Origin of the sequence: Rhizobium sp. H4 (genome assembly GCF_003013335.1) — a bacterium.
GTDB classification, from domain to species: domain Bacteria; phylum Pseudomonadota; class Alphaproteobacteria; order Rhizobiales; family Rhizobiaceae; genus Rhizobium; species Rhizobium sophoriradicis.
Genome location: NZ_PSOW01000006.1, coordinates 115344 through 224660, shown reverse-complemented (window position 1 = coordinate 224660; position 109317 = coordinate 115344). Strand labels below are relative to the sequence as shown.

Below are 109317 nucleotides of genomic sequence, written 5' to 3'. Positions count from 1 at the left end.
GCCGAACGTCAGAATCTGACGCGGGAAAAGGCGATCGCGCTGATGCTCGACCAGCCTTCGATGATCAAGCGGCCGGTGCTGGAGACAAAGGGCAAGCTGCTCGTCGGCTTCAAGCCGGAGATTTACGCCGGCGCATTCGGGCGCTGAGCCATGTCCAAGACCACCCGCGCCACACAAGTTCTTTCCCAGGCGGGCGTCGCCTTCACCGTGCATGCCTATGACTACGACCCCGGCGCCGAGCGCGTCGGACTGCAGGCGGCGGAGGCTTTGGGCGAGGCCCCGCATCGGGTGTTGAAAACGCTAATGGCGGAGGTGGACGGCAAACCGGTCTGTGTCGTCGTGCCGTCGGATCGCGAGGTCAGCATGAAGAAGCTTGCGGGCGCATTCCGCGGCAAGTCGGCCAATATGATGAAGCCTGCCGATGCCGAGCGGCTGACGGGCTACCATGTCGGCGGCATCAGCCCCTTCGGCCAGAAGAAGACCGTGCCGATCGCGATCGAGCAGGCTGCCTTGGCCGAACCGCTCGTCTACATCAATGGCGGTCAGCGCGGACTGCAGTTGCGGCTCGATCCGAAGGAGGCGTTGAAGGCGCTGAAGGCCGTTGCCGCGCCGCTGATCGCCTGATCAGGGCATGGCGCCGAACCGCCGCATACTTCCTGATGAGATACATCACAGAAAGCGGTCGAGCAGGCTGGCGATCGACCTCGCCTCGCTTTCGGCTAGCTTGCCGCCCACATGGGTCTCGATCGATCTGGCATAGACAACCCACATGCGCTCGCGGAGCTGACGCCCGGCTTCGGTAATGACGATCCAGCGACCTCGCCCGTCTTCGGCGAAGACCTCGCGTCGGATCAGGTCCTCCCTTTCCAGCCGGTCGAGCAGACGGGAAAGATTATACTGCGTCAGCAGCGTCCGCTCTTCTATCTCGTAGGGACGCAGCCTGCCGGATTGCGAGCGCGCCAGTTCCCATAACACGTCGTACCAGGCAAGCGGCGGCATGCCGGCCGCTTTCAGATCGGCCTCGATTGCGCCGAGCAGGCGCTCGCGAGCGCGCATGATGCGCGTCCAGGCTAAGATGACGGCTTCGCTCGGCTTGAACATCTTTTCGGACATAAATGCAATTACATCTATCTTGAATTTCGCTGCAAGCGATATTAGATGCATTTGCATGCAATTTGCGACAACGGTCCCTTCCATAAAGCGCCAGGAGATTTTCATGAGCAGGCTTACCCTCATCAGCCATCACCTCTGCCCCTATGTGCAGCGCGCGGCCATCACGCTGGTCGAAAAGAGCGTGGAGTTTGAACGCATCAACATCGATCTTGCCGATAAACCGGATTGGTTCCTGAAGATCTCGCCGCTCGGCAAGGTGCCGTTGCTGAGGATCGAGGAGGAAGACGGCAGTGAGGCCATCCTGTTCGAGAGCAGCGTCATCTGCGAATATCTGGAGGAAACGCAGGCGGGCGCCGCCCTGCATCCGGCCGATCCGCTGACCCGCGCCCGCCATCGCGGCTGGATGGAGTTCGGTTCGTCGGTGCTTTCCGATCTCTGGGGCTATGAGACGGCGCAGGATGCGGCGCAGCTGGAGATCAAGCGCAAGGCGCTTGCCGCCAAATTCGCAACGATCGAGGACGCATTGGCGGACGGACCCTATTTCGCCGGCAGCAGCTTCAGCCTGGTCGACGCCGTCTTCGCACCGGTCTTCCGCTATTTCGATCTCTTCGATGCGCTCGGCGACGGCGGCATCTTCGACGGACTCGACCGGGTCAAGCGCTGGCGCAAGGCGCTGTCGGCGCGGGCAAGCGTTCGGGACGCAGTCGGCGAGGACTATCCGCAACGGCTGACGGAGTTCCTCGAGAAACATAACTCGATCCTGCTCAGGCTGCCCGCTGCCGCTTGAAGCGCGCCAGGCGGCCGGATAAGCACCCGGCCGCCATCAATTCGGATGTGGCACGCTTCAATTTCGCCGCAAACGGGTCTAAGTCTTCCAGCCTCCCACCGTCGACGACAAGAGGCAGGTTGCACCATGAATTTCATGCCCCAGACCCAGAACACCGTTGATCCCGCCAAGCTGGAGAAGCTTGCGGAAGTTGCCGTCAAGGTCGGCCTTCAGCTGCAGAAGGGCCAGGATCTGGTGATCACCGCGCCGGTCGTGGCGCTGCCGCTCGTGCGCCTCATCACCAAGCACGCCTATCAGGCCGGCGTCGGGCTGGTGAGCACCTTTTATTCCGACGAGGAAACGACGCTTTCGCGCTATCAGTACGGCAGCGACGAGAGTTTCGACCGCGCCTCCGACTGGCTTTATGAGGGCATGGCCAAGGCCTATGCCAATGGTGCGGCCCGTCTTGCGGTTGCCGGCGACAATCCTTTGCTGCTGTCTGAGCAGGACGCCGGCAAGGTCGGCCGGGCCAATCGCGCCAACTCCACCGCCTACAAGCCGGCGCTGGAGAAGATCGCCAATTTCGACATCAATTGGAACATCGTTTCCTATCCCAATCCGTCATGGGCCAAGGTGGTCTTCCCTGACGATCCTGAAACAATCGCGATCGCCAAGCTCGCCAAGGCGATCTTTGCCGCCTCGCGCGTCGATTTGGACGATCCCATCGCTGCCTGGGCCGAACACAATGCCAATCTCGCCAAGCGCTCCGCCTGGCTGAACGGCGAGCGCTTCGCCTCGCTGCATTTCAAGGGACCGGGCACCGACCTGACCGTCTGTCTCGCCGACGGGCACGAATGGCATGGCGGCGCTTCCACCGCCAAGAACGGCATTACCTGCAATCCGAATATCCCGACCGAGGAGGTCTTCACCACGCCGCATGCGCTGCGCGTCGAAGGCCATGTTTCGAGCACCAAGCCGCTTTCGCACCAGGGCACGCTGATCGACAATATCCAGGTGCGCTTCGAGGGCGGGCGCATCGTCGAGGCCAAGGCGTCACGCGGCGAAGAAGTGCTGAACAAGGTGCTCGATACCGACGAAGGCGCGCGCCGCCTCGGCGAAGTGGCGCTCGTGCCGCATTCCTCGCCGATCTCGGCGAGCGGCATCCTGTTCTACAACACGCTGTTCGACGAAAACGCCTCCTGCCACATCGCACTCGGCCAGTGCTATTCCAAGTGCTTCCTCGATGGCGCGACATTGAGCCAGGAGCAGATCAAGGCGCAGGGCGGCAATTCCAGCCTCATCCATATCGACTGGATGATCGGCTCTGACAAGGTCGATATCGACGGCGTCAAGCCTGACGGATCGCGGGTTGCGGTGATGCGGCAGGGCGAGTGGGCGTAACGACACCCGCCTTCGGCATCAGGCTCCGCTGACTGAGCCAAACGCTGATCAATACCATGGCAAACCCGGCAAGCTGGGTTGGCGTCAGGCTTTGGCCGAGCGCCAGCCAGCCGAGCAGGGTCGCGACAACGGGACTGAGGAAGCCGAGCGATGCCGCGGCCGACGGCTCGATGCGCGATAAGCCGCGAAACCAAAGCAGATAGGTGAAGGCGGCGCCGATCAGGCCGAGATAGGCGATCCCAAGAATATTGGCTGGCGTCGGCACGGGAAGCGCCGGCTCCAACAGGAAGGCAACGGGCACGAGCAGGATGCCGCCAGCGGTCAATTGCCATGAAGTGAAGGTCAGGTTTGAAACGGGCGGCTGCCAGTGGCGGCTCAAGACCGTGCCGAAGGCCATGGACACCGCGCCGGCGAGGCCGGCGGCAATGCCGACCGGATCGAGCGCCGCATTCGGCGTCAGCACCAACAGCGCCACGCCTGACATGCCGATCAGGCCGGCGATGACGGCGAGGAAGCGGATCGGCTTGCCGAGGAAAAGGCGCGACAAGGCAATGACGATCAGCGGCTGCACGGCGCCGACCGTGGCCGCCACTCCTCCCGGCAAACGGTAGGCCGAGACGAAGAGCATCGCCCAGAAGAACGAGAAGTTGAGGGCGCCGAGAATGAAGGCGCGGCCCCACCAGACACCGGTCGGCAGCTTACGGACGACGAGCAGCAGAAGCAGGCCTGCGGGCAGGGCGCGCAGCATCGCAACAGTCAGCGGATAGCCATGCGGCAGGAAGGATGTGGTGACGAAATAGGTGCTGCCCCAGATGGCCGGAGCGATGGCGGTGATCAGCACATCGGCGAGATATCGCGAATTTGTCTTCATATCAAGAATCTCTACGTCAAGATAAATTTAAGATAGGGAAATTTATCTTGACGTCAAGATACTTGCTGATATCGATGTGGCATGAGTGAAGAGAAGCAAGATCATGTCGACAGGATCCTGGCGCAATGGCGACGCGAGCGGCCGGACCTCGATGTCGAACCGATGGGCATTCTCGGGCGCCTGAAGCGTCTCGGCACCCATCTCGGCCGTGAAGTGGAAACCGTGCTCATGCAGCACGGGCTTTCGACCTCAGCTTTCGATGTGCTGGCCACGCTTCGCCGCTCCGGCGCCCCTCACCGGCTCTCGCCGGGCGAGCTTCTGGAGATGACGATGGTCAGCTCCGGCACCATGACCAATCGGATCGACCAGCTGGAGAAAGCCGGCTTCGTCGAGCGCATCCTCAATCCGGAGGACAGGCGCAGCGTGCTGATCGCGTTGACCGAAAAGGGGCTTGCGACCGTCGAAGAGGCGGTCGGTACCCATGTCGCCAACCAGCAGCGCTTGACCCGCAATCTGACAGCCGAGGAAAAGGCCGAGTTCGACCGGCTGCTCAAGAAATTCCTGTCGGATTTCGAATAATCAAACGGCGGAAAGTGCCTTGCGGACGCGCTCCAGATGCGCCTTGCGCCTGGCCTCGGTGACGCGATCCATGTCGTGCAGACTCAGCATGCGAAAGACGACTTTCCTGGAGCAGAAATTGGCGATACCGCGCTTCAGCAGGCGGCGGACGGGGTTGCCCATATAGAGATGCACCAGCCACCAGGGCGAGCCCGTCGTCGTCAGCGCATAAAGCAGCCTGATATTGGTGAGCTGAGGCACGATGCGGCCGCCGCCGGCATCATGCGTGAAGGCCACACCCGGCGCGAAGATGCGATCGAAGAACCCCTTCAGAATGGCCGGGAAATTGAACCACCACTGCGGAAAGACGAGGATGAGACCGTCGGCCGACTGCAGCCGGGCAACGATATCGGCGACGGCCGACGTATCGTAGGGCGTGGCGAAATATCCGCGGCGCTCGGCCTCGGACAGGCGCGGATCGAAATCCTCGGCGTAGAGGTCAAGCAGATCGACGACATGGCCGGAGCCTTCCAAGGCTTCGCGAGCCGTCCGCGCCACCGAGGCGGCAAAACTCTCCGGCAGCGGATGGGCAAGCATCAGCAGGATTCGCATCGTCAGAACAGACTTCCCTGCTTTGGCGGCTCTGCGAGTTTGGCGCTGCGCTTCTTGGCGCCGGCAGGTGGGGCGCCGCCTTCCGTGGTCATCGCGCCGACGCGGCCATCGGCGAATTCGATGGCGATTCCCATGCCGGCGGAGAGAGCCGCGGCCTGCGAGACCGGCCTGTCATCCTCATCGCGGATGACGGCATAGCCGCGCTTCAGCACATTCTTATAGGAGAGCGACTGCAGCACCCGATCCTGCGCGGAAAGCTCGGCGCGGGCGCGCGTCAGCTGATGGCGGATTGCCGTATCGGCATGGCGGGTCAAATTGCCCAGGCGCTCGCGGCCGCGATCCGTCTGTGTCTTCAACCGCGCCGGCAGTGAGGCGAGGATGGCTTCGGCGCGATCGATGCGCGATTTGGAGCGGTCGAGCAGCCGCTCCACGGTGCGTTCGGCCCGCGCCATGCGCTCGTTCAGCGTCTGGCGGCGTTCGGCGATGCGGTTGGAAAGCACGTCGGGGCGCAGATGCGAGGCGACACGCTCGAAACCGCGCCGCTTGTTGATGGTGTTGAGCGCCAGTCCGCGGCCAAGCCCGGCGGCTGCCTCGTCGAAGCGACGGCGCGGCAAAGCGAGAAGCTGATCGAGCGACGGCAATGCCCGCATCAGGGCACGGACGGACTGGCGGCGCTGATCCATCTGCCGGTTCATGCAGCCCTGCAGGCGGGCGGCAACAGCCGCAAGCTGCGCCTCGAGCTCCGCCCTGACGGGCACCGCCATTTCCGCAGCACCGGTCGGCGTCGGGGCGCGGATATCGGCGGCATAGTCGATCAGCGTCCAGTCGGTCTCGTGACCGACCGCCGAGATCAGCGGAATCCGGCTTTCGGCCGCGGCGCGCACGACGATCTCATCGTTGAAGCTCCAGAGGTCTTCCAGGCTGCCACCGCCACGCGCCACGATCAGCACGTCGGGACGGGCAATCGCATCTCCCGGCTCCAGTGCATTGAATCCCCGGATGGCGTTCGCCACCTCTTCGCCGGCCCCGTCCCCCTGGACCTTGACCGGCCAGACGAGGACATGCACTGGAAAACGATCGGAGATGCGGTGCAGAATATCGCGGATCACGGCGCCGGTCGGCGAGGTGACGACACCGATCACCTTGGGCATGAAGGGCAGCCGCTTCTTGCGGGCGGCATCGAACAGGCCCTCGGCGCCGAGCTTGCGTTTGCGCTCTTCGATCAGCGCCATCAGCGCGCCGGCGCCGGCCGGCTCCAGCGTCTCGATGACGATCTGATATTTGGAGGAGCCCGGAAAGGTGGTGACCTTGCCGGTGGCGATCACTTCCATGCCCTCTTCCGGACGGAATTTCAACCGCGAAAAGGTGGTCTTCCAGATGACGGCATCGATGCGGGCGCGATCGTCCTTCAGCGCGAAATAGGCATGGCCCGAGGAGTGCGGCCCACGATAGCCTGAGATTTCGCCACGCACGCGAACCTGGTCGAAGGCCGTCTCGACGGTGCGCTTGATCGAGCCGGAAAGCTCCGAAACCGAATATTCGGCAAGGTTGGTCGGCGAATCGCTGTCGAAGAGGTTGCTCATCCCTTCTTTCTATGTCGATCGGCGGCAAACAGGAAGGTCGCGATCGTGGCTGGGGCCGGTTTCCCCGGCAGGCGAGCGGACGGTCAAGAGGCTCCGTAGGGCGGGCGCTTATCTCCGTCTCTCCTACAGGCGTGCGTTGAGCGCGAAAAAAACGCAACAAAATCGAGTAAATCTGTTTCGCACGGGAACGTATAGTTAGACTATGCGTTTCAGTCGAAAGGGATTGCTAACCACCGCAAAGCAAAGGCTTTTCGGCCGGTATGACCGGTAAATCTTTGTTAGCTGGCGCTTCCTATGCTTCCCCTCGTTCTCTTCGGGAAGGTGCTGAAATGATAATTCTCACAGCAGCAGCATTGGGCATCAGCGCCGCGCAAATGCGCTCGGCCGCAGCGATCGCATTGATCGCCGCGCTGATCGGCATCACATTTGCGCTGGCGGCGATAACCTCGCCCGGGCCGGTGTCGCTTTTGGCGCTACTCTATGCCATTCTCGGCTACAATGGCGGCCTGATCCTTTACGTGCTCGGGCTCTACGCCCATGCACGCTTTCGCGCGCCGCGTGTTTCCCATTAGAGCCTTTCCTGGTTAGATTGAAGCATTCTGTTGGCTCAAACGGAGTCGGATGGTCGACCGGCCGGCGCGCGTCGTAGCCCAGCTCTACGGCCAAGCCGGCCGGTCGATCAGCCGGCCCGTTTCAGCCAACCCGAAGGGCCGGGCATCTTTCCGCCAGGATCAGAGGCGATCGGCTCGGACATACCTTGGGGTATGCCCGTCGCCAATCGCCTCTGCCCCGACGAAAACCTGCTCCGGCAGAATGCTTCAATCTAACCAGGAAAGGCTCTAACGATTTGCCGTCATGATGATCGCCGGCGTCAATTCGTCGCCGCCCGATAACGAAAGAACTGCACGGCCGCGTCCGCCGCTTTTGGGAGCGGCTCCAGATAGGGCGGAATATTTCCCTTGCCGAGCTGCGCATAGAGGCCGTCCGGCTTCAGTTTGGCGAGCTGACGCGTCTGCGGATCACCAGGGCAGAAGGCAAGCGTCGTGACGCCCGCCCCCTTCAGAAAAGCTTCCGCCTCCCGCGGCTCAGCCATGCCGATATGCAACTCCGTCAGCATGCCGCCCTGATTGCGGTGATAGGGGGCCGAGAGAACCCGGTTTTGCGTAAAGCGGAGGATTGCGACACCCATTTCCGATGGCGCGGAGACGAGGCCGACAGGAAGCCCGGCAAGCGGAGCCAGCGCCTCTCTCGATGCACAGGTCTTTTCCTTTGCCGGTTCCGACGCCTCCTCCTGCGCCTCATTCTTCATCTGCAGCGAGATCAGCCCACCGCCGACGGCCCAGGTGGCGGGGACGCCTGCCAGCACCGTCATCACATAGACGAAGGCGACGGCGACATTTTCGCTGTCACTGTTGGAGATGCGCCTGATATCGATAATCAGCAGGGCAATCGGCAGGATGGAGATGAGGTTCGAGAAGGTCGAGCCGCGCACCTGGACGAGCGCGATCGCCCAGCTGATTGCAAGCAGAAACAGCAGAACAAGGTGAATCTGCACGCGGTCGCGCTGAACGATGCGGAAGGTGCAGACGGCGATGCCGAAAAGACCGGCCGCATAGAAAGCGCCGATATCGAAAGGTTCGTTGCGCGCCAAAGCGAAGATCGACTTCGCCTCGGAGACATTGCGCAGCCAGAGTTCGACCAGCATGGGATCGAGACCGGCCAGCGGATCGCTCAGGCACTGCGGCGCAATCACGACAGCCGAACCGAGGACGCCGGCGCCGACGACGACCAGCGCCGCAAAGCGCAGCGGCCTGGTCAGTCCGCTCGCAAACACCGCGCAAAACAGCAGAAGCCCGCCGCCGATCGCCGCAAGGCTGTAGAAACCGAGCGAGAGATTGTCGCAGGTAACCATCGAATAGAGCCGCGGCGGGACCGTTGCGAAAAAGAGAATGCTGATTGCAATCGCCAGCGCAAGCCCGAAGGACTGGGCGGCGACGGCGAAATCCTTGCCCTCCCATGCCCATAGAACGGCGACCGTCAGGCAGACGGCGGCAACGAAGGGCGTCGTCTCGGCGCCGATGGCGATGGCGATGGCGGCCGCAATGCCGGCAACCGCATAGCTCCAGCCGCCGCGCTTCGGATCCAGCAGCATCGCCGTCATCGTCGCGACCAGCGCCAGCTGCGCGTTGTGATGATCGATGGCGCCCGGCGCGAACCGGTTGCCCGTGTAGATCGCAAGCGCGGTCAGTCCGAGGCTGATATGCATGCCGGCAACGCCGCCGATGCGCCGGCCCGCAACCCCCATGGCGAGCATGGCGGGCAGGATGAGCGATACGGGCCAGACGCCGAGCGCCAGCGCCTCGGCCGTCTCACGCGGCACAAACAGGCCGAAGAACCAGATCAGCGAGGCGATCGGCAGGTCGATCAACCGCGACCAGTGCATCAGCGTGCCGCCATTGAGGCCGAGACGATATTGCATCAGGTCGAACCAGCCCTGGCCGGCGAGAAAATCGCGCACCTCGACGAGGCGCATGCCATCGTCATTGTCGGGGCCGACGTAATCGGTAGCGCCATAGAGCTTGGTGACGACGATGACGGCGGCGAGAATGACGCTATAGGCGATGACGGTCGGCCACAGACGCATCAGCAGGCCGCGGATGCCGCCGCTCGGGATATCGGTCTCGGATGATGCGTTGGTGATCGGCTGTACGGCGTTCATCGTGGTTAGCGGTTCGTTTCCGGATGGCCGACCCTAGCCGTCGCCGATCAAGAAAGTGTAAAGCCGGCTGCCGGCGCGACCGATTTTGCCTGCGTCATAGGGTCTTATTAACGCCGGGCGATTAGGCTCGGCACGGCTTTTGTGTAACGAGTAGAGTCATGGCCCCATTACGCCGCGGTAATCCTGAGATAGCCGTCCTGCTTCCCTGCTACAACGAGGCGGCGACGATCGGTTCTGTCGTGCGAGGGTTCCGGGCGACGCTGCCGGAAGCCGCGATCCACGTCTACGATAACAATTCCACCGATGGGACCGCGCTGCAGGCGATGCTGGCCGGCGCGCATGTCGTTCGCGAGCGGCGACAGGGCAAGGGCCACGTCGTGCGCCGGATGTTCGCCGACATCGAAGCCGACATCTACATCATCGCGGACGGCGACGGCACCTATGCCCCAAGTGACGCCGAGGAACTGGTGCGCACGCTGCTGACCGAGCGCGCCGACATGGTTGTGGGAACCCGGCGCGACGTGCATGCCGATGCCGGCCGCCAGGGCCATGCGCTCGGCAACCGGCTTTTCAACCTGCTCTACCGGACGATCTTCGGCCCTGATTTCACCGATATCTTTTCCGGCTACCGCGCCTTCTCGCGCCGCTTCGTCAAGAGCTTCCCGGCGGTCTCGGGCGGCTTCGAGATCGAAACCGAAATGTCCGTCCACGCCTCCCGGCTGAAACTGCCGGTCAGCGAGCTGGAACTGGATTATGGCCGCCGGCCGGAAGGCTCGCATTCCAAGCTTTCGACGTTCCGCGATGGCGGCAAGATCCTCTGGATGTTCGCGATGCTAATGAAGGAGACGCGGCCTTTCGCCTTCTTCAGTGCAATCAGCGCCGCCTTCATGCTGGCGAGCCTCGGCTTCATGACGCCGGTGCTGGCGGAATATTTCGAGACGGGCCTCGTCAGCCGCATGCCGACCTGGGTGCTGTCGATGGCGCTGATGATGATTTCCTTCATGCTCTTTACCGCCGGCGTCATCCTGGATTCGGTTGCGCGGGCCCGCGCCGAACAGCTGCGTATCCACTATATGAGCCTGGTAACGGCAAGCGCAGCCAAGCTGCCTGATCGCCAGCCAGCGCCGGCGCCGCGCGCCGGCCGCGGCAAGGCGGATGCAGCGTGAAGAAGCTCATCCGTTTCGCGATTGCAGGCGGCATCGGCTTTCTCGTCGATGCAGGTGTGCTGTCGGCGCTGCTCGATCTGACGCCGCTCGGCCCCTTCGGGGCGCGGCTCATCGCGATCGCCCTGGCAATGGCGGCGACCTGGGCCTTCAACCGGAACTTCACCTTCGATCGCTCCGGCCGTTCGCTCGCCGACGAAGGCTTCCGCTACGGCTCGGTCGGCGTCACGGCGGCGCTCGTCAATTACGGGCTTTATTCCGCGCTGCTGCTTTCGCTGCCCGGGCTTCAGCCGCTTGCGGCGATGGTGGTTGCCAGTGTCGCCGCGATGGTCTTCAGCTTCTTCGGCTATTCGCGCTTCGTCTTCCGCGCGTGATCATCAGACCGCCTCCCAGCCGTCCTTCTCGCTGGCGCGATAGATCGCATCGATCACTTTCTGGTTCAGCTTCGAATTTTCGAGCGTGACGATCTCTTCCTTGCCGCTTTTTACCGCCCGAGAGAAAGCCTCGACCTCGCGCCTGTACTGTCGATTGTCCTGGAAGCGGAAGATGCGCGATTCATTGTGGCTGCGATCGGCCAGTTCGATCTCCTCCGGCCCCCAGCGATTGGCGTTGAAGGGCGACTTGACCTCGATGTAACCGTCGGTGCCGTGAAAGACCATGATCTGGCGGTTGGCCATCTGCGTCGAGACATAGAAGCTCAACTCGAAATCGTCGAAGTCGGCCTTGACGCTCGAATAGATATCGGTGCCGAAATCCGGATCGCGCTCGGTGATCGCCTGGATCCGGAGCGGTTCCTTGCCGGTCGAAAATCGCGTGCTCATGACGGGATAGACGCCGATATCGGGAAGCCCGCCGCCGCCGAGCTCGGGAACGTTGCGCATGTTGGCGGGATCGCGGTTGAAATAGGTGAAGGCGCCCTGCACATGCCGGAGCGAACCGATCGCGCCCTCATCGATCAGTGAACGCACCTTCTGCCAGACCGGCGAATAGGTGACCATATAGGCTTCCGTGACCACCACCTTATTGCGGTCGCGAGCGGCGATCACCGCGTCGATATCGTCGGCCTTCAGCGCCAAGGGCTTTTCGCAGAGCACATGCTTGCCGGCATCGGCTGCCTTGATCGACCATTCGATATGCTGCGAGGTCGGCAGCGGGATATAGACGGCGTCGATGACGTCAGAAGCCAGCATCTCCTCATAGGAGCCGAAGGCGTGCGGCACGGAAAAGCGGTCAGCCATCTCCCTTGCACGCCCGAGATCGCGGCTCGCAATCGCCGTGACGACACAATTTTCCGCGTCCTGAATGGCAGGCACGACGTTGTCGCGCCCGATCTTCGCCGTCGAAATGATACCGAAACGCAGCATGTCCAAGCCTCCCAGACTGATGTCCGCGAACCATATTCAGGGCTCAGCTGCGGCGCAATGGTGCGACATGAAATCACGGAAGTTTGGTTTCCCGGATGCCGGCATCGCGCTAGTTTAGCTCAGATCGTTAGAGCATGATGTCGTCCGAAAACCGCATACACTTTTCGGCATCATGCTCCGGGGCGGCGTTCTGCCGCATCCGCGATTTCACTCACTTAACGATTTTGGAGAGCGTCATGGAAATGCGCCGGCTTGGAAAAACAGGGCTTTCGGTCGCGCCGATCGTCATCGGCGGCAATGTCTTCGGCTGGACGGCCGATGAAAAAACATCCTTTGCCATTCTCGACGCCTTTTTCGATGCGGGCCTGAACGCGATCGATACGGCGGATGTCTATTCCTCCTGGGTTCCGGGCAACAAGGGCGGCGATTCCGAGGAGATCATCGGGCGCTGGCTGAAGCAATCAGGGGTTTCGCGCGACAAAGCCGTCATCATCACCAAGGTCGGTTCGGACATGGGTCACGGAAAGACGCTGAAGGAGAGCTATATTCTGAAAGCGGTCGAAGCGTCGCTCAGCCGGCTGCAGACAGACTACATCGATCTCTATCTCTCGCACTGGCCGGATGCCGATACGCCGCACGAGGAAACGCTCGGCGCTTTTGCCAAGCTGAAACAGCAAGGAAAAATTCGCGCCATCGGCTGCTCGAACTATGATGCGGGCCTTTTGAAGGCCTCCCTCGATGCGGCCGAAAAGGCTGGGTTGCCACGCTACGACGTGCTGCAGCCAGAATATAATCTCTATGAGCGCGCAAGCTTCGAGGGATCGCTCGCTGAACTTTGCGTCAACAAGGATATCGGCGTCATCACCTACTTCAGCTTGGCCGCCGGCTTTCTCACCGGTAAATATCGCAGCAAGACCGATACGCAGGGCCGGGCACGCGAGGGCCGCGTCTCCAAATATTTAGACGAAAGGGGTCTGCGCATCCTTGCGGCACTCGACAAGGTGTCTGCCGAGACGGGCGCCAAGCCTGCGGAAATCTCGCTTGCCTGGCTCTTGCGCAAGAAAGGCGTGACGGCGCCGATCGCCAGCGCCACCAGCCTGTCGCAACTCGAAAGCCTGGCGAGAGCGGCGACACTGTCCCTCTCCGATGAGGCGATGGCGCTGCTCGACGAAGCCGGCACTGAAGGAACCGAGCCATGACGGTGACGATACGCGATGCCCGCCCTGAGGACGAAACCCGCTGGCGCGAACTCTGGGCGGCCTATCTCGACTTTTATGACGTGACTGTCGAGGCCGATATCACCGACCAGACATGGCGGCGGGTCTTCGATCCCGCCTCGGCGATCGCGATGCGGGTCGCCGACATCGACGGCAGGATCATCGGTTTTGCGCTCTATCTCACCCATGAGGGCACTTGGATCCGCGGCAGGGACTGCTATCTCGAAGACCTGTTCGTCGATCCCGATGCGCGCGGCAAGGGCGTCGGCCGGGCGCTGATGAACGATCTCGTGGCGCTCGGGAAGGCGAATGGCTGGTCGCGGCTTTATTGGCATACGAACGAAAACAACAAGACGGCCCGGGCCCTCTATGACAGCTATGTCGAGAGCGACGGCCACATCCGCTATCGCATCAGCTTCTGAGCGCGGGAAATCCCTCGTAGAAAGCGCCGTGATCGCCCTCCCAGTTCGCCATGCCTGGCTTGGTGAGGATGCCGCGCGGGCTGACATAACTCTGGATGATCCGCTTCGGCTGTTCGTGCCACTGGATATTGAAGGCCCAGAGCTTGGGGAAGAAACAGAGCGATGCATAAGGCAGGTGGTCGTGGATCCACCAGGCGAGCCGCTGCCAATCGCTTTCATCGCGATAGCGGTCGATCATCCACGGCACGGCGATGCAGACGGCGGCGCCCATGCAGCCGTCGAAATCCCTGATATCCCAGATGTGATGGGCTGCAGTGGCGGCATTGGTCGAGCAGTTCAGCTTGTTCTCGTTGCCGAACCTGTTGACATCAGGCGAGCGATAGCCGGAGCGGATGTGCAGGCGCCCGAACGTTGCCTCCAGCGGCTCCAGCAGATCCTCGCAAAGCCGCCTCCCCGCCTCGATTGCCAGATCGGGATCCTCGGGAATGTTGGGGATGCGATAGAAATCGGCGATTTCGGAATGCAGGAAATCGCGGAAGAAGAAATTCCGCGATAGCCGCACCCGGCCAAGATCCTCCAGACCTTTCATCGAACCCGGCTTCCGCATCATTTTTCTCCCGGCGTCAAAGGCGGGATGATTGCCCGGAGCCGATTTCCAGTCCACCCGAATTCGCTCGGGAACAATTTCCGCGATCCTTGCTTCTTAATGTGTCGCCGCGTTCGCGGCCTTTCCCAAAACAAGGATCGAGAAAATGGCCAAGGAAAAGACGTTGGAAGATCTCTTCTATGACACGCTCAAGGACATTTATTTCGCCGAGCGGCAGATATTGCGCGCCCTGCCGAAGATGGCGCGCGCCGCTCAGTCCTCCGAACTGAAGGCAGGCTTCCAGAAGCACCTCGAGGAAACCGAAGCCCAGGTCGAGCGCCTGCAGCAGGTCTTCGAGAAGATTGGCAAGCGCGCCCAGGGCAAGACCTGCGAGGCGATCCAGGGCATTATCGCCGAAGGCGAGGAAATCATGGAGGAGTTCAAGGGCACACCGGCGCTGGATGCCGGCCTGATCTCGGCAGCCCAGGCCGTCGAGCACTATGAAATCGCCCGTTACGGAACGCTGAAAACCTGGGCTGCGACGCTCGGCCTCAAGGATGTCGTCAGCCTTCTCGACCAGACGCTGCAGGAGGAGACGGCCACCGACAAGACGCTCTCCCGGCTCGCCACGACCGCGGCAAACCAGAAGGCGAAGGCTGCCTGACGGATCCAGGAACGGGCGGCTCCTAGCGGCCGCCCCTATCCTTCTCGACATATCTGAAAAAATCGATGAAGGCGCGCAGCGCCGGACGCATCTGCCGCCGGCTCGGATAATAGAGAAACGGCCCGGGATAGGGCGCGCACCAATCCTCCAGCACGCGCACAAGCCTGCCGCTCGCCAGTTCCGCATGCACCCGCATATCGAAGAGATAGGCAAGGCCGGCGCCGTTCAGTGCCGCGAGCAGGGCCAGCCGGTCCTCGCTGACAACCAGCGGCCCGTCGACGGCAACGACGAGTTCCTGACCGTCCTTTTCGAATTCCCAACGATAGATGGAGCCGTTGGTGAAGCGTCGTTTGATGCATCGATGATTGACGAGATCACGCGGATGCTCCGGCTTCGGATGGCGCTCGAAATAGTCCCGCGAGGCGGCGATGACAGTCGTCAGATTGGGCGAGAACCTGACCGCGATCATATCGGCCTCCAAACTCTCTTCCAGCCTCAGGCCGGCATCGAAACCTTCCTTGACGATATCGGTGAAGCCGTCCTCATTGGCGATCTCCAAGGTGATATCGGGATAGAGATTGAGAAAATCGCCGAGGCGCGGAGCAAGCAGGATATCCGAGGCGAAGCGCGGGGCGGTAATGCGCAGGTTTCCCGCGGGCTTGGCGCGCGTGTCGCGGACGGCCTCCAACGCAATATCGATCTCCTCCAGCGCCGGTCGCAGCCTCTCGAGAAGCAGGCGCCCTTCTTCGGTCAGCGCGACGCTGCGGGTGGTGCGCGCCAGAAGCCTGACGCCCAGGCTTTCCTCGAGACTTGAGATCGCATGGCTGATCGCTGACGGCGCGACGAGGAGTTCCCTGGCCGCGGCCCGGAAGCTGCGATGCTCCGAAACGGCGGCAAGAACGGCGAGTTGGGAGAGCTGTGTCCTGTTCATTGATCGAAACAATAGAACAGCTTGTTTGAAACTGCATGTATTTTCCGATCGATCGGTGGCCGTTATGGTCTGTCCGTACCGCCAATCAACGATTTCTCCGGAAGCGTGATCCGAAATCGCTCACACGTGTCGGCATCATGCTTCCAGCGGTCCAAAATCAGCTCAGCAAAGGAACCCCATCATGAAGACCCGTAAACTCGGAAATGATTTGACCGTCTCCGCCGTCGGCCTCGGCTGCATGGGCATGAGCTTTGCCTATGGCGCCAGTGACGAAGCGGAATCGATCCGGACGCTCCATCGCGCCGTCGATCTCGGCGTCACCTTCTTCGACACTGCCGAGGTCTACGGCCCGTTTACCAACGAGGTTCTTCTCGGAAAGGCGCTGAAGCCTTTCCGCGATCGCGTGGTGATCGCCACCAAATTCGGCTTCAAGATCGATACCAGTAAGGCGGGCGCTGCCGCCATCACCGGCGTCGACAGCCGCCCCGAACATATCAGAGAGGTTGCCGAGGCTTCGCTGAAACGTCTCGGTATCGAGACCATCGACCTGCTCTATCAGCACCGGGTCGACCCCAACGTGCCGATCGAGGAGACGGTCGGCGTCATGGCCGAGCTGGTGAGGGAAGGCAAAGTCCGCGCGCTCGGCCTTTCGGAAGCCGGCAGCGCCACCATCCGCCGGGCGCAAGCGGTCCATCCGATCGCAGCGCTGCAGAGCGAATATTCGCTTTGGACTCGCGATCCCGAAGAGGACGTGCTTGCCACCTGCCGTGAACTCGGCATCGGCTTCGTGCCCTACAGCCCGCTCGGCCGCGGCTTCCTGACGGGAGCGATCCGCAAGGCCGACGATCTCGCCGCCGACGATTTCCGCCGGCAGGTGCCGCGTTTCCAGGCGGAAAATTTCGATGCCAACGCCGCCCTCGTCGCAACGCTCGAAGAGCTTGCCGCCGAGAAGGGCGTCACGGCCGCGCAGCTGTCGCTGGCCTGGGTGCTGAGCCAGGGCGACGACATCGTGCCGATCCCCGGCGCCCGCAAGCTTCACCATCTCGAACAGAACGCCGCCGCTGCCGATATCACGCTCAGCGCAGCAGAGCTCCAGCAGCTCGGCGAAGCGATCCCCGCCGCACAGGTGGCGGGAAAACGCTATTCGGACGCCTCGCTTGCGATGACGAATCTGTAATCGAAGAAGCCCGGCCTGATGCAGCCGGCCGGGCTTGCCTTCGCGGCCGGCGAAACTATCTAACGCCATCTCGGAGAACGGGATGACAACATGTCGGACAAGCAGGCAGTCGAACAGACGGTTCATCTCTATGTCGAAGGCATGGCCTTCGGCAATGCGGCAGCCTTGAAGAAGGCCTTTCACCCGCAAAGCTCGATCATCGGCTATTACCAGAATGCCGTCGAATGGCTGACGCGGGACGAATTCATCACCGCGATCCTGGCGGAGGAGCCGGCGCCGCCCGGCACGCAGCCCTTCATGGATATACAAAGCGTCGATGTCGAGGGTGAGGCGGCGAGCGTCAAGGTCACCGACGATTTCGCCGGAATGCGCTTTACCGACTATCTCTCATTGCTGAAGATCGACGGCCGATGGGTCATCGTCAGCAAACTCTACCATCTTCACACGTGAAAGAACCGGCCGCCGCAACGACCGGTTCTTTGTTTTCGGGAGACCGCGGGATCAGCTTCTGAGGACGCCGCCGGTGAACTTCGCGACGCTCGCGACGATCTTCTGCGTCAGCGCTTCGAAATCCTCATCCGTCAGCGTGCGTTCGACCGGCTGGATCTGAACCTCGATCGCCACCGATTTCTTGCCGTCGCCGACCGATGCACCTTCGAAGATGTCGAAGACGTTGACGCCGGTGACGAGCTTGCGGTCTGCCCCGGTCGCAGCCTTGATGATGGCGCCCGATTCCACCGTCTTGTCGACGACGAAGGCGAAGTCGCGCTTGACCGCCTGGAAGGGTGACAGTTCCAGCGCCGGCTTGGTGCGGGTCGCCTTCTTCTTCGGCTCGGCCATCGCGTCGAGATAGACCTCGAAGCCACAGAGGGCGCCGGAGACATCGAGCGCTTCCAGGGTCAGCGGGTGGAATTCGCCGAAGTAACCGAGCACCACCTTCGGTCCCATCTTGATCGTGCCGGAGCGGCCGGGGTGATACCATTCCGGGCCGCCCTGCTCGATTTGGATATTGCCCATCGGCAAGCCGCAGGCTTCGATGACGGCGAGCGCATCGGCCTTGGCGTCGAAGACGTCGACCGGTTTGCCGCCGCCCTTCACTGCATTCGACCACATGCGGCCTCCGCCGGCGAGCGAGGCGGTGCCGCGGCGGATGCCGCCGGCAACGCGGCGCTGACCGTCCGGCCTGTCATTCTCATAGGTGCCCGAGACCTCGAAAATCGCCACGTCACCATAGCCTTTGTCGGCATTGCGCTGGGCAGCCGTCAGCAGGCCCGGCAGCAGCGAAGGGCGCATGTCCGACATTTCCGCGGCGATCGGATTGGCAAGCTTGAGGGCCGGCGAACCGCCGCCGAATAGCTTCGCCTGGTCTTCCGGAATGAAGGACCAGGTGACGGCCTCCAGCATGCCGCGTGAGGCAAGCGCACGCTTGGCCGCGCGGGTGCGGATCTGCAGCGTCGTCAGGATCCTGCCGTTGACGGCGGCATGGCTTTCGAGCGGCGCCGGCTTGATATTGTCGACGCCGTGGATGCGCATGACCTCCTCGACGAGATCGGCCTTGCCGTCGACATCGGGCCGCCATGAGGGAACGGACACGGAAACGCGTTCGCCGGAACCGGAAACCTGGAAGCCGAGGCGCGCCAGGATCGCGTTGCTCTCCTCCGTCGAGACCTCCAGGCCCGTCAGGCGCTTGACCTCGGAATAGGGGAAATCGACGACCTTCGGCTCGTGACCCTTGTAGCCGACGACCTCGGCGCGCGCGGCCGTGCCGCCGCAGAGTTCGAGCACCAGTTCAGTCGTGCGTTCAAGACCCGGAACCATATATTCCGGATCGACGCCGCGTTCGAAGCGGTAGCGCGCATCGGTGATGATACCGAGGCTGCGGCCGGTTTTAGCGATGTTCATCGGGTCCCAGAGAGCCGATTCGATCAGCACGTCGACCGTGTTCTCGTCGCAGCCGGAGTGTTCGCCGCCCATGATGCCGCCGATCGATTCGATGCCGTCTTCATCTGATATGACGACGTTGTTCGGACCGAGCCTGTATTCGCGCTGGTCGAGCGCCAGCACGGTCTCGCCTTCCCTGGCGCGGCGGACGGTGAGATTGCCCGTGACCTTGGCGGCGTCGAAGACGTGCATCGGCCGGCCCTGGTCGAAAGTCATGTAATTGGTGATATCGACCAGCGCGTTGATGGGGCGCAGGCCGATGGCGGTCAGCCGCTGCTGCATCCAGCGCGGACTCGGGCCGTTTCTGACGCCGCGCACCAGACGCAGCGAAAAGCCGGGGCAGAGTTTCGGATCGTCGAGATCGAGCGTCAGTTTGACCGGCGTCTCACCCTCGACGGCGAAGGACGGCGCGGCCCGGGTCTTAAGCGTGCCGAGACCGGAGGCGGCGAGATCGCGGGCGATGCCGTGAATCGACGTGCAATCGGGCCGATTGGGCGTCAGATTGATCTCGATCACCGGATCGTCGAGATGCGCATAGGCGGCATAACTTTTTCCGACCGGCGCGTCGTCGGGCAGATCGATGATGCCGTCGTGATTGTCGGAGATCTGCAGTTCTTTTTCGGAGCACATCATGCCGCGGCTTTCGACGCCGCGGATATTGCCGACGGCAAGCGTCACGTCGATACCGGGAACATAAGTCCCGGGCGCGGCGAAGGCGCCGATAAGGCCGGCGCGCGCATTCGGGGCGCCGCAGACGACCTGGACCGGTGAACCGGAGCCGGTGTCGACCATCAGCACCTTCAGGCGATCGGCTTGCGGATGTTTTTCCGCCGAAACAACTCTGGCGATGACGAAGGGCTTGAACGCCGCCTTGTCGTCGACATCCTCCACCTCCAGCCCGATCTCGGTCAGGCGGGTGCAGATTTCATCGAGCGTGGCATCCGTTTCCAGATGCTCTTTCAGCCAGGAGAGCGTGAATTTCATCGTTCCAAATCTCCGTTCAAGCGCTGAGGCCGCCGAACAGCGTCGGCATGTCGAGCGGGCGGAAGCCGTAATGCGTCATCCAGCGGACGTCGGCGTTGAAAAAGTCGCGCAGATCGGGCATGCCGTATTTCAGCATGGCGATGCGGTCGAGGCCCATGCCCCAGGCAAAACCCTGATATTCGTCCGGATCGAGTCCGCCGTAGCGCAGGACGTTCGGATGGACCATGCCGCAGCCGAGAATCTCCATCCAGTCGGTGCCTTCGCCGAACTTGACGATCGGGCCGGAGCGGTCGCACTGGATATCGACCTCGAAGGAGGGCTCGGTGAAGGGGAAGAAAGACGGGCGGAAACGCATCGTCACACTGTCGACCTCGAAGAAGGTCTTGCAGAATTCTTCCAGCACCCAGCGGATGTTGGCGACATTGGCCTTCTTGTCGATCACCAGGCCCTCGACCTGATGGAACATCGGCGAGTGCGTGGCGTCCGAGTCCTGGCGATAAGTCTTGCCGGGAATGATGATGCGGATCGGCGGCTTTTGCGCTTCCATGGTGCGCACCTGCACCGGCGAGGTGTGCGTGCGCAGCACCTTGCGCTCACCATTCTCATCGGGATTGAAGAAGAAGGTGTCGTGCATCTCGCGGGCCGGGTGGCCTTCGGGGAAGTTGAGAGCCGTGAAATTGTAGTAATCGGTCTCGATATCGGGACCTTCGGCGATCGAGAAACCCATGTCGGCGAAGATTGCGGTGATCTCGTCGACGATCTGGCTGATCGGGTGGATGCGGCCGCGCTCAGCCGGCGAGGAGCGCACCGGCAGGCTGACATCGACCGTCTCGGCCTTCAGCCGCGCATTGACCGCCGCCATTTTTAGCACCGACTTGCGTTCGGCGATGGCGTCCGTCACGGCATTCTTCAGGGCGTTGATCGCAGCGCCCCTGGTCTGGCGCTCCTCCGGCGTCATCGCGCCGAGCGTCTTCAGGAGTTCCGAGACCGAGCCCTTCTTGCCCAGCGCAGATACGCGCACGGCTTCCAGGGCGGCCTCGTCATTGGCGCCGGCGATTTCCGCGAGCAGCGATGAGTTGAGCTGGTCGATATCTGACATTGTCACTTCTTTCCGTCCAGTATCAGGCGGGGATCGGGAGGCAGGCGGCGCCGACCGGCGCAAGGGATATAAAGAAAGAAAAACCCGCGCTAGCCCAAACCAGCGCGGGTTTCCCAAAATTCGATAAGCATAGAGCCTGGGAAGCGCTGGTTAACGAACCGCGCCTTCAAACTCGTTGGCCGTACCGGTTTCCTTGAGGTACTCAAGGGCCTTCTTGGCCGCATTGACGAGCGCGCCGAATGCTTCCGGCTCGTGGATCGCCATGTCGGAGAGAACCTTGCGGTCGACTTCGATGCCGGCCTTGTTCAGACCGTCGATGAAGCGGCCGTAGGTCAGGCCGAATTCGCGGACGGCAGCGTTGATGCGCTGGATCCAGAGCGCACGGAAGTTGCGCTTGTTGACCTTGCGGTCGCGGTAGGCGTACTGCTTCGACCGGTCGACAGCGGCCTTGGCGGCGCGGATGGTGTTCTTACGGCGGCCATAAAAGCCCTTGGCGGCCTTCAGAACCTTCTTGTGCTTGGCGTGGGCGGTGACGCCTCTTTTTACGCGTGCCATATCATGATCTCCTTAAATCTAGCGTTCGCGGACGAGTCTCAGAGACCGTTCGGCAGGTAATTCTTGATAACCTTGCGGCCATCCGGTTCTGCGAGAACCATGGTGCCGCGTGCATCGCGAATGAACTTGTTGGTACGCTTGATCATGCCATGGCGCTTGCCGGCAGCGGCAGCCTTGACCTTGCCCGTGGCGGTGATCTTGAACCGCTTCTTGGCAGAGGACTTCGTCTTCATCTTGGGCATTTTGCTACTCCTTCTGTCCTCCCTGCGCGCTTCATCAAAAAAGCCCTCTCGCGAAGTCCGGTTCTCCGGCCGTCGCAACAAGGTGCGGGAGCGTTTGTTGTTGATCTGCGGCTTCGGCGACGAACCGTTCCGCAAGCATTCGAAACTGCCACGGCATGCCCTGCCGGTCAGTTCGGACGCGCGCTTATAACCGCAGCGTCGTGAAAGTGCAACGGGGCCGCGGAGGAATCTTCGCCAACCCGGAGGCGGGATGGCCGAAAGCACAAAAGCCGCCCTTGCGGACGGCCTTGGGCGAAAAAGTAACTGGCGCTTACTTCGGCGCCAGCACCATCATCATCTGGCGGCCTTCGAGCTTGGGCTCGGCTTCGACCTTGGCGATCTCGGTCGTATCGGCCTTGACCTGCTGCAGAAGCTTCATGCCGAGTTCCTGGTGGGCCATTTCACGGCCGCGGAACTTCAGCGTCACCTTGACCTTGTCGCCCTCGTCGAAGAAGCGGCCCATCGCCTTCATCTTCACCTCATAATCATGGGTGTCGATATTCGGGCGCATCTTGATTTCTTTGACTTCGACGATCTTCTGCTTCTTGCGCGCCTCGGCAGCCTTCTTCTGGTTGGCATATTTCAGCTTGCCCAGATCGAGGATCTTGCACACCGGCGGTTCGGCATTGGGAGAAATTTCGACGAGATCGAGGCCGGCTTCTTCTGCCATTCTCAAGGCCTGGTCGGTGGGCACGATGCCCATATTCTGTCCGTCAGCCGCGATCAGCTGAACTTTGGGAATGCGGATTTCACGGTTCGAGCGCGGGCCGTCCTTCACGGGCGCATCGGTCTTAAAAGGTCTGCGAATGGTCGTATTCTCCTCGCGTTGTTTCGGAACGTTGCAGCCGCGCGCTCCCGATCAGGGTGCACAAACGTATCTCGTTATCGCTGCAACGGAGTCAATATCATCCTTTAGCGGAAAAATCACGTGCTGTCAGCCTGCCAAGAATCTGTTTTATAGGCCAAAACAATAGGAGTTTCGCCGATGTCCGATCAGATGCCCAATCTCCAGCCGCAGTTCCTGACGGTCGGCGAAGGCGAAGCGGCGCGTGAGATCGCCATGCTGGTGCGCCCGGCGCATGCCGGCAATAATGCTCCGACGCTCGTTTGGTTGTCCGGCTACCGTTCCGATATGAGCGGTACCAAAGCGTTGGAGCTCGACGGACTGGCAGGCGAACTCGGCACCGCCTGTATCCGCCTCGACTATTCCGGCCACGGGCTTTCCGGCGGCAGCTTCCGCGACGGCACGATCTCACGCTGGCTGGAGGAGGCGCTGACCGTCATCCGCCACGTCGCGCCCGAGCGGGTCATTCTCGTCGGCTCCTCGATGGGAGGCTGGATTGCGCTCAGGCTGGCGCAGGAGCTGGCGCGACATAAGGGTCCGAAGCTCGCCGGCATGGTGCTGATCGCGCCGGCGCCCGATTTTACCACCGAACTGATCGAGCCGAACCTGAAGGCGAAGGAGCGCAAGTCGCTAGCCGAGCGCGGCTATTTCGAGGAGCGCTCGCAATACAGTCCGGAACCGAACATCTATACGCTGGCACTGATCGAGGACGGCCGTAAGAACCGCGTGCTCGACGGCATGATCGAGACGGGCTGCCCGGTGCATATCCTCCAGGGCATGAAGGATCCCGACGTGCCGCATGCGCATGCAATGAGGCTTGTCGAGCACCTTCCTGCCGACGACGTGGTGCTGACCTTCATTCGTGATGGCGACCATCGCCTGTCCCGCCCAGGCGATATCGCCCTTATTCTGAGCGCCGTCAAAGGCATCATCCGCACCGCCATGGCCGGTCAATAAGCTGCTGCAACAAGCCCGTGTCATGTTGCATTTTAACCATGTCGACGGGTCGCAACGTCCTCCCGAGAAGTAACGATTGACTCTTCTCGGCCCTCTCCATTAACAGTTTGTTAATAATTAAGGGGCGATTAGGAAAGAGCGGGCGTGCGGATCAAAGGTATCTTTGTGGCCATGATGGCCGTGTTTGCGATGGCGACTGCCGCCATCCCAGCTCCAAGCAGAAATGCTTCCATGGTAACAGGCAACGCCACTTCGCAGCCGATCGGCCATTACGATTTCTGTCAGACCCACAGCAGTGAATGCGGCGCAAACCGCAATGCGGGCCCTGTCGAGATGACCCCGGCCAAGTGGTCGCTCGTCCGTTCGGTCAACGCCACGGTCAACCGCACGATCACACCGATGACCGACAAGGAAATCTACGGCAAGGATGAAGTCTGGGCCTACCCAACGACTGCCGGCGACTGCGAGGATTTCGCGCTCCTGAAGCGCCGCATCCTGATCCAGCGCGGCATTCCGGCCGCCGATCTGCTGATGACCGTCGTGCGCAAGCCCGACGGTGAGGGCCATGCCGTCCTGACGCTGCGCAGCGCCGAGGGCGACTTCGTGCTCGACAACCTCGCCGTCGACGTCAAACCGTGGTTCGGAACGCCTTATTCCTTCGTCAAGCGGCAGTCGAGCTACAATGCCGGCCGCTGGGTCACCATCGAGAACGGCCGCGACGTTCTGGTCGGCGCACTGCGCTGACATCCTTAGGGGGATGCGGGGAAAAGGCCGGCGAAAGCCGGCCTTTTGCTTTTGGGGCTAGCTTCGCTTCTCCTCCCAAGTCAGTTTATGCGCAGAAAGAGCCCCCCGCTGCCCTGCCGGGCATCTCCCCCACAGGTGGGGAGATCGGCTGGACGCACCGGTTTCCCCAAACAATTGGGGTCGCAGCACAGCGAAATGGTCGAGAGTCACGAAGGTCAAGCCGGCCCTCCGCATGGCTCCGGGCGTTCGCTGCTGCAATCGATTCACTGGATCGATTGCTCGGGCTCTGCCCGACCGCAGCTCACCCATTCCCGATCAAAATCCCCGCACCGAGCACCAAGCTGCCGCCGAGCACCACCTGGAAGGCCGCGCGCAGGAACGGCGTTTCCATATAGCGGTTCTGGATGAAGGCGATCGCCCAGAGTTCGAAGAAAACGATGACGCCGGCGGTGATCGTCGCCGTCCAGAAATGGGGGATCAGATAGGGCAGCGCGTGGCCGAGGCCGCCGAGCGTCGTCATGATGCCGCAGGCAAGCCCGCGCTTGACCGGCGAGCCCCTGCCGGAGATCTTGCCGTCGTCATGGGCGGCCTCGGTGAAGCCCATCGAGATGCCGGCGCCGACGGATGCGGAAAGGCCGACGAGGAAGGTTTGCCAGGTGTCCTGGGTGGCGAAGGCGGCGGCAAAGATCGGCGCCAGCGTCGAGACCGAGCCGTCCATCAGCCCGGCAAGGCCCGGCTGCACATAGGTCAGCACGAATTGCCGGTGCGCCGCCTCGTCCTCATCGCGCTTGACGTCTTCGGGCGTATGTTTGTCGCCCAGCATGCGGGCAATATCTTCATGTCCCTGCTCGGCCAGCGCCAGATCACCGAGAAGCTCGCGCGTCGAGGCGTCCGAGGTCCGCTTTGCCGCCTCGACATAGAAGCGGTAGGCCTGCTCCTCCATTGCCTCGGTCTCCTGCCGTATCGCATCGAGTGAAAGGCTTGCCCTGAGCCAGTCGGGCTTGCGTTCGTAGAAGCCCTGCACATGTTCGCGCCGGATCAGCGGGATGCGCTCGCCGAAACGCTGGCGATGGATCTCGATCAGGGATTTGCGATGGGTATCCTCGACCTCGGCCATATCTTCGAAAACCTTTGCCGAGGCCGGGAATTCGTTCCGCAGCCTGTCGGCATAGGCAAGATAGATGCGGGCATCGTCTTCCTCGGAGGCGATTGCGAGGGCGAGAATCTCCTGCTCGGACAGCGACTCGAAAGACCGTTTCGGTGATCTGAAAAATCGCGCCAACATAACTAATCTCCATGATTTAGAATTATTCTAAATCTAAAGAAGGAGCCAATGGCGGTCAAGGGTGCAGACAGGCCGGCTGACAGATTGCCGCAAGCCGCAAGCATGCCTTTGGCGCGCCGGCGCAAACAGCTATATAAGAGGGCGCCGCATCATGCGGCGCCGGGGTTTATGATGGATAATGACATTCAGGGCCGTCCTGCCCATGTCGCGGCGATCCGCGAAAGGGCGGAGGTCGAGATGCGGGCGATGGGCGTTGATGAGGCCTTCATCGGCAGGCTGGTCGAGACTTTTTACGGGCGCGTGCTGACGCATCCCGATCTTGGTCCGGTGTTCGACGCCAGGCTCTCCGGCCGCTGGCCGGAGCATATGGAGAAGATGAAGAGCTTCTGGTCGGCCGTCGCCTTCCGCAGCGGTGCCTATGGCGGCAAGCCGGTGCAGGCGCATACCGGCGTCGCGGATCTGACGCCGGATCTCTTTCCGAAGTGGCTGGCGCTATTTGCCGCAACGCTCGACGATGTCGCCCCGTCGCCGGAGGCCAAGGCCTGGTTCATGGGGACGGCGGAGCGGATCGCCAAGAGCCTGACGCTGTCGCTGTTCTACAATCCGGCGCTCGACGACCCCACGAAGAAGGCGGGCTGACGCATCACTGCCTGGCTGAGAAGGTTGCGCCGGCGCTTGCGGCAACGACCAGAGCCGTCCCTGCCATCTGCAGAAACGTCATCGGCTGCATCAGAATGAGGAAGCCTGCCAGAGCCGCAATGGCCGGTTCCAGACTCATGAGAATGCCGAATGACGTCGTCGGCATGCGCCGCAGGGCAATCAGCTCCAGCGTATAGGGCAGCAGCGGCACGAGAACAGCGAGGCCCGCCATTTCGATCAGGCCATAAGTATCAAGCGCCGGCGCTGCGCCCGAAAAGCCGAAGGGCGTCGCAACCGCAGCAGCAACCATCAGCGACATGGAAAGCCCTTCCAGGCCATTGAAGCTGGCGCCGATTTTCTTGGTCAGCACGATATAGATCGCCCAGCCCGTCCCCGCGCCGCCGGCAAAGAGAATGCCCCACATATCGCCGATCCAGCCTTCGCCGTCATGGGCAAGCGCCAGCACGCCAAGCGCGGCAATGAGCGGCCAGACGAGACGCCGGCTGAGACCGTAACCGATGGTCGCGACCGAAAGCGGGCCGAGAAAATCGATCGCCACGGCAAGGCCAAGCGGAATGCGCTCGATCGCTGCGAAAAAACTCATGGTCATCAATGCTGTCGTCGTGCCGAGAACGAGCGCGCTTGTCCATTGCTCTCTCGAGTAGCTGAAGATGCGCGGACGGACGGCGACGACCAGGATGATGGCGGCAAAGACGAGGCGCAGCCAGCTCGCGCCGGCCGGTCCATAGGTGGTGATCGCGTGGGAAGACAGAGCTGCGCCGAACTGGATCGAAGACATGGACAGGAGGCACATCAGCCCGCCGGCCGCCAGGCCGGAGGACGTTGCAGGCGTTTCCAATGCCAGCACGCCGGCGCCGTCGTTCGTTCCGTCTTTCATCCGCATCTCCGATCGAGCGCTCTTCATACGGAGGCCGCTTGCAACCGACAAATTCAATCTTCTGATCGAGGCAGCAAAAGACCTGATGCATCTCAGAGACGGCCGGAGAAGATCACCTCTTCGGCGTCTTCGACACTCATATCGAAGACCTTCCTGCCGATCTCGAAGCTGAAACCGTTGCGGGCGAAGGCCGACATTTCCTTTGCCTTGCGCTTGTCGTCGAGTTCGACACGACGAAAAGGGCCGAAGGCGCGTTTGCGGGCGAATATGGTCGCGGCATAGAGATCGTCAGCCTCTCCGAGTGCGGCCTCGACCTTGTCGCTCGCGACACCTTTGGCAGCAAGCTTCTGGGCGATCGCACGCTTCGACTTGCCGCCGCGTACGGCAGAGCGCGTGCTGATCTCGGCATAGGCGCCATCGTCGAGCAGCTTGTTGTCATAGGCAAATTTGACAGCGAAATCGGCAACGGCCTTGAGCTGGCCCGCGCTGATGTCTTCGAACTTCTCCCTGGCCTTGCGGGTGATGGCGTCGAAGAGCTGCTTTTCCGTCATCATCCGCCGCTCCAGGCGATAGATGGCGGAGTTGCGCGCCCAGCTCAGCATGCGTGAGGTCGGGATATCGGATGGATCGGTCTCGTCGGTCATATCAAGCGATCAGGCTTCCAGACCCTTGAGAACATTGGCGACATTGCGCCCGATCTCGGGAACGCCGTAGCCGCCTTCCATGCAGGCAAGCACCGGCAGGCCGGCAGCGGATATCATCGCGCCCATACGGATGAAATCGTCGGAGGTAAGGCGGAAGAAGGAGATCGGATCGCGCTCGAAGGTGTCGACACCGAGTGCGACGACGATTGCCTCGGCGCCGAAGGCCTTGATGCGAGCAAGCGCATCGGCAAGGGCAGAGGACCAGACCTCGAAAGGCGTGCCCGGAGGCATCGGATAATTGCGGTTGGTCCCCGTGCCCGCCCCCTCGCCCTCCTCTTCGGCATGGCCGAGGAAATAGGGAAAGGCGTGCATCGGATCGCCATGCAGTGAGGCGGTGAAAACATCGCCTCTGTGATAAAAGAGATCCTGGGTGCCGTTGCCATGGTGGAAATCGACATCGAGCACGGCAACCTTGGCCGCCCCATGATCGAGCAGCCGCTGGGCGGCGACACCGGCATTGTTGATGAAGCAATAGCCGCCGAAGAGATCGATGCCGGCGTGATGGCCGGGCGGGCGGCAGAGCGCGAAGGCGAAACGATGGTCCTCCGCCAGCCAGTCGGCGCCCGTTATGGCGCAACGCATCGAGGCGATCGCCGCCTCGTAGGAGCCGTTGGTGATCGAGGTATCGGCGGCATTGGCATAATGGCCGATCGCGCCAACGATATTGTCGGGCACGCGCTGGCTGGTGCGGCGCACCGGGAAGGAATTGGCGATCGCCTCGCCTTTGAAGCCGGCCGCCACCCATCGGTCCCAGACGGTGGCGAGAAAATCGAGATAGGCGGGATCATGCACTTTGTTGGCCGTTTCCAGCCCGTGTGCATCGGGCGCGACGACATCGGCAAAGCCCGCCTCCTTCACCGCCGCCAGGATCCATTCGGCCCGGAAAGGCGCCTCGAAGGGCGTCACCAGCTGGCCGGCGTAGAGCTCGGTCCTGGCGTCACGCAGCTTGTGATCCTCGGAATAGATGACGCGCATTGCAGATCCTGCCCCTGATTGAACATCGAGGTTTACACGGCTTCGCTCCAACGAAAAAGCGGCGTGTCGGCTTGATCGCCGAGCTAAATAACGCCACCTTCGCCGATATTTTCAGAACGAGGAAATTTTCCGCATGAAAGTGCTGATGGTCGATGTCGACGGCGTGCTCATTCATGGCCGGCCGGCCGATGGCCTGCCTCTCTTCACCTATCTGGAACGCGACCTTGGGCTGCGCCTGGACCTGCTGCAGCAGGCATTCTTCCAGACCCACTGGAGCGATATCGTCATCGGCCGCGAGGCGTTGGAACCGCGACTCTCGGCCGTGCTTGCAGAGATCGCGCCCCATCTCAGCGCCGCAACCCTGATCGATTATTGGTTCGAAAACGATTCCCGCCTCGATCTCAATCTCTTGGAAGAGCTTGCCGCCCTCCGGCAAAGCGGTGTTGCCCTCTTTCTGGCGACCAATCAGGAGCACAGGCGGGCGCGCTATCTGATGGAAGAGGCCGGCCTCGGCGCGCATGTCGACGGCATCATCTATTCCGCCGCGCTCGGGCACCGCAAACCTTCGCCGGAGTTTTTCCGGCTGGCGACCGAACGCGCCGGCGCCCTGCCCGGCGAAATCGCCTTCATCGACGATATGGCGGAAAACATCGAGGCGGCGCGGCAGTTCGGCTGGAGCGCGGCGCAATGGACGGCGGGCGCCAAGCTGCACGAGACGCTTTCCGCCTTCAGCCATACGGCGTGAGTGGAGCCGGCGCAATCAGGCGAGCCGCTTGTAGAACAGGGTGGTATCGCAGAAGCCGCCTTGCGGCCACAGCGCGTAATCGGGGATGACGCCGACGCGCTCCCAGCCGAGGCGCGGATAAATCGCCTCGGCATCGCTGCCGGTTGCCGTGTCGAGCACGAGCAGGGTTTTGCCGCGCTTTCTCGCCTCCCGCTCGGCGGCATCCATCAGCAGCCGGGCGAGACCCCTGCCGCGAGCGGAGCGATGCACCAGCAGTTTCTTCAGATCACCGCGATGCGGCTGGTTCGGCATCTGGGCAGCGCCCACCTGCACGGTACCGACGATGCTGCCGCCGAGTTCGGCGACCAGCAGCAGATTGCCGCCCGCGGCAACGGCATCGGCGACGTCATGCCAATAGGACTCGGCATCTTCAGGCGCATAGGGCTGCATGAAGCCGACCGATGCGCCGCCGGCGACGCAATCGGCAAGCACTTCCGACAGGGCGGGAATGGCGGCGCGCGCCTCCTCGGCGGAAAGGGTGCGAATGTCAGGCATGCTGTTCTCCTGAAATGAAAGCTGTTATCGGCCGCCGCGATCGAGAACGACGCAATAGCGCGCCGGTGCGTTGCCGGGATTGTGGAACACATGACCCTCGCCGACGGGCATGAAGAGGCAGTCGCCGGGGCGCAGCCGGTAGACCACCTCGCCGGCCGTCATCTCCAGCTCGCCATCGAACAGCCAGACATGCTGCGTCATGCCGCGCGAGGCCGCATGCGGGGGAAAGCTGACGCGGGCGCCGGCGGGAAATTCGACCTCGACAATATCGACATCGGAGGCCGTGCCGGGAGCCGAGACCGACCGCCTGATGTAACCGGTTTCCGGATCGCGCCAGACCTGCTGCTCCTGCCGTCGGGCGAGCGGCGAGGCCTGCTGCCCCTCCTCTGCGAAAAAGGCCGAGAGGGACAGGCCGAGGGCGGCGCAGATCCTTGCCAGCAGCGAGGCCGTCGGGCTCGCCTCGGCCCGTTCGATGCGTGAAATCATTGCGCGGCTGACGCCGGAGGCGGTGGCAAGATCGTCCAGCGTCAAGCCCTTTTCCAGCCGCAGCGTGCGGATGCGAATGCCGATCGCCTGTTCGAGTTGCTGTTCCATCTTCCGATCCGTTATCTACTATAAGAGAAATACATGATCCGATGATGGAATCAAGCCCATAAGCGGTGCGCACGCACCTTGCTTTCACCGCAGCCTGGCCGGTATATGTCAGCGCGATCGATGGAGAGACGAATGGACGCCAGCACGCAGAACACGGAACTGACGGCAAGCTTCACGACCGCCGCCTGGGACAGGATTGCGCCCATCATGGCCGAGATCGAGGCACTGCCGCTGCTGACGCGGCTCTCCGACGGCACGCTGCCGCCGGAAATCTTTCGCCACTACATCCTGCAGGACGCGCTTTATCTCAAGCACTATGCACGCTGCCTTGCCATCGTCGCCGCCAAGGCGCCCGACAATGCGCAGGTGCTGCGTTTCCTCGGCTCGGCCCAGAAGGCGATCACCGTCGAGCAGGGCCTGCATGCCGGCTTTCTCACCCAATTCGGCATCACGGCTGCGGATGTGACCGCGGCCGAGCCGTCTCCCACCTGCTTTGCCTATACCAATTTTCTGCTGGCCACCGCCTATCACCGCTCCTACGCGGTGGCGCTTTCCGCCATTCTCCCCTGCTTCTGGATCTACTGGCATGTCGGCGAGGCGATCAAGAACCGGCCCGTGATCGAGGGCAATGCCTTCCAGGCTTGGATCAACACCTATGGCGATCCGCAATTTGCCGCCGGCGCCCGCGAAGTGATCGCGCTGACCGACATCGCCGCCCGCGCCGCCTCGCCGGTAGAACGCATAGAGATGACCGATGTCTTTGTGCGCGCCTCGCAATATGAATGGATGTTCTGGGATTCGGCCTGGCGGCTGGAGACCTGGCCGGTCTGAGACGCGTTCGACCGGCTCGTAAAATAGCGTAAACGGCGGGATAATTACCGCTTTGCGGCCGGGGGCGGCGCTGCTATATGGCGCGCATGAGCACCAATTCGACCACTCCGCTGTCCCATATCCGCAACTTCTCGATCGTGGCCCATATCGACCACGGCAAATCGACGCTGGCCGACCGCCTGATCCAGACGACAGGCGGCCTTGCCGAGCGTGAAATGTCCGAGCAAGTGCTCGACAATATGGATATCGAGCGCGAGCGCGGCATCACCATCAAGGCCCAGACGGTGCGCCTGCACTACCAGGCCGACAATGGCGAGAAATACATCCTCAACCTGATCGACACGCCCGGCCACGTCGACTTCGCCTATGAAGTCTCGCGGTCGCTGTCGGCCTGCGAGGGTTCGCTGCTCGTCGTCGACGCCAGCCAGGGTGTGGAAGCGCAGACGCTCGCCAACGTCTACCAGGCGATCGACAACAATCACGAGCTCGTCACCGTGCTCAACAAGATCGACCTGCCGGCCGCCGAACCCGACCGCATCAAGGAACAGATCGAGGAAGTGATCGGCATCGACGCTTCGGAGGCCGTGCTGATCTCGGCCAAAACAGGCCTCGGCATTCCCGACGTGCTCGAAGCGATCGTCCACAAGCTGCCGGCGCCGAAGAGCCCGGGCGGCGAAAAGGCGCCGCTGAAGGCGCTGCTCGTCGACAGCTGGTACGACACCTATCTCGGCGTCATGGTTCTCGTGCGCATCATCGACGGCGTGCTGACCAAGGGCCAGACCATTCGCATGATGGGCACGGATGCGAAATACCAGGTGGAGCGCGTTGGGGTGCTGACGCCGAAGATGGTCAATGTCGACAGCCTCGGCCCCGGCGAGATCGGCTTCATCACCGCCTCGATCAAGGAAGTGGCCGATACCCGCGTCGGCGATACGATCACCGAGGACAAGCGGCCGACCGCACAGGCACTGCCGGGCTTCAAGCCGGCGCAGCCGGTGGTGTTCTGCGGGCTCTTCCCTGTTGATGCCGCCGATTTCGAGGATCTGCGCGCCGCCATGGGCAAGCTTCGCCTCAACGACGCCTCCTTCTCCTTCGAAATGGAATCGTCTGCCGCCCTCGGCTTCGGCTTCCGCTGCGGCTTCCTCGGCTTGCTGCATCTCGAAATCATCCAGGAGCGGCTGGAGCGCGAGTTCGACCTCGACCTCATCGCCACCGCCCCCTCGGTCGTCTACAAGATGTACATGACCGACGGCACCGAGCGCGAGTTGCACAATCCGGCCGACATGCCGGATGTCGTCAAGATCTCCGAGATCCACGAGCCGTGGATCCGCGCGACGATCCTAACACCCGACGATTATCTCGGCGGCATCCTGAAGCTCTGCCAGGATCGCCGCGGCATCCAGATCGAACTCACCTATGTCGGCACGCGCGCGATGCTGACCTACGACCTGCCGCTCAACGAAGTCGTCTTCGATTTCTACGACCGGCTGAAGTCGATCTCGAAAGGCTATGCCTCCTTCGACTATACGCTCACCGATCACCGCGAGGGCAACCTCGTGAAGATGTCGATCCTCGTCAACGGCGAACCGGTCGACGCGCTATCGATGATGGTGCACCGCACCGCCGCCGAAAAGCGCGGCCGCGACATGTGCGAGAAGCTCAAGGAACTGATCCCGAAGCACATGTTCAAGATCCCGATCCAGGCGGCGATCGGCGGCAACGTCATCGCCCGCGAGACGATCTCGGCGCTGCGCAAGGACGTGACCGCGAAATGCTACGGCGGCGACGCCACCCGCAAGCGCAAGCTGCTCGACAAGCAGAAGGCCGGCAAGAAGCGCATGCGCCAGTTCGGCAAGGTGGAGATTCCGCAGGAAGCCTTCATCGCGGCGCTGAAGATGGGCGACGAATAGGCTTTCGCAGGGCCTCTCTTTGACGAAGAGTCCTGAGTCTCCTTGGTTTGTTGACAAGCATCGCTCTTTTCTCCGTCGTCCTCGGCCTTGTGCCGAGGATCTGCCAACATATCAACCGGCTGCAGATGCTCGGGACAGGCCCGAGTATGACGGAGGAGACGTGGTCACGCTCCATCAGTCGTTCAGCGAGATATAGGTCCTCATCCCGCCTTCCAGATTTGGCTTCGTTACTGGCATAGCGAGTTTCAGAATCGAACTTCGAGAAGCTTCGATGGCATCCGGCCCGCGCGAATGAAGCTCTGAAAAAAGGAAAGCACGTCGGTAGCTAGGAAGTCGTATTGACGAGGTGTAGCGCCCGGAGAAGAACAAGGTATGATGCCAGCGCTAATGCGTTGGCATTTGCTAGGGAGATTCTGCCACGAATGAAAGCCGAGCAACGGGAAAGCCTGCATCGGCTGGCGCAAATACCGATCCAACGACACTAGCAAGCGCGGCAAAGCCCGTCAAAAAACAAGCGACGATGAAACGCTGCCTCGTGCAGAACGCGAAAGACTTTGGCGAATTGAAAATGCCGAGGCGATCGCGGAGCAAAATGAGTATGTCGCGAAGCATGGCCTGCCGTTCGCCAAATACAGGCAGTTTTGAGTCACGCGCTGCCCATATATTCCTTCACCAGTCCTTCATAGGCCGCCATCTCGGGTAGCGCCGCGTAGCTGTGCACCGCTCCGGTCTCGGCAAAGGCCAGCTTCTCGCTCGTCCATGTCTCGATGAATGGCGTGAACCAACTGGGATCGTCGAGCATCGTGACGCGCAGATTGACGAACCAGTCCATGCCTTCCGGGCGGGTGAACATCCAGCTCATGCAATGCGGGCAGAAGTAGTGTTTCGTCGTGCCGTGCAGGCCGCCGATGACCGGCTCGCCTTTCGTCACCTCGAAGCCTTCGCTGGGGATGGCGGCACTCAGCGAATAGGCGCTCGCAGTCATCCTCTGGCAGCCCGTGCAGTGGCAGGCCATGGTCAGCAGCGGCGGCGCGCTGATCTTCAACCGCACCCGGCCGCAACGGCAGCCGCCTTCCATGGGTAAATTGTGTGCCGTCATGATATCTCTCCCCCTTCCGCCACGTGATCTAGCGGAGCTGGCGCCGTTGTCGAGGGAGCCCGCCTGCGTAAATCTCAGAGGCGGTTCATCGGGCGCGCCGGATTGCCGACCACGGTTGCACCCGGCGGCACATCCTTCGTTACGACGGCGCCGGCGCCGACGATCGCGCCATCGCCGATGGTCACGCCACCGAGGATGACGGCGGCCCCGCCGATCCAGACGTCGCTGCCGATCGCAACCGGCCGGGCGATCTCGATACCCTGGCTGCGCAGTGCGGGATCCTTGTGATGTTCGGCACAATAGATCTGCACGCCCGGCCCGAGCATGGTGCGGTCACCGATCGTCACCCGGCCGGAATCGAGGATGGTGCAGCCGGCATTGAAATAGACACGCTCGCCGAGGGTGATATTGATGCCGTAGGAGCAGTGAAACGGCGCTTCGATGAAGATGTCGGGCGCCGCGATTGCAAAGAGCGCCCTGAGCGCCGGGGCGACGGCCCCGCGCTCATCCGGCCGCAGCGTATTATGGGCGTGAACGGCGAGGCGCGCCTGCTGGCGCAGGCGATCGAGCTCATCGTCGAGGCAGCAATACCACTCACCCGCCGCCATCCTTTCAAATTCGCTTACCGGCATCGCTTCGCCTCTCAAGCCGAGGCCTCCGACAATATTCCGATCTCTGCCGGGTTGATCAGGCTGACCCAGGCACGCGCGATGGCCAGGCCGGCGGCATCGGCGGCAACGCCATGGTGCGCCGCCAGTTCGGCATGGTTTTCCAGCCACCCGGGGGCGATGCGGGCGATCGTTTCGGGAAATTCCGCCTTCCACTGCTCGACGACCGCTTGGTCGGCCTCGAAATGGAACTGGGTGCCGTAGACGGCGCGGCCGATGCGGAAGGCCTGGTTATCGGCGACGGAGCTCGTCGCCAGGCGCACCGCGCCCTCGGGCAGGGCAAAGGTGTCGGCATGCCATTCGAAGATCGTGAACTCGCCGCCAAGCGCCGATAGCAGCGGATCGGCCCGGCCCTCGGCGGTGACGCCGATCCTGTGCCAGCCGAATTCGCGTGCGGTGCCGAGATGATTGTCGGCGCCATAGGCGCGAGCGAGGATTTGGCTGCCGAGGCAGATGCCGAGCACGGCCTTGCCGGCATCGCCGAAGCGGCAGGCAAGCCGGGCGAGCTCCGGCAGGTAGGGATGGGCCTCGTCATCCAGCGCGCTCTGCTCCCCGCCGAGAACAACCAGCGCGTCATGGCTCGCTATATCGAGCGGCAGGATGCCGTCCTGCCAGACGCGAAACCACTCGATCTCAGCGCCCGCCTCGTCGAGCGCCCCAAGACCGGTATTCTTCATGTTTTCGACGACTGCGACTCGCATAGGCGTTCCCGATATGATCGACGTGGAGGAGACCATGCCGCAAGACCATAGGCAATACGCTTCTATCAGAGCAATTGCGCGGCCACGTCAACGCGCTTAAACCAAGCGGAACGAAAGGAAATCGCCATGACCGAAAAAGCCCGCGTCTCGATCCTCTACTGCACCCAGTGCAACTGGCTGCTGCGCTCCGCCTGGATGGCGCAGGAGCTGCTGCATACCTTTTCCGACAGCCTCGGCGAAGTGGCGTTGATCCCCGGCACCGGCGGCAATTTCGAGATCCGCGTCAATGGCGATCTCATCTGGGAGCGCAAGCGCGACGGCGGTTTCCCAGGGCCGAAGGAGCTGAAGCAGCGGGTTCGCGACATCGTCGAGCCCGGCCGCGATCTCGGTCATGTCGACCGCGCCTCGCTCGAAAGCTGACCTCAGCGATAGGGCGATCGGCAGACCCGGTAGACGCCCTCATAGGTGAGGAAGTGATCGCTCCGCGGATTGTAGGAGCGGTACTCGTTGGTGCACCAGGCGATATGCTTGTTCATATCGCGCGCCGCCGGCTGAACCCTCCGCACCGGCGGCGGATCATAGGTCAGCTGCGGCCGCCCGGCCGCACCCGGCAGATAATAGGTCGGGCCGGCGCCGCGCGGGCGGTAGTTCGGCTGAACATAAGCGGGGCGATGCCATTGCTGCGGCCCGAAGCCGAAGCAGCCGCGAAAATCGCAAAGCGTCGAGCCCCTATTGAGCGGCCCGAGCCCAGGCTTACCCACCTTCGGCGAATCGGCGGCTGCAATTGCAGGCGACAGAACGGCCAAGAGGCCGGCGAGCAGAAACATGCGGGAAGCAGGCATCGTCCATTTCCTGTTGATCCTCTCTTATATAGGACGCCCAATGACAGGCGCTATGCCTGTCCGGCAGCACGCCTCCTGATGTGATCAGCAGTTTTTTGCCAACTGTCAGGAAAACTTCAAAAACCCAGTTGACAGTCGCCGGCCACCCCCTTACATCGCTCTCCGTCGCCCAGATGGCGGAATTGGTAGACGCGCAGGTTTCAGGTACCTGTGCCGCGAGGCGTGGAGGTTCGAGTCCTCTTCTGGGCACCATTCCAATCTTGATCTCTACCAAGATCAGATAATCAAGCCTTCCAAAATGGCGCATTTGTACCTTCCAACGAAGGTCGTTGACGATGCGCTTATCGATATGGCTGGTACCATGATGCTGATTCTGGAAGCCTAACCAGCGCAGCCTATGATGGCGCGATTCCCGGCCTTCACGCCGCCATATGCGGCGCCGTCTTCCCGCCGTCTGCAATCACCGACAAAACCACGATGCCGGCTTCTGTGGCGGCGCTCAGAAGCAAGTCCCTGAGTTCGTCCATTCCGGCCTGCCCGGTGATTGCATCGGCGCAAGCCTTCACGGCCGCGACATATTCCTCTCCGTCGTCAAGCGGCCATTCGATCATCAGAACCTCGGCTACGTCTCGGAGCGTCCGGACGATCTTGTACTTTCCCCGGCCCCCAATAAAGAGAACGAGAGGCGCAAAATCCACCGATGTGTTCCATTGCATGGCACTTTCTCCCCACGGATTAGAATATTAGTAATAATGCAATTAGCATGCCGCGCAAGGCGAAAGCGGCGTTGTTGCCGGACAGAACGGTTTTGTCCTTTTTGACCACCCGGCACCGAAGCGCATGAGTACCGTGATCAAGCTCAGTTGTTCCGTTGAGTCATCCCGCCTGTCGGGGCCTCAGCGAGCTCCGGCAGAAAATATCGACGCGCGAGTCTTCTTCTATCCCTCTCCAGCCTCTCCATGTTCGAAGACCTGCCCGGGAACGTGAACGCCTGGAGCATTACGGGCCGCGCAATCAATCTGCCCAGCTATTACGATATGAGCGAAGCCGATATCGGTCGGGTGGCGGCAACGCTGCTCGATGTGGCGGCCCGACGGTTCGGACAGGCGCACCCAACGGCTTTGTTGACCGGCTGAGGCGCTTATCGCACCGGCTGATAGTGGCCGCGCAGCGGCACCTTGCCGCCCATTGTGACGAAGCCGTCGCGTTCGCAGACATACATTAGCGTCGGCATGCCGCCGGAGCGGAAGATCTCGTCGTAGCGGCGGCGGATCTGGACGGTTTCAGTGCGGCAATTATAGGATTCCTCTTCCTTCTTGTCCGGCTGCGCCTTGACGCCGGGCAGACCCTTGTAGGGATAGAGGGCTTGAACGTCCGAATTCACCGGTTTTGACCAGTCAACGGCAAAGGCGGAGGCTGGCGCAAGGCCTGATGTGGCAACGAGCAATATCGGAAACATCATCACAAGCCGCATGGAACTCTCCTGTCGGCATCGCCGGCCGCCCATAGGATGTAGGAAAACCGAGGATCGTGATCAAGCAGCCGCAGCGGGCGTTTTCCTGAAATAGCTTCTGACGATGGGATGGCTGAAGAGGCCGGCGAGAATCGCAAAGCCGGCGCCGACGACGAAACCGGCAAGCAGACCGCCGATGATGCCGGCGACCAGCAGGATCTTTTTTCCCGGGCCATCGGCCTTGACCGGCGGCTCGGCCGGCGAGATGACGCGAATGTTGCTCTGGCTGAGGTTCTGCTCCTCGCTCGTCTGGCTCGAGCGCTTCAGTACCGTCTCGTAGATATCGCGCGCCGCCGTCGCCTTGCGCTGCAATTCGTTCAATTCCACCTGCTTGTCCGAGGTCGTCGCCTGCAGCGCCTTCTGGACGGCAAGCTCCTTGGCGATGCTGTCTTCGGCGGCCTTCGCCTGCTCGTATTCGCCGCGTGCCGAGGTGGCGAGGCGCTGCAATTCACCCTTGATTTCGCCGGATATGCTCTGCAGCGAGGAGCGGGCCGCCTGCAGGCGCGGATGACGCGTGCCCATCTGGCTTTCGAGGCTGCCGACGGCGGCGGCTTGGGCTGCATATTGCTGACGCAGGCTGACCAGCGGCGAGGTGGCGCCGCCCTCGGTCTGATTGCCGGCGACGATGTCCTCGACGCGCAGATTGGCGACGGCGTCGGCGCGGGCCTTGGCCTGGATGGTCTTTTCCTGCGCCGTCACCAGCAGCGTGTTCAGCGAGCCGAGCCGCTGATCGGAAATCAGGTTGCCCTCGGTCGCGGCCATGTCGTTGTCGGCGCGGAAGGTCTCGACCGCCTGCTCGGCCTCCAGCACCTTCTGGCGCAGGTCGTCGAGGCGTCCACCGAGTGTCGAGGAGGTGTTTTCGTAGAGGCCGTTCGAGGCGCTGTTTTCCTCTTCGGTGAAGGCAGTGACGACCTGGTTGGCAAGCTTTGCCGATTTTTCCGGATCATTGGTCGTCGCGGCAAGCGAAACGACATAGGTGGTGGCCTGGCGGGTGATGACAAGCGCCTTCTGCAGGGTGCCGATGACGGCAGCGCCATCGGTGCGGCCGCCGGTGAATTCCGGATCCTGATCGAGCTTCATCGCCTCGACGACGCGGCGCAGCACATTGCCCGAAGTCAGAATCTGCACCTGGCTGTCGATCAGCGCCGAGATCATTTCAGGCGACGGACCGGAAGATTGCGCACCGGCCTCGGCAAGGCCGATCTGGCGCGGATCGAAATAGAGGCTGCTGACGGCCGTGTATTTCTGGCCGATGAACGGCGCCAGCGCGCCGCCGGCGACGGCGCCGAGAAGGGCGAGGGCAAGCACCACCAGGCGGTGGCTCCAGATCGCCGCGATGCTGGAGCGGAGGTCGAGAAGCGGAGCGGCGGGTGCCGACACGCTCTGCGGCGGCACATCAAACGCGGGCCGCTCGGCAGGCGGAGGCGACGGCTGTTCGTAACGGCGCGTTTGCGCAACGCTTGCCGGCGGCGGCACGAAAGGCGGAGGAGCGGGTTCGGGCGCCGGGCGGGCGAAATCATCCGGGCGGACGATAGGACTGCGCAGCCGCACGCCTTCCGGCGCAGGCTGAGGCGGCTCATAACTGCGCCAGCCGGGCAGCCGGCTTACTCTATTCCTGTCATACTGGCTCATACGCGCACTCGTGTCCCGCCCAGCGTGAAAGACTGAAGCCGAGGTGCCGAGACTTTAGAAATTCTTAGCTAACGGACCGTTAAGATGGGCCCGAGCGACGTCGATGTCGCGATTTGCCGTGATTCGAGGGTAGGATGAGGACGACACGACATCTGGTGGCGCTGCTGCTTGCGGCCGCTCTCACCCCGTCGTCGGTCTTTGCGGCCGGTGCGCCCTGCTATCGCGGCGTCAATCTCTCGGGCGGCGAATATGGCGAGCGCGGCGGCACCTACGGCACGAACTATATCTATCCAAGCGAAGAGACGATCGGCTATTTCGCCAAAAAGGGCATGACGATCATCCGGCTGCCCTTCCGCTGGGAGCGGCTGCAGCCGGCGCTCGGCGGCCGGCTCGACGATGACGAAATCAAGCGGATCAAAGATACCGCTGCCTTAATCCGCAAGCACGGCATGGCGGTCCTGCTCGACCCGCATAATTTCGGCTATTACGACAAAGTACAGATCGGCACTGCGCCGGCGACGGACGCCGCGTTCGCCGACTTCTGGGCGAGGCTCGCGGTCGAATTCGCCAATGAGAACGGCGTGCTCTTCGGCCTGATGAACGAACCGCATGACATTAAGGCAACGGACTGGCTCGATGCCGCCAACGCCGCGATCCGCGGTATCCGGGCCGTCGGCGCACGCAATCTCATCCTCGTGCCGGGCACGGCCTGGAGCGGCGCTCACAGCTGGGAAAAGGATGTGATCGGCGGCGCCAACGGCACGGTGATGCTCGGCGTGCGCGATCCTCTCGATTTCTACGCGTACGAGGTCCACCAATATCTCGACGTCGATTCGTCGGGAACCCATCCAACCTGCGAAGGTGCGGATGCCGCGGTCGAAGCGATCGCCGGGGTCACCGCCTGGCTGAAGCAAAACCACAAGCGCGGCTTTCTCGGCGAATTCGGCGCCTCCGCCGACAAGGACTGCATGGGCGGGCTGAGAGAAATCTACGCCACCATGTCTGGAAATAGCGACGTCTGGCTCGGCTGGTCTTATTGGGCGGCCGGCGAATGGTGGCCGGCGAACGAACCTTTCAACGTTCAGCCGCGTCAGGGCCCTGAGCGGCCGCAGATGCGGCTTCTCGCCGAGTCGGCCAAAGCCGATGCCGGCGCCTGCACCGCCGTCAAGCCCGCGGAGAACTGACCGTGGCAGCGCTCGATCAGAAAGCAGTGACGTTCACCGTGGCGAGCAACCGGGTCGATGCGGCCGCGAGTGGATCGCGCGTCGACCATCCGGTGCTCTGGCTCGGGCTGCTGTCGGTGCTCTATAACGGCATCCTGGCCTTCATCAACCACAACATCGTGCCGCTTTCGTTGACGCATGTCGCCGCCAGCGAGGGCCTGATTCTGGCAAGCGCCATCATCTACATCCTCCATAAGGGGATTTACGAAACCGACCTGCCGGCCTTCTTGTTCCTGCTGTTCACGCTTGTCGTGACCATCTATGTCAGCGTGCTCAACCGCCTACCGTTCGTCGATCATTTCCGCAACGTGCTGATCATCTTCTGCTTTTCCGGTATTGGCGGCTGGAGCAACGAGAAAACCATGAAGCTGGCCTTTCGCTGGGCCAGCCTTGCGGTGCTGATCTTCCTGATCTTTGAGATCGTCAGCGTGCCGTTCTATGTCAGCATCGTGCATCCGTCCGATTATTTCGCCAATACGCGCGGACTGCTGCCGCTGAGCTACAATAAGACAGGCCTGTTCCAGAACGCACTCGGTTTTCCCGAGCGCTTCTCCTTCGGCATCATCGACCATCGCTCGTCATCGATCTTCCTCGAACAGGTGTCGCTCGCCAATTTCTGCGGCGTGATTGCGATCTATCTGGTGTCGATGTGGGACAGAATTAGCCGGTGGGACCGGCTGCTGTTCATCGCCACGGCAGTGCTGATCCTGGTGACGAACGATACGCGCACGATGCTGATCTTCTGTTTTGCCTGCATCGTCGGCTATTTCGTCTTTCCGAAGATCCCGAAGAATTTCAACTTGGCGCTGATGCCGCTGATCATCGCCGCAGGTTTCCTCGTCTACACCATGAAGCCCAATGCGACAGGTGACAATTTCACCGGCCGCATCAATCTGACGATGAAGAAGATCATGGAGCTCGATCCTCTTGCCGTTCTCGGCCTTTCGGTCGACAGGGTCGCCGAATTCGCCGACAGCGGCTATGTCTACCTGATCTACGCGGCGACCATTTTCGGCGTCATCGCCTTCTGGCTGTTCGTCTGCCTCTTCCCAGCAGGCCGCACGGCGGCGCAGCGGCGCTGCGCCCATTCACTTTCTCTTTTCATTTTTCTGAATATGATGATCGGAGGGACGGCGGTTTTCTCGATGAAGATTGCCGGCCTCCTGTGGTTCGTCGTCGGATATATGCGCTTCCACGACAACCCGCGCATCCGGCAGGGTCGTGCGGCAGATGTAACGAGTTGACCGCAGCCGCGCGGAAGGGACCGGCGCCGGCGCGAGCCCGAGGAGCAAGACGCTCGATGCTTGTCCAGCTTCAATATCTGCGCGCTGTCGCGGCGCTGATGGTCGTTTATTTCCATGCGATATTGCAGCTTGCCAAAGTCAATCCCGCCGTTGACGCGACGGCTTTTCTCTATGGTGAAACCGGGGTCGACATCTTCTTCGTCCTCAGCGGATTCGTGATGTGGCTGACGACGAGCGGGCGCGCGATGAGCCCCTTCGATTTCGCCCGCCGCCGCATCAGAAGGATTGTCCCGCTCTATTGGCTGGCAACGCTGTTTTCTGCTGTCGTGGCGCTGGCGGCCCCATCATTGCTGAAATCGACGGTGTTCGACCTTCCGCATCTAATCGCCTCGCTGTTCTTTCTGCCATGGGCCAATGCCGCCGATCCCGGCACGATCACCCCCGTCGTCGTGCCGGGCTGGACGCTGAACTACGAGATGTTCTTCTATTTCGTGTTTGCCCTCTTGCTGCCGCTCTCGGAAGCCCGCCGGATTCCGGCCATGTTTGCCGTCTTTGCCGTGATCCTGATCGCCTGCCGGCTGCTGCCGGAAACAACGGCCACCCGGTTCTACGGCGAACCGATCATGCTGGAGTTTCTCGCCGGCGTGGTGCTTGGCTGGCTATATGGGCAGAAGGCGCTCCTGCCGAACCGCTGGGCATGGGCGGCGCTCGCCATTGGCTTTGCGTTCCTCCTCGTCAACGAGGCGCTGATGCCGCCGGAGAGCCGGTTCTACGCCTGGGGGGTCCCGGCAGTCTTCATCCTCTACGGCGCGGTCTCCACCGATTTTTCCCGGCTGCCGGTTCTGAGATGGCTCAACTATCTCGGCGACTGCTCCTACGCCATCTACATCACCCACGCTTTCACGCTTGCTTTCCTCAGGGTCGCCGCCGACCGCCTGCCGATCGGCATCCTGCAGCAGCCGGTGCTCTTCGTGATCCTGTCGCTGGTGCTCTCGTCGGTCGGCGGTGCCATCGTCCACGAAATCACCACGCCGCGCCGCAAGGTGGCCGCAGCAAGCCGTCCGCCGGCCTGACTTTCGTGCCGAAGGCGAGAATACGCATCCCCACGGCGCTGGCGGCACAGTTTTTTGCGCAACTTCTCCTAAGCTAAGGCCTGGAAGCGAGAGAACTTGCACAAACGTGATGGTTCATCTTGCAATTTGTCGCATGAATGAAAGCGCACCGGCCTATTCGCGGCCCGGGCTTTGATCTAAGCACGGCGGCGCTCTTGAAGAGGGAAGAGGGACAGATATGAGAAGCTATGTATTGACGGTATCCTGCAAATCGACGCGTGGCATCGTTGCGGCGATTTCCAGCTATCTGGCGGAGAAGGGCTGCAACATCATCGACAGCTCACAGTTCGACGATCTCGATACCGGCAAGTTCTTCATGCGCGTCAGCTTCATTTCGGAAGAGGGGCTGTCCGGCTCGGCGATCAGCACCGATTTTGCCGCCGTCGCCGCACCTTTCGAAATGGACTACGAGTTCCACGACAGCGAAAGCCGCATGAAGGTGCTGCTGATGGTGTCGCGCTTCGGCCATTGTCTCAACGACCTGCTCTACCGCTGGAAGATCGGCGCCCTGCCGATCGACATCGTCGGCGTCGTCTCCAATCATTTCGATTACCAGAAGGTCGTCGTCAATCACGACATCCCCTTCCACCACATCAAGGTGACCAAGGAAAACAAGCCGCAGGCCGAAGCCCAGCTCGTCGAGCTCGTCAACCAGACCGGCACCGAACTGATCGTGCTCGCCCGCTACATGCAGGTCCTCTCCGACCAGCTCTGCAAGCAGATGTCGGGCAGGATCATCAACATCCACCATTCCTTCCTGCCGTCCTTCAAGGGTGCCAACCCCTACAAGCAGGCTTATGAGCGCGGCGTCAAGCTGATCGGCGCAACCGCCCACTACGTCACCGCCGATCTCGACGAAGGCCCGATCATCGAGCAGGACACGGCGCGCATCACCCATGCCCAGAGCGCCGACGACTATGTCTCGATCGGCCGCGATGTCGAAAGCCAGGTGCTGGCCCGCGCCATCCACGCCCATATCCACCACCGCACCTTCATCAACGGCAACCGCACCGTCGTCTTCCCGGCCAGCCCCGGAAGCTACGCCTCCGAACGCATGGGGTGAAGCCGCCAAGGCCGGCATCTCTTTTGCTGGCAAACGACAATCACCCGTTGCCTGCCGACAGCAAGTATTTGATTATCTCGCTCAACGGGTAATCGAATCATGCTGCGGGAGGGGGTGTCATGAACGACGAGGCGCTTGTTGATCGCATGGCGCTGCCGCGTCCCGACGTCACCATCGCAGACGCGGAAGAGATCCTGCTTGCCCATTACGGCCTGTCCGGCACGCTTGCCGAACTCGGCAGCCAGCAGGATCGCAACTATCGCGTCGACAGCGATCGCGGCCGTTATGTGCTGAAGATTTGCCATGCGGCTTACGAGACCCGCGAACTCGAAGCGCAGAACGCGGCGATCCATCACCTGAAAAGCAAGGCGGACGCGCCACGCGTTCCCACTGTGATCGCCACGAATGACGGGCGGGAGATCCTTGTCCTTACCGTGCGCGGGCAGGGCTATCAGGTCAGGCTGCTGGAATATCTGGGAGGTCGAGGGCTGACGGAACTGACATATCTGGCGCCGGCTTCCGTCGCGGCGCTTGGCGCTCTCTGCGCGAGACTGGCGCTGGCGCTTGCCGATTTCGACCATCCGGGCCTCGACCGCAGCCTGCAATGGGACCTGAGGCGGGCCGGGCCGGTTGCCGTGCAGTTGCTTTCCGCCATCACCGATAGCGCCGCGCGCGATCGGATCGCCAAGACCATGGTCATGGCCGTACGTCGCATCCAGCCGCTGGCGCCGTCGCTCCGGCTGCAGGCCGTCCATCACGACGTCACAGGCGACAATGTTGTCGGCCATCGCGATGCCCGTGGCCACACCATCCCCGACGGGGTGATCGATTTCGGCGACATCATCCGCGGCTGGCTGGTCGGCGACCTCGCCGTCACCTGCGCCTCGCTGCTGCATCAGGCGAATGGCGACCCCTTTCATATCCTACCCGCCGTCACCGCCTATCAGGCGATCTATCCGCTGAGCGACGACGAACTGAAGGCGCTGTGGCCGCTGATCGTCGCGCGCGCGGTCATCCTCGTCGCCAGCAGCGAGCAGCAGATTTCAGTCGATCCCGACAACGACTATGTCCGCGGCAATCTCGACCGCGAGCGGGCGATCTTCGATACGGCGATGTCGGTTCCGTTCGAACTGATGGAGGCCGCCATCCTCAAGGCGGCCGGCGTGGGCGTCGCCGCCCCGGACGCATCGGAATGGCTGCCGCTGCTGCCCGACATCGATCCTGCCGCGATCGCCTATATCGATCTCGGGGTGCAGAGCCCGCATTTTTCCGCCGGCAACTGGCTGAATGCCGATATGGACTGGCGGCTGCTTGCCCGGGCTGCGACCGAAAACGGCACGGCGGCAACGCGCTACGGTGAATATCGGCTCTCCCGCGCGGCCCTCGCAAACACCAAGGAACAGGCGACCTGCGCTCTGCATGTCGATATATGCCTTGCGGCGGGAAGCGCGGTCGCAGCACCCTTTGCCGGCCGCATCGGCTGGAAGGACCAGCATCTGATCCTGACCTCCCAGACGGTGACCCTGCACCTCGACGGGCTCGACCTCTCGGTCGAGAATGAAGCCGAGGTTGCCAGCGGCGAGTTGCTGGGCACGGTCGCCGGAGAGGCGTCGTCGCTCGGCGGGCTGCGTCTCCAGCTCTGCAGCGTCGCGGGCCTCGAACCGCCGCTCTTTGCCACGCCGCGCGAGGCAGCGGCCTGGTCGGTGCTCTGCCCTTCACCCTCGCCCCTTCTCGACCGGCAAGCGGATGCTCCGCAACCGGAAACCGCTGGTCTGCTCGTCACGCGGCAGGCGCATGTCGCAAACGCGCAGAAGCACTATTATGCCGCGCCGCCGCAGATCGAGCGCGGCTGGAAAGAACATCTGTTCGATGTCGAGGGCCGCGCCTATCTCGATATGGTCAACAACGTCACCATCCTCGGCCATGGCCACCCCAGGTTCGCGGCGGCAATCGGCGCACAATGGCTGCGGCTCAATACGAATTCTCGCTTCCACTATGCCGCGATCGCGGAATTTTCCGAACGGCTCGCCGCGCTTGCGCCTGAGGGGCTCGATACGGTCTTTCTGGTCAATAGCGGCTCCGAGGCGAACGATCTGGCGATCCGGCTGGCGCAAGCCCATAGCGGCGCGCGTGATATGCTGTGCCTGCTCGAAGCCTATCACGGCTGGTCGGCGGCGAGTGACGCCGTCTCCACCTCGATCGCCGACAATCCTGAGGCGCTGAGCACCAGGCCGGATTGGGTGCATGCGGTCGTCTCGCCGAATACCTATCGCGGCGCGTTTCGCGGGCCCGACACGGCCGCGAGCTATCTCAGCGCCGTCATGCCGATGCTGGAGACGATCGACGCCGGCGGCCAAGGCCTGGCCGGCTTCATCTGCGAATCAGTCTACGGCAATGCCGGCGGCATTCCCTTGCCGGACGGTTATCTCCGGGAGATCTACGCCCAGGTGCGCGCCCGCGGCGGCCTCTGCATCGCCGACGAGGTGCAGGTCGGTTATGGCAGGCTCGGTCATTATTTCTGGGGTTTCGAACAACAAGGAGTGGTGCCCGATATCATCACCGTCGCCAAGGGCATGGGCAACGGCCATCCGCTTGGCGCCGTCATCACCACACGCGCGATCGCGCAGTCACTGGAGAAGGAAGGCCCCTTCTTTTCCTCGACCGGTGGCAGCCCGGTCAGCTGCATCGCCGGCACGGCGGTGCTCGATATCATGGCCGAGGAAAAGCTGCAGGAAAATGCCCGCACGGTCGGCGATCACCTGAAGGGGCGGCTTGCGGCGCTGATCGACCGTTACCCGATCGCCGGCGCCGTGCATGGCATGGGCCTCTATCTCGGCCTGGAATTCGTCCGCGACAGAACGACGCTGGAGCCGGCGACGGCAGAGACGGCGGCCATCTGCGACCGGCTTCTAACACTCGGCGTCATCATGCAGCCGACCGGCGATCACCAAAACGTGCTGAAGATCAAACCGCCGCTCTGCCTCAGCATCGAAAGCGCGGATTTCTTCGCGGACATGCTGGAAAAGGTGCTCGACGAAGGCTGGTGAGCGCGGCCTTTCCGACATTAACCAAATCGGTCATTTCGAGGCATTTCGATTTTTAATGAAACGGCCCATTGCCTGATTCAGCCGGGCTTCCTATGTCTGCTGCGGCGATCGAAAGAGTTTCGATTCTGTCATGCGAATTTTACGAAAAGCTGATATGTGTCTTTCCGTAAGTTTAGCTGGAATAGAATAGAATTTTCCGGATCGTCGATTTTTTGACACGTTTCGGAATATGTTTCTGACAGGCTATCGGGTAATGTCTACCAAGTTAGTAGATTACCAAGTCAGCCATCACCGGTCCCGGGCTCTTCCGAGACCACTCAAGCGCAACGCCAACGCAAGGAACGAGACATGATAGACATCGATATTCTCGCCACTTTCCTTTGGCGATCTGTGCTTGGCAATGACCGTCCGGGCGCCCTCTCCCGCCCGAACTGTCGAATGTGACGTTCGTCCTCCTTTTCAACGGTACCAGACAAGTCAATTCGCCATGGCTGCGCCTATCGCGCGGCAGGAGTTCTATCTATGAAGAAGCAAGTTATCGAATATGCAGGCGTTCCCGTCGGGATCGTCATTCCAGACGAAGACCGGCTGAAGTTCATCGCCGTGAAATACCACGTCCACGACCTCGACGAGCAGCGTTTCGCTTCGCCGGATGAGGTGCGGCTGGCCATTCACGACCTGATGACCCGCCGTCATCCGAAGCCCCTTCATGCCTGAGGGCATGCAGCCGCTGCCGCGTTTGGCGGCTTTCTGTTGTCCCCGGTCCTTAGGGGCCGGTCTTGTTTTTTGAGGACAATTGCAGTCCTATCGGCGGCCCTTCGTGCACAAGGATCCGCCCTTGCCTGACCTTCTCAATCTGATCACCGATATTGACGGCGTCGCCGTCGGCCATGCCACCGATCTCACCCTCGGTTCCGGCGTTACGGTCATCGTCTTCGACGAGCCGGCCGTCGCATCGGGCACGGTGCTCGGCGGCGCGCCGGGCGGGCGCGATACCGGCCTGCTCGACCCGTCGATGACCGTCAACGCCGTCGACGCCTTCGTGCTCTCCGGCGGCTCGGCTTTCGGGCTCGACGCCGCCGGCGGCGTGCAGGCGGGATTGCGCGAGATCGGCCGCGGTTTTGCGGTCGGTTCGATGCGCATCCCGATCGTGCCGCAGGCGATCCTGATGGACCTGCTGAACGGCGGCGACAAGGACTGGGGCCTGCACTCGCCCTATCGCGACATGGGTTATGCGGCCTTGAAGGCAGCAGCCAAGGGCGCCTTCGCGCTCGGCACGACAGGCGCCGGGACGGGGGCGACGACGGCCACCTTCAAGGGCGGGCTCGGCTCGGCCAGTGCCGTCAGCAGCGCCGGACACTGCGTCGCGGCTGTTGTCGCTGTCAACGCACTCGGCTCGGCAACGATCGGCGACGGGCCGCATTTCTGGGCGGCGCCCTTCGAGAAGGACGGCGAATTCGGCGGGCTCGGCATGCCTGCCGTGACCGACCACCGGATGCGGCTCAAGGGGACGAACACGCCGGCAACGACAATCGGCGCGGTGGTGACCGACGCGCAGCTGACGAAGGCGGAGGCGCACCGGCTTTCGCTGGCCGGCCATGACGGCTTTGCCCGGGCGCTTTTGCCGGCGCACCTGCCGCTCGACGGCGACACCGTCTTTGCCGCTTCAACAGGCAGGCATCGACGAGACGACATGGCAAGCCTGATGGAGCTTTGCCACCTCGCCACCATCGTGATGGCGCGGGCGATCGCCCGCGGCGTCTACGAGGCGAGCGCCCTTCCGGCCGAAGGCGCGCAGAAGGCGTGGCGCGACCGCTATCCAGACGGTCATTGATTGAATAGACATGTCTCGCAAAACTGTGCAGCGTTTGCGTCAAAGACATGCGGACAACAAAGACCGGAAGCGGCAGGCAGATCTGAAAGATCGCGACACGCCTTATGGTCGCAACCTGGTAGAATGGGCATGATGAATAAGCTTTCGTTTGCGCCTTCGGGACGTTTCGTCCGGCGGCTTTCCCTTGGCACTGCGCTTTCGGCCGGTCTGATGATGACGGCGATGACGCCGGCGGAAGCGGCGAAAACCACCCTCAACCTTGGCATGAGCGTCGAGCCGACCGGGCTCGACCCGACGATCGCAGCCCCCGTCGCCATCGGCCAGGTCACCTGGCAGAACGTGTTCGAGGGACTGGTGAGGATCGACCAGAGCGGCAAGGTCCAGCCGCAGCTGGCAAAGAGCTGGGAGGTCTCGCCCGATGGCCTGACCTATACATTCAAGCTGCAGACCGGCGTCAAATTCCATGATGGCGAGACTTTCGATTCCGCCAGCGCCAAGTTTTCGCTCGACCGCGCCCGCGGCGCCGATTCGGTCAATCCGCAGAAGCGCTTCTTCGCCTCGATCGCCTCGATCGAAACGCCCGATGCGAAAACGCTGGTGCTGCATCTCTCAGCGCCGACCGGCAGTCTGCTCTACTGGCTCGGCTGGCCGGCTTCGGTGATGGTCGCGCCGAAGACGGCGGCCGATGACAAGGTGACGCCGATCGGCACCGGCCCCTTCAAATTCGTCAGCTGGGCAAAGGGCGACAGGGTCGAACTTATCAGGAATGCCGACTACTGGAACAAGGATGCGGCCGCCAAGCTCGACAAGGTGACCTTCCGCTTCATCGCCGACCCGCAGGCGCAGGCAGCCGCGCTGAAATCCGGCGATCTCGACGCCTTTCCGGAATTTGCCGCACCCGAGCTGATGAGCTCATTCGACGGGGATGCCAGGCTCGTCACCAGGATCGGCAATACCGAGCTCAAGGTCGTCGCCGGCATGAACAATGCCAAGAAGCCTTTCGACGACAAGCGCGTGCGCCAGGCGCTGATGATGGCAATCGACCGCAAGACGGTGATCGACGGCGCATGGTCGGGCCTCGGAACGCCGATCGGCAGCCATTACACGCCGAACGATCCGGGTTATCAGGATATGACCGGCGTGCTGCCCTATGACGTCGAGAAGGCCAAGGCGCTGCTGGCCGAAGCAGGCTACCCCAACGGCTTGACCTTCACGATCAAATCGCCGCAGATGGCTTATGCGCCGCGCAGCGCTCAGGTGATGCAGGCGATGTTTGCCGAGATCGGCGTGACGATGAATATCGAGCCGACCGAGTTTCCGGCGAAATGGATCCAGGACATCATGAAGGACCGCAACTTCGACATGACGATCGTCGCCCATGCCGAGCCGCTCGACATCGACATCTATGCCCGCGATCCCTATTATTTCAACTACAAGAACCCTGATTTCAACGCGTTGATGAAGAAGGTCCAGGAGACGGCCGATCCCGCCGCGCAGAATGCGATCTATGCGCAAGCGCAGAAGATCCTCGCCGAGGACGTGCCGGCGCTCTACCTCTTCGTCATGCCGAAACTCGGCGTCTGGGACAGGAAGCTGAAGGGGCTGTGGGAGAACGAGCCGATCCCTTCCAACGTGCTGTCCGGAGTTTCCTGGGAGGAGTGAGGCGGCGGGCCGGGTGGTGACGCAATAAAGGGGATGGCCTTGGACAGATCCGACATGTATTTGGCCGATACAGCGTGCAGCCCTTCCCCTGGCTCGCCAACTCCATTCAGATGGGGCCGACATGGTTTGATTTCGCTGGACGGCACTCCTGGCGCCAGCGCCTTAGATGGCTCCTTCCACCCGCCCCGCCCTCCGTCATGCTCGGCCTTGAGCCGAGCATCCACACGGCACCCACCAACAGCCGCGACATGGATCCTCGGCTCAAGGCCGAGGATGACAGAGAGTGGGGTTGAACTTCTCGCCAAATCCAACGCCAGCCCATGGGAGAGCCGCCGTGCCATCTCGGCAGCGTGGCCCACATGATCGCCCTCCTTGCCCGCCGCTTTGCCGGCCTTGTCATCACGCTTCTCATCGTCTCGTTGCTGATCTTCACCGTCATGGATCTGCTGCCCGGCGATCCCGCCTCGATCCTGCTCGGCACGTCGGCAAGCCCGGAGACCTTAGCGGCGCTGCGCCATGATCTCGGGCTCGACCAGCCGCTCATCCTGCGTTACGGGCAATGGCTGACCGGCGTATTGTCAGGCGATCTCGGCCAATCCTACACCTATGGTGTCCCGGTCGCGGGATTGATCGTCGAGCGGCTGGCGGTGACGCTGCCGCTGGCGCTGATGGCGATCGCATTTTCGGTGGCGATCGCCCTGCCGGTCGGGGTACTGGCCGCCTCGCGCCGCGGCCGTGCCTTTGATATCGCCGCAGCGCTGTTTTCACAGATCAGTATCGCAATGCCGGCTTTCTGGGTGGCCTTGCTGTTGATCATTCTGTTTTCGACGATGCTCAGACTGATGCCGGCTGGCGGTTTCCCGGGCTGGGGCGCCGGTTTGCTGCCGGCGTTGCAGGCGCTTGTTCTACCGGCAGTCGCACTGGCGATGCCGCAGGCTGGCGTGTTGACGCGGGTGGCGCGTTCGGCCGTGCTCGAGACGATGCATGAGGACTTTGCTCGCACCGCCGTCGCCAAAGGACTTTCGCGCAGCGCTGTGTTGTGGCGCCACGTCGTGCCGAACGCGCTGATCCCGATCCTGACCATGATCGGCCTGCAGTTCACCTTTCTCGTCGCCGGCGCAGTGCTGGTGGAAAACGTCTTCAACCTGCCCGGCCTCGGTCGGCTTGCCCTGCAGGCCCTTTCCCAGCGCGACATCATCGTGATGCAGGACGTGGTGCTGTTCTTCGCTGCCCTCGTCATCGTGGTGAATTTCATCGTCGATCTCTCTTACCTCGCGATCGATCCCAGGATGAGAAGGGCGGCTTGACCATGGTGCCGATTACCTCCACGGCCATCGCCAGCCGCCGTCCGGGCTCCAGACTTAGCCGGCGAACAAACCTCATCTCCGGTGCTGTCATCGTTGGCGTGCTGATCGCGGTTGCGCTGTTGTCGCTCGTCTGGACGCCGCTGCCGCCTGAAAAGATGCAGATCGTCCACAAACTGCAGCCGCCGCTTGCCTTCGGCTTGCTCGGCACCGACCAGTTCGGCCGTGACGTGCTGTCTATGCTGATGGCGGGATGCTGGAATTCGGTGTCGATCGCCATCACCGCGGTGGCGATCGGCGGGACGCTCGGTTCGGTCGCAGGCATTTCGGCGGCGGCGATCCGCGGCCCGTTAGAAGCGCTGCTGATGCGCATCTGCGACGTCATCTTTGCCTTGCCGCCGATCCTGTCGGCGATGGTGCTCGGCGCCTTTCTCGGGCCGGGACGGTCCACCGCGATCGCGGCGATCGCCGTGTTCATGATCCCGGTCTTTGCCAGGGTGACGCTTGCAACCTCGCTGCAGGCCTGGAGCCGGGATTATGTGACGGCAGCATGCGCGATCGGCAACACGCGCCTGACTATTTCGCTGCGCCATGTGCTGCCGAATATTATCAGCCAGATCATCGTGCATGGGGCGATCCAGCTCGGGCTGGCGATCCTGACCGAAGCCGGTCTCAGCTTCCTCGGCCTCGGCCTGGCGCCGCCGGCGCCGACATGGGGCCGGATGCTCGCCGATGCGCAAACCTACTTGGCGTTGGCCCCTTGGCTGGCGATCCTGCCGGGCCTTGCCATCGCGCTTGCTGTCATCGGCTTCAACATGCTCGGCGACGGCTTGCGCGATCTTCTCGATCCACGCGAGGCAAGCCGCTGATGTCCTCGAGAAAAGAAAGGCCCAAGACTGCGGCGAGCGATACCAATCTGACCATCCGCGCGCTCCGACGGCGCTTCGCCGATAAAAGCCTTTCGCCACTCGAGTACTGGCTCGCCCTCGAAGACCATATCGCCGCCTGGGAACCGTCGATTTCAGCACTCTACCTCTACGATCCGGAAGCGGCGCGTGTGCAGGCGAAAGCATCGACGGCGCGGTGGGCGAAGGGACTGCCGCTCGGTCCGCTCGACGGCATTCCGGTGACGCTGAAGGAACTGATCGCTACGAAGGGCCAGCCGGTGCCGTTCGGCACCAAGGCGGTGGAGCTGAAACCGGCGGAAGCCGATGCGCCGGCCGCCGCCCGGCTTCGCGAGGATGGCGCTGTGATCTTCGCCAAAACCACCTGCCCCGATTACGGCATGCTATCCTCCGGCCTTTCGAGCTTTCATCCCCTTAGCCGCAATCCCTGGAACATCACACAGAACCCCGGCGGATCGAGCGCCGGGGCTGCCGGCGCGGCGGCGGCCGGCTACGGGCCGCTGCATATCGGCACAGATATCGGCGGCTCGGTGCGCCTGCCCGCCGGCTGGACCGGGATCTTCGGCTTCAAGCCGAGCCACGGGCGCATCCCGGCCGATCCCTATTATGTCGGGCGCTGCCTCGGCCCGATGACGCGCAGGGTCGAAGATGCGGCCTATTCCATGGCGACGCTGTCACGGCCGGACTGGCGCGACGGCACCAGCCTGCCGCCGAACGATTTCAACTGGATGGATCTCGAAATCGACATGTCAGGGATGAAGATCGGCCTGATGCTCGATGCCGGTTGCGGGCTTGCGGTGGATGACGAAATCGGGGGCGCGGTCGAAGCGGCGGCAAAAGGTTTCGAGAAGGCCGGCGCCACCATCATATCCGCCCAACCGGTGCTGACGCGCGCCATGCTTGATGGGCTCGACAGCTTTTGGCGCGCCCGCCTCTGGAGCGATATAGCAGGCCTGGAGGAAAAGCGGCGCGACAGTATCCTGCCCTATATAGGCGATTGGGCGAAGGCCGGCGCCGATGTCAGCGGCGTCGATGCGGTCAGAGGCTTTAACCAGACGATCGAAATGCGCAGGAGCTGCGGACAGCTGTTCACAATGATCGACGCGCTGCTCTCACCGACAAACCCGATCATTTCCTATCCGGCCGAATGGGCATCGCCGACCAACGATCCGGCAAGGCCGTTCGAACATATCGCCTTCACCGTGCCATGGAACATGTCGGAACAGCCGGCCGCCTCGATCAATTGCGGCTTCTCCCGGTCGGGCATGCCGATCGGGCTGCAGATCGTCGGACCACGCTTCGACGACATGCGGGTCCTCAGGCTGTCGAGAGCCTTCGAAGACTGGACGGGCGGCGTGAGCGCCTGGCCGCAGCCACCAGTCACTTGAATGGGCGGCGATAACCGGTCGGCTGTTGGTAGAGCGAGCCGATGCGCTCGACGGCGGCATCGAAATTCTCGCGCGCCACCGTCATGCTGTGACCATTGGCATGAAGGATGCTCTGCGGATCCTCGAAAATCGCCACATGGCCCTTCCAGAACACCAGGTCACCGCGACGGATTTCAGTACGATCGATCGCTTCGCCGAGGCCGGCTGCCTGCATGTCGGTATCACGCGGCGCCTGTCGGCCGGTCATCAGCATCGCAAGCTGGACCAGGCCGGAGCAATCGATGCCGAGACCGGAGCGCCCGCCCCAGAGATAGGGCGTCTCCAGGAACCGGGCGGCGATCTCGACATAATCGGCACCGTCGCAAGCGCCGATCGGCTGGACGTGCCTGGCGAAGATCGCGGTTCCATCCTCGAGCACGACATAATGATTGCCCCGCACTTCCGCCTCGCCGGCGACGTGAATGCGGCTTCCCATCGAAAGCGTCGTCAGGTGCGGCTTGCGCAGTTCGGGCTCCGGGTAGAGGAAGGTGCGCGCCACGGTGACGATATGGGTCGGTACCGGGTCAATTTGCGAGAGCGCGTCTGCGGTGACATAACCGACATAACCGTCCGACGCGGCCTTCACCCAGCACCAGCCGTCGGCGCGATCGAAAACCGTCACCTGCTCGCCAAGGAGCAGCTCCGTATCGATGCCGCGCGCAAGCGCCGGCTCCGGGCGCAAGGCAATGACGGGAACGGCGACGCGTGCCGGGGCGCCTTCCACGAAGCGCGACGCCTCCACCTTGCCTTCGAGTTCTGCTTCCGCGAGATCGGGCCTATAGGCATGCAGGCGGCGGTCGAACATCGTCATTCCCATTCCTTTCAGATCGCCCGTTCAGATCGGCAGACGCCGGCCCTGCTCACGGACGAGATCGCCCAGCTTTTCCAGGTAAAGCGCGCCGCCGACGGTGCGCTTGATGATCACGTTGCGCCGGTCGGCATCGTCGCGCACGCGGTCGACCAGGCCCATCTCGCCCATCGTGTCCAGCGCGCGAGTGATGACCGGCTTGGTGACACCGAGCGTGGCGGCAAGCCCGCGCACGGTGTGGGGCGGCGGCACCAGATAAATATGCAGCAGGATCGCCATCTGGCGCAACGTCAAATCGCGATCGTCAAGGCGCACCTGATCGAGCGCCACGCCATGCCAGAGCCCCAGCGCCTGCGAGGCGGTCAGTTCGATCGGCACGGCCCCTCCGGAAAATCGTTACGCTAGCGTTTCATTTTCCGGCAGTTGCCATGGACATGCAAGGGCGGCCGGCAATTGCCATCCGGCAGGGTGAATAAAATTTTAATGATCTCCTCTGCCGGGGCGACTTCCGGCATCATGCTCTAGAAAAGGCCCGTGCGGATATGATGAAAGAGCGCGCGGATCGCCTGCGCTTCGCCGCCGCCCGGCGAATGCGGCCGCTCAGACTGGGCCCAGCCGTAAATGTCGAAATGCGCCCAGCTCTTCGTCTTGCTGACGAAACGCTTGAGGAAGAGCGCGGCGGTGATCGATCCCGCCATGCCGCCGGCCGGCGCGTTGGTGAGATCGGCGAATTTGGCGCGGATATCCTTTTCGTAGCCGGGATAGAGCGGCAGGCGCCAGATCGGATCGTCCGTTTCCAGGCTCGCTTCGGTGAGGTCATGCGCCAGATTGGCGTCGTCGGTGAAGAAGGGGGGAAGATCTGGACCCAGCGCAACGCGCGCGGCACCGGTCAGCGTCGCCATGTCGATCAAGAGATCGGGCTCCTCCTCGTCGGCATAGGCGAGCGCATCGGCCAGGATCAGGCGGCCTTCGGCGTCGGTATTGTCGATCTGAACGGTGAGGCCCTTGCGGCTGCGATAAATGTCGCCTGGGCGGAAGGCGTTGGAGGAGATCGCGTTTTCGACGACCGGGACGATGACACGCAGATCGACCTTCAGCTTGGCGTCCATGATCATCAGGGCGAGCCCCATGACGTTGGCGGCGCCGCCCATGTCCTTCTTCATCAGCAGCATCGAGGCGGCCGGCTTGATGTCGAGACCGCCGGTATCGAAGCAGACGCCCTTGCCGACGAGCGTCACCTTGCGATGGCCCTTCTTGCCCCAGCGCAGCTCGAGAAGGCGCGGCGCATCGGCGCTGGCGCGGCCGACGGTATGGACGAGCGGGAAGTTTTGCTCAAGCAGCGCGTCACCTGTTATAACCGATACATCAGCCTTGTAACGCTGAGCCAGGCCGCGGAAAGCCGCCTCGAGTTGGTCCGGACCCATGTCGTTCGTCGGCGTATTGATGAGATCGCGGGCGAGAAAGACACCGGCGAGCTGGCGCTTGATGTCGGCGCCGTCGGCATCGCTCGGAATGAGCATTGTCGCGACGGAAGATTTTTCCGATTTGTAGCGGTCGAAACGGTAGCTGCCGAGGCCGAAGCCGAGGGCCAGGCGATTTGCCGTCAGCGGCGCGGTCTCGATGTGCCAGTCGCCGGCCGGCAGCGCACGCGCGAGTCTGCCGGCGATATAGGGCTGTTCGGACGGATTGGTGCCGAGGCCGAAAAGCGCGCCGCCGAGATGGCCTTCGGCGGTCGGGATCAGCAGCAGCGATCCGCTCTCGGCCTTGAACCCTGCCTTTTTTGCCCAGTCGAGGGCGATCGGATCGATCGTGCCGGTCTCGATATGGGCGGGCGTGACGGCAAAGATCGGCAGCGTCGAACCGCCCTTCGTGTTGAAGGGGGTCGGTCTTTCGATGAACTGATAGGGGGCCATGATTGTCCTTCGGCGGTCGTCAGGAATCGTTCCTTAACGGTCTGTTAGGGTTAACAGACTATTGCTGGAGCGAAGATTGCGTCAAACCTTTCCCTGTTCCGCGTTCGAGGTGAGGCGCCGATTTCGGAATCAGGAACGCGTCATGCCTGCCTCGCTCACCACCATATCCACCAACCGCTTCCTGCAGGGCGTCGCGGCGTCGCTGATCGTCGTTGCGCTGGCGGGCTGCTCGACGACGACGAAGGACCGGATGACGACAGGCTCGGTGCCGAAACTCACCAAGCCGGTCGAAGAGATGGACGCGACCGAGCTGCGCTCGGCAACGGATCGGCTCGGCCAGGCCTATGACAAGAACCCGCGCGATCCCGTCACCGGCGTCAGCTATGCCAATCTGCTGCGCATGAACGGCCGTGACGCGCAGGCGCTCGCCGTCATGCAGCAGGTGGCGATCGCCAATCCCGGCGACCGAAACGTGCTGGCCGCCTATGGCAAGGCGCAAGCGGCAGCCGGACAGTTCCAGCAGGCGCTCGACACTATCGGCCGGGCCCAGACACCGGATCGTCCGGACTGGAGGCTGATCTCGGCCCAAGGGGCGATCCTTGATCAGATGGGCCGGGCAAGCGAGGCCAGGCAGCGCTACCGCGACGCGCTCGACATTCAGCCGAACGAACCGTCCATTCTTTCCAATCTTGGAATGTCCTACGTCCTGACCGGCGATCTGCGCACGGCCGAAACCTATCTGCGCTCGGCCGCCGGCCAACCAAACGCCGACAGCCGCGTCAGGCAGAACCTGGCGCTCGTCGTCGGCCTGCAGGGACGTTTTGCGGAAGCCGAGCAGATCGCGCGGCGAGAGCTCTCGCCGCAGCAGGCTGATGCCAATGTCGCCTATCTCAGGAGCATGCTGTCGCAGCAGAATTCCTGGCAGAAGCTCGCCGCCAAGGACAAGACGCCGGGCGCGGCGGACGGCAGCAATACCAACTAAACCGTGTTCAGCGGACGCTGAGGCCCGAAAGGATGAGACGGAGACCGAGGCCGCCCATGACGGCACCGGCGGCTCGGTCGATCCAGCCCTTGGCATGGAGATAGAGCCGCCGCGGATGGCGGGCCGAAAAAGCGATCGCTACGATCGAATACCAGCCCGCCTCCACCGCAAAGACACCGAGCGGCAGCGCGAAGATGAGATCGAGCGGCACCGTCCTCGGCAATAGCGCGGCAAACAGGCTGGCATAGACGATGATGGTCTTCGGGTTGCTGAGCTGGGTCAGCAGCGCGGTCGTGAAGCTGCGCATCGGCGCGCGGCGTCCATGGACGGCGTCGGAAACCTCGAGCGGCCGACCGGCGCCTTTCCAGATATTGACAGCGATATAGACGAGATAGACACCGCCTGCGACCTTCAGCAAGATATACAGCCATTCGAACTGAGACAGCAGCGCCGTCAGTCCGGCAAGCGCCAGCACGGCGAAAACGACACCGCCTGCACCCATGCCCAGCGCGGCCGCAAGACCGTCCAGCCGTGACTGTGAAATGGCGATCCTGGAGACGACGACGAAGCTCGGGCCGGGGCTCATCGCGCCGACCATCAGGGCTGCCATGATGCTGATGAAAATGCCCTGAGAAGACATGTGAACCTCGCCTTCGGGATGGAACGCGCAGAGAGGCACGGCCTCCGCGCCACTCGATCATCGTCCATCTCGTGTAGCAGTTATGCCGGCGCCCGTCACGGGCACGGACGACATATCGTCTGCGCAACCGTCAGAACTTGTCCGCCACCTGGATGCCGGCCGGGCCGAGGATAACGGCAATCAGCACCGGCAGGAAAAACAGGATCATCGGCACCGTCAGTTTCGGCGGCAGGGCGGCCGCCTTCTTTTCCGCTTCGTTCATGCGCTCGTCGCGCCCTTCCTGAGCGAGAACGCGCAGCGCTTGGGCGACCGGCGTGCCGTAGCGATCGGCCTGGATCAGCGCCTGAGTGACCGAGCGCACCAGTTCGATCTGCGTGCGCGTGGCAAGATTTTCGAGCGCCACCCGGCGATCCGGCAGGAAGGAGAGCTCGGCCGTGGTCAGCACCATCTCCTCGGCGAGCGCCGGCGACTGCTCGCCGAGTTCTTCCGACACACGACGCATCGCGGCCTCGATCGAGATACCGGATTCGACGCAGATCAGCATCAGGTCCAGCGCATCCGGCCAGGCGCGCTTGATCGAGTGCTGGCGTTTGCCTTTGCGATTGGAGATGTAGATGTTCGGCGCGTAGAAACCGAGATAGCCGATGCCGATGACGGCGAAGAGGCGGATAGGCATGCCCCTTTCGGCGAGGTTGCCGAGGCCGAAGACCCAGAAGGCGGCAAGCGCCAGGAAGAGGAAGGGCAGCAGGAAGCGCGCGACGAGGAAGGTATTCAGCGCATTCTCCGAGCGGAAACCGGCGGCACGCAGCTTGTTGACCGTATTTTCGTCGACCAGCGCCTTGCGCAGGTTGAACCGCTCGACGATCTGGCGAACCGAGCGGTTGTTCTGGCTCCTGAGCGACGCCTTGCCGGCAGCCGGGTCGGCATTCATGCGGGCGCGTTCGCGGGCGCGGATCTGCTCGCGCTCTGTCGAAACGGCCTTCATGCGCTTGGTCAGATCGCCGCGCTCGAAAAAGGGGATGGCGATCGTGTAGAAAGTGGCGAAGACGGCGATCGCGACGAAGACGGCGATCAGCATGCCCGGATTGGTCAGCGTTGCGGCGAGGTCCTGCGACATGGTGCTTCCTTCCGCTAGATGTCAAAATTGACCATGTTGCGCATGACGAAGATGCCAATCGACATCCAGATCGCCGAGACACCCATGATGAAATGGCCGCGCGGATCGGTAAAAAGGATCATCATGTAGTTCGGCGAGGTGAGGTAGACGAGGGTCGCGACGATGAAGGGCAGCGCGCCGATGATGACTGCCGACGCCTTGGCTTCCATTGACAGCGCCGAGACCTTGGCCTTCATCTTCCGGCGCTCGCGCAGCACCTTGGAGAGATTGCCGATCGCTTCCGACAGATTGCCGCCCGCCTGCGACTGGATGGCGATGACGATCGCGAAGAAGTTGACTTCCTGGAGCGGCATGTGAAGCGTCATGCGGGCGCAGGCGTCGGGAATGCTGAGGCCCACCTGCTGCGCCTCGATTATCCGCCGGAACTCGCTCTTGACCGGCTCGGTGCCTTCGGTTCCGATCAGGCGAATCGCATCGTTGAGCGGCAGGCCTGACTTGATCGAGCGGGTGATGACGTCGAGCGCATTGGGGAGCTCGTTGAGGAATTTGTTCTGGCGGCGCTTGATCAAGAAGCCGAGAACCCAGCGCGGCAGGCCTAGACCGGCGACGACGGCAATGCCGATCATGACCATCCACGATGCGCCGACGATGAAGGCCACGATCAGCAGCACCGAGGCGAAGATGGCACTGATGAGATAAAATTTCCCCACGCTGATCGGCAGGCCGGCCTGCAACAGGCGGGATTTCATCGACAGGGTCTTGCGGGTTTTTTCGTGCTGGCGTTTTTCCAGATCCTTCAGATTGTCCTGCACCGATTTGCGCCGCTTCGACAGTTCCTGCACGCGGTCGCGGGCAGCCTTGACCTTGACCCGGTCGACCTCTGCCGACTTCACACGATTGATGCGGCTTGCCGATTTCTTGTCGGCCTCGATCCGCGTAAACATGAGCGCATAGGCGACCGCCGCCGCGGAGACTGCCGCGAGGACGACGATTGCCAGGACTACCGGATCGAACCCGAACATCAGCCTAATCCTTGGATTTCGCTTCCATCGCGTCGAGGGCGGCGGCCAGGCGCTTTTCCTCGTTGAAGTAACGAGCCCGATCCCAGAAATGCGGTTTGCCGACGCCGGTCGACATGTGCCGGCCGATCAATCGGCCGCCCGCGTCTTCGCCTTCGATCTCGTAGCGCATCAGATCCTGGGTGATGATGACGTCGCCTTCCATGCCGATCACCTCGGTGATCTGGGTGATGCGGCGCGAACCGTCGCGCAGGCGCGCCGCCTGGATGATGACGTCGACAGAGGTGGAGATGATCTCACGCACCGTTTTTGCCGGCAGGGTGAAGCCGCCCATGGCGATCATCGATTCGATACGGCTCAGGCATTCGCGCGGGGTGTTGGCGTGGATCGTGCCCATCGAGCCGTCGTGACCGGTGTTCATCGCCTGCAGCAGGTCGAAAACTTCAGGTCCGCGCACTTCGCCGACGATGATGCGCTCGGGACGCATGCGCAGGCAGTTCTTGACGAGATCGCGCATGGTGATCTCGCCCTCGCCTTCGATATTCGGCGGACGCGTTTCAAGACGCACGACATGCGGCTGCTGCAGCTGCAGTTCGGCCGTGTCCTCGCAGGTGATGACGCGTTCGTCGCGATCGATGTAATTGGTCAGGCAGTTCAGGAGGGTCGTTTTACCCGAACCCGTGCCGCCTGAGATGATGACGTTGCAGCGCACCCGCCCGATGATCTGCAGCACGGTTGCGCCTTCCGGCGTGATCGCGCCGAAACGGACGAGCTGATCGAGCGTCAGCTTGTCCTTCTTGAACTTGCGGATGGTGAGCGCCGGCCCGTCGATCGACAGCGGCGGTGCGATGACGTTGACGCGCGAACCATCGGGCAGGCGCGCGTCGCAGATCGGGCTCGATTCATCGACGCGGCGGCCGACCTGGCTGACAATGCGCTGGCAGATGGAGAGAAGCTGCGCGTTGTCGCGAAAACGGATTTCCGATTCGATCGTCTTGCCGCCGACTTCGATAAAAGTCTGGCCGGCGCCGTTGACCATGATGTCGGCGATGTCGTCGCGCGCCAGCAGCGGCTCCAGCGGGCCGTAACCGAGGACGTCGTTGCAGATATCCTCAAGCAGCTCTTCCTGCTCGGAGATCGACATCGCGAAATTCTTGATGGTGATGATGTCGTTGACGATGTCGCGGATTTCCTCACGCGCGCTTTCGCCGTCGAGCTTGGAAAGCTGCGAGAGATCGATCGTGTCGATCAGTGCAGAAAATACCTGCTGTTTGGTGTCGTAATATTCGTCGGTGCGCACCGGCCGCTTGCGCTGCGGCGCCTGCATCGGCGGCGGTGTCACCTGCTGGCGCTGGTTCTCGCGCGCGGGTTCGACCAGAATGGAGGGAGAGGAAGCCACGGGTGCGGGCGCGGCCGGAGCCGGCGGCGGAGGAGCGATCGCGCCTCCAGCCTTTCCGAAACCTTCGTTTCCGCGTTTTCCAAACATGCCGCTTAATCCAATCTGCTCGTTCTAATCGTCTATTTGCGCTTCAGAAGGCCTAGCAGGCCTCCCTTCTTCGCCTTCCTGATCGCGGCTCGGCCGGTGACGATGTGCGATATCTGCGAAAAGGTTTCCGCCGTCGGCGACCTGGGATCGACTTCCGAAATCATCCGGCCGCTGTTGGCGGCGTTGCCGAAGAGATTGATGTCGAAGGAGATGATCGCGATCGGATCGATCTCCAACGGCTCACAGAAATCCGATGGCGAGATCTCGGGACGTTTCGGCATGCCGACCTGATTGAGGATAAGATGCGGCGGCTTGTCATTCGGCCGCATCTTGCGCAGCGCATCCAGCATGTTTTTGGTGTTGCGCAGATTGGCAAGATCGGGAACCGCCGTGATGACCACCTCGTCAACGCTCGCCAGCACCGAGCGGGTCCATTCCGACCATGCATGCGGAACGTCGAGCACGGTAACGGGGGCGCTGCGCTGCAGGACGTCGAGCACCGGCTGGAAAGCCTGGCCGTCGAAGTCATACGCCCGGTCGAGCAGCGAGGGTGCGGCGAGCAGCGACAGATGCTCGGAGCATTTCGTCAGCAGGCGGTCGAGGAAGACCTCGTCGAGACGGTCGGGCGCGAAGACCGCTTCGGCGATGCCCTGGGCCGGATCCTGGTCGAAGTCGATATTCGCCGTGCCATAGGGGAGGTCGAGGTCGGCGAGGATCGTCTCGGTGGAGAAAAGATTGGAAATGCCGAAAGCGCAATTATGGGCGATGGTCGAGGCTCCGGTGCCGCCCTTCGAGCCGATGAAGGCGATGCTGCGGCCGAGCGGCTCGGCTTCCGGATCGACGAAGATCGAGGCCATCGCGGCAAGGATATCGGGCATGGCGACGGGCTGGACCATATATTCCGAAATGCCGTTGCGGATCAGTTCGCGATACAGTCCGATATCGTTGTAATAGCCGACGATGACGACCTTGGTGGTCGGATCGCAGACCGCGGCGAGCGGAGCGAGTTCGGCAAGGAGGCTTCCGACATTCGCCTTGGTCTCGAGGATAATGAGGTTCGGAGTCGGCGCGCCGGAAAACATATTGGCGGCAGCGGCAATGCCGCCGCTGGTGATGCGCAGGCTCACCTTCGCCATGCGCCGGTCATTGGCGCAGCGTTCCATGACCTGCTGCAGGGTCTCGCTCTCGCAGAAGGCGTGGACGGAAATACGCGGCAGCGGCCGCATGGCCTCCAGATCAGCCATGCGCACAGCCTCTTCGGCATGACGAAGCTCGCTGGGGTTCTTGATTTCGTACTCGATGGCGCTCATCGTCCCGTCTCGCCTCAGAAGCTGCTGTCGCTGCCGCCGACATCCTCGATCGTCGATGTCGTCGTTCGGTATTCCTGGATCGCGTTGTTGCGCCGCTGCGCGTCGATCGGCGTCATGCCGCGAGGTGCCACCAGATCCTCCGGATTGGCGACCTGGGCGGCGAGGTTGTTTTGCGAGGCGCAGCCGAAATTATAGTAATTCTGATTGGCGAAATCGTTCGAGATGTCCTTCGGCCACTGACCGCACTGCGTGGTGATCGCGGTCGTGCCGGTGAAGCTCAGGCGGATCGGCGCCGCATCGCCGGCGCCGGCAGCGGCATAGGAAGTATTGATGATTTTCGAGCTCGCGATCCCTCTCGACGCCAACTCCGCGCGGACCTGCTTGCGCAACTGATAGGCGGCCGCCGAATTCGGCGAGCCTTCCGGCGACAATACGTATACCGGACCGGAGGCACGGGAGATATAGTTTGCGGCAAAGCCGCGGATGAGATCGCGCTGGGCGATGGTCAGGCGCCGATCGGTGGAAGCAACAGGAATATCCACCGTCTGCTCGGCCTCGGTGACGATAATCGGATGCCGGGCACGGTAATCATCCGGAATGCCGCCGGTCGTCAGCTGGTCGTGCGGACCGGCGCATCCGGAAAGGATCGCCATCGAAACGGCGGCCGTGAGGTAAAGCGCCTTGGAGATTGCGAGCCGGGGTGTCGTCGAATTCATGAAGGCCATCGCCTGATCTCTGTTCTGTGCCATTGCTGCCGATGCCTCTCCACTCATTTGTAGATAAACCCGATCGAGCCGTGGAACTGCGCATCGGCGACGGGCGCCTCGCGGCGGCCATAGACCTTGTTGACACGGTTGAGGAAGAAGGTTGCACCGTCGTTCTCGGGACTGAAATTGTCATCCGGCCGGTTCAGCTGATTGCGCGCCACCGGACGCACCAGATAGGGCGTTGCGATGATGACAAGTTCGGTTTCCTGACGCTCGAAGCCCTTCTGACGGAACAGCGTTCCGAGCAGCGGAATCTTGGAGACGCCGGGTGTGCCGCCCATCGTCTGGGAGACATTGTCGCGGATGAGGCCGGCGAGCGCGATAGAGCCGCCCGAGGGCAGCTCCACCGAGGTCTCGGCCGAACGGCGCTGATAGGTGGCGTTGCCGCTGCCGGCGACCGGCTCGGAGACGTTCGTCTTGATCTCCAGGCTGATGCGGCCCGACGACAGCACGACCGGCTTGAAGGCGAGGTTGATACCGTAATTAAAGGGAACGACAGTAACGTTGCCGTCATTGTCGGTCGTCGAATAGAGCTGCTGACCACCGGAATTGAATGTCGCCGCCTGACCCGAGATTGCCGTCAATGTCGGCTCGGCGAGCGTCCTGACCACCTTGGCCTGTTCCAGCGCGTTCAGGTAGGTGGAGATATCGTATTTGCCGATCGAGCTCTTGAAGAGAGCCGCCAGGCCGCCGCCAACCGTTGCCGTCGCGCTGTCGGCGCTAGGAGTGCCGAGCTGGGCAACCGTCATGCCGGAGGAGTTGGAAACCAGGTTGTCGAAGCCGAGCTGCTTCAGCACCTCACGACGGACCTCAGCGATCGTCACCTTGAGGGTGACCTGGTCCTCACCCTCGATCTTCAGCAGATTAACGACCTGGGAGGTCTGCCGGCCTTCGGCAAAGAGCGCCACCGCGCTGTCGCCGCCGGTGCCGGACGCCGTCTCCGTTCTCGTCGTCGCCTCGCCGCCCTTCAGGAAGACCTGGGCCAGATCGGCGGCCTGCGTGGCGTCCTGCGGGGTGCGCACGGTGCCGGTCAGGACGATGTTGTCGGAGACGATTTCGACGTTGATGGCGGAATCGGGAATGAAGCGGCGGAGATTGGCTTCGAGACCGGAGACGTCGCGTTCGATCTCAATATCGAGGTTGATGATCTCCTGCCCGCCGGCGCCGAAGACAAAAATATTCGTCTGGCCGACCTTCTTGCCGAATAGATAGATGCGTCGCGACGTCCGGGTTACGGCATCGGCCATGCTCGGATCCGATACGAGAATATCATGGGCATCCTCCGGCAGATCGACGACGACAGCCTTGTTCAGTCCGAGCTTCAGGCGACGGTGAGCGTCGGGGCCGGTCTGCGCGATGCGGATAAGGTTTCCAGAATCGGCACGCGCCTCATCGACGGTGAGAAGCGGCCCGAAAGAGGCCGGCGCCATGCCGGTGACGCTGATCGCAAGCGAAAGGCTGCCTGTCAGGAGGAGCTTGGCGCGCCGCGTTGAATTGCCCATTTGCACGTCCCTTTACTCCGGCTTCGGCGCTGCGCCGGCATCCGTTACGATGGAGCCCGACTTGATGACCTGAATGATCGCACTGCCGTTGTCGCCGCTCAGCAGATAGTCGGCGGCGCTGGTGTCCTGCTCCTGCGCATCGGCGACCGAGCGCAGCGCGAGCGATAGCCGGTCGGCCATCTGTTGTGCGACGGCCAGAACCTTCGTCTGATCGGGCGTGAGCTCGAGCGTCGCGGTCGTTCCCACGACCGCCTTCGAGCCATCGTCCTTTTCCTGGATCTGCTGGTCAATGGCGAGAACACGGACATTGCTCAGCACCGTCTCGGTGATGAGCTTGTTGGCCTCGGTGCCCTTGCGGACCATGATGACGTCGACGCGGTCGTTCGGCAGGATGAAGCCGCCGGCGCCGGTTGCCACGGATATCTCGGTCGCAACGGCGCGTTTGCCGGCCGGCAACAGCGATGACAGGATGCGGCTGCTGGAATCGGCGACTTTTTCCGGCCGGATCGGCTCACCTTCGAAGATCGGCAGGCGCACGACGGCGCCCTGCAGGTCCTTGATCGCATCGGGCTTTTCGGCTTCGGTGATGAGGCCCGGGACGACGCCGCCCTGCGGCCAGGCCATCCAGTGCACCGAGCCCTCTTCCAGCCTTTGGCCGACCGCCAGGTTGCCGCTGGAGACGAGGACGTTGACGGTGGGTTCCTTCTCGATGACCGACTGCACCTGGGTGACGACGCCACCGCTGCCGGCCATCCGCATTGCCAGGAGGCCGGCGAGGCCGGCTGCCACCACGGCGACAGCGAGAATTATAAGGCGGGCCGGTTTCATCGATCATTCCTCAAGGCACGATATGTTCGCCCTGCAGAATGCTCAGCAATTGGTATAATTATGGTTAATGGAACGCTTACATTTTAAGTTAACGGGCATTTAAAATCCCGTTATTTCAGGCTTTCCAAAGTGGCGATGAAGATCGGCGAGGCTGGGAAGGCCATAAAGCCGCCGATCGCGATCGCAATGCCGTAAGGGATCTTCTTGGCGAGCAGCAGCGAGTTCGGAACCGGCAGGCCGATGGCGAGAATGGTGTTCGACTGGGTTCTCACCAGCAGGATGAGCAAGGTGATGAGACCGCCGATCATGGCGACGTCGGCCATCAGCAAGGCAAGCGACTGGTTCAGCCCGAACCAGAGCGCGGTGGCGGTCAGAAGCTTGGCGTCTCCACCGCCCATCACATTGAATGCAAAAAGCGCAAAACAGGCGGCAAGCACGATAGCGGCAGCGGCAAGATGCATGCCGATTGCCTGCAGGCCAAAGCCCGAGAAGGGCGCCAGCACGAGGAATGAGACGATAAGGATCAGGGAAACGCGGTTCGGAATCGTCATGGTGAACAGATCCGAGAAGGCCGCCATGGCGAGGCAGAGTGGCAGAATGACAAAGACTGCAGCTGCGATCATGCGTATACCCGATCATAGTAAAATACGAAAAGGCTCACGGCTTGCAGCGCGTGAGCCCGCTCGATAGACCAGCCAGAGCAGATCCGGCCAGAGCAGATCCGGCCAGAATCGGAGATGCCGCCTCGCGGCACCTCGCTTAGTTGACCTTCGTGACGGCATTGTCCATCTTGGTGCTCAGGCCGGTGAACACGTTACCGATCTTGGTGCCGAGGCTCGTTGCGCCGGTGATGAGCGCGACAGAAATGAGGGCGGCGATCAGGCCGTATTCGATTGCGGTCGCGCCGGATTCGTCCTTCAGAAAACGGCTAAAAAGCTTGGTCATGGTTACTCCTAACTCCAGTTGATGTTCAGCACGTCCGCCAACTGTTGCCGTTGATCGGATGACCGCAATCTAGTGAATGGGCGTTTCCATCGGCTTAAGAAAAAGAGTTAACCAGGTGTGAAGGCAATAAGAGGCTGCCGTAGGGTAAGTATTACCTTATTCATTTCTCTCAATATTTAACGATATTCCCGGGTTAACGGCGGGTTTCATCTGTAATAGCACAGGTGCCGCATCCAATTGGAACGTGTTCCGCCCGGAGCGCGTGCCAAATCGGATCATCCTGCCTCACCTCGAAACACCATGGTGAGCTTAAAGCTTCATTCACCATTTTTTTCCATTCTATGCGCCTATTGCGCTGTGATCATGAAAGAGGACCAGATGTCATCGAGCGGCAAAACCGTTTTCGTTGCCGGCATGATCGCCGTTTTCGGTGTTTCGGGAATTTCCGCGGCCGCAGACGATGACATGCTGCGTGTCTATATGGATCACGCGCGGGTGTTGAAGCTCGACCGCCCCGTCAGCAAGGTGATCGTCGGCAATGCCAAGGTCGCCGATGCGACCGTCGCCGATGCCAAGACGATCGTGCTGACAGGACGCAGCTTCGGCACCACCAATCTCGTTCTGCTGGACGCCGACGGCAACGCCATCCTCGACGAGCGCATCCTGGTCTCGATCGACGAGGGCAACACGGTGCGCGTCTACCGCCAGACGGAGCGCTCCGTGCTGTCGTGCACGCCGAACTGCGAGCAGCACGCGCAGCAAGCGGCCGGCGGCACCACGTCCCCCTGATCGGCCCGGCTCGGATCTTCGTATTCGTTAAAATCGTCGTATCGGACTGAAACGGAAAATCAACGAACGGACCCTAGTGTGGCAGGCAGATGTCGCTCGGGTCCAGGCAATGACGGTAGTTGATCAGAAGACGGATGAGCAGCGCGCCTTCGCGCCGTTCCGTTTCTCCCAGTTTCGCGCTGCCGCCCGCTCGCGCGACGGCGCGGCGGCGATCGAATTCGCCCTGCTTGCCATCCCTTATTTCGTCGTGATCTTCGCGATCCTCGAAACCTTCATCGCCTTCGCCGCCGAAGAACTCGTCTCCAATGCCGTCGATACGATGAGCCGGCGGATGCGGACCGGACAGATCACCTACAATCTCGGTCGTACGACCGATATGACCCAGACGCAATTCCGGCAGGCCTTCTGCGGCGAGATCTCAATCCTGATCAGCTGCTCGGCGACCGAGGCGGCGACGCCGAGCAAGCTCTACCTGGATGTGCAGACCTTCGCCGCCTTCTCGGCCATTCCGACGACGATTCCCAAGCTCTCCACCGACAGATATTCCGACATCAACACGGCGGCGATCAAATATTCGCCCGGCGGCGCCGGCACGATCAACATGCTGCGCGCCTACTATCGCTGGGAAATCATCACGGATCTGGTCCGGCCTTACATCACGACGATCCGCCCCTCCGACGGTTCGATGCCGACGCAATATCTGATCATCGCGACCGCGGCCTTCCAGAACGAGCAGTATCCATAATGGCATTGCGCAACCCGTTCACCAGACTGGCACTGACGGCGCGGCGGCTGATCCGAGAGCGCCAGGGCGCCGGCGCGATCGAGTTTGCGATCCTCTTTCCCGTGCTGGTCATGCTCTATATCGGCGCTTTCGAGATCACGATCGGCCTCAGCGTCTCCAAGCGCGCGACCCGTGCCGCCGGTTCGATCGCCGATCTTGTCACCCAGCAGCAATCCGTCACGAAGAGCACACTCGGCGAGATGCGGTCGGTCGCAAACGCGATCTTCGTGCCCTACAACTCGTCCTCGCTAACGCTGAAGATCACTGGGATTACTGTCGACGCCAGCGCCAATGCCACGGTGCTCTGGTCCTGGGCGCAGGACGGGAGCGTGCCCTATGCCAAGAATGCCGCGGTCAGCGACATACCCTCGGACATGAAGACGGCCAACAGCTTCCTGGTCCGTAGCGAACTCAGCATTCCCTATACGATGTTCCTGTTCGCGCCGAATTTCATGCCGGATGGAGTGCGCACGATCAACATCAGCCGCAGCTATTTCTACCGCCAGCGACAGGGCGATTCGATCCCCTGCGGCGACTGCTGACCTCCCCCATCTCGAATTTGCCAAGCCGGGCGCAGCATTATATGCCTGGGCCGCAACCGCTTCCGACATCCGGAGGTCGGCGATCGGTCCTTTCGGGGGTAAAATGGCGCGTGCCTTTCTTTTCGTTCTGGATTCCTTCGGCGTCGGCGGCGCGCCGGATGCGGCCGCCTATGGCGACGAAGGCGCCGATACGTTCGGCCATATCGCCGAATTCTGCGCCGCCGGAGCCGGCGATCGCGCCGGGCTACGCAGCGGACCGCTTCGCCTGCCGAATATGTCCGAGCTTGGGCTGATGCATATTGCGCGCGCGGCCTCCGGTCAGTTTCCGGCCGGCATGTCTCTTCCGGAAAAGGTCTACGGCGTTTATGGCGCCGCCAACGAAATCTCCCGTGGCAAGGACACGCCCTCGGGCCATTGGGAGATCGCGGGAACCCCGGTCAATTTCGACTGGGGTTATTTCCCGACGGAGGGCGACGCCTTCCCGCCGGAGCTGATGGAGGCGTTGTGCAGAGACGGCGATGTCCCCGGCATTCTCGGCAACTGCCATGCTTCCGGAACCGAAATCATCGCCCGGCTCGGCGAAGAGCATATCCGCACCGGCAAGCCGATCTGCTACACCTCGTCGGATTCGGTCTTCCAGGTCGCCGCCCACGAAGCACACTTCGGTCTCGAACGCCTGCTCACCTTCTGCCGTATCGCCCGTGGCCTCGTCGATCCCTACAATATTGGCCGCGTCATCGCCCGGCCCTTCATCGGCCTGTCGGCTTCCACCTTCCAGCGGACCGGAAATCGGCGCGACTTCTCGGTGCTGCCGCCGGAACCGACATTGCTGGACAGGCTGCTCCAGAACGGCCGGCACGTGCATGCCGTCGGGAAGATCGGCGATATCTTCGCCCATCAGGGAATTTCGCGCGTCATCAAGGCGACTGGCAACGAGGCGCTGATGGATGCGTCGCTGTCGGCGATCGACGCGGCGAACGACGGCGATCTCGTCTTCACCAATTTCGTCGATTTCGACATGAATTACGGCCATCGCCGTGATGTGCCGGGCTATGCCGCAGCCCTCGAAGCCTTTGATGCGCGCCTACCGGAAGTGCACAAGAAGCTGAAGCCCGGCGACCTCGTCGTGCTCACCGCCGATCATGGCTGTGATCCGACCTGGCGCGGCACGGACCATACGCGCGAACGCGTGCCTGTTATAGCCTACGGCCCCGGCATCCGCTCGCGTTCGATCGGCATACGCCGCACCTATGCCGATATCGGCGAAAGCATTGCGCGCCATCTCGGCATTCCGGCCGGGCCGCACGGAAGGAGTTTCCTGTGACATCACATTTGAAGAAGGTGGAGCTGCACTGCCATCTGGAGGGCGCGGCGCCGCCAGCTTTGACCGAGGCGCAGGCGCGGAAATATGGCATCGACATCAGCGGGGCGCTTCGCGACGGCGCCTATGTCTGGCATGACTTCGCAAGTTTCCTCGAATGCTACGACACGGTTTCTGAGGTCTACAAGACCGAGGAAGACTATGCGCTTCTGACCGAAACCTATCTCGATGAACTTGCCGCCATCAACACGATCTACAGCGAACTCATCGTGTCGCCCGATCATGGCAAGCGCATCGGGCTCGGCGCCGATGCCTATATAGCGGGTGTCTGCGAGGGCATCCGGCGCGCCAAGGCGAAGAGCGGCATCGAGGCCCGGCTGATCGTCACTGGCGAGCGGCATTTCGGCCCGGAGAGCGTGATCGGTGCGGCCGAATATGCGGCCAAGGCCGGCAATCCATTGATAACAGGCTTCAACTTGGCCGGCGAAGAGCGCATGGGCCGCGTCGCTGATTATATCAGAGCCTTCGATATCGCCCGCGATGCCGGCCTGGGGCTCACCATCCATGCCGGCGAGGTTTGCGGCGCCTTCAGCGTCGCCGATGCGCTCGACGCGGTGCGCCCCGCGCGCATCGGCCATGGCGTGCGCGCCATCGAGGATCTCGACCTGGTAAAGCGGCTTGCCGATCTCGGCACCGTGCTTGAGGTCTGCCCCGGCTCCAATATCGCACTGCGGGTCTTTCCCGATTTCGCTTCGCACCCGCTGCGCCGGTTGAAGGAAGCGGGGGTGCAGGTGACGATCAGCTCTGATGATCCGCCTTTCTTCCATACGTCGCTCGAGCGCGAGTATGCGCTTGCCGCTGAGGTTTTCGGCTTCGGCGATGCGGAGATCGACGCCATGACGCGCACCGCAATCGAAGCGGCCTTCGTCGACGGAGAGACGCGGAAGGCGCTGCTCGCCCGCCTTTGAGGCCAGAGCCTTCCTAAACGGGAAAGGCTCCGGAGGTTGGGGAAGACCGGCGCAAATTCGGCTGCACTCTTGCGGTCGGGCCAATTTCCGTGAAAGAAACATGCGATAGAAAGAATGAAAGGCTTCCCCATGGACGGCGTCACGGTCATCGATCATCCGCTTGTGCAACACAAGCTCACCATCATGCGGCGCAAGGAGACATCGACGGGAAGTTTCCGGCGCCTGCTGCGCGAAATCTCCACCCTGCTCTGTTACGAGGTCACCCGCGACCTCGAGCTGACGATGGAAACGATCGAGACGCCGCTGCAGACCATCGAATCGCCGATCCTCGAAGGCAAGAAGCTGGTCTTCGCCTCGATCCTGCGTGCCGGCAATGGCCTGCTTGAAGGCATGCTCGATCTCGTGCCTTCCGCCCGCGTCTCTCATATCGGCGTCTATCGCGACCACGAAACGCTGCAGCCGGTCGAATATTATTTCAAAGCGCCGGAAGATGTGGCCGAGCGCCTGATCATCGTCGTCGATCCGATGCTGGCGACCGGCAACTCCTCGATCGCGGCGATCGACAAGCTCAAGGAGCGCGGCGCCCACAATATCCGCTTCCTCTGCCTGCTTGCCGCCCCGGAAGGCATCAAAAATTTCCGAGCGGCGCATCCCGACGTTCCCGTCTTCACTGCAGCGATCGACAGCCACCTCAACGAGAAGGGCTATATCGTGCCCGGCCTCGGCGACGCCGGCGACCGCATGTACGGCACCAAGTAATTTCAGCCTTCCTTTACCAAATCGAAAGAGTTTAACGCCCCGGCGGTTCGCCCCGGGCCGTTTTCCTGCCGATATTAGCAACTTATCAGCACTTGCGGCTTAGCAATCTGGAAGCATGAGGCCCCGCATGAAGCGGGGTTTATACAGGAAGGATTTCTGTTTCATGCTCGTGCGTACCGTCATATTCGCCAGCATCGCCGCGGTGCTCGCCACACAGGTGCCGTCCTTCTTCGCCGGCACCGGCCAACAGCCCGCCGACACTCTTTCCGCCAATTACATCTCGAGCGAAAGCGGCATGCCCGCAGCCGCCGCACCCGTCTCCGGCAGCAATGTGATCCGCCTGCAGGCAGATGCGCAGGGCCACTATACCGGCAGTTTCAAGATCAACGGCAAGCCGGTGCAAGGCCTGATCGATACCGGCGCCACCTATGTCGCGCTCAACGAGACGCTGGCGCGCCGGATGGGCTTCACAGCCCACCAGCTCGATTTCCGCTATGGCGTAAACACCGCAAACGGCCAGACCAAAGCCGCGCATGTGACACTCGACCGGATCGAAATCGGCGGCATCCGCGTCCGCGATGTCGAAGCCTTCGTCCTCAAGGATGAAGCGCTCACGACGACGCTGGTCGGCATGAGCTTCCTGAAGAAGCTCGCCTCCTATTCCGTCGCCGACGGCTCGCTCAGCCTCAAGCAATAGATAGCGTCAGATACGACCCGCAATGACGGGGTTCAGCGCCGGCTCGTCCTCGCTGATGCTGTAGTGCGCGGCAAGTGCTGCGACTGCCCTCTCCGCCGCGGCTTCGTCGGCGGCGTGAACGATGGCGATCGGCTCGCCGGCATTCACGCGGGTGCCGAGCGGCAGCAGTTCGGAGAAACCGACGCGGTGATCGATCCGATCCGCGGGGTGACGCCGTCCGCCGCCGAGATCGATGACGCTGACACCGATGCCGCGGGCGTCGCAGGCGGCAAGCCAGCCGGACCGGCTAGCTGCGACAGGCCTTTCGACCGGCGCTCGGGCCAGGTATTTGTCCGGGTTTTCGATGAGATCGGCCGGGCCGCCGAGCATGGATACCATGCGCGCAAAAACCTCGGCCGCTTTTCCCGACGACAGAGCCCGGCGCGCCATTGCCTCGCCTTCATCAGGCGAAGCGGCAATGCCCGATTTCTCCAGCATCTCGGCGGCGAAGGCAAGAACGACAGTATCGAGCCGCGTATTCCCCTTCCTGCCGGCCAGGAAATCCAGGCAGCTGCGCATCTCGACGGCGTTGCCGGCGCTATCGGCGAGCGGCTCGTTCATGTCGGTGATCAGTGCCGAAGTCTTCACGCCCGCGCCATTCGCCACCTCGACCAGCGACCGTGCCAGAATTTCCGCCTGATCGCGCTCAGCCATGAAGGCGCCGTTGCCGACCTTGACATCGAGCACCAGCGTCTGAAGACCGGCGGCAAGTTTTTTAGAGAGGATGGAGGCCGTGATCAAGGGAATGGAATCCACGGTGGCGGTCACATCGCGCACGGCATAGAGCCTGCCGTCGGCAGGCGCCAAGGCGCCGGTCTGACCGATGATGGCGCATCCTGCCTGTTTGACCACTTGGTGAAACAGATCCGCATCCGGGGTAATCATATAGCCGGGAATGGATTCGAGCTTATCGAGCGTGCCGCCGGTATGGCCGAGGCCGCGGCCCGATATCATCGGAACGGCAAGGCCGCAGGCGGCGGCAATCGGCGCCAGCATCAGCGAGACGTTGTCGCCAACGCCTCCGGTCGAATGTTTGTCGGCGATGGGGCGGTCGATACCGGCCCATTGCAGCCGATCGCCGGAATCGGCCATCGCCAGGGTCAAGGCCACGATCTCCTCGCGCGACATGCCCTTGAACCAGACAGCCATGGCGAAGGCGCCGATCTGGCCTTCGGACAATCGACCGGCGGCAAGCGCATCGATGAAGGACCGGATATCGGCAGCGTCAAGTTCGCCGCCGTCGCGCTTGCGCCGGATGAGCTCCTGCGGGATCATCTCAATAGCCCGACGCCGCCGCCGATGCCGGCTGCGCTCCGCCTAGAACCGCCAATATGTCGTCGAGCAGGCCGGAAGCACCGAAGCGGAAGGTCGAGGGCATCGCCCAATCCGGCGCCATGATGGTTTCGGCAAGGCTGAGATAGAGGCCCGCATCGGCCACCGAGCCGATGCCGCCGGCCGGCTTGAAGCCGACCTTGCGTCCGCTTTCGCGAATGGCCCGGATCATGATGTCGGCGGCTTCGAGCGTCGCATTGACGGCGACCTTGCCGGTGGAGGTCTTGATGAAATCCGCGCCGGCTTCGATGGCAAGTTCGGAGGCGCGGCGGATCAATGCCGCCTCTTTCAATTCGCCGGTCTCGATGATGACCTTCAGCAGAACGGGGCCGACGCATTCGGCGCGCACCGCCTTGACCATATCGGTCACCGCCTTCTCGTTGCCTGATATGAACGTGCGGTAGGGGATGACCAGATCGATCTCGTCGGCGCCGTCGGCAATCGCCTCGCGGGTTTCGGCGGCGACATCGGCCACCTCCATCTCGCCCGCCGGGAAATTGACGACGGTGGCGATCCGTACGGCATGGCCGGTGCCGAGGATATTGCGGGCCTGGGCGACGAAGCGCGGCCAGATGCAGATCGCAGCGCTATTGCCATAGGGCGTCTGCGCGCGGGCGCAGAGCGCTTCGATCTGCGCCTCGGTGCAATCGTCCTTCAGATTGGTGAGATCGAGAAGGGAAAGGGCGACCGCCGCCGTTTCCCGGATGGAATGGCTATTCATCTTCACTTCCTCTAGAGCATGATGCCGAAAAGTGTGAGCGGTTTTCGGACAACATCATGCTCTCGCTATTAGTGTAGAACCGGATTCAGATTTTAGGCCGACCCGGTCTAAAATCATCCTGTTCTGGCCGCAATCATCTCTTTCAGTATGGCGGCGAGACGGGCGCCACCGACAGGCGCCATGTCCTTGGTTTCTTCATGGCTGAGCTCATTGCCGGTCATGCCCGCCCCATAGTTGGTGATAACGGAGGCTGCGGCAACCCTCAGGCCCAGCATTCTTGCGATGACGACCTCCGGCACCGTCGACATGCCGACGGCATCGGCGCCAAGGAAGCGCGCCATGCGGATTTCGGCCGGCGTTTCGAAGCTTGGACCGGAGAACCACATATAGACACCCTGCGCCAGCTCGATCTTGAGCTTTGCCGCAGCCTTCCGCATCGCGCTAGCAAGGCCGGCATCATAGGCGTTGGTCATGCCGACGAAACGGTGATCGCTTTCCTCGCCGATCAGCGGGTTCATGCCGGAATAGTTAATATGATCGGTGATCTGCATCACCGAACCCGGCGGCATGTCCTCGCGCAGCGATCCTGCCGAATTGGTCAGGATCAGCGCCTCGACGCCGAGCGCCTGCAACACCTCGATCGGCAGGCGCATGGCATTGGCATCGCCCTTCTCATAATAATGCACGCGGCCGGAAAGCATGATGACAGGAGCACCGCCGAGCCGGCCGGCAACGACTTCGCCCGCATGGCCGGAGACGGCACTGACGGGAAAGCCCGGCAGGTCGCGATAGGGAATACGCACGGCGCCGTCCAGTTGGCCAACCAGGGAGCCGAGACCGGAGCCGAGCACGATGCCATGGCGCGGCTTGATAGTGCCGAGCAATGCGGCGAGCAGTTCGACCGTCGCCTTCATCCGAGTTCCGTCTCGAAGCTGAAGGGAAGAAGCTCTTCCATCGTCATGGTCTTCTGCACGCCGGCCTCGTCGCAAAGGTAGATCTTCGTGTCCTTGGAAGCGAATTCGGAGATCTTCTGGCGGCAGCCGCCGCAGGGCGGGCAGAGCGGCAGCTTCTCGGCGATGACAGCCATTTCGACGATCTTCTTCGCCCCGCCCATGATCATGGCGCTGATTGCCGTCGGCTCGGCGCACCAGCCTTGCGGAAAGGAGAGGTTTTCGATGTTGGCGCCGGTGTAGACCTTGCCGTCCTCAGCCCGGATCGCCGCGCCGACGGGAAATTTCGAATAGGGCGCATGGGCAAAGGCCATGGCGCCGCGCGCGGCTTCGAACAGGTCGTGGGACATGATCAACGTTCCTTCGTATAGGGCACGCCGCCGGCCTTCGGCGGGATTGCGACGCCGATGAAGCCGGCAAGCAGGATGCAGGTGAGGACATAGGGCAGCGCCTGAAAGACCTGGACCGGCACTGCGCCGATCAGCGGCACCTGCTTGCCCTGCATGAAATTCGCCAGCGCATCGAGGAAGCCGAAGAGCAGACAGGCGAACATGACAGGCACCGGCTTCCACTTGGCGAAAACCAGAGCAGCGAGCGCGATATAGCCCTTGCCGGCCGACATGTCCTTGATGAAGGCGGCGGACTGGGCGATCGCCAGATAGGTGCCGGCAAAGCCGCAGAGGATGCCGGCGCACATGACGGCGCGGTAGCGTAGCCAGGCGACCGAGATGCCCGCAGTGTCGACCGCACCCGGATTTTCGCCGACGGCGCGAAGCCTGAGGCCGAAGCGCGTGCGATAAAGCACCCACCAGGAGAAGGGTACGGCGAGGAAGGCGAGATAGGTGAGGATATTGTTGCCCGATATGACATTGGCGTAGAGCGGGCCGATGATCGGCACGTCACGCATGGCATCGGCGCCCGGCAGAATGATCGGCGCGAAGCGCGCATCCGGCGGCAGCTGCGGCGTGCGGCCGCCCTGGCCGAACCAGGCCTGACCGAGGACGATGGTGATGCCGGCGATGAAGAAATTGATCGCCACGCCCGAAACGATCTGATTGCCGCGGTTGGTGATCGAGGCGAAGCCGTGCACCAGGCTCAGCGCCACCGAGCAGACGATGCCGGCGCCGAGCCCCAGCCAGGCCGAGCCGGTGAGATAGGCCACACAGGCAGCGGCGAAGGCCGAGCCCAGCATCTTGCCTTCGAGGCCGATATCGAAAACGCCCGCGCGCTCGGAAAACAGGCCGGCGAGTGCTGTGAAGATCAGCGGGATGGAGAGCCGGACCGTCGAACTCAGGACGTTGATGAAAATCTCGTAGTAATCCATCGTCCGCTCCTCAGGCTGGCTTGAACTGCTGGTAGATGTGCACCATTACCGGCCGGAACATGTATTCCAGCGCACCGGCAAAGAGGATCACCAGACCCTGGATGACGAGGATCATCTCACGGGTGATATTCGGCATTTCGAAAGAGATCCAGTCACCACCCTGATAGAGGGTGCCGAAAAGGATCGCCGCCAGGATGATGCCGAGCGGATGGTTGCGGCCCATCAGCGAGACGGCGATGCCGACGAAGCCGGCGCCGCCGACGAACTCCACCTGCAGACGGGCGGAAGAGCCCATGACGGGATTGAGCGCCATCATGCCGGCCAGCGCGCCGGAAAGCAGCATGGCGATGATGACGATGCGCGCATAGGGAATGCCGGCATAGTCGGCGGCTGTCGAGCTTACACCCAGCGTGCGCATCTCGAAGCCGAGCTTAGTGCGCCAGATGAGGATCCAGACAAACCAGGCGGCAAAGAGGGCGACGATGAAGGAGACGTTAAACGGGGCGGCACCGAGCTTGGCTCCGAACATCGTCATCAGCCAACCGAGCTTAGGAAGCTGACCGCCTTCGAGAAAGGTGCGGGTTTCCGGCGCCATCTTGCCCGGCACGATCAGCACGTGCACCAGCAGATAGACCATGAGGGCGGCGGCGATATAGTTGAACATGATCGTCGTGATGACGATGTGGCTGCCGCGCTTGGCCTGGAGGAAAGCGGGAATGAAGGCCCAGGCTGCGCCGAAAATGCCGGCGCCGACGATGGCGACCGGCATCGTCACGTACCAGGGCACGTAATTGTCGAGCGCCAGCGCCACCAGTGCGCAGCCGAGGCCGCCGATATAGGCCTGGCCTTCGGAGCCGATGTTGAAGAGACCGGCATGGATCGCCACCGCAACGGAAAGGCCGGTGAAGATGAAGCTGGTCGCATAATAGAGTGTGAAGCCTATGCCTTCACCGCTGCCAAAAGCACCCTCGATAAGCAGGGAAAGGGCGGCAAGCGGGCTCTCGCCGATCAGCCAGACGACGAAGCCGGAGATCAGGAAGGCGACGATGAGGTTCAGAAGCGGGATCAGGCCGTAGTTGATCCAGTTTGGTAGCGGAACGGAAGCAGTGCTCATAAGGGCCTCACGCGGCAATGCCGGCCATCATCAGGCCGAGGGTCTGTTCACCGGCATCGGGCGTCTTCTCGCCGACGATGTTGCCGGCAAACATGACAAGGATACGGTCCGAAAGGGCGCGGATTTCGTCGAGTTCGACGGAGACGAGCAGGATCGCCTTGCCAGCATCGCGCATTTCGATAATCCGGCGGTGGATGAATTCGATGGCGCCGATATCGACGCCGCGCGTCGGCTGGCCGATGATCAGCATCTTCGGGTCGCGTTCGATTTCGCGGGCGACGACGATCTTCTGCTGATTGCCGCCGGAAAAATTCGCCGTCTTCAGGCGCGGGTTCGGCGGGCGGATGTCGTATTTTTCGATCTTCTCCATCGCATCCCTGCGGATCGCTTCGAGATCGAGCAGCGGACCTTTGCTGTAGCCCGGACGGCGGTGATAGCCGAGCACGGAATTTTCATATTCCTCGAATTTCAGGACCAGGCCCATATGGTGGCGGTCCTCGGGAATATGGGCGAGGCCGAGATCGCGCAGGCGGGCTGGATCGGCCTTGTCGATCGTCTGGCCGTCGAGGAGGATTTCGCCGGAGGCGGGCTTGCGGATACCGGCAATCGCCTCCAGCAATTCGGACTGGCCGTTGCCGGCAACCCCGGCTATGCCGACGATCTCGCCGGCGCGGACATCGAAGGAGACGTTGTCGACCATGGTGACGCCGCGATTGTCTTTGACCGTCAGGTTGCGAACCGTGAGCACCGGAGCGCCGGGGTTCGCCTCACCCTTCTGGACGCGCAGCAGCACGCGACGGCCGACCATCAGCTCGGCAAGCTCCTCAACCGTCGTTTCCGCCGTCTTGCGGGTCGCGACCATCTCGCCGCGGCGCATGACCGAAACGGTATCGGTGATCGCCATGATCTCGCGCAGCTTGTGGGTGATGAGGATGATCGTCTTGCCCTGGTCGCGCAGCACCTTGAGGATGCGGAAAAGATGGTCGGCCTCCGCCGGCGTCAGCACGCCCGTCGGCTCGTCGAGGATCAGGATCTCTGCGCCGCGATACATGGCTTTCAGGATTTCGACGCGCTGCTGCAGGCCGACCGGCAGCTCTTCGATGAGTGCATCGGGATCGACTTCCAGCCCATATTCCGTTTCCAGCCGCTTGAGCTCGGCACGGGCCGATGCGACGCCTCTGGCCAACAGCGAGCCGCCTTCGGCGCCGAGCATGATATTCTCGAGCACGGTGAAATTATCGACCAGCATGAAATGCTGGTGCACCATGCCGATGCCGGCTGCGATCGCCGCCTGGCTGTCACGGATGGTGACGGGTTTGCCGTTGACGCGGATCTCGCCGCTGTCGGCGTGGTAAAAACCGTAAATGATCGACATCAGCGTCGATTTGCCGGCGCCGTTCTCGCCGATGATGCCGTGGATCGTGCCCTTGGCAACGGTGAGATTGATGTCCTTGTTGGCGTGGACGGCACCGAATTTCTTATCGATGCCGACAAGCTCGATAGCGGGCTTATCTGTCACAGCAGGCTCCAAATAAGAAAAGGGCGTATGGCGAAAATCCCCTCCGCCATACGCCCGATCTCAATCGTCAATTACATCAGGGCGCGGATCACTTCGGGCAAGAATTGTCCGAGGTGTAATCGTGAACCTTGACAGTTCCGGCGATGATATCGGCCTTGGCCTTGTCAACGGCAGCCTGCATTTCCGGCGTGATCAGCGACTTGTTGTTGTCGTCGATCGCGGCGCCGACACCATCTTCCTTGACGCCGAGCGCCTGGACGCCGCCGGTGAACTTGTCGTTCTTCGTGTCGGTGAAGGCGTTGTAGACGGCAAGGTCGACGCGCTTGACCATCGAAGTCAGCACCGAGCCCGGATGCAGATGGTTCTGGTTGGAGTCGACGCCAATCGACAGCTTCTTGTTGTCGGCGGCGGTCTGCAGAACGCCGAGGCCGGTGGCGCCGGCTGCCGCGTAAATGACGTCGGCGCCCTGGTCGATCTGGTTCTTGGTGAGCTCGCCGCCGCGAACCGGGTCATTCCAGGCCGCACCTGTTGTGCCGGTCATGTTCTGGAAAACCTGGATGTCGGCCTTGGCGGCGCGAGCGCCCTGCTCATAGCCGCATTCGAATTTGCGGATCAGCGGAATGTCCATGCCGCCGACGAAACCGACCTTACCGGTCTTGGAGGCCATGCCGGCGAGAATACCGACGAGATAGGAGCCTTCTTCTTCCTTGTAGACGACCGAACGGACGTTCGGCTTGTCGACGACGGAGTCGACGATGATGAACTTGGTGTCGGGGAATTCGGCTGCGACCTTCTCAATGGCCGAAGTCCAGGCGAAGGAAACGGCGACCACGGGGTTGAAGCCGCGGCTTGCGAAGTTGCGGATGGCCTGTTCGCCCTGGGTGTCGCCCGTCGGCTCGAAGTCGCGATAGGCAATGCCGGTCTCGGCCTTGAACTTCTCGGCGCCATTATAGGCTGCCTCGTTGAAGGACTTATCGAACTTCCCGCCGGTGCCGTAAACCAGCGCCGGCTTGACATCGGCGGCCAGCGCCGTCGTCGACATGGCAGCCACGGCAATAAGAGTGAGAAGGGATTTTTTCATTGTGCAGCCCTGTTGTTGCTATTCGTTAGGGGTCCTCCCGCAAGTCCTTTGCGGACATGTCTGCGGAACCACCGACCTCCCCCCGGAGGCCTGGCTGCGCGCATCCTTGCATGGCTCACGGAAAAATTCACCAGAAATTTTTCAGGCGGTAAAGATTTGCAGCAATTGCTGAAAATCAGTTCTGCCGGGCGGATTTTTGGACATCTCGCCGACCGGGATGCGGATTTTTTAGCCGATCCGCTGGCCGTTGCTGAAACCGGGGACGGGCAAATGCACCCGGTCTTTTGCCGGATCGACGGCTCAAGCACCTATGCAGTGAAGCGACCGGCGATCGGCGGCTTCTTATAGCCGATCATCCAGAGAAGCAGCGCGATCACCAGAAAGACGGCAAAGGCCGGCTGGAGCATCAGCCACTGGAAGATAAAGGCGTAGAAACGGGGATGGATATAGTAGGAAAGCGCAGATTGCAGCGAGGTCAGCGTGTCCGGACTCACATCCTGCCAGGCCTCCGACATCGGCGTCATGACAACGGCGGATGCCGCAACCGACTGGATCGAATCGATGGTCCCGGCAATAACGGCCGCCGCAAGCGCGACAAGACTGGCCAGACGCAACAGGAAACGCATCAACTCCTCCGACGCTTCGATATGCCGGACAATTCCGGCGGACCCCGCGCCATTCTCCGCCTTGAGAATTACATAGTCATCGATGGGGTGAAGCACAATGGACGGGCGCAGGCGAGTTTTATCCGAAGAAGTCAAAAAACTGTTAGATTTGGGTTGATCGGCAAAAATTCATCGGTATATATCGCGCCGTTCCGACGATTTGCTCCTCTCCTGGTGCGAACGCCAAAGGACAGGTGGCCGAGTGGTTTAAGGCGCACGCCTGGAACGCGTGTGTACGTGAAAGCGTACCGAGGGTTCGAATCCCTCCCTGTCCGCCATTCTTCGCATTTTCATCCAACAGAGTGAAATTTTAAACCTGACTGGACCAATCTTCGTGTCCGTGGCGAATACGGACAATGAGAACATTATCGCCCTCCGCAATCGTATAAACGACGAGATGGGCCTTGAACGGATGAATGCACATCGGAGGAGAAATTTCATGCCGTTCGCGCGCCATACGGGGATTGGCAGCAATCAGATCAAAAATGGCGTAGAGTTCATCATGGTAGCGCCGAGCGTGCGCTGAGCCAAACAGGCGAATGCCCGTTTCGGCTATGCCGACAATGTCCTCTTCCGCTTCTTCCGCAAGGCGAAAGCCCATCATCAATTGCCGCGAGAGCTTTCCTCGCGCGCCCGAGCCGCCTCAAACAGCTCGTCCTTCGACCGCGACCCGACGCCGCTCTTCAAGCCTTCATCGACAAAGCGCTGCATAGCTGCGACCTTGTCGTTTCGCTCCTGATCTTTCCTGATGAGGTCGCGGACATAATCGCTCGCATTGGCATAACGGCCTGTTTTGGTTTGCGCTTCCACCCAATCTTTCATGGGATCGGGCAGCGATACGTTCATGGTCGCCATCGAAGCTCTCCGTTTCATCAAAATTGAGTTGTTTGGCAAAGTTTGTCAACATCGGCTGATCTCCCATAACGTGCGGAAACGAAGGCCCGATCCCCATCGAAGGAAACGCCAGGGTTGATCAGAAAGATTCCTGAATTTTTACCACGCTGCTTCACCGCGTCTTTGCACGTTTGGGTTTACCGTCTGCAAAACTAAAAACAGAGGTAAAACAGGTGGAAGAACTTTCGGTGAAGTCGAAGATCATCAAATCCGTCTATTTCAGCCAGGAAGACGGGCGGCTCAGGATTTGCTTTAGGAATGGCGAGGAGCGGCTGTTCGAGGGCGTTCCCTCTTCGGAAGCCCATGCGATGACGGCGGCACCGTCTCCCGGCCATTATTACCTCGACCGGATCAGAACCCGGTTTCGCAGGCTGGCGGCCTGAACAGTCGAGAATGCCGCAGCCGACCTGCCGGATCGTGTGGGATCGGCACAGATCCGGTGGATATTAGCCGACCGTTCACCATTGATCTGATCTTGGTTGGATCGCCCCGGCCGGAAGGCGACAAGTTCTCGGCGCTGCCGACTTGAAGATCGGCCAGCCGGGAGGCTCGGCGGCGGACCCCAGCCAGGAAGCCGGGCCTCCCCGTCAACTCAGCATCGAGATAGCAAATTAGGGCTAATCCTGTGAAAAACCGGAATCCCCGCATCCGGACTCGACAATGCTTCATTAGCATGATTGCATAAACCCAATCAAAAGAGGGGGTGACGATGTTCGAGGATCTGCTTGAGATGCAGGAACGCGGCGCACGCGACCGTGCGCTCGGCCGCAGCCTGGCCGACAATCCGATGTCGAAGCCGGATGTCCTGCCGATCACCGATCTGCAGGAATGGTATTCGATGTTCGACGCCTGGCGCTTCGGCTGGTCGATCGAGGACGCGATGGCCGGGCACATCGATATGCCCCGGGACGGCCGTACGGCGCGGCGAGCCTAAACCAGGACGGTCTGATCGACCCTGTCCTCGGTGCCGAAGAATTTCAGGTAACGTTCGACCTCTGCCGGTTCGCCCGTCGCCTTCTGCGGATTGTCTGAGAGCTTCACCGCCGGACGGCCATTGGCGTCGCTGACTTTGCAGACGACCGAGATCGGGTTGAGGCCCGATATTTCGGTCGGGGCACAGCCGGCAAAATCATTCGTCAGATTCGTGCCCCAGCCGAAGCTCATCCGCACGCGGCCTTCGAAATGCCGGTAAGTGTCGATGATGGCGTCCACATCGAGGCCGTCGGAGAAGATCAGCAGCTTCTGGCGCGGATCGCGGCCCATCTTTTTCCACCAGTCGATGATCTTCTCACCGCCCTCGATCGGCGGCGCGCTGTCCGGGCGAAAGCCGGTCCAGTCGGCCACCCATTCCGGCGCGTCGCGCAGGAAAGCCGCGGTGCCAAAGGCATCCGGCAGGACGATCAGAAGGTTGCCGCCATAGAGCTTGTTCCAGTCGCGCAGGATCTTATAAGGGGCGGTGCGCAGCTGCTCGTCGGTTTGCGCCAGGGCAGCGGCCACCATCGGCAGCTCATGGGCATTGGTACCGACCGCTTCGAGATCGGAATCCATTGCCAGCAATACATTGCTGGTGCCGGTAAAAGCCGGGCCGATGCCTTCCTTCAGCGCCTCGACGCACCAGCGCTGCCAGAGAAAACTGTGGCGGCGGCGGGTGCCGAAATCGGAAATGCGTAAACCCGGCAGTTCCCTCAGCCGCTCGACCTTCGACCACATCTTCGCCTTGGCGCGGGCATAGAGCACGTCAAGGGTGAAAGGGCCGAGCGCTTTCATCGCCGAGCGCGAGCGCAGCTCGTTGACGATCGCGAGCGCCGGGATCTCCCACATCGTGGTTTCCTTCCAGGCCCCGTGAAAATCCAGCACATACTGGCCGTCCTTCTTCGACAGCTCGTATTCCGGGAGCTGGAAGTTGGAAAGCCAGGCGAGGAATTCCGGCTCGAAAATCTGCGCGCGGCCGTAGAAGCTGTTACCAGCCAGCCAGATCATCTCCTTCTTGGAAAGCCTCAGCGTACGGGCGTGATCCAGCTGTTCACGCAATTCGCCTTCGTCGATCTCCTCGGCGAGGTGGACGCGTTTCGTCCGATTGATCAACGTGAAGGAGGCATTGACGTCTGGATAGAGCTTCCAGATCATCTGCAGCATCAGCAGCTTGTAGAAGTCGGTATCGATCAGGCTGCGGATGATCGGGTCGAGCTTCCACGCGTGATTGTAGACGCGTCTTGCAATATCGGTCTTGGCCATGAATTCCTGCCCCTGTCCCATCCGGTCAGGTGCTGCCAAGTTTGCGGGCCGGCGCACGAAACCGGCTCGTGCGTCTTCTTATCGAAAAATCAGCGGGCAAAGTCCAGATAAAACATAAACATCCCGCCGCGTCCTGGCGGCGGGATGGAAGATACGTTGATTTGCTCTATTGGGCCGGCGCCGCCGGCTGGGTCGGTGCCGCGGGCTGGGCGGGTGCCGCAGGCGCCGCATCCGGGGCCGGTGCTGTCGCCGGCGTCTCGGTCGGCACCGCATTGCTGTTCTGCTGCGTCGGGGCAGGTGCTGCGTCCGATTGCTGCTGCTGGAGTTGCTGGCCGGGCTGTTGCGGCGCAACCTCGTCCGCCTCGCGATTACCCCAGATCTCGACCGGGATCCAGACCACGAAAGCGAGGATCAGGGCGACGAGCAGCACCGTCAGGATGCGGTATCCCGTGCGCCCCTGTTTTGCCTTGACCGGCGGGATCTGCTCTTCCTTGTGAAGCTTGCCGTCGGATTTTTCCCAGCGTGTTTCCGTCTGATGCGCCATCATCGTCTCCTTCCGCTGACTTAGAGCATGATGTCGAAAAGTGTGAGCGGTTTTCGGACGACATTATGCTCTAACTCTTTAATTTAGAACAGGATTCAGATTTCAGGCCGACCGGGCCTAAAAGCATCCTGTTCTAGCGGCCGATGCGGCCGCAAGAAACGTTCGCAGAGAAAACGGTCAGTCGTCTCGAAGGTTCCGGAGGCTCAATAACCGGCGGCGCGGTCGATCACGAATTGCAGCGATTCACCGCGCTCGAAACGGGCGATCTGCGTCTCGACATGGCGGAACAGCGCGGTCTCTTCGGAGACCGCCGCGTCATGCGGGGTGATGAAGACGTTTTCCAACTCCCACAGCGGGCTATCCGACGCCAAGGGCTCCACCTCGAAAACGTCAAGCGAAGCGCCGCCGAGGATGCCGCTGCGGATGACCGAGACGATGTCGGACTCGACCTGGCTCCGGCCACGGCCTGCATTGATGAAGATCGGCCGCCCCAGCGCACCGTCGCGGCGGAGCTTCTTAAACAGCCCGCCATCATAAAACCCCGTGGTGTCAGGTGTCAGCGGCAAGAGGCCGACGAGAATGTCGGTCCTGGCGAGGAACCCGTCCAGTTCGCGCGCATCGAAGGTCTCTACGCCATCAATCTGTTTGCGGGTCCGCGACCAGCCGACGACGTTGAACCCCATCACTTTCAGCTTGGCGACCGCGTCCTGCCCGAGCACGCCGAGGCCCATGACGCCGACCGTCACTTCCGCCGCTTCGGGCGCGATCAGCTTGGCCCATTCCCGCCGTCGTTGGCTGATATCATGGGCGTATTGCCCGCGCAGATGCATCAGGCATTGCATCACCACCCACTCGCTCATGCGGGTGGTCAGGCTGCGATCGACGAACCGAACGATCGGTATCTCAGGCAAGCCGTCCATGCCGACGATATGGTCGACGCCGGCGCCGCCCGAGAAGATCACCTTGAGGTTCGGCGCCCTTTTGAAAAGATCGGCATCCGGCTTCCAGAGAAGCGCGTATTCGGCCACGCTGAGATCCCGGGTCCGATCGGCCGGATAGGCGAGATTGATGCTGCCACGGTCGGCAAATGCCGTTTTCAGCACGCGGGCGACACCTTCGGGATTGAACTTGATGTCGACGAGAACAGGAGGATGTGCGGACATGGTGTTCTTTACTGTTGCACGGCGGGCGTCGGCACCGCCTCGATGTTGAAGGCGGCGGCCATCAGCGCCTTGGTGTAATCGTCCTTCGGAGCGCGGAAGATTTCCGAGGACGGCCCCTGCTCCACCACCTTGCCGAAACGCATGACGATGACGTCGTTGGCGAGCGCCTTCACCACCTTCAGATCATGGCTGATGAAGAGATAGGCGAGGTCGTGCTTCTTCTGCAGGTCGCGCAGGAGATCGACCACCTGGGCCTGGACGCTCATATCGAGCGCAGAGGTCGGCTCGTCGAGCATGACGAAGCGCGGTTTGAGCACCATGGCGCGGGCAATGGCGATGCGCTGGCGCTGGCCGCCGGAAAATTCATGCGGGTAACGCCAGCGGGTCAGGGGGTCGAGACCAACCTCCTCCAGCGCCCAGCATACGCGCTGGTCACGCTCTTCGGCGCTTAAAGCGCGCTCATGCACCTTCAGCCCTTCGGCAATGATATCGCCGACCGACATGCGCGGGCTGAGCGAGCCGTAAGGATCCTGGAAGACGATCTGCAGCTGGTTGCGCAGCGGCCGCATCTCGCTGAACGAATAGCCGGCTATATCCTTGCCGACGAAAGCGATCCGCCCCTGCGAGGAGATCAGCCGCGTGAGCGCCAGACCGAGCGTCGTCTTGCCGGAACCGGACTCGCCGACGACGCCGAGCGTCTGGCCGGCGCGCAGCGAAAGATCGATGCCGTCGACCGCCTTCACATGGTCGACGACACGGCGCATCAGCCCTGCCTTGATCGGGAACCAGACGCGGATATCGGACCCTTCCATCACCACCGGCTTCGACGGATCGGCAAGCGGCGGCTCGCCGCGCGGCTCGGAGGCAAGGAGGTGGCGGGTATAATCGTGCTTCGGATTGGCGAAGACCTCCGCGACGGTCCCTGTCTCGACGATCCTGCCCTTGGTCATCACGCAGACGCGATCGGCGAATTTGCGCACGATGCCGAGATCATGGGTGATGAACAGCAGCGACATGCCGTGCGCCGCCTTCAATTGCCGCAGCAGTTCGAGGATCTGCGCCTGCACGGTGACGTCGAGCGCGGTGGTCGGCTCGTCGGCGATCAGCAATTCCGGCCGGTTGGCGAGCGCCATGGCGATCATGACACGCTGGCGCTGCCCGCCGGACAGTTCGTGCGGATAGGCCTTCAGCCGCTTTTCCGGCTCGCGGATGCCGACCTGGTTCAACAATTCCAGCACACGCTGGCGCGCCGGCTGGCCGGTGATGCCCTGATGCAGGGCGAGGATTTCGGCGATCTGCTTCTCGATCGTATGAAGCGGATTGAGCGAGGTCATTGGCTCCTGGAAGATCATGGTGATGTCGTTGCCGCGAACCTCACGCAACGCCCGCTCCGACGCCTTCAAGAGGTCCTTGCCCTTGAACAGGATTTCGCCGGAGGGATGGCTTGCGGAGGGATAGGGCAAAAGCTTCAGGATCGAATTGGCCGAGACCGACTTGCCGGAACCGGATTCGCCGACCAGCGCCACGACCTCGCCCTTGGCGATATCGAAGGAGATGTGATCGACGGCAAGCGACGTCTCGCCGCCCTGATGAAAGGCAACCGAGAGATCGCGGACGGAAAGGAGCGGTTCTGTCATGTCATTCATTGGAACGTCTTCCTCGGATCGAAGGCGTCGCGCACGGCTTCGCCGATGAAGATCAGCAGAGACAGCATGATCGACATGGCGAAGAAGGCCGTCAGCCCGAGCCAGGGCGCCTGCAGGTTGGTCTTGCCCTGGGCGATCATCTCGCCGAGCGAGGGGGAGCCAGGCGGCATGCCGAAGCCCAGGAAATCGAGCGAGGTCAGCGTCGTGATCGAGCCGGAGAGGATGAAAGGCAGGAAGGTCAGCGTCGCGACCATCGCGTTCGGCAGCAGATGGCGCCACATGATGGTGCGGTTGTTGACGCCGAGGGCGCGGGCGGCGCGGACATATTCGAAATTGCGGGCGCGCAGGAATTCAGCGCGCACGACGCCGACGAAGCCGACCCAGGAAAAGAGCAGCATGATGCCGAGCAGCACGAAGAAGCCGGGCGGCAGGATGGCGGCGATGATGAGCAGGATGTAGAGCACCGGCATCGACGACCAGATCTCGATGAAGCGCTGCAGCAAAAGATCGGTCCAGCCGCCGAAATAACCCTGCACCGCGCCGGCCGTCACGCCAATGATTGCCGAGCAGATGGTGAGCGCCAGCCCGAAGAGCACCGAGATGCGGAAGCCGTAGATGACGCGGGCGAGCACGTCGCGGGCCTGATCGTCGGTGCCGAGCCAATTGAGGTTGCCGAGCGTGCAGGCGGGATCGTTCACGCCTTCAGGATAACCGGAGCAGCGCTCCTCCTTGGTCATCAGCCAGAACGGAGCAGTCGGCGCCGAATGCGGAATGTTGGAGTTGACCGAGCGGTAGGAATAGCGGATTGGCGGCCAGATCATCCAGCCATTGGCGTTGATCTCGTCTGATATCACCGAGGAACGGTAATCGGTTTCGGCGAGGAAGCCGCCGAACTTCTCCTCGGGATAGTCGATCAGTACCGGAAACAGGATCTCACCCTTGTAGGAGGCGATGATCGGCCGGTCGTTGGCGAGGAACTCGGCGAAGAGACTGAGCACGAATAGCAGCAGGAACAGCCACAGCGACCAGTAGCCGCGGCCGTTCGCCCGGAAATTCTTCCAGCGGCGGATATTTGTCGGCGACAGCAGGCCCTTGCGCGGCGGCTTGACGGGGGTTGCAGTGACGGGATTTGCGGCAGCGTCCATCAGACATCCCTCCGCTCGAAATCGATGCGCGGATCGATCCAGGTGTAGATCAGGTCGGAGATCAGGCTGACGAAAAGGCCGAGCAGCGAGAAGATGTAGAGGGTGGCAAAGACGATCGGATAATCCCGGTTGACCACCGAGAGATAGCCGAGGCGGCCGAGACCGTCGAGCGAGAAGATGTTCTCGATCAGCAGTGAGCCGGTGAAGAAGGCGGAGATGAAAGCGCCGGGAAAACCGGCGATGATGATCAACATGGCATTGCGGAAAACATGGCCATAGAGCACCTGCCGCTCGTTCAGCCCCTTGGCGCGGGCCGTGACGACATATTGCTTCTTGATCTCCTCGATGAAGGAATTCTTGGTGAGCAGCGTCGTCGTGGCGAAAGCGGCGAGCGAAAGCGAGATCAGCGGCAGAGTGAGGTGCCAGAAATAATCGAGCGGCTTCTGCCACCAAGGGAGCTGGTCGAAATTGTCGGAGACGAGCCCCCGCAGCGGGAACCAGTCGTAGAAGGAGCCGCCGGCGAACAGCACGATCAGCAGGATGCCGAAGAGAAAGCTCGGCACGGCATAGCCGACGACGATGACGCCCGAGGTCCAGACATCGAAGGTCGATCCGTCCTTCACCGCCTTGCGGATGCCGAGCGGAATGGAGATCGCATAGGAGAAGATCAGGATCCAGATGCCGAGCGAGATCGACACCGGCAGCTTTTCCTTGATCAGGTCCAGCACGGAAGTGTTGCGGAAGAAGCTTTCGCCGAAATCGAAGCGGATGTAGTTCCACATCATCTCGCCGAAACGCGTCAGCGGCGGCTTGTCGAAGCCGAATTGCTTTTCAAGCTTGGCGATCAGCTCCGGATCGAGGCCCTGGGCGCCGCGATATTTCGAGCTTTCTTCGCCTCCTCCTCCGCCGAGAAGATCACCGCCGCCGGACAGGCGCTGATCGGCGCTGTCGGCTTGGCCGGTCAATTGGGCAATAACCTGCTCAACCGGACCGCCGGGTGCGAATTGCACGACGATGAAGGAAATCGCCATGATGCCGACGATGGTCGGAATCATCAAAAGCAGGCGGCGAATGACATAAGCGCCCATCAGCCTTCAGCCTCCGGGAATGTTTTTCTTGTCTGCACGCCGTTCAGTCCAATGCCGCTCAATCCGCCAGCCTTCCCTTGCCGGCCCCGCCGGCTTGTCGTGATTCGCTCGGGCCATTTGGAGCCCAGAGCCCCTGCTTTGCAAGCCCGCTCATTTTGCCGAGGTGGACCACCAGGCATCGGGGAAGCCAAGGCCATAGGCCGGAAACTCGGCAGGATGCGTGACCGTGTTCCAATAGGCGATGTTATAGGTATCGCGGTAGAATAGCGGGATTACGTAGTGATTTGCCAGCAATACCCGATCCATGGCCTTGATCGCTGCAACCTGTTCTTCGCGGTTGGGCGCGAAGATGATCATGCGAACGAGTTCATCGACGGCCGGGTTGGCGATACCGGCATAATTGCGAGAGCCTTGCTGGTTGACCGAGCCGGAGCCCCAATAGTCGGCCTGCTCATTACCTGGGTTCAAGGTCTGCGCCCAGACGTTCCAAATCATGTCGTAGTCAAAGCTGCGTTCGCGGTTTACAGCTTGCGAGGCGTCGACCGTACGGACGCGGGCATCTATTCCAATTTTCTTGAGGTTGTTGGCGTAAGGAACCGCCCAGCGCTCCAACATCGGGCTTGACAACAGGATCTCGAAACTCATCGGCTGGCCGGTCTTGGTATTAACCATCCGGTTGTTCTTGATCTCCCAGCCGGCTTCTTTCAGCAGCCCAATCGCCTTGCGGAGGTTGTCGCGGCTTTTCTGCGGATCGCCGCCGACCGGATTGGTATAAGGCGTCGTGAAGACCTCCGGCGGAACCTTGTCCTTCATACCCTGAAGGATTTCCAGCTCTCTACCCTGCGGAAGGCCGGAGGAGGCGAGGTCGGTGTTCCAGAAATAACTATCGATCCGCTTGTAACTGTTAAAAGCAACCGTACGGTTCAACTCTTCGAAATCAAAACCGTAATTCAGCGCCCTGCGGACTCTGATGTCCTTGAACAGGTCTCGCCGCATGTTGGGCACGAGCGCCTGCAGGATGCCGGTGGACCGCAGCGGGTTCTTGACCTCCTCCTTCTTGACCTTTCCTTCCTTTACCGCGGGAAAATCATACCCCGTTGCCCAGCGGGCAGCCGTAGTTTCCTGCCAATAGTCACTGTTGCCGGCGCGAAACGCTTCGAACTCAACATCGCGATCGCCGAAATAGGTGTAGGTGACGTTGCGGAAATTGTTCTGGCCGACATTCACGTTGAGGTCCTTGCCCCAATAGTCGTCACGCAGTTCATAGCGGATGGTCGCGCCCGGGGAGAAGGATGCGATCTTGTAAGGCCCGGACCCCATTACGGGCTCGAGCGTCGTCTTTGAGATATCGCGCGGTTTGCCGTCCGGCCCCTGTCCCTCCCACCAATGTTTGGGCACGACCACCAACTGCCCGAGAATATTGGGCAGTTCGCGATTGTTCTTCTCGTCGAAAGTGAAGGTGACGTCACGCTCGCCGGTCTTTTCCGCCTTCAGCACGTGACTATAATAATTGGCCGTGAGAGGATTGAGCTCCTTCGTCTTATCAAGACTGAAGATGACGTCCTCAGGCGTGACCGGCTGACCATCCGCCCATTTCGCTTCCTTGCGCAGGCGAAAGGTCGCGCTGGAGACGTCAGCCGGAAAGGACAGGCCCTCTGCGAGCAGACCATAGGAGACAAGGAGTTCGTCTTCGGCCGGCTTCATCAACGTGTCGTAAACAAGCGACAGACCTACAGCTGCCTGGCCTTTGGCGAGCAGAGGATTGAAGGTGTCGAAGGCGCCACTGGCCGAAAGACGCAGGTCTCCACCTTTCGGGGCATCGGGATTGACGTAGTCGAAATGGGCAAAGCCCGGCTTGTACTTCATCTCACTGATGACCGAGCTTCCGATCAGAAACGGCTGGTCCTGACCAACAGCCCCCACCGGCGCCAAAACAGCCGCAAGGGAGAGAAACAACCCGATCTTCAACGACAGAAATGCCATTCCCACTTTCCCCTGACTATTGATGGTTCGACAATACGAGAAATAGGGGCGAAAAACAGGTAAGAGTTTGATTTTTGCTAGGCTCACGAAATATTCAAGCTACCCGGCCGTGTCTGAGATCCTCGAGGCTTAAGCCGCTGCGGCGATCCGTCACCGCCGCCTCCGGCGCCCGCCCGGCAAATCATCGATTCACCAAAATCTCTTTTCACGTTAGATTCGCAGACAAATCACTTCTCAAGGGAACAGCATGGCATTCGGCTTCACTCAAGCTTTCAGGACATTCGGCAGACTGGCGCTCGCCGGCGCAATCGGCGCAGGCCTTGCCGCCGGCGACGTCGGCGCCGAGCAGAAGACGCCGAGCCCGGGCAGCGCCAAGGCTCTGTTCGGCGGCGCCAGCCTGCCGACGCAGGGACCGGCGCAGCCGATCGGCTTTTATGCCAAGGGCTGCATGACCGGCGCTGTGGCGCTGCCGACCGACGGCCCGACCTGGCAGGCGATGCGGCTTTCGCGCAACCGCCGCTGGGGCAACCCCGCGATGATCGCGCTCTTGGAACGGTTTTCGCAGGATGCGGTCAAATATGCCGGCTGGCCGGGCATTCTCGTCGGCGACATCGCCCAGCCGCGCGGCGGGCCGATGCTCAACGGCCATTCCTCGCACCAGATCGGCCTCGATGCCGATATATGGTTCACTCCGATGCCCTCGCGCCGCCTGACGGCCGAGGAGCGTCAGTACCTGCCTTTCACCACCATGCTGCAAAAGAACAAATTCCTGACCGTCGATCCCAAGGTATGGACGGAATCGCGGGCTCGACTTTTGATGCTGGCGGCAAGCTATCCCCAGGTGGAGCGCATTTTTGTCAATCCCGCGATCAAGAAAAAGATGTGCGACACCTGGACGGGCGACCGCACCAACCTCGGCAAGCTCCGGCCGATATACGGTCATGACTCGCATTTTCACATCCGTATAAAGTGCCCGCCCGGTGCAGCCGGATGCACCCCGCAAGCTCCCGTCCCCGCGGGAGACGGCTGCGACAAGTCACTCGCCTATTGGTTCACGCCGGCGCCATGGGCGCCACCAAAACCGCCGAAGCCCGGCGCCAAGCCGCCGAAACCGCCGCGCGAGATGATGGTCTCCGACCTGCCAAAGGCCTGCGCTGCCGTGCTCGACGCCGCTTCCGTCACCTCGATGCAGGCCGCCACCTATGGCGGATCTTCTGCCGCGGGCGGACCTTCTGCCGCCAGCGGACCGTCTGCCGCAAGCGCGCTTGCCGCCGCGCCGACGGCGGCACCGGCCACCGACGATGACGACGGAGAACTGCCCGATGTCGGCCCGGTTCCGAACGACAAGCCGGCGATGCAATGAGGAGCGCCCGGCGCTGTCTTTCAAATCGCAAATTCTTGGTATAGAAGCGGTCAAATCGATTGAATTGTCCGGGCGGAGGGGTTGATGGCTGGCGGCAAATGCCTCGCATTGATTGCGCATGATCAGAAGAAGGACGACATGGCGGCGTTCGCCCGCGCCAACAAGGATCTTCTCTCGCGCTGGAAAATCGTCGCGACAGGTACGACCGGCGGGCGGGTGCTCGATGCCGCGCCCGACCTCAACGTCGTTAGGCTGAAAAGCGGCCCGCTCGGCGGCGACCAGCAGATCGGCGCGCTGATTTCGACCGGCGAGGTCGATGCCTTGATCTTCTTCGTCGACCCGCTGACGCCGATGCCGCATGATGTCGACGTGAAGGCGCTGATGCGGCTGGCAATCGTCTACGACATTCCGATGGCGCTCAACCACGCGACCGCTATAAAGCTCCTTCCCACCCTCGAAGCCTGATCAGCACGGAACCGGCCATGCCAAAACCGAACCACAGCACTCCGCTGCCTTTCCCGATCCTGATCGGCGATATCGGCGGCACCAATGCCCGCTTCTCCATCCTGTCCGATGCCTATGCCGAGCCGAAGCAGTTTCCGAATGTGCGCACGGCGGATTTCGCGACAATCGACGAAGCGATCCAGAAGGGCGTGCTCGACAAGACCGCGGTGCAGCCGCGCTCGGCAATCCTCGCCGTCGCCGGTCCGATCAACGACGACGAGATCCCGCTGACCAATTGCGACTGGGTGGTGCGGCCGAGGACAATGATCGAGGGCCTCGGCATCGAGGACGTGCTCGTCGTCAATGATTTCGAGGCGCAGGCGCTGGCGATCGCCGCCCTGTCGGATGAAAACCGCGAGCGCATCGGCAGCGCCACCGGCGACATGATCGCCTCGCGCGTCGTGCTCGGGCCCGGCACCGGCCTCGGCGTCGGCGGCCTCGTGCATGCCCAGCACAGCTGGATCCCGGTCCCCGGCGAAGGCGGCCATATCGATCTTGGGCCGCGCAGCAAACGCGATTATGACGTCTTTCCGCATATCGAGACGATCGAAGGCCGCGTTTCGGCCGAGCAGATCCTCTGCGGGCGCGGCCTCGTCAACCTCTATAACGCCATCTGTATCGTCGACGGCATTCAGCCGACGATGAAGGATCCGGCCGACATCACCTCGCACGCGCTTGCCGGCAGCGACAAGGCCGCCGTCGAGACCGTCTCGCTATTTGCCACCTATCTCGGCCGAGTGGCGGGCGACATGGCGATGGTGTTCATGGCGCGCGGCGGCGTCTATCTCTCCGGCGGCATCTCGCAGAAGATCCTCCCGGCGCTGAAGAAGCCGGAATTCCGCAGGGCCTTCGAGGACAAGGCGCCGCACACCGCGCTGCTTCGCACCATCCCGACCTATGTCGTGACGCACCCGCTGGCAGCCCTTGCCGGGCTTTCCTCCTATGCGCGCATGCCGGCCAATTTCGGTGTTTCGACGGAAGGCCGCCGCTGGCGGCGCTGAGCCGGCGCGCGTCCCTCCGGGACGCGCCGCGCTCTAGCCAAACCAGTCCCAACTCTTTATAGAGCCGGCGAAGTGCGCGCCATATTCACCGGCGCGCTTGGTCTCGGACAGGAAGCGTAATATTTGGAAGCCGTAGAAAGCAGGAAGCAGAGCGTCAGCAGCGATACCGTCACCGGCATCCTCAAGCGCATTATCGCTGAAAACGGCCGCGACCATCTCTGGGGTTATGTCTTCGCGATTGCCTGCCTGATCATCGTGGCGCTTTCAACGGCCTTCACCGCCTGGATCATGCGGGCGATCATCGATGAGGCCTTCGCTAATCGCCGCGCCGACGTCGTCTGGATCATCTGCCTTTCGATCTTCGTCGCCTTTGTGCTGCGCGGTTTTGCGAGTTACGGTCAGGCAGTGGCGCTTTCCAAGGTCGGCAACGACATCGTCGCCCGGTATCAGCGCCGCCTTTATGCGCATCTGATGACACTTTCCGTCGGCTTCTTCAGCGAGGCGCGCTCGGCCCATATCGCCGCGCAGGTGAGCCAGAACGTCAGCGGCATCCGCGACGTGCTCAACCTGACGATCACGTCGACGGTCCGCGACCTCCTGACCTTCGTTTCGCTGATCGGCGTAATGGTCCTCCAGGACCCGCTGCTTAGCCTTGCCGTGTTCATCATGGCGCCGCCGCTGCTCTATGCGTTGCGTTATGTTTCCAAACGGCTGCGCTCGGCAACCCGCGAGGCCGTGCATCTGAACAGCCACGTGCTGGGCGCCATGCAGGAGACGATCCAGGGCATTGCCATCGTGAAAGCCTTCACGATGGAAGAGGAGCTGGAACGCAAGGTCAACAAACTTATCAAAGGCGCTGAAAACCGGGCAAACCGGATTGCCCGGCTTTCGGAACGCACCTCGCCTCTGACCGAGAGCTTTGCGGGCTTTGCCGTTGCCAGCGTGCTAGCCTATGCCGCCTACCGCTCGATCTATTACAACGTGCCGCCAGGCGCCTTCTTCTCCTTCGTCACCGCCTTGCTGCTGGCCTATGACCCGGCCCGCCGGCTTGCGCGCCTACAGGTGCAGATGGAGCGCGCCGTCGTCAATGCGCGGATGATCTATGAACTGCTCGACATGGAGCCGCGCCAGCGCGACCTGCCGGATGCTCAGCCGCTGACGGTGACGCAAGCCAGGATCGAATTCCGCAACGTTTCCTTCGGCTACGGCAATGAGAGCGTGCTGAGCGGAGTCAGCTTCATCGCCGAGGGCGGCGCGACGACGGCCCTGGTCGGACCATCGGGGGCCGGCAAATCCACGGTCATCAACCTCATTCCGCGCTTTTACGACCCACGCGAGGGCGAGATCCTGATCGACGGGCAGGACATCGCCCACATCACCAAGAAATCGCTGCGCCAGCAGCTCGCCTACGTCTCGCAGCAGCCTTATCTGTTCGAGGGCACGATCCGTGACAATATCCGCTATGGCCGGCCGGAAGCGACCGATGCCGAGGTGGAAGAGGCCGCCCGGCTTGCCTATGCGCATGACTTCATCTCAGCCCAGCCGCAGGGTTACGATACGCCGGTCGGCGAAAACGGCGTGACGCTTTCGGGCGGCCAGCGTCAGCGGCTTTCGATCGCGCGGGCTCTGGTGCGCAATGCGCCAATCCTGCTTCTCGACGAAGCGACGTCGGCGCTCGACACCGAATCCGAAGCCGCCGTGCAGAAGGCGCTCGACGAGGCGATGACCGGCCGCACCGTCGTCGTCATCGCCCACCGGCTCTCGACCGTGGTGCGCGCCGACAAGATCGTCGTCATGCAGCAGGGCCGGGTCGTCGAGGAAGGCAATCACGAGACGCTTGCGAAGGTCAGCGACGGTCTTTACGCTCGCCTCAACAATCTGCAGAGGCCTTCGGCCTCCGATACAAACTGACCTGGTGACCGAAATGAGCGATGCTGCGATGAAACTGGTGGTGGTCGGCGCGGCAGGGCGCATGGGACAGACGCTGATCCGGCTCATCCATTCGATCGAAGGTTTGGTGCTGCATGCCGCCGTCGATCGCGCCGGCTCGCCCTTCGTCGGTAAAGATGCCGGCGAAATTGCCGGCCTCGGCCCGACCGGCGTCATCATCGGCGACGATCCGCTCAATGCCTTCCTGCATGCCGACGGCGTGCTCGATTTCACTTCGCCTGCTGCAACAGTGGAATTCTCCGGCCTCGCCGCCCAAGCCCGCATCGTTCACGTGGTCGGCACCACCGGCTGTTCGGAAGACGACAATGCCAGGATCGCCGCCGCCGCCCGCCATGCCCGTGTCGTCAAGTCGGGCAATATGAGCCTCGGCGTCAATCTGCTGGGTGTGCTGGCCCAGCAGACAGCGCGAGCGCTCGATCCTGTCGATTGGGACATCGAAATCCTGGAAATGCACCACAAGCACAAGGTGGATGCGCCTTCCGGCACCGCCCTTCTCCTCGGCGAAGCCGCGGCCAAGGGCCGCAATATCGATCTGGCCTCGAAATCGGTAACGGTGCGAGACGGCCATACCGGCGCCCGTGAGGCCGGCACGATCGGCTTTGCGACCTTGCGCGGCGGCTCCGTCATCGGCGAGCATTCCGTGCTTTTCGCCGGCGAAGGTGAAATCGTCACCCTGTCGCACAGTGCGGCCGACCGCTCGATCTTCGCGCGCGGCGCTATCAAGGCGGCCCTCTGGGCGCGCGATAAAAAGCCGGGCCTCTATTCCATGCTCGACGTGCTCGGGCTTTCTTCCCAATAACGACATTTCGGAGACATATTCATGAGCGGAACCCTCGTCCTCGTTCGCCACGGCCAGAGCGACTGGAATCTGAAGAATCTCTTCACCGGCTGGAAGGATCCCGATCTGACCGAGCTCGGCATCCAGGAAGCCAATGCCGGCGGCGCCGCCCTCGCCGAATACGGGATCAAATTCGACGTCGCCTATACCTCGGCGCTGGTGCGCGCCCAACACACGCTGAAGCTCATCCTCGACAAGGTCGGCCAGCCCGACCTGCAGACGATCCGCGATCAGGCGCTGAACGAGCGCGACTACGGCGACCTCTCCGGGCTCAACAAGGACGATGCCCGCGCCAAATGGGGCGAGGAGCAGGTGCATATCTGGCGCCGCTCCTATGACGTTCCGCCTCCCGGCGGCGAAAGCCTGCGCGATACCGGCGCCCGCGTCTGGCCCTATTATCTCACCGACATCCTGCCCCGGGTGCTGCGCGGCGAGAAAGTGCTGGTCGCCGCGCACGGCAATTCGCTGCGTTCGCTCGTCATGGTGCTGGACAAGCTGACCAAGGAAGGCGTGCTTGCCCTCAACCTCGCGACCGGCGTTCCCATGGTTTACAAGCTGAACGCCGATTCCACCGTCGCTTCCAAGGAAGTGCTCGGAGACATGTCCGGCGCGCATTGAATCCAATGGCCTTCCCTGCACCGACAGGGAAGGCCATCCTCAGTTCTCGATCGTGAACTGCACCCGGTCGGCCGCGAACCGGCTGATCGAATATTGCACCGGCATGCCGTCGAGATCGGTATTCATCGCCTTGGCGACCAGCAGGATCGCACCGGGGGTGAGTTCGAGATCGGCCAGATCTGCCGTGTCGGCATGCGCCGCCGTCACCTCGGTGGTCGCCCGAACATAATCCGCCAATCCAAGTTCGACGAAAGCCTTGGTGATCGATTGATGTTTGCGGTAGGCCTCGCCGATCCCGGCGAAACGCTCGGCAGGAAACCAGCTCGTCGCCTTTGACACCGGCCGCTTGTCGGCCTCGCGCAGCGTTTCCAGCCGGATGACCTTTGCGCCCGGCTTCAGCCGCAGCCAGCGGGCGACCTCGGCGCTCGCCTCCTCCGTCACCTCATCGAGCAACAGGCCGCGCGTCTCGCGCGCCTGGTCGCCGATGCCGGCGGTAAAACGAGTACGCCTGGTGATCGGGAAGTTCAGCCGTTCCTTGCGCTCGATCAGCGTGCCGCGACCTTGCACCGCCCGGACGATGCCTTCCTGCGCCAAGGCTGCCAAAGCGCTGCGCACCGTATGCCGGTTGACGCCGAATTGCAGCGCCAGAACGGTTTCGGGCGGCACCATTCCGGTTTCGTCATAGGCGCCGTTGCCGATCGCCTCACGAATCCGGTCGGCAATCTGGCGCCAGAGCGCCACGCCGGTCTGCCTTTGCACCTGATTCAGTCCCGCCATTCCGTCCCCTGCCCTGCCATTTCATGCCTTCTATCGAATTCAAAGAGGTACCGCACCCTTCATACGCCTGAAAAGACGCGAGGCGCTGCGCAATGTCACACGCTTGTCACGGCATCGATTTAGGACTAGGTATAGCTTGTATAGTTGTCTATATCAATAGACATATTAAAGGAAGCGGCGATGATATCAGCGGACAGGAACGACGCTACATCACAGACGGCATCCGGGCGTAAACGCGCCGCCGATCTGCTGGCGCGGGCGGAACGGAGCGAACTCTCGGCGGCCTGGATTGCGTTGCCGCAAAAGCCTGCGGCGCATCCGGTGCGCGGACCGGAGACAGGGCTGGTGATGGTGCGCGGACGCATCGGCGGCGGCGGCGCTCCCTTCAATCTTGGCGAGGTGACGGTAACGCGCGCGACGGTCCGGCTCGACTCCGGTTCGGTCGGCCATGCGCAGGCGCTCGGCACCGACCACGAGAAGGCGCGGCTTGCGGCGATCTTCGATGCGCTCTGGCAGGAGGAAGCGACGAAGGATTTCGTCGAACGGGCGCTGCTTTTGCCGATCACTGAGCGAATCGCTGCTGCCGAACGCCGCAAGGCCGACGAGACGGCGGCGACCCGCGTCGACTTCTTCACCATGGTGCGGGGAGACAACTGATGGATTTCAACACCGAAGCCTTGACCGGCGGCTTTGCCGAGCCGGTCTTCCATGCCCAGAGCGTGTTCAAGATGCTGATGGACGGCATGGCCCGTCCCGGTACGATTGAGACCGTTCAGCCCGACGTCGCGCCGCCTGCGCCGCTCGGCATTGCCGCCGGCGCGATCGCGCTGACGCTTTGCGACCACGACACGCCGGTCTGGCTTTCCCAGGGGCTGGCGAAATCCGCCGTGCCGGATTGGCTCGGCTTCCACGCCGGCGCGCCGCTGACCACGGAAAAGGCCGAGGCACGCTTCGCCTTCACCGAAGCCGGTGCCGCGCTCTGCCCCTTCGGCCTCTTCGCCTCAGGCACGCAGGAATATCCCGACCGCTCGACGACGCTCATCATCGAACTTTCCGACCTCGAGGGTGGGCGCCGGCTGGCGCTGATCGGACCCGGCATCCAGAGCGTGACCGAGATCGCTCCTGTCGGCCTGCCGGAGACCTTTCTGCGGCTCTGGGCCGAGAACCGCGCGCTCTTCCCGCGCGGCATCGACATCGTGCTGACCTCGGGCGAGCGCTTCCTCTGCCTGCCGCGCACCACCAAGATCACAGCAACGGAGATCTGAGCTCATGTATGTTGCCGTCAAGGGTGGCGAGGCCGCCATCGCCAATGCCCACCGCCTGCTTGCCGACCGCCGCCGCGGCGACCGTTCGCTGCCGGCGATCGGCATCGACCAGATCGTCGCGCAGCTGGCACTCGCCGTCGACCGTGTGATGGCCGAGGCCTCGCTTTTCGACCGCACGCTCGCAGGCCTCGCCATCCGCCAGTCGCGCGGCGACATGATCGAGGCGATCTTCCTGCTGCGCGCCTATCGCACGACGCTGCCGCGCTTCGGTTATTCCAAGCCGCTCGACACGGCTAATATGACGATCGAACGCCGTATCTCGGCCACCTACAAGGATCTGCCGGGCGGCCAGCTTCTCGGACCGACCTTCGATTATACCCATCGCCTGCTCGATCCCTCGCTGCTTACCGACGAGACGGTCGAGGGGCCCGCCCTGCGTACAGCCGAAACCGGCCGCGTCATGCGCGTCTCCGAAATCCTCGACGAGGAAGGGTTGATCGAGGCCGACGGCGATATGCCGGAGGATCACGAAGTCGGCGACCTTACGCGCGAGCCGATGGAATTTCCGATGAGCCGCGACCTTCGCCTGCAGGCGCTCGCCCGCGGCGATGAGGGTTTCCTGCTGGCGCTCGGTTATTCCACCCAGCGCGGTTACGGCCGCAATCACCCCTTCACCGGCGAGATCCGGATCGGCGAGGTCGAGGTGGAATTCGAGGTGCCGGAGCTCGGTTTCGCCGTTTCGCTCGGCACGATCCAGGTCACCGAATGCCAGATGGTCAACCAGTTCAAGGGTTCGGCCAAGGCGCCGCCGCAATTTACCCGCGGTTACGGCCTGGTCTTCGGCCAGAGCGAGCGCAAAGCGATGGCGATGTCGCTGGTCGATCGCGCATTGCGTGCCGAAGAACTCGGCGAGGATATCACCGCGCCCGCCCAGGACGAGGAATTCGTCATCTCCCATTCCGACAACGTCCAGGCGACCGGCTTCGTCGAACATCTGAAGCTTCCGCATTATGTGGACTTCCAGGCCGAACTCGATCTCGTTCGCCGCATGCGAAGCGAATTCGAAGCCGCCCGCAACAGGGGCGAAGATTTGAAGGAAGCCGCCGAATGAGCGATCTTGCCAGCTACAACTTCGCCTATCTGGATGAACAGACGAAGCGGATGATCCGCCGCGCCATCCTGAAGGCCATCGCCATTCCCGGCTACCAGGTGCCGTTTGCCTCGCGCGAAATGCCGATGCCCTACGGCTGGGGCACCGGCGGCGTGCAGGTGACGGCCTCGATCATCGGCCCCGACGACGTGCTGAAGGTCATCGACCAAGGCGCCGACGACACCACCAACGCCGTCTCCATCCGCGCCTTCTTCCAGAAGGTCGCCAATGTGGCGGTGACGACGCATACAGGCGAGGCGACGATCATCCAGACGCGCCACCGCATTCCCGAGGAAAAGCTCAAGGCCGGCCAAGTGCTCGTCTACCAGGTGCCGATCCCCGAACCGCTGCGCTTCCTCGAGCCGCGTGAAACCGAGACGCGCAAGATGCATGCGCTGGAAGAATACGGTCTCATGCACGTGAAGCTCTACGAGGATATCGCCCGCAACGGCCGCATCGCCACGACGTATGCCTATCCGGTCAAGGTTTACGGCCGCTACGTCATGGATCCCTCACCGACGCCCAAATTCGATAATCCCAAGATGCATAAGTCGGAAGCGCTGCAGCTTTTCGGCGCCGGCCGCGAAAAGCGCATCTATGCCGTGCCGCCCTATACCGACGTCGTCAGCCTTGATTTCGAGGACCATCCCTTCGAAATCCAGCGCTTCGGCAAGCCCTGCGCGCTTTGTGGCGCCGAGGATGTCTATCTGGACGAGGTGATCCTCGACGACAAAGGCGGGCGCATGTTCGTCTGCTCCGATACCGATCATTGCGAAGATCGCCGGGCACACGGACATGCCGGCGAAATGCTGGCCCGGGAGGCTGCAGAATGACCGATACGCCGCTTCTCAAAGTCAACGACCTGTCGAAGTTCTATGGCAACCGCATCGGCTGCCGCAATGTGTCCTTCGAGCTCTGGCCCGGCGAAGTGCTCGCCATTGTCGGCGAATCCGGCTCGGGCAAGACGACGCTGCTGAACTGCATCTCTACCCGGCTGATGCCGACCAGCGGCAGTGTCGAATACCACATGCGCGACGGCACCTATCGCGACCTCTACCATATGAACGAGGCCGAGCGCCGTTTCCTGATGCGCACCGACTGGGGTTTCGTGCACCAGAACCCGGCCGATGGCCTGCGCATGACGGTTTCCGCCGGCGCCAATGTCGGCGAACGCCTCATGGCGATCGGCGACCGGCATTACGGCAAGATCCGCTCCACCGCTATCGACTGGCTGGAACGCGTCGAGATCGACGCCGACCGCATCGACGACCAGCCGCGCGCCTTTTCCGGCGGAATGCGGCAGCGATTGCAGATCGCCCGCAATCTCGTCACCGGCCCACGCCTCGTCTTCATGGACGAGCCCACAGGCGGCCTCGACGTCTCGGTGCAGGCGCGTTTGCTCGATCTCGTTCGCGGCCTCGTCAACGATCTCGGCCTCTCGGCCATCATCGTCACCCACGATCTCGCCGTCGCCCGGCTTCTGTCGCACCGCATGATGGTGATGAAGGACGGCTACGTCATCGAACACGGGCTCACCGACCGGGTGCTCGACGATCCGCGCGAACCCTACACGCAACTGCTCGTTTCCTCGATCCTGCAGGTCTGAGCGCCGCTGCAGGTCCAAAACCAGGGAAGACATCATGCCAACGCCCCTCGTCGTTTCCGAAGTCTCGAAGAGCTTCACCATGCATCTGCGCGACGGCATCCGGCTGCCCGTCGTCTCCGATGTCGCCTTCTCGGTCGCTTCAGGAGAATGCGTCGTGCTCGGCGGCCCGTCGGGCATCGGAAAGAGCTCGCTGCTGAAGATGATCTACGGCAATTATGCGGTCGACACCGGTCAGATTCTCATCCGCCACGACGGCCGCGTCGTCGATCTCGCCGCCGCCGATCCGCGCACCGTGCTCAATGTGCGGCGCAATACGCTTGGCTATGTCAGCCAGTTCCTGCGCACCGTGCCGCGCGTCGCGGCAATCGACGTGGTGGCGGAACCGCTAGTGGCGCGTGGCGAGGAAGCCCGTGCAGCACGAGAGAAGGCGGGCGCCCTGCTCGCCAAGCTCAACCTGCCGGAAGCGCTCTGGCAGCTTCCGCCCGCTACCTTCTCCGGCGGCGAACAGCAGCGCGTCAACATTGCCCGCGGCTTCATCACCGACCATACAATCCTGCTGCTCGATGAACCCACCGCCTCGCTCGATGCCCGCAACCGAGCCGTCGTCGTCGGCATGATTTCGGAAAAGAAGCAGGCGGGCGTCGCCCTTCTCGGCATCTTCCACGATGAGGAAGTGCGCGAAGCCGTCGCCGACCGCATCCTCGACGTCCAGCAGTTTTCTCCCAGAAAGATCGCCGCATGAGCCGCAGGCTGGGCATTGAACCCTATGTCCACGAGACGGCGTCCGTCAGCGATTCCAGCTTTGGGCGCTATACGGAGGTTTCCGAGCGCTGCCGCATCAGCGAGGCGACGCTCGGCGACTATTCCTACATCATGCAGGACGGCTCCGTCTGGTGCGCGACGATCGGCAAGTTCGTCAATATCGCCGCCGCCGTGCGCATCAACGCCACCAACCATCCGACTTGGCGCGCGACGCTGCACCATTTCACCTATCGCGCCGCCGACTACTGGCCGGACGGTGACATGGAGGAGGACTTCTTCGCCTGGCGGCGCGCAAACCGGGTGACGATCGGCAACGATGTCTGGATCGGCCATGGGGCGACGATCCTGCCGGGCGTCAGCGTCGGCAACGGCGCGGTGATCGGCGCCGGCGCCGTCGTCTCGAAGAACGTAGCGGCTTACTCGATCGTTGGCGGCGTGCCGGCTAAAATAATCCGCGAGCGCTTTCCGAAAGAGGTCGGCGAGCGCATGGACAGGCTTGCCTGGTGGGACTGGGAGCACGACCGTTTGCGCCTGGCCTTGCAGGATTTTCGCAACCTAATCGCGGAAGATTTCCTGGCGCGCTACGGGGGCTAGAAGCGGTCTTCGCAACGCCGAGAATTGTGACGCCACTTACACAAATATGACACGCGACCTTCATGAAGCGGGACTAATGCCAATGCTCATCAACGCCTGGAATACAAGGGGAAGAGCATGATGTTCGAGCTGAAGGATGTCACCCGTCGTTTCGGAAACAAGCTCGCCGTTGATGCCGTGACACTAACCATTCCCCAGGGTCAGATGGTCGGCATCATCGGGCGCTCCGGTGCCGGGAAGTCGACGCTGCTCCGCATGATCAACCGCCTGCAGGAACCAAGCTCCGGCTCCATTCGTTTCGCCGGAGTCGAAGTCTCTGGGCTTCGCGGCCAGGGCTTGCGCAACTGGCAGCGCGACTGTGCGATGATCTTCCAGCAGTTCAACCTGGTGCCCCGCCTCGATGTGCTGACCAATGTCATGCTCGGCCGGCTCAATCACCGCTCGACGCTTCTCAGCCTGCTCAACGTCTTCACGCGCGAGGAGCGCGTGCATGCGATCGCGGCGCTCGAGCGCCTCGGCATCGAGCAGACGGCGCTGCAGGCGGCCGGTACACTCTCCGGCGGCCAGCAGCAGCGTGTGGCGATCGCCCGCGCGCTGATGCAGAACCCGAAGATGGTGCTTGCCGACGAGCCGATCGCCTCGCTCGATCCGCTGAACGCCAAGATCGTCATGGATGCGCTGCGCGACATCAATGAGCGCGAGGGCATCACCGTCATCACCAACCTGCACACACTCGATACCGCTCGCAACTATTGTGAGCGCATCGTCGGCATGGCCGGCGGCCGCGTTGTCTTCGATGGTAAGCCGTCAGAGCTGACCGGGGAGGCCGTCAAGGAAATTTATGGGACTGACAAGGACGGCGCCGGCATCGACGAAACCATGACGTCGACCAGCCTCGAATCCACGCGCCGCGCCGAGACCCCATCCTCCGGCATGATGGCCAAAACAGCCGCCATGCATTGATCCGTGTCCGGCCGACTGGACAACGGCCGGAGAACCAACTGACGAGCCACGTCACAACAGGGAGACTTCTATGTCTGCATTCCGCAAGATTTTGATGGCAACCATCGCCGTAGCCGCCCTCGCCGGCAATGCCGCCGCTCAGGACGTCAAAGTCCTCCGCATCGGTCTCGATGGCGGTGAAAACGAAGCCGACCAGGTTCGTCGCACCGAGTGCGTCAAGCCGGGCCTGATCGCCGCCACCGGCGTTTCCGAAGTGCAGCTCTTCCCGTCGCCGAACTACAACGGCGTCATCCAGGGCCTGCTCGGCGGCACGATCGATCTCGCCGTCATGGGCGCCGCCTCTTACGCCGCGATCTATATCAAGGATCCGAACGCCGTCACCCCGGTTCTCACCACCAAGCAGGCGGACGGTTCGACCGGCTACTACTCCATCATGGTTGCCCGCAAAGATTCCGGCATCAAGACGCTGGCCGACGCCAAGGACAAGAAGCTCGGCTTCGCCGATCCGGACTCTACCTCCGGCTACCTTGTTCCTAACGTTGCCCTTCCGAAGGACACCGGCGCTCCAGTCAAGCAGTACTTCTCTGAAACCGGCTTCGGCGGCGGCCACGAGAACCTCGTTCTCGGCGTTCTCGACAAGAAGTTCGACGTCGGTACCACCTTCGGTTCCGGTCAGGGCGATTGGGCGCAGGGTTACACATCCGGCAACCTGCACCAGATGGTCACCAAGGGCCTGCTCGACATGGACGATATCGTCGAAGTCTGGAAGTCGCCCCTTATCCCGAACGGTCCGCTGATGGTTTCCCAGAAGCTGCCGGCCGACCTGCAGAAGAAGGTTACCGCCTACTTCGCCGAACTGCCGAAGAAGGACAAGAGCTGCTTCGAATCGTTCACCGGCGGCGGCTACGTTGACTGGGCGCCGGTCGACCAGAGCTTCTACCAGACGATCATCGACGCCCGTAAGGCGGTCATCGGCGGCTGATCCTCAGCCTGAACAGTCTTGCGGCGGCATCATGATGGTGCCGCCGTTTTCAAGAAGGAAGCCATAGATGGCGCACTCGGCCGGCGCGGATTCTCTCAGCGGATTGCAGGAGAGCTCCCGCACCATCCTCGATCATTATCAGAGCCAAGTCCGAACGCGACGCATCTATACCGTCGTTTCGATCGTGGTGTTCCTAATCATCCTCGGCGCCTCGCTCGACTTCGCCAACAGTGCCAATTCGGGCAAGTTCTTCGAGCGCCTGCCCTATTTCTTCGATTTCATGAAGAGCTTTGTACCGGACAGCCCGCTGGAGATCTTCCGCGCCATGTTCGACTTGCCGTCGCCCTACTCCGACGGTTCGATAAAATACGACTACACAAGCGACCGCGTCTGGATCACCGACAGTTTCTACATCCCGAATTTCTTCTACCAGCTCGCGATCACGCTCAACATCGCCATCGTCTCCACCATATTGGGCGCCAGCGGTGCGTTCCTGCTCTGCTTTTTCGCGTCCACCAATCTGGTCGGTGCGGGTGTGACGCGCTGGATTGTCCGGCGCATCATGGAGATCATGCGCGCCTTCCCGGAAATCGTCATCGCCGGTCTTCTCGCGGCGATCCTGTCGATCGGTCCGATCTCGGCGATCATCGCGGTGTGGTTCCACACTATCGGCGCACTCGGAAAGCTGTTCTTCGAAGTCGTCGAGAATGCTGACATGAAGCCGGATGAAGGCCTGCGCGCCGTCGGCGCCGGCTGGCTGGAGCGTGTACGTTTTGCCATCCTGCCGCAGGTCCTCCCGAACTTTGTCTCCTACACGTTGCTGCGCACCGAGATAAATGTGCGTGCCTCGACCATTATCGGCGCGGTTGGCGGCGGCGGCATAGGTGAAGTCTTCAGCCTTTCGATTGGCCGCGACCATGCCGCCAAGACTTACGCAATCATCATCCTGCTGCTGATCACGGTCATTTGCGTCGACCAGTTTTCTGCTTGGCTGCGCCGACGGCTGATCGGCCAGCAGTCCTTCGAATTTGGCCGGGGAGCGGCGTGATGTCCTCGGGTCTGACCATGAACGCTGTCGAACGCAACCGCCTGTTGGCCGCCTATCCGGACGTCTTCCATCGCAGTTTCATGCAGCGATGGAGCCTTCTCCTCATTTCTGCGGCAGTCCTCGTCTACCTTGCCTTCTGCTTCGCCTTCTTCAACGTCATTCCGACGTTCGTCAACGGCAACTGGGATCGCGCGGCGATCTATGTTCAGGACTGGTATTCCTGGCGTGCCCAGCCGCGCCTCCGTTTCCAGAACGATCAGCTCGTCCCACAATGGACAAGCCGCCGCCAGTATCCCGAAGGCGCCGACATCTACTGGCTGAAGCCCAGTGCCG

The 109317-nt window shown here is 62.1% G+C and carries 116 protein-coding genes, 2 tRNA genes and 3 pseudogenes (2 of these 121 running past the window's edge); 63 read left to right on the top strand and 58 right to left on the bottom strand.

Going from position 1 to position 109317, the window contains the following annotated elements; all coding sequences use genetic code 11:
- Positions 1–147, top strand: the end of a protein-coding gene (locus C4N04_RS11795) for an ArsC family reductase (protein WP_106796078.1). Its footprint begins 204 nt before the window's first position; only the last 147 of its 351 coding nucleotides appear in the window; its start codon lies beyond the left edge, outside the window; the stop codon is at positions 145–147.
- Positions 148–150: 3 nt separating this feature from the next.
- Positions 151–624, top strand: coding sequence for a Cys-tRNA(Pro) deacylase (ybaK, locus tag C4N04_RS11790; protein ID WP_077991282.1), 474 nt, complete (start codon positions 151–153; stop codon positions 622–624).
- 45 nt (positions 625–669) lie between these two features.
- Here ybaK and C4N04_RS11785 read toward each other — a convergent pair whose 3' ends face one another.
- Complete coding sequence (locus C4N04_RS11785) at positions 670–1113, bottom strand: MarR family transcriptional regulator (protein WP_096763109.1); 444 nt, start codon at positions 1111–1113, stop codon at positions 670–672.
- 45 nt (positions 1114–1158) lie between these two features.
- On the opposite strand from C4N04_RS11785, the pseudogene C4N04_RS11780 reads away from it, so the two are divergent.
- Together C4N04_RS11780 and C4N04_RS11775 are read left to right on the top strand one after the other, a co-directional pair.
- Positions 1159–1900: pseudogene (locus tag C4N04_RS11780) on the top strand (glutathione S-transferase family protein).
- Positions 1901–2026: 126 nt separating this feature from the next.
- A complete protein-coding gene (locus C4N04_RS11775) occupies positions 2027–3280 on the top strand; it encodes an aminopeptidase (protein ID WP_106796076.1) in 1254 nt (417 codons plus the stop codon).
- Here the strand turns inward: C4N04_RS11775 and C4N04_RS11770 are convergent.
- Positions 3228–4151, bottom strand: a complete 924-nt coding sequence (locus C4N04_RS11770; RefSeq protein ID WP_039617389.1) for an EamA family transporter — start codon at positions 4149–4151, stop codon at positions 3228–3230. The genes C4N04_RS11775 and C4N04_RS11770 overlap by 53 nt on opposite strands.
- 81 nt (positions 4152–4232) lie before the next feature.
- On the opposite strand from C4N04_RS11770, the gene C4N04_RS11765 reads away from it, so the two are divergent.
- The gene (locus C4N04_RS11765) at positions 4233–4730 is read left to right on the top strand and encodes a MarR family transcriptional regulator (RefSeq protein ID WP_106796075.1); all 498 of its coding nucleotides are present in this window, start codon (positions 4233–4235) and stop codon (positions 4728–4730) included.
- Here C4N04_RS11765 and C4N04_RS11760 read toward each other — a convergent pair whose 3' ends face one another.
- Together C4N04_RS11760 and xseA are read right to left on the bottom strand one after the other, a co-directional pair.
- Positions 4731–5321, bottom strand: coding sequence for an NAD(P)H-dependent oxidoreductase (locus C4N04_RS11760; protein WP_096771316.1), 591 nt, complete (start codon positions 5319–5321; stop codon positions 4731–4733).
- 2 nt (positions 5322–5323) lie between these two features.
- Entirely contained in the window at positions 5324–6904 is a 1581-nt protein-coding gene (xseA, locus tag C4N04_RS11755) for an exodeoxyribonuclease VII large subunit (RefSeq protein WP_106796074.1), read from the bottom strand.
- Positions 6905–7233: 329 nt separating this feature from the next.
- Here xseA and C4N04_RS11750 point away from each other — a divergent pair, with 329 nt between their 5' ends.
- A complete protein-coding gene (locus C4N04_RS11750; protein ID WP_038686303.1) occupies positions 7234–7476 on the top strand; it encodes a hypothetical protein in 243 nt (80 codons plus the stop codon).
- A gap of 299 nt (positions 7477–7775) precedes the next feature.
- Here the strand turns inward: C4N04_RS11750 and C4N04_RS11735 are convergent, their stop codons facing one another.
- Positions 7776–9623 (bottom strand): hypothetical protein, encoded by a 1848-nt coding sequence (locus C4N04_RS11735; RefSeq protein WP_106796073.1) that lies wholly within the window; start codon positions 9621–9623, stop codon positions 7776–7778.
- A 158-nt stretch (positions 9624–9781) separates the two neighbouring features.
- Between C4N04_RS11735 and C4N04_RS11730 the strand changes: the two genes are divergently transcribed.
- Together C4N04_RS11730 and C4N04_RS11725 are read left to right on the top strand one after the other, a co-directional pair.
- On the top strand, positions 9782–10789 hold the full coding sequence (locus C4N04_RS11730) for a glycosyltransferase (protein WP_077991285.1): 1008 nt from the start codon (positions 9782–9784) through the stop codon (positions 10787–10789).
- Positions 10786–11160: a GtrA family protein gene (locus C4N04_RS11725; protein ID WP_038686295.1), complete on the top strand. Its 375-nt coding sequence runs from the start codon at positions 10786–10788 to the stop codon at positions 11158–11160. Before C4N04_RS11730 ends, C4N04_RS11725 begins: the two co-directional genes overlap by 4 nt.
- Positions 11161–11163: 3 nt before the next feature.
- Here C4N04_RS11725 and C4N04_RS11720 read toward each other — a convergent pair whose 3' ends face one another.
- The gene (locus C4N04_RS11720; protein ID WP_077991286.1) at positions 11164–12150 is read right to left on the bottom strand and encodes a Gfo/Idh/MocA family oxidoreductase; all 987 of its coding nucleotides are present in this window, start codon (positions 12148–12150) and stop codon (positions 11164–11166) included.
- 236 nt (positions 12151–12386) lie between these two features.
- Here C4N04_RS11720 and C4N04_RS11715 point away from each other — a divergent pair, with 236 nt between their 5' ends.
- Positions 12387–13349 carry an aldo/keto reductase gene (locus C4N04_RS11715; RefSeq protein WP_106796072.1) on the top strand — a complete coding sequence of 321 codons (963 nt, stop codon included), beginning with the start codon at positions 12387–12389 and terminating at the stop codon, positions 13347–13349.
- The gene (locus tag C4N04_RS11710) at positions 13346–13789 is read left to right on the top strand and encodes a GNAT family N-acetyltransferase (protein WP_009995078.1); all 444 of its coding nucleotides are present in this window, start codon (positions 13346–13348) and stop codon (positions 13787–13789) included. The genes C4N04_RS11715 and C4N04_RS11710 overlap by 4 nt, the downstream gene beginning before the upstream one ends.
- Here the strand turns inward: C4N04_RS11710 and C4N04_RS11705 are convergent.
- Positions 13779–14396, bottom strand: coding sequence for a hypothetical protein (locus tag C4N04_RS11705; RefSeq protein ID WP_038686288.1), 618 nt, complete (start codon positions 14394–14396; stop codon positions 13779–13781). The genes C4N04_RS11710 and C4N04_RS11705 overlap by 11 nt on opposite strands.
- A 145-nt stretch (positions 14397–14541) precedes the next feature.
- On the opposite strand from C4N04_RS11705, the gene C4N04_RS11700 reads away from it, so the two are divergent.
- On the top strand, positions 14542–15039 hold the full coding sequence (locus C4N04_RS11700) for a ferritin-like domain-containing protein (RefSeq protein WP_009995079.1): 498 nt from the start codon (positions 14542–14544) through the stop codon (positions 15037–15039).
- Between the two features lie 22 nt (positions 15040–15061).
- On the opposite strand, the gene C4N04_RS11695 is transcribed toward C4N04_RS11700, so the two are convergent.
- Positions 15062–15970, bottom strand: coding sequence for a LysR family transcriptional regulator (locus C4N04_RS11695; protein WP_106796118.1), 909 nt, complete (start codon positions 15968–15970; stop codon positions 15062–15064).
- 181 nt (positions 15971–16151) lie between these two features.
- Here C4N04_RS11695 and C4N04_RS11690 point away from each other — a divergent pair, with 181 nt between their 5' ends.
- Positions 16152–17147 carry an aldo/keto reductase gene (locus C4N04_RS11690; RefSeq protein WP_106796071.1) on the top strand — a complete coding sequence of 332 codons (996 nt, stop codon included), beginning with the start codon at positions 16152–16154 and terminating at the stop codon, positions 17145–17147.
- Between the two features lie 90 nt (positions 17148–17237).
- Positions 17238–17597, top strand: a complete 360-nt coding sequence (locus C4N04_RS11685) for a nuclear transport factor 2 family protein (RefSeq protein ID WP_096763082.1) — start codon at positions 17238–17240, stop codon at positions 17595–17597.
- A 51-nt stretch (positions 17598–17648) separates the two neighbouring features.
- On the opposite strand, the gene pheT is transcribed toward C4N04_RS11685, so the two are convergent.
- From pheT to infC, 5 genes are all read right to left on the bottom strand, one after another.
- Positions 17649–20072, bottom strand: a complete 2424-nt coding sequence (gene pheT / locus C4N04_RS11680) for a phenylalanine--tRNA ligase subunit beta (protein WP_106796070.1) — start codon at positions 20070–20072, stop codon at positions 17649–17651.
- A gap of 16 nt (positions 20073–20088) precedes the next feature.
- Positions 20089–21171, bottom strand: coding sequence for a phenylalanine--tRNA ligase subunit alpha (pheS, locus tag C4N04_RS11675; protein WP_106796069.1), 1083 nt, complete (start codon positions 21169–21171; stop codon positions 20089–20091).
- Positions 21172–21321: 150 nt separating this feature from the next.
- The gene (rplT, locus tag C4N04_RS11670) at positions 21322–21726 is read right to left on the bottom strand and encodes a 50S ribosomal protein L20 (RefSeq protein ID WP_004673860.1); all 405 of its coding nucleotides are present in this window, start codon (positions 21724–21726) and stop codon (positions 21322–21324) included.
- A 38-nt stretch (positions 21727–21764) separates the two neighbouring features.
- Positions 21765–21968 (bottom strand): 50S ribosomal protein L35, encoded by a 204-nt coding sequence (rpmI, locus tag C4N04_RS11665; RefSeq protein WP_003570998.1) that lies wholly within the window; start codon positions 21966–21968, stop codon positions 21765–21767.
- Positions 21969–22278: 310 nt separating this feature from the next.
- Complete coding sequence (infC, locus tag C4N04_RS11660) at positions 22279–22815, bottom strand: translation initiation factor IF-3 (RefSeq protein WP_077991295.1); 537 nt, start codon at positions 22813–22815, stop codon at positions 22279–22281.
- Between the two features lie 177 nt (positions 22816–22992).
- Between infC and C4N04_RS11655 the strand changes: the two genes are divergently transcribed.
- Positions 22993–23808, top strand: a complete 816-nt coding sequence (locus tag C4N04_RS11655) for an alpha/beta hydrolase (RefSeq protein ID WP_096771327.1) — start codon at positions 22993–22995, stop codon at positions 23806–23808.
- 144 nt (positions 23809–23952) lie between these two features.
- Complete coding sequence (locus C4N04_RS11650) at positions 23953–24552, top strand: transglutaminase-like cysteine peptidase (RefSeq protein WP_039617349.1); 600 nt, start codon at positions 23953–23955, stop codon at positions 24550–24552.
- Between the two features lie 301 nt (positions 24553–24853).
- Here the strand turns inward: C4N04_RS11650 and mbfA are convergent, their stop codons facing one another.
- Positions 24854–25837: an iron exporter MbfA gene (gene mbfA, locus C4N04_RS11645; protein WP_038686276.1), complete on the bottom strand. Its 984-nt coding sequence runs from the start codon at positions 25835–25837 to the stop codon at positions 24854–24856.
- Positions 25838–26008: 171 nt separating this feature from the next.
- Here mbfA and C4N04_RS11640 point away from each other — a divergent pair, with 171 nt between their 5' ends.
- Positions 26009–26476, top strand: coding sequence for a truncated hemoglobin (locus C4N04_RS11640; protein ID WP_106796117.1), 468 nt, complete (start codon positions 26009–26011; stop codon positions 26474–26476).
- 4 nt (positions 26477–26480) lie between these two features.
- Here the strand turns inward: C4N04_RS11640 and C4N04_RS11635 are convergent, their stop codons facing one another.
- The 3 genes from C4N04_RS11635 to C4N04_RS11625 form a co-directional block, all read right to left on the bottom strand.
- Positions 26481–27374, bottom strand: a complete 894-nt coding sequence (locus tag C4N04_RS11635; RefSeq protein ID WP_077991304.1) for an EamA family transporter — start codon at positions 27372–27374, stop codon at positions 26481–26483.
- A 92-nt stretch (positions 27375–27466) separates the two neighbouring features.
- On the bottom strand, positions 27467–28018 hold the full coding sequence (gene recX / locus C4N04_RS11630; RefSeq protein WP_038686272.1) for a recombination regulator RecX: 552 nt from the start codon (positions 28016–28018) through the stop codon (positions 27467–27469).
- Between the two features lie 9 nt (positions 28019–28027).
- On the bottom strand, positions 28028–29053 hold the full coding sequence (locus tag C4N04_RS11625) for a histone deacetylase family protein (RefSeq protein WP_038686270.1): 1026 nt from the start codon (positions 29051–29053) through the stop codon (positions 28028–28030).
- 133 nt (positions 29054–29186) lie between these two features.
- Between C4N04_RS11625 and C4N04_RS11620 the strand changes: the two genes are divergently transcribed.
- A complete protein-coding gene (locus tag C4N04_RS11620; protein WP_038686268.1) occupies positions 29187–29798 on the top strand; it encodes an HAD-IA family hydrolase in 612 nt (203 codons plus the stop codon).
- Positions 29799–29813: 15 nt separating this feature from the next.
- Here the strand turns inward: C4N04_RS11620 and C4N04_RS11615 are convergent, their stop codons facing one another.
- Positions 29814–30332, bottom strand: coding sequence for a GNAT family N-acetyltransferase (locus C4N04_RS11615; RefSeq protein ID WP_009995107.1), 519 nt, complete (start codon positions 30330–30332; stop codon positions 29814–29816).
- 24 nt (positions 30333–30356) lie between these two features.
- Positions 30357–30926 carry an XRE family transcriptional regulator gene (locus C4N04_RS11610; protein ID WP_106796068.1) on the bottom strand — a complete coding sequence of 190 codons (570 nt, stop codon included), beginning with the start codon at positions 30924–30926 and terminating at the stop codon, positions 30357–30359.
- Between the two features lie 132 nt (positions 30927–31058).
- On the opposite strand from C4N04_RS11610, the gene tenA reads away from it, so the two are divergent.
- The 3 genes and pseudogenes from tenA to C4N04_RS32110 form a co-directional block, all read left to right on the top strand.
- Positions 31059–31757, top strand: coding sequence for a thiaminase II (gene tenA, locus C4N04_RS11605; RefSeq protein ID WP_106796067.1), 699 nt, complete (start codon positions 31059–31061; stop codon positions 31755–31757).
- 77 nt (positions 31758–31834) lie between these two features.
- A complete protein-coding gene (gene lepA / locus C4N04_RS11600; RefSeq protein WP_038686263.1) occupies positions 31835–33667 on the top strand; it encodes a translation elongation factor 4 in 1833 nt (610 codons plus the stop codon).
- 534 nt (positions 33668–34201) lie between these two features.
- Positions 34202–34312 (top strand): annotated as a pseudogene (locus C4N04_RS32110) (type II toxin-antitoxin system CcdA family antitoxin); the annotation flags it as partial.
- A gap of 1 nt (position 34313) precedes the next feature.
- Here C4N04_RS32110 and C4N04_RS11585 read toward each other — a convergent pair.
- The 3 genes from C4N04_RS11585 to C4N04_RS11575 all read right to left on the bottom strand — a co-directional run bounded on the left by C4N04_RS11585 (position 34314) and on the right by C4N04_RS11575 (position 36135).
- Positions 34314–34766 carry a GFA family protein gene (locus C4N04_RS11585; RefSeq protein WP_096763088.1) on the bottom strand — a complete coding sequence of 151 codons (453 nt, stop codon included), beginning with the start codon at positions 34764–34766 and terminating at the stop codon, positions 34314–34316.
- A gap of 74 nt (positions 34767–34840) precedes the next feature.
- On the bottom strand, positions 34841–35398 hold the full coding sequence (locus C4N04_RS11580; protein WP_106796065.1) for a sugar O-acetyltransferase: 558 nt from the start codon (positions 35396–35398) through the stop codon (positions 34841–34843).
- A gap of 11 nt (positions 35399–35409) precedes the next feature.
- Entirely contained in the window at positions 35410–36135 is a 726-nt protein-coding gene (locus C4N04_RS11575; protein WP_106796064.1) for a type 1 glutamine amidotransferase, read from the bottom strand.
- A 126-nt stretch (positions 36136–36261) separates the two neighbouring features.
- On the opposite strand from C4N04_RS11575, the gene C4N04_RS11570 reads away from it, so the two are divergent.
- Positions 36262–36555 carry a SelT/SelW/SelH family protein gene (locus C4N04_RS11570; RefSeq protein ID WP_009990553.1) on the top strand — a complete coding sequence of 98 codons (294 nt, stop codon included), beginning with the start codon at positions 36262–36264 and terminating at the stop codon, positions 36553–36555.
- A gap of 2 nt (positions 36556–36557) precedes the next feature.
- Here the strand turns inward: C4N04_RS11570 and C4N04_RS11565 are convergent, their stop codons facing one another.
- Complete coding sequence (locus tag C4N04_RS11565; protein WP_096763091.1) at positions 36558–36977, bottom strand: BA14K family protein; 420 nt, start codon at positions 36975–36977, stop codon at positions 36558–36560.
- 167 nt (positions 36978–37144) lie between these two features.
- On the opposite strand from C4N04_RS11565, the gene C4N04_RS11560 reads away from it, so the two are divergent.
- Positions 37145–37229 (top strand) — tRNA-Leu (locus tag C4N04_RS11560).
- A 167-nt stretch (positions 37230–37396) separates the two neighbouring features.
- Here C4N04_RS11560 and C4N04_RS11555 read toward each other — a convergent pair.
- Positions 37397–37693, bottom strand: a complete 297-nt coding sequence (locus tag C4N04_RS11555) for a DUF982 domain-containing protein (RefSeq protein WP_009984121.1) — start codon at positions 37691–37693, stop codon at positions 37397–37399.
- Positions 37694–37892: 199 nt separating this feature from the next.
- On the opposite strand from C4N04_RS11555, the pseudogene C4N04_RS11550 reads away from it, so the two are divergent.
- Positions 37893–38113 (top strand): annotated as a pseudogene (locus tag C4N04_RS11550) (DegT/DnrJ/EryC1/StrS family aminotransferase); the annotation flags it as partial.
- 5 nt (positions 38114–38118) lie between these two features.
- Here the strand turns inward: C4N04_RS11550 and C4N04_RS11545 are convergent.
- Complete coding sequence (locus C4N04_RS11545) at positions 38119–38451, bottom strand: hypothetical protein (protein ID WP_096763092.1); 333 nt, start codon at positions 38449–38451, stop codon at positions 38119–38121.
- 60 nt (positions 38452–38511) lie between these two features.
- A complete protein-coding gene (locus C4N04_RS11540) occupies positions 38512–40122 on the bottom strand; it encodes a GumC family protein (protein WP_106796063.1) in 1611 nt (536 codons plus the stop codon).
- A gap of 134 nt (positions 40123–40256) precedes the next feature.
- On the opposite strand from C4N04_RS11540, the gene C4N04_RS11535 reads away from it, so the two are divergent.
- The 11 genes from C4N04_RS11535 to C4N04_RS11485 all read left to right on the top strand — a co-directional run bounded on the left by C4N04_RS11535 (position 40257) and on the right by C4N04_RS11485 (position 54904).
- Positions 40257–41306, top strand: a complete 1050-nt coding sequence (locus C4N04_RS11535) for a glycoside hydrolase family 5 protein (protein WP_096763094.1) — start codon at positions 40257–40259, stop codon at positions 41304–41306.
- Between the two features lie 2 nt (positions 41307–41308).
- Entirely contained in the window at positions 41309–42589 is a 1281-nt protein-coding gene (locus C4N04_RS11530; protein WP_106796062.1) for a hypothetical protein, read from the top strand.
- Between the two features lie 56 nt (positions 42590–42645).
- Entirely contained in the window at positions 42646–43662 is a 1017-nt protein-coding gene (locus tag C4N04_RS11525) for an acyltransferase (RefSeq protein ID WP_096763096.1), read from the top strand.
- A gap of 217 nt (positions 43663–43879) precedes the next feature.
- The gene (gene purU, locus C4N04_RS11520; RefSeq protein WP_077995025.1) at positions 43880–44764 is read left to right on the top strand and encodes a formyltetrahydrofolate deformylase; all 885 of its coding nucleotides are present in this window, start codon (positions 43880–43882) and stop codon (positions 44762–44764) included.
- Positions 44765–44883: 119 nt separating this feature from the next.
- Entirely contained in the window at positions 44884–47811 is a 2928-nt protein-coding gene (locus C4N04_RS11515; RefSeq protein ID WP_106796061.1) for an aminotransferase, read from the top strand.
- Between the two features lie 522 nt (positions 47812–48333).
- Positions 48334–48528, top strand: coding sequence for a hypothetical protein (locus tag C4N04_RS11510; RefSeq protein WP_009995469.1), 195 nt, complete (start codon positions 48334–48336; stop codon positions 48526–48528).
- Between the two features lie 121 nt (positions 48529–48649).
- A complete protein-coding gene (locus C4N04_RS11505) occupies positions 48650–49645 on the top strand; it encodes a P1 family peptidase (RefSeq protein WP_077995097.1) in 996 nt (331 codons plus the stop codon).
- 132 nt (positions 49646–49777) lie between these two features.
- A complete protein-coding gene (locus C4N04_RS11500) occupies positions 49778–51307 on the top strand; it encodes an ABC transporter substrate-binding protein (RefSeq protein ID WP_183598698.1) in 1530 nt (509 codons plus the stop codon).
- A gap of 359 nt (positions 51308–51666) precedes the next feature.
- Complete coding sequence (locus tag C4N04_RS11495; protein WP_106796060.1) at positions 51667–52614, top strand: ABC transporter permease; 948 nt, start codon at positions 51667–51669, stop codon at positions 52612–52614.
- Positions 52615–52616: 2 nt separating this feature from the next.
- Positions 52617–53480, top strand: a complete 864-nt coding sequence (locus tag C4N04_RS11490) for an ABC transporter permease (RefSeq protein ID WP_077995027.1) — start codon at positions 52617–52619, stop codon at positions 53478–53480.
- Complete coding sequence (locus tag C4N04_RS11485) at positions 53480–54904, top strand: amidase (RefSeq protein ID WP_077995028.1); 1425 nt, start codon at positions 53480–53482, stop codon at positions 54902–54904. Before C4N04_RS11490 ends, C4N04_RS11485 begins: the two co-directional genes overlap by 1 nt.
- Here the strand turns inward: C4N04_RS11485 and C4N04_RS11480 are convergent.
- The 3 genes from C4N04_RS11480 to C4N04_RS11470 form a co-directional block, all read right to left on the bottom strand.
- Positions 54897–55754, bottom strand: coding sequence for an NlpC/P60 family protein (locus C4N04_RS11480; protein WP_077995029.1), 858 nt, complete (start codon positions 55752–55754; stop codon positions 54897–54899). The two genes, C4N04_RS11485 and C4N04_RS11480, sit on opposite strands and share 8 nt — an antisense overlap.
- A gap of 24 nt (positions 55755–55778) precedes the next feature.
- Positions 55779–56129: a MarR family winged helix-turn-helix transcriptional regulator gene (locus tag C4N04_RS11475; RefSeq protein WP_010032039.1), complete on the bottom strand. Its 351-nt coding sequence runs from the start codon at positions 56127–56129 to the stop codon at positions 55779–55781.
- A 143-nt stretch (positions 56130–56272) separates the two neighbouring features.
- Positions 56273–57664, bottom strand: a complete 1392-nt coding sequence (locus tag C4N04_RS11470) for a M17 family metallopeptidase (RefSeq protein ID WP_077995030.1) — start codon at positions 57662–57664, stop codon at positions 56273–56275.
- A gap of 142 nt (positions 57665–57806) precedes the next feature.
- On the opposite strand from C4N04_RS11470, the gene C4N04_RS11465 reads away from it, so the two are divergent.
- Positions 57807–58646: a tetratricopeptide repeat protein gene (locus C4N04_RS11465; RefSeq protein WP_077995031.1), complete on the top strand. Its 840-nt coding sequence runs from the start codon at positions 57807–57809 to the stop codon at positions 58644–58646.
- Positions 58647–58653: 7 nt separating this feature from the next.
- Here the strand turns inward: C4N04_RS11465 and C4N04_RS11460 are convergent, their stop codons facing one another.
- The 10 genes from C4N04_RS11460 to C4N04_RS11415 form a co-directional block, all read right to left on the bottom strand.
- Positions 58654–59286, bottom strand: coding sequence for a LysE family translocator (locus C4N04_RS11460; protein WP_077995032.1), 633 nt, complete (start codon positions 59284–59286; stop codon positions 58654–58656).
- A 130-nt stretch (positions 59287–59416) separates the two neighbouring features.
- Positions 59417–60403, bottom strand: coding sequence for a type II secretion system F family protein (locus C4N04_RS11455; protein WP_106796059.1), 987 nt, complete (start codon positions 60401–60403; stop codon positions 59417–59419).
- A 14-nt stretch (positions 60404–60417) separates the two neighbouring features.
- The gene (locus tag C4N04_RS11450; protein ID WP_009991761.1) at positions 60418–61425 is read right to left on the bottom strand and encodes a type II secretion system F family protein; all 1008 of its coding nucleotides are present in this window, start codon (positions 61423–61425) and stop codon (positions 60418–60420) included.
- A 4-nt stretch (positions 61426–61429) separates the two neighbouring features.
- Positions 61430–62908 (bottom strand): CpaF family protein, encoded by a 1479-nt coding sequence (locus C4N04_RS11445; protein ID WP_077995034.1) that lies wholly within the window; start codon positions 62906–62908, stop codon positions 61430–61432.
- 32 nt (positions 62909–62940) lie between these two features.
- Entirely contained in the window at positions 62941–64218 is a 1278-nt protein-coding gene (locus C4N04_RS11440) for a CpaE family protein (RefSeq protein ID WP_077995035.1), read from the bottom strand.
- Between the two features lie 14 nt (positions 64219–64232).
- Complete coding sequence (locus tag C4N04_RS11435) at positions 64233–64991, bottom strand: CpaD family pilus assembly lipoprotein (protein ID WP_038686206.1); 759 nt, start codon at positions 64989–64991, stop codon at positions 64233–64235.
- On the bottom strand, positions 64988–66487 hold the full coding sequence (locus C4N04_RS11430; RefSeq protein ID WP_077995036.1) for a type II and III secretion system protein family protein: 1500 nt from the start codon (positions 66485–66487) through the stop codon (positions 64988–64990). The genes C4N04_RS11435 and C4N04_RS11430 overlap by 4 nt, the downstream gene beginning before the upstream one ends.
- 12 nt (positions 66488–66499) lie before the next feature.
- Positions 66500–67315, bottom strand: a complete 816-nt coding sequence (gene cpaB / locus C4N04_RS11425) for a Flp pilus assembly protein CpaB (RefSeq protein WP_038686202.1) — start codon at positions 67313–67315, stop codon at positions 66500–66502.
- Between the two features lie 110 nt (positions 67316–67425).
- Complete coding sequence (locus tag C4N04_RS11420) at positions 67426–67938, bottom strand: prepilin peptidase (RefSeq protein WP_077995037.1); 513 nt, start codon at positions 67936–67938, stop codon at positions 67426–67428.
- Positions 67939–68074: 136 nt separating this feature from the next.
- Positions 68075–68260, bottom strand: a complete 186-nt coding sequence (locus tag C4N04_RS11415; RefSeq protein ID WP_009993183.1) for a Flp family type IVb pilin — start codon at positions 68258–68260, stop codon at positions 68075–68077.
- Between the two features lie 378 nt (positions 68261–68638).
- Here C4N04_RS11415 and C4N04_RS11410 point away from each other — a divergent pair, with 378 nt between their 5' ends.
- The 7 genes from C4N04_RS11410 to C4N04_RS11380 all read left to right on the top strand — a co-directional run bounded on the left by C4N04_RS11410 (position 68639) and on the right by C4N04_RS11380 (position 74120).
- A complete protein-coding gene (locus C4N04_RS11410; protein ID WP_077995038.1) occupies positions 68639–69049 on the top strand; it encodes a pilus assembly protein N-terminal domain-containing protein in 411 nt (136 codons plus the stop codon).
- Between the two features lie 109 nt (positions 69050–69158).
- Positions 69159–69794 carry a TadE/TadG family type IV pilus assembly protein gene (locus C4N04_RS11405; protein WP_077995099.1) on the top strand — a complete coding sequence of 212 codons (636 nt, stop codon included), beginning with the start codon at positions 69159–69161 and terminating at the stop codon, positions 69792–69794.
- A complete protein-coding gene (locus C4N04_RS11400) occupies positions 69794–70375 on the top strand; it encodes a TadE/TadG family type IV pilus assembly protein (protein ID WP_077995039.1) in 582 nt (193 codons plus the stop codon). Before C4N04_RS11405 ends, C4N04_RS11400 begins: the two co-directional genes overlap by 1 nt.
- A 103-nt stretch (positions 70376–70478) precedes the next feature.
- The gene (locus C4N04_RS11395) at positions 70479–71699 is read left to right on the top strand and encodes a phosphopentomutase (protein WP_106796058.1); all 1221 of its coding nucleotides are present in this window, start codon (positions 70479–70481) and stop codon (positions 71697–71699) included.
- Positions 71696–72664 carry an adenosine deaminase gene (locus C4N04_RS11390; protein WP_096770078.1) on the top strand — a complete coding sequence of 323 codons (969 nt, stop codon included), beginning with the start codon at positions 71696–71698 and terminating at the stop codon, positions 72662–72664. The genes C4N04_RS11395 and C4N04_RS11390 overlap by 4 nt, the downstream gene beginning before the upstream one ends.
- 129 nt (positions 72665–72793) lie before the next feature.
- The gene (gene upp, locus C4N04_RS11385) at positions 72794–73423 is read left to right on the top strand and encodes a uracil phosphoribosyltransferase (RefSeq protein ID WP_096763439.1); all 630 of its coding nucleotides are present in this window, start codon (positions 72794–72796) and stop codon (positions 73421–73423) included.
- Positions 73424–73550: 127 nt separating this feature from the next.
- On the top strand, positions 73551–74120 hold the full coding sequence (locus tag C4N04_RS11380) for a TIGR02281 family clan AA aspartic protease (RefSeq protein WP_106796057.1): 570 nt from the start codon (positions 73551–73553) through the stop codon (positions 74118–74120).
- Between the two features lie 6 nt (positions 74121–74126).
- Here the strand turns inward: C4N04_RS11380 and deoA are convergent, their stop codons facing one another.
- From deoA to C4N04_RS11340, 8 genes are all read right to left on the bottom strand, one after another.
- Complete coding sequence (gene deoA, locus C4N04_RS11375) at positions 74127–75434, bottom strand: thymidine phosphorylase (RefSeq protein ID WP_106796056.1); 1308 nt, start codon at positions 75432–75434, stop codon at positions 74127–74129.
- 1 nt (position 75435) lies between these two features.
- Entirely contained in the window at positions 75436–76212 is a 777-nt protein-coding gene (gene deoC, locus C4N04_RS11370) for a deoxyribose-phosphate aldolase (protein ID WP_038686183.1), read from the bottom strand.
- A gap of 113 nt (positions 76213–76325) precedes the next feature.
- The gene (locus C4N04_RS11365; RefSeq protein ID WP_106796055.1) at positions 76326–77126 is read right to left on the bottom strand and encodes a purine-nucleoside phosphorylase; all 801 of its coding nucleotides are present in this window, start codon (positions 77124–77126) and stop codon (positions 76326–76328) included.
- The gene (locus C4N04_RS11360) at positions 77123–77512 is read right to left on the bottom strand and encodes a cytidine deaminase (RefSeq protein ID WP_003589240.1); all 390 of its coding nucleotides are present in this window, start codon (positions 77510–77512) and stop codon (positions 77123–77125) included. The genes C4N04_RS11365 and C4N04_RS11360 overlap by 4 nt, the downstream gene beginning before the upstream one ends.
- A gap of 2 nt (positions 77513–77514) precedes the next feature.
- On the bottom strand, positions 77515–78486 hold the full coding sequence (locus C4N04_RS11355) for an ABC transporter permease (RefSeq protein ID WP_077995046.1): 972 nt from the start codon (positions 78484–78486) through the stop codon (positions 77515–77517).
- 10 nt (positions 78487–78496) lie between these two features.
- Positions 78497–79600, bottom strand: a complete 1104-nt coding sequence (locus tag C4N04_RS11350) for an ABC transporter permease (protein ID WP_086155861.1) — start codon at positions 79598–79600, stop codon at positions 78497–78499.
- A 7-nt stretch (positions 79601–79607) separates the two neighbouring features.
- The gene (locus tag C4N04_RS11345) at positions 79608–81119 is read right to left on the bottom strand and encodes an ABC transporter ATP-binding protein (RefSeq protein WP_039617281.1); all 1512 of its coding nucleotides are present in this window, start codon (positions 81117–81119) and stop codon (positions 79608–79610) included.
- Between the two features lie 88 nt (positions 81120–81207).
- The gene (locus C4N04_RS11340) at positions 81208–82200 is read right to left on the bottom strand and encodes a BMP family ABC transporter substrate-binding protein (protein ID WP_077995048.1); all 993 of its coding nucleotides are present in this window, start codon (positions 82198–82200) and stop codon (positions 81208–81210) included.
- A gap of 156 nt (positions 82201–82356) precedes the next feature.
- Here C4N04_RS11340 and C4N04_RS31565 point away from each other — a divergent pair, with 156 nt between their 5' ends.
- The gene (locus tag C4N04_RS31565) at positions 82357–82548 is read left to right on the top strand and encodes a hypothetical protein (protein WP_125864864.1); all 192 of its coding nucleotides are present in this window, start codon (positions 82357–82359) and stop codon (positions 82546–82548) included.
- On the opposite strand, the gene C4N04_RS11335 is transcribed toward C4N04_RS31565, so the two are convergent.
- Positions 82509–82826 carry a hypothetical protein gene (locus C4N04_RS11335; protein ID WP_038686170.1) on the bottom strand — a complete coding sequence of 106 codons (318 nt, stop codon included), beginning with the start codon at positions 82824–82826 and terminating at the stop codon, positions 82509–82511. The two genes, C4N04_RS31565 and C4N04_RS11335, sit on opposite strands and share 40 nt — an antisense overlap.
- 227 nt (positions 82827–83053) lie before the next feature.
- Between C4N04_RS11335 and C4N04_RS11330 the strand changes: the two genes are divergently transcribed.
- Positions 83054–83143, top strand: a tRNA-Ser gene (locus C4N04_RS11330).
- A 32-nt stretch (positions 83144–83175) separates the two neighbouring features.
- Here C4N04_RS11330 and C4N04_RS11325 read toward each other — a convergent pair.
- Together C4N04_RS11325 and C4N04_RS11320 are read right to left on the bottom strand one after the other, a co-directional pair.
- The gene (locus C4N04_RS11325) at positions 83176–83466 is read right to left on the bottom strand and encodes a type II toxin-antitoxin system RelE/ParE family toxin (protein WP_077995049.1); all 291 of its coding nucleotides are present in this window, start codon (positions 83464–83466) and stop codon (positions 83176–83178) included.
- Positions 83467–83468: 2 nt separating this feature from the next.
- Complete coding sequence (locus C4N04_RS11320; protein ID WP_009994620.1) at positions 83469–83720, bottom strand: type II toxin-antitoxin system ParD family antitoxin; 252 nt, start codon at positions 83718–83720, stop codon at positions 83469–83471.
- Positions 83721–83932: 212 nt separating this feature from the next.
- Here C4N04_RS11320 and C4N04_RS11315 point away from each other — a divergent pair, with 212 nt between their 5' ends.
- Together C4N04_RS11315 and C4N04_RS11310 are read left to right on the top strand one after the other, a co-directional pair.
- The gene (locus tag C4N04_RS11315; RefSeq protein WP_009994618.1) at positions 83933–84142 is read left to right on the top strand and encodes a KTSC domain-containing protein; all 210 of its coding nucleotides are present in this window, start codon (positions 83933–83935) and stop codon (positions 84140–84142) included.
- 326 nt (positions 84143–84468) lie between these two features.
- Positions 84469–84693 carry a CrpP-related protein gene (locus C4N04_RS11310; RefSeq protein ID WP_010057833.1) on the top strand — a complete coding sequence of 75 codons (225 nt, stop codon included), beginning with the start codon at positions 84469–84471 and terminating at the stop codon, positions 84691–84693.
- Here the strand turns inward: C4N04_RS11310 and pncB are convergent.
- From pncB to C4N04_RS11275, 7 genes are all read right to left on the bottom strand, one after another.
- Positions 84690–85994, bottom strand: coding sequence for a nicotinate phosphoribosyltransferase (gene pncB / locus C4N04_RS11305; protein ID WP_077995050.1), 1305 nt, complete (start codon positions 85992–85994; stop codon positions 84690–84692). The two genes, C4N04_RS11310 and pncB, sit on opposite strands and share 4 nt — an antisense overlap.
- Before the next feature lie 166 nt (positions 85995–86160).
- Positions 86161–86541: a hypothetical protein gene (locus C4N04_RS11300; protein WP_009982537.1), complete on the bottom strand. Its 381-nt coding sequence runs from the start codon at positions 86539–86541 to the stop codon at positions 86161–86163.
- Between the two features lie 200 nt (positions 86542–86741).
- Positions 86742–87701 (bottom strand): glyoxylate/hydroxypyruvate reductase A, encoded by a 960-nt coding sequence (locus C4N04_RS11295; protein WP_106796054.1) that lies wholly within the window; start codon positions 87699–87701, stop codon positions 86742–86744.
- Positions 87702–87709: 8 nt separating this feature from the next.
- Complete coding sequence (locus C4N04_RS11290; RefSeq protein ID WP_077995052.1) at positions 87710–89347, bottom strand: ABC transporter ATP-binding protein; 1638 nt, start codon at positions 89345–89347, stop codon at positions 87710–87712.
- Complete coding sequence (locus tag C4N04_RS11285; protein WP_077995053.1) at positions 89344–90492, bottom strand: ABC transporter permease; 1149 nt, start codon at positions 90490–90492, stop codon at positions 89344–89346. The genes C4N04_RS11290 and C4N04_RS11285 overlap by 4 nt, the downstream gene beginning before the upstream one ends.
- Entirely contained in the window at positions 90492–91580 is a 1089-nt protein-coding gene (locus C4N04_RS11280) for a microcin C ABC transporter permease YejB (protein ID WP_038686157.1), read from the bottom strand. Before C4N04_RS11280 ends, C4N04_RS11285 begins: the two co-directional genes overlap by 1 nt.
- Before the next feature lie 150 nt (positions 91581–91730).
- The gene (locus tag C4N04_RS11275) at positions 91731–93563 is read right to left on the bottom strand and encodes an extracellular solute-binding protein (RefSeq protein WP_039617265.1); all 1833 of its coding nucleotides are present in this window, start codon (positions 93561–93563) and stop codon (positions 91731–91733) included.
- Positions 93564–93810: 247 nt separating this feature from the next.
- On the opposite strand from C4N04_RS11275, the gene mepA reads away from it, so the two are divergent.
- The 6 genes from mepA to C4N04_RS11245 all read left to right on the top strand — a co-directional run bounded on the left by mepA (position 93811) and on the right by C4N04_RS11245 (position 99837).
- Entirely contained in the window at positions 93811–94926 is a 1116-nt protein-coding gene (gene mepA, locus C4N04_RS11270; protein ID WP_039617263.1) for a penicillin-insensitive murein endopeptidase, read from the top strand.
- An 84-nt stretch (positions 94927–95010) separates the two neighbouring features.
- A complete protein-coding gene (locus C4N04_RS11265; protein WP_010061364.1) occupies positions 95011–95391 on the top strand; it encodes a methylglyoxal synthase in 381 nt (126 codons plus the stop codon).
- Between the two features lie 17 nt (positions 95392–95408).
- Positions 95409–96431 (top strand): glucokinase, encoded by a 1023-nt coding sequence (locus tag C4N04_RS11260; RefSeq protein WP_010061366.1) that lies wholly within the window; start codon positions 95409–95411, stop codon positions 96429–96431.
- Positions 96432–96554: 123 nt separating this feature from the next.
- Positions 96555–98342: an ABC transporter ATP-binding protein gene (locus C4N04_RS11255; RefSeq protein WP_106796053.1), complete on the top strand. Its 1788-nt coding sequence runs from the start codon at positions 96555–96557 to the stop codon at positions 98340–98342.
- A 13-nt stretch (positions 98343–98355) separates the two neighbouring features.
- Positions 98356–99180, top strand: a complete 825-nt coding sequence (gene dapB / locus C4N04_RS11250) for a 4-hydroxy-tetrahydrodipicolinate reductase (protein WP_106796115.1) — start codon at positions 98356–98358, stop codon at positions 99178–99180.
- 21 nt (positions 99181–99201) lie between these two features.
- A complete protein-coding gene (locus C4N04_RS11245; protein WP_038686149.1) occupies positions 99202–99837 on the top strand; it encodes a 2,3-bisphosphoglycerate-dependent phosphoglycerate mutase in 636 nt (211 codons plus the stop codon).
- Between the two features lie 39 nt (positions 99838–99876).
- Here C4N04_RS11245 and phnF read toward each other — a convergent pair whose 3' ends face one another.
- Positions 99877–100614, bottom strand: coding sequence for a phosphonate metabolism transcriptional regulator PhnF (gene phnF, locus C4N04_RS11240; protein WP_009989346.1), 738 nt, complete (start codon positions 100612–100614; stop codon positions 99877–99879).
- Positions 100615–100794: 180 nt separating this feature from the next.
- Between phnF and phnG the strand changes: the two genes are divergently transcribed.
- The 11 genes from phnG to phnE (C4N04_RS11185) form a co-directional block, all read left to right on the top strand.
- Positions 100795–101271, top strand: coding sequence for a phosphonate C-P lyase system protein PhnG (gene phnG, locus C4N04_RS11235; protein WP_038686145.1), 477 nt, complete (start codon positions 100795–100797; stop codon positions 101269–101271).
- Positions 101271–101879: a phosphonate C-P lyase system protein PhnH gene (gene phnH / locus C4N04_RS11230; RefSeq protein ID WP_077995056.1), complete on the top strand. Its 609-nt coding sequence runs from the start codon at positions 101271–101273 to the stop codon at positions 101877–101879. Before phnG ends, phnH begins: the two co-directional genes overlap by 1 nt.
- Positions 101880–101883: 4 nt before the next feature.
- Positions 101884–102990: a carbon-phosphorus lyase complex subunit PhnI gene (locus C4N04_RS11225; protein WP_077995057.1), complete on the top strand. Its 1107-nt coding sequence runs from the start codon at positions 101884–101886 to the stop codon at positions 102988–102990.
- Positions 102987–103862, top strand: coding sequence for an alpha-D-ribose 1-methylphosphonate 5-phosphate C-P-lyase PhnJ (locus C4N04_RS11220; protein ID WP_077995058.1), 876 nt, complete (start codon positions 102987–102989; stop codon positions 103860–103862). The genes C4N04_RS11225 and C4N04_RS11220 overlap by 4 nt, the downstream gene beginning before the upstream one ends.
- Positions 103859–104635 (top strand): phosphonate C-P lyase system protein PhnK, encoded by a 777-nt coding sequence (gene phnK, locus C4N04_RS11215; RefSeq protein ID WP_038686136.1) that lies wholly within the window; start codon positions 103859–103861, stop codon positions 104633–104635. Before C4N04_RS11220 ends, phnK begins: the two co-directional genes overlap by 4 nt.
- Before the next feature lie 34 nt (positions 104636–104669).
- Entirely contained in the window at positions 104670–105377 is a 708-nt protein-coding gene (gene phnL, locus C4N04_RS11210) for a phosphonate C-P lyase system protein PhnL (protein ID WP_077995059.1), read from the top strand.
- Positions 105374–105991: a DapH/DapD/GlmU-related protein gene (locus C4N04_RS11205; RefSeq protein ID WP_106796052.1), complete on the top strand. Its 618-nt coding sequence runs from the start codon at positions 105374–105376 to the stop codon at positions 105989–105991. Before phnL ends, C4N04_RS11205 begins: the two co-directional genes overlap by 4 nt.
- Before the next feature lie 120 nt (positions 105992–106111).
- Positions 106112–106954, top strand: coding sequence for a phosphonate ABC transporter ATP-binding protein (phnC, locus tag C4N04_RS11200; RefSeq protein ID WP_038686131.1), 843 nt, complete (start codon positions 106112–106114; stop codon positions 106952–106954).
- A gap of 70 nt (positions 106955–107024) precedes the next feature.
- The gene (phnD, locus tag C4N04_RS11195; RefSeq protein WP_106796051.1) at positions 107025–107936 is read left to right on the top strand and encodes a phosphonate ABC transporter substrate-binding protein; all 912 of its coding nucleotides are present in this window, start codon (positions 107025–107027) and stop codon (positions 107934–107936) included.
- Positions 107937–108003: 67 nt separating this feature from the next.
- Positions 108004–108984 (top strand): phosphonate ABC transporter, permease protein PhnE, encoded by a 981-nt coding sequence (gene phnE / locus C4N04_RS11190; RefSeq protein ID WP_096763455.1) that lies wholly within the window; start codon positions 108004–108006, stop codon positions 108982–108984.
- Positions 108984–109317 carry the beginning of a phosphonate ABC transporter, permease protein PhnE gene (gene phnE, locus C4N04_RS11185; protein WP_106796050.1) on the top strand. It continues 1019 nt past the right edge of the window, so 334 of the gene's 1353 nt are visible here — the first part of the coding sequence; its start codon is at positions 108984–108986; its stop codon lies beyond the right edge, outside the window. The genes phnE (C4N04_RS11190) and phnE (C4N04_RS11185) overlap by 1 nt, the downstream gene beginning before the upstream one ends.

Excerpts from the sequence above, each read along its gene's own strand:
- ybaK (WP_077991282.1), top strand. The coding sequence starts at position 151 with ATGTCCAAGACCACCCGCGCCACACAAGTTCTTTCCCAGGCGGGCGTC.
- C4N04_RS11785 (WP_096763109.1), bottom strand. The coding sequence starts at position 1,113 with ATGTCCGAAAAGATGTTCAAGCCGAGCGAAGCCGTCATCTTAGCCTGG.
- C4N04_RS11775 (WP_106796076.1), top strand. The coding sequence starts at position 2,027 with ATGAATTTCATGCCCCAGACCCAGAACACCGTTGATCCCGCCAAGCTG.
- C4N04_RS11770 (WP_039617389.1), bottom strand. The coding sequence starts at position 4,151 with ATGAAGACAAATTCGCGATATCTCGCCGATGTGCTGATCACCGCCATC.
- C4N04_RS11765 (WP_106796075.1), top strand. The coding sequence starts at position 4,233 with ATGAGTGAAGAGAAGCAAGATCATGTCGACAGGATCCTGGCGCAATGG.
- C4N04_RS11760 (WP_096771316.1), bottom strand. The coding sequence starts at position 5,321 with ATGCGAATCCTGCTGATGCTTGCCCATCCGCTGCCGGAGAGTTTTGCC.
- xseA (WP_106796074.1), bottom strand. The coding sequence starts at position 6,904 with ATGAGCAACCTCTTCGACAGCGATTCGCCGACCAACCTTGCCGAATAT.
- C4N04_RS11750 (WP_038686303.1), top strand. The coding sequence starts at position 7,234 with ATGATAATTCTCACAGCAGCAGCATTGGGCATCAGCGCCGCGCAAATG.
- C4N04_RS11735 (WP_106796073.1), bottom strand. The coding sequence starts at position 9,623 with ATGAACGCCGTACAGCCGATCACCAACGCATCATCCGAGACCGATATC.
- C4N04_RS11730 (WP_077991285.1), top strand. The coding sequence starts at position 9,782 with ATGGCCCCATTACGCCGCGGTAATCCTGAGATAGCCGTCCTGCTTCCC.
- C4N04_RS11720 (WP_077991286.1), bottom strand. The coding sequence starts at position 12,150 with ATGCTGCGTTTCGGTATCATTTCGACGGCGAAGATCGGGCGCGACAAC.
- C4N04_RS11715 (WP_106796072.1), top strand. The coding sequence starts at position 12,387 with ATGGAAATGCGCCGGCTTGGAAAAACAGGGCTTTCGGTCGCGCCGATC.
- C4N04_RS11710 (WP_009995078.1), top strand. The coding sequence starts at position 13,346 with ATGACGGTGACGATACGCGATGCCCGCCCTGAGGACGAAACCCGCTGG.
- C4N04_RS11705 (WP_038686288.1), bottom strand. The coding sequence starts at position 14,396 with ATGCGGAAGCCGGGTTCGATGAAAGGTCTGGAGGATCTTGGCCGGGTG.
- C4N04_RS11700 (WP_009995079.1), top strand. The coding sequence starts at position 14,542 with ATGGCCAAGGAAAAGACGTTGGAAGATCTCTTCTATGACACGCTCAAG.
- C4N04_RS11695 (WP_106796118.1), bottom strand. The coding sequence starts at position 15,970 with ATGAACAGGACACAGCTCTCCCAACTCGCCGTTCTTGCCGCCGTTTCG.
- C4N04_RS11690 (WP_106796071.1), top strand. The coding sequence starts at position 16,152 with ATGAAGACCCGTAAACTCGGAAATGATTTGACCGTCTCCGCCGTCGGC.
- C4N04_RS11685 (WP_096763082.1), top strand. The coding sequence starts at position 17,238 with ATGTCGGACAAGCAGGCAGTCGAACAGACGGTTCATCTCTATGTCGAA.
- pheT (WP_106796070.1), bottom strand. The coding sequence starts at position 20,072 with ATGAAATTCACGCTCTCCTGGCTGAAAGAGCATCTGGAAACGGATGCC.
- pheS (WP_106796069.1), bottom strand. The coding sequence starts at position 21,171 with ATGTCAGATATCGACCAGCTCAACTCATCGCTGCTCGCGGAAATCGCC.
- rplT (WP_004673860.1), bottom strand. The coding sequence starts at position 21,726 with ATGGCACGCGTAAAAAGAGGCGTCACCGCCCACGCCAAGCACAAGAAG.
- rpmI (WP_003570998.1), bottom strand. The coding sequence starts at position 21,968 with ATGCCCAAGATGAAGACGAAGTCCTCTGCCAAGAAGCGGTTCAAGATC.
- C4N04_RS11655 (WP_096771327.1), top strand. The coding sequence starts at position 22,993 with ATGTCCGATCAGATGCCCAATCTCCAGCCGCAGTTCCTGACGGTCGGC.
- mbfA (WP_038686276.1), bottom strand. The coding sequence starts at position 25,837 with ATGTTGGCGCGATTTTTCAGATCACCGAAACGGTCTTTCGAGTCGCTG.
- C4N04_RS11640 (WP_106796117.1), top strand. The coding sequence starts at position 26,009 with ATGGATAATGACATTCAGGGCCGTCCTGCCCATGTCGCGGCGATCCGC.
- C4N04_RS11635 (WP_077991304.1), bottom strand. The coding sequence starts at position 27,374 with ATGAAAGACGGAACGAACGACGGCGCCGGCGTGCTGGCATTGGAAACG.
- recX (WP_038686272.1), bottom strand. The coding sequence starts at position 28,018 with ATGACCGACGAGACCGATCCATCCGATATCCCGACCTCACGCATGCTG.
- C4N04_RS11625 (WP_038686270.1), bottom strand. The coding sequence starts at position 29,053 with ATGCGCGTCATCTATTCCGAGGATCACAAGCTGCGTGACGCCAGGACC.
- C4N04_RS11620 (WP_038686268.1), top strand. The coding sequence starts at position 29,187 with ATGAAAGTGCTGATGGTCGATGTCGACGGCGTGCTCATTCATGGCCGG.
- C4N04_RS11615 (WP_009995107.1), bottom strand. The coding sequence starts at position 30,332 with ATGCCTGACATTCGCACCCTTTCCGCCGAGGAGGCGCGCGCCGCCATT.
- C4N04_RS11610 (WP_106796068.1), bottom strand. The coding sequence starts at position 30,926 with ATGGAACAGCAACTCGAACAGGCGATCGGCATTCGCATCCGCACGCTG.
- tenA (WP_106796067.1), top strand. The coding sequence starts at position 31,059 with ATGGACGCCAGCACGCAGAACACGGAACTGACGGCAAGCTTCACGACC.
- lepA (WP_038686263.1), top strand. The coding sequence starts at position 31,835 with ATGGCGCGCATGAGCACCAATTCGACCACTCCGCTGTCCCATATCCGC.
- C4N04_RS11585 (WP_096763088.1), bottom strand. The coding sequence starts at position 34,766 with ATGACGGCACACAATTTACCCATGGAAGGCGGCTGCCGTTGCGGCCGG.
- C4N04_RS11580 (WP_106796065.1), bottom strand. The coding sequence starts at position 35,398 with ATGCCGGTAAGCGAATTTGAAAGGATGGCGGCGGGTGAGTGGTATTGC.
- C4N04_RS11575 (WP_106796064.1), bottom strand. The coding sequence starts at position 36,135 with ATGCGAGTCGCAGTCGTCGAAAACATGAAGAATACCGGTCTTGGGGCG.
- C4N04_RS11570 (WP_009990553.1), top strand. The coding sequence starts at position 36,262 with ATGACCGAAAAAGCCCGCGTCTCGATCCTCTACTGCACCCAGTGCAAC.
- C4N04_RS11565 (WP_096763091.1), bottom strand. The coding sequence starts at position 36,977 with ATGCCTGCTTCCCGCATGTTTCTGCTCGCCGGCCTCTTGGCCGTTCTG.
- C4N04_RS11555 (WP_009984121.1), bottom strand. The coding sequence starts at position 37,693 with ATGCAATGGAACACATCGGTGGATTTTGCGCCTCTCGTTCTCTTTATT.
- C4N04_RS11545 (WP_096763092.1), bottom strand. The coding sequence starts at position 38,451 with ATGCGGCTTGTGATGATGTTTCCGATATTGCTCGTTGCCACATCAGGC.
- C4N04_RS11540 (WP_106796063.1), bottom strand. The coding sequence starts at position 40,122 with ATGAGCCAGTATGACAGGAATAGAGTAAGCCGGCTGCCCGGCTGGCGC.
- C4N04_RS11535 (WP_096763094.1), top strand. The coding sequence starts at position 40,257 with ATGAGGACGACACGACATCTGGTGGCGCTGCTGCTTGCGGCCGCTCTC.
- C4N04_RS11525 (WP_096763096.1), top strand. The coding sequence starts at position 42,646 with ATGCTTGTCCAGCTTCAATATCTGCGCGCTGTCGCGGCGCTGATGGTC.
- purU (WP_077995025.1), top strand. The coding sequence starts at position 43,880 with ATGAGAAGCTATGTATTGACGGTATCCTGCAAATCGACGCGTGGCATC.
- C4N04_RS11515 (WP_106796061.1), top strand. The coding sequence starts at position 44,884 with ATGAACGACGAGGCGCTTGTTGATCGCATGGCGCTGCCGCGTCCCGAC.
- C4N04_RS11510 (WP_009995469.1), top strand. The coding sequence starts at position 48,334 with ATGAAGAAGCAAGTTATCGAATATGCAGGCGTTCCCGTCGGGATCGTC.
- C4N04_RS11500 (WP_183598698.1), top strand. The coding sequence starts at position 49,778 with ATGAATAAGCTTTCGTTTGCGCCTTCGGGACGTTTCGTCCGGCGGCTT.
- C4N04_RS11495 (WP_106796060.1), top strand. The coding sequence starts at position 51,667 with ATGATCGCCCTCCTTGCCCGCCGCTTTGCCGGCCTTGTCATCACGCTT.
- C4N04_RS11490 (WP_077995027.1), top strand. The coding sequence starts at position 52,617 with ATGGTGCCGATTACCTCCACGGCCATCGCCAGCCGCCGTCCGGGCTCC.
- C4N04_RS11485 (WP_077995028.1), top strand. The coding sequence starts at position 53,480 with ATGTCCTCGAGAAAAGAAAGGCCCAAGACTGCGGCGAGCGATACCAAT.
- C4N04_RS11480 (WP_077995029.1), bottom strand. The coding sequence starts at position 55,754 with ATGACGATGTTCGACCGCCGCCTGCATGCCTATAGGCCCGATCTCGCG.
- C4N04_RS11470 (WP_077995030.1), bottom strand. The coding sequence starts at position 57,664 with ATGGCCCCCTATCAGTTCATCGAAAGACCGACCCCCTTCAACACGAAG.
- C4N04_RS11465 (WP_077995031.1), top strand. The coding sequence starts at position 57,807 with ATGCCTGCCTCGCTCACCACCATATCCACCAACCGCTTCCTGCAGGGC.
- C4N04_RS11460 (WP_077995032.1), bottom strand. The coding sequence starts at position 59,286 with ATGTCTTCTCAGGGCATTTTCATCAGCATCATGGCAGCCCTGATGGTC.
- C4N04_RS11455 (WP_106796059.1), bottom strand. The coding sequence starts at position 60,403 with ATGTCGCAGGACCTCGCCGCAACGCTGACCAATCCGGGCATGCTGATC.
- C4N04_RS11450 (WP_009991761.1), bottom strand. The coding sequence starts at position 61,425 with ATGTTCGGGTTCGATCCGGTAGTCCTGGCAATCGTCGTCCTCGCGGCA.
- C4N04_RS11445 (WP_077995034.1), bottom strand. The coding sequence starts at position 62,908 with ATGTTTGGAAAACGCGGAAACGAAGGTTTCGGAAAGGCTGGAGGCGCG.
- C4N04_RS11440 (WP_077995035.1), bottom strand. The coding sequence starts at position 64,218 with ATGAGCGCCATCGAGTACGAAATCAAGAACCCCAGCGAGCTTCGTCAT.
- C4N04_RS11435 (WP_038686206.1), bottom strand. The coding sequence starts at position 64,991 with ATGAGTGGAGAGGCATCGGCAGCAATGGCACAGAACAGAGATCAGGCG.
- C4N04_RS11430 (WP_077995036.1), bottom strand. The coding sequence starts at position 66,487 with ATGGGCAATTCAACGCGGCGCGCCAAGCTCCTCCTGACAGGCAGCCTT.
- cpaB (WP_038686202.1), bottom strand. The coding sequence starts at position 67,315 with ATGAAACCGGCCCGCCTTATAATTCTCGCTGTCGCCGTGGTGGCAGCC.
- C4N04_RS11420 (WP_077995037.1), bottom strand. The coding sequence starts at position 67,938 with ATGATCGCAGCTGCAGTCTTTGTCATTCTGCCACTCTGCCTCGCCATG.
- C4N04_RS11415 (WP_009993183.1), bottom strand. The coding sequence starts at position 68,260 with ATGACCAAGCTTTTTAGCCGTTTTCTGAAGGACGAATCCGGCGCGACC.
- C4N04_RS11410 (WP_077995038.1), top strand. The coding sequence starts at position 68,639 with ATGTCATCGAGCGGCAAAACCGTTTTCGTTGCCGGCATGATCGCCGTT.
- C4N04_RS11405 (WP_077995099.1), top strand. The coding sequence starts at position 69,159 with ATGACGGTAGTTGATCAGAAGACGGATGAGCAGCGCGCCTTCGCGCCG.
- C4N04_RS11400 (WP_077995039.1), top strand. The coding sequence starts at position 69,794 with ATGGCATTGCGCAACCCGTTCACCAGACTGGCACTGACGGCGCGGCGG.
- C4N04_RS11395 (WP_106796058.1), top strand. The coding sequence starts at position 70,479 with ATGGCGCGTGCCTTTCTTTTCGTTCTGGATTCCTTCGGCGTCGGCGGC.
- upp (WP_096763439.1), top strand. The coding sequence starts at position 72,794 with ATGGACGGCGTCACGGTCATCGATCATCCGCTTGTGCAACACAAGCTC.
- C4N04_RS11380 (WP_106796057.1), top strand. The coding sequence starts at position 73,551 with ATGAAGCGGGGTTTATACAGGAAGGATTTCTGTTTCATGCTCGTGCGT.
- deoA (WP_106796056.1), bottom strand. The coding sequence starts at position 75,434 with ATGATCCCGCAGGAGCTCATCCGGCGCAAGCGCGACGGCGGCGAACTT.
- deoC (WP_038686183.1), bottom strand. The coding sequence starts at position 76,212 with ATGAATAGCCATTCCATCCGGGAAACGGCGGCGGTCGCCCTTTCCCTT.
- C4N04_RS11365 (WP_106796055.1), bottom strand. The coding sequence starts at position 77,126 with ATGAAGGCGACGGTCGAACTGCTCGCCGCATTGCTCGGCACTATCAAG.
- C4N04_RS11360 (WP_003589240.1), bottom strand. The coding sequence starts at position 77,512 with ATGTCCCACGACCTGTTCGAAGCCGCGCGCGGCGCCATGGCCTTTGCC.
- C4N04_RS11355 (WP_077995046.1), bottom strand. The coding sequence starts at position 78,486 with ATGGATTACTACGAGATTTTCATCAACGTCCTGAGTTCGACGGTCCGG.
- C4N04_RS11350 (WP_086155861.1), bottom strand. The coding sequence starts at position 79,600 with ATGAGCACTGCTTCCGTTCCGCTACCAAACTGGATCAACTACGGCCTG.
- C4N04_RS11340 (WP_077995048.1), bottom strand. The coding sequence starts at position 82,200 with ATGAAAAAATCCCTTCTCACTCTTATTGCCGTGGCTGCCATGTCGACG.
- C4N04_RS11335 (WP_038686170.1), bottom strand. The coding sequence starts at position 82,826 with ATGCGTTTCCTGTTGCGTCTGGCCAGTCTTGTCGCGCTTGCGGCGGCC.
- C4N04_RS11325 (WP_077995049.1), bottom strand. The coding sequence starts at position 83,466 with ATGGGCTTTCGCCTTGCGGAAGAAGCGGAAGAGGACATTGTCGGCATA.
- C4N04_RS11320 (WP_009994620.1), bottom strand. The coding sequence starts at position 83,720 with ATGGCGACCATGAACGTATCGCTGCCCGATCCCATGAAAGATTGGGTG.
- C4N04_RS11310 (WP_010057833.1), top strand. The coding sequence starts at position 84,469 with ATGTTCGAGGATCTGCTTGAGATGCAGGAACGCGGCGCACGCGACCGT.
- pncB (WP_077995050.1), bottom strand. The coding sequence starts at position 85,994 with ATGGCCAAGACCGATATTGCAAGACGCGTCTACAATCACGCGTGGAAG.
- C4N04_RS11300 (WP_009982537.1), bottom strand. The coding sequence starts at position 86,541 with ATGATGGCGCATCAGACGGAAACACGCTGGGAAAAATCCGACGGCAAG.
- C4N04_RS11295 (WP_106796054.1), bottom strand. The coding sequence starts at position 87,701 with ATGTCCGCACATCCTCCTGTTCTCGTCGACATCAAGTTCAATCCCGAA.
- C4N04_RS11290 (WP_077995052.1), bottom strand. The coding sequence starts at position 89,347 with ATGAATGACATGACAGAACCGCTCCTTTCCGTCCGCGATCTCTCGGTT.
- C4N04_RS11285 (WP_077995053.1), bottom strand. The coding sequence starts at position 90,492 with ATGGACGCTGCCGCAAATCCCGTCACTGCAACCCCCGTCAAGCCGCCG.
- C4N04_RS11280 (WP_038686157.1), bottom strand. The coding sequence starts at position 91,580 with ATGGGCGCTTATGTCATTCGCCGCCTGCTTTTGATGATTCCGACCATC.
- C4N04_RS11275 (WP_039617265.1), bottom strand. The coding sequence starts at position 93,563 with ATGGCATTTCTGTCGTTGAAGATCGGGTTGTTTCTCTCCCTTGCGGCT.
- mepA (WP_039617263.1), top strand. The coding sequence starts at position 93,811 with ATGGCATTCGGCTTCACTCAAGCTTTCAGGACATTCGGCAGACTGGCG.
- C4N04_RS11265 (WP_010061364.1), top strand. The coding sequence starts at position 95,011 with ATGGCTGGCGGCAAATGCCTCGCATTGATTGCGCATGATCAGAAGAAG.
- C4N04_RS11260 (WP_010061366.1), top strand. The coding sequence starts at position 95,409 with ATGCCAAAACCGAACCACAGCACTCCGCTGCCTTTCCCGATCCTGATC.
- dapB (WP_106796115.1), top strand. The coding sequence starts at position 98,356 with ATGAGCGATGCTGCGATGAAACTGGTGGTGGTCGGCGCGGCAGGGCGC.
- C4N04_RS11245 (WP_038686149.1), top strand. The coding sequence starts at position 99,202 with ATGAGCGGAACCCTCGTCCTCGTTCGCCACGGCCAGAGCGACTGGAAT.
- phnF (WP_009989346.1), bottom strand. The coding sequence starts at position 100,614 with ATGGCGGGACTGAATCAGGTGCAAAGGCAGACCGGCGTGGCGCTCTGG.
- phnG (WP_038686145.1), top strand. The coding sequence starts at position 100,795 with ATGATATCAGCGGACAGGAACGACGCTACATCACAGACGGCATCCGGG.
- phnH (WP_077995056.1), top strand. The coding sequence starts at position 101,271 with ATGGATTTCAACACCGAAGCCTTGACCGGCGGCTTTGCCGAGCCGGTC.
- C4N04_RS11225 (WP_077995057.1), top strand. The coding sequence starts at position 101,884 with ATGTATGTTGCCGTCAAGGGTGGCGAGGCCGCCATCGCCAATGCCCAC.
- C4N04_RS11220 (WP_077995058.1), top strand. The coding sequence starts at position 102,987 with ATGAGCGATCTTGCCAGCTACAACTTCGCCTATCTGGATGAACAGACG.
- phnK (WP_038686136.1), top strand. The coding sequence starts at position 103,859 with ATGACCGATACGCCGCTTCTCAAAGTCAACGACCTGTCGAAGTTCTAT.
- phnL (WP_077995059.1), top strand. The coding sequence starts at position 104,670 with ATGCCAACGCCCCTCGTCGTTTCCGAAGTCTCGAAGAGCTTCACCATG.
- C4N04_RS11205 (WP_106796052.1), top strand. The coding sequence starts at position 105,374 with ATGAGCCGCAGGCTGGGCATTGAACCCTATGTCCACGAGACGGCGTCC.
- phnC (WP_038686131.1), top strand. The coding sequence starts at position 106,112 with ATGTTCGAGCTGAAGGATGTCACCCGTCGTTTCGGAAACAAGCTCGCC.
- phnD (WP_106796051.1), top strand. The coding sequence starts at position 107,025 with ATGTCTGCATTCCGCAAGATTTTGATGGCAACCATCGCCGTAGCCGCC.
- phnE (WP_096763455.1), top strand. The coding sequence starts at position 108,004 with ATGGCGCACTCGGCCGGCGCGGATTCTCTCAGCGGATTGCAGGAGAGC.